This window comes from Streptomyces canarius (assembly GCF_014650735.1).
Classification (GTDB): Bacteria; Actinomycetota; Actinomycetes; order Streptomycetales; family Streptomycetaceae; genus Streptomyces; species Streptomyces olivaceoviridis.
In genome coordinates, this window is the sequence record NZ_BMVN01000004.1 from 282,927 (window position 1) to 398,269 (window position 115,343).

Below are 115,343 nucleotides of genomic sequence, written 5' to 3' on the forward strand. Positions count from 1 at the left end.
TGCACGCGATGCTGAGCGCGGCGGACACCCCGGCGGCGGTCCGTGACTGGAGCCGGGGGGACCACACGCGCGGGCGCGCGCTGTGGGCGCGGATCGCCGAGGTGGGGGTGTTCGGTCTGGCGGTGCCGGAGGAGTACGGCGGGGCGGGGCCGCACCCGGTGGAACTGGCGGTGGCCTTCGTGGAGTTGGGCCGCCACGCCGTACCCGGGCCGCTCGCGGAGACGGTCGCGGCGGCCGTGCTCCTCGGCGAGCCCCCGCTGGCCGAGCGCTTCCTGCCGGGGCTCGCGGCCGGGACGGACATGGCGACCGTGGCAGCGCCCGGCGGCTGCGCCGTCGACGGCGACGCCGCGTCCCTCCGCCTGGCCCCGGCCCCCGACGGCCTGCACCTGTCCACGGCGGCCCCCGGCCCCGTGCGCCGCTCCCTGGACCCGGCCCGCCGGCTGACCGTGCTCTCCCCCGCCGGTGAACTCCTCACCCCCGACGCGCCGTACGACCGGGCACTCACCTGGACCCGCGTGGCCACCGCCGCCCAGGCCCTCGGTGTCGGCCTCGCCCTGCTCGACCGGACCGTCGCGTATGTGAGGCAGCGCACCCAGTTCGGCGTCCCCGTCGGCTCCTTCCAGGCCGTCAAACACCGCCTGGCCGACGCGAAGACCGCCCTGGAGTTCGCCCGCCCCCTGCTGTTCGGCGCGGCGGTGTCCCTGCGCCCGGCGGAGGTGGCCGCCGCCAAGCTCACGGCGTGCGAGGCGGCGTACCGGACGGCCCGGACGGCGCTGCACCTGCACGGCGCGATCGGGTACACGGCGGAGTACGACCTGTCCCTGTGGCTGACCAAGGCCCGGGCGCTGCGCTCGGCGTGGGGGACGCCCGAGGAGTGCCGCGACCTGGTGCTCGCGGACGGGCTCTGAGAGGTGGTGGCGGATCGACGCGGGGTCGTCGTGTCAGTCCGGTCGTACGACGCCCGCCGCGCGCGCGGCCGTGAGCCACCTCGGGAACTCGCCGACGAGACGGTCGTACAGCTCGGCGTCGGAGACCCGGCGCGGGTCCTGGCCGGCGTGGAAGAAGCCGGCGTTGTCCACGATCCGCTTGCCGGGGACCGCCAGTTCGTCCAGCTTGCGCAGGAACTCGAACTGCCGGCTGCCGGGGTCACCGAAGCCGACGAACTGCCAGAACAGCGGGAGCCGCGCGGCCTTGCACAGATAGCGCTCGGCGGCGAGCTTGCTGATCGGGCCGCCGTCGGTCTGGAAGACGACGAGGGCGGGGGTGGTGGCGCCGCTGTCCAGGTAGTGGTCGATGACGGCGTCCATCGCCAGGTGGTAGCTGGTCCTGCCCATGTGGCCGAGCCCGGCCACGATCCGCTCGACGCGGCCCTCGTGTCCGGCGAGGGCGATGTCGGTGACCGCGTCGACGTCCGTGGAGAAGAACACGACGGGCACCCGGCCGTCGTCGTCCAGGTGCGCGGACAGGCCGAGCACCCGGTCGGCGAGCGCCTGCACACTGCCGTCCTGGTAGTACGGCCGCATCGAGCCCGAGTAGTCGACCACGAGGTAGACGGCGGCCCGCAGTCCGTCCAGGCCGTGCTTGCGCAGGGACACCCCCGCCGACCGGTAGGCGCCGACCAGCGCGGGCGCGGTCTCCTCCACCTTGCGCAGACTGATCGCGGCCATGATCTCCCCCCTTGGCTGTTCCGGCGCCCGAGCGTACCCGTACGACGTATATGCGACGACGCCTGCCCAGTCGTCCGGTCGGGGACAGGCGGGCAGGCGCCGTTCATGTTCCGTACGCCTTTGTACGGGACGTCTGTGCGGGACCTGGGGTCCGTTGTGCGCGCGTCAGACCGCCAGGGCGCGGTCCGTCGGGCGGATCGGGGCCGGCAGGTCGCTGGCTCCGGTCAGGAAGCGGTCGACTCCGCGGGCGGCCGAGCGGCCCTCCGCGATCGCCCACACGATGAGGGACTGGCCGCGGCCGGCGTCACCGGCGACGAACACACCCGGCACGTTGGTCTGGAAGTCGGCGTCGCGGGCGATGTTACCGCGTTCGTCGAGCTCCAGGCCGAACTGCTCCACCAGGCCGTTCTCCCGGTCGGTGCCGGTGAAGCCCATGGCGAGGGTGACCAGCTGAGCGGGGATCTTGCGCTCGGTGCCCGGCTTCGAGGTGAGCTTGCCGTCGATGAACTCCACCTCGGTGAGGTGCAGCCACTGGACGTTGCCGTCCTCGTCGCCCTCGAAGTGGGTGGTGGAGACGGAGTAGACCCGCTCACCGCCCTCCTCGTGCGCGCTGGTGACCTTGTAGAGCATCGGGAAGGTCGGCCAGGGCTGGTTCGTCGGGTGCCGGTCGTCGTTCGGGCGGGGCATGATCTCCAGCTGGGTGACGGAGGCTGCGCCCTGCCGGTGGGCGGTGCCCACGCAGTCCGCGCCGGTGTCGCCGCCGCCGATGACGACGACGTGCTTGCCCTCGGCCGAGATCGGCGCGGTGACGTAGTCGCCCTCCTGGACCTTGTTGGCCAGCGGCAGGTACTCCATGGCCTGATAGACGCCCTTGAGCTCGCGGCCGGGCACCGGCAGGTCACGGGCGGTCGTGGCACCGACGGCCAGGACGACCGCGTCGTACCGCTTCTTCAGGTCGGTCGCCTTGAGGTCGCGGCCGATCTCGACGCCGGTGCGGAAGCGGGTGCCCTCCGCGCGCATCTGCTCGATACGGCGGTTGATGTGCCGCTTCTCCATCTTGAACTCGGGGATGCCGTACCGGAGGAGACCTCCGACGCGGTCCGCGCGCTCGTAGACGGCGACCGTGTGACCGGCCCGGGTCAGCTGCTGGGCGGCGGCGAGACCCGCCGGGCCGGAGCCGATGACCGCGACCGTCTTGCCGGACAGGCGCTCGGGGATCTGCGGGGCGACGTCCCCGGTCTCCCACGCCTTGTCGATGATCGAGACCTCGACGTTCTTGATGGTGACCGGCGGCTGGTTGATGCCCAGTACGCACGCCGACTCGCAGGGGGCCGGGCAGAGGCGACCGGTGAACTCCGGGAAGTTGTTGGTCGCGTGCAGCCGCTCCTGGGCGGCGGCCCAGTCCTCGCGGTAGGCGTAGTCGTTCCACTCGGGGATCAGGTTCCCCAGCGGACAGCCGTTGTGACAGAACGGGATGCCGCAGTCCATGCAGCGGCTGGCCTGCTTGCTGATGATCGGCAGCAGGGAGCCGGGGACGTAGACCTCGTTCCAGTCCTTCTTGCGCTCTTCGACGGGACGGGTCTTGGCGACCTCACGGCCGTGATTCAGGAAGCCCTTCGGGTCAGCCATTGATCGCCGCCTCCATCATCTTCTCGGTGATCTCGGTCTCGGTGAGACCGGCTCGCTCGGCGGCGTCCTTGGCGGCGAGCACTGCCTTGTACGTGCTGGGGATGATCTTGCTGAACCGCTCCACGGCCGTGGCCCAGTCGGCGAGCAGCTTCTCGGCGACCGTCGAGCCGGTCTCCTCGGCGTGGCGGCGCACCACGTCGTGCAGCCACTGCTTGTCGGTCTCGTCCAGCGCCTCGACGGAGCCGGCGTTGCCGGCGTTGACGTTGTCGCGGTCGAGGTCGATGACGTAGGCGATACCGCCGGACATGCCGGCCGCGAAGTTGCGGCCGGTCGGGCCGAGGACGACCGCGTGACCGCCGGTCATGTACTCGCAGCCGTGGTCGCCCACGCCCTCGGAGACGACCAGGGCGCCGGAGTTGCGGACGCAGAACCGCTCACCGGTACGGCCGCGCAGGAACAGCTCACCGCCGGTGGCGCCGTAGGCGATGGTGTTGCCCGCGATGGTCGAGTACTCGGCGAGGTGGTCGGCGGCCCGGTCCGGGCGGACGACGATCCGGCCGCCGGAGAGGCCCTTGCCGACGTAGTCGTTGGCGTCGCCCTCCAGGCGGAGCGTGACACCGCGCGGCAGGAAGGCACCGAAGGACTGGCCGGCCGAGCCGGTGAAGGTGATGTCGATGGTGTCGTCGGGCAGGCCCGCGCCACCGAACTTCTTCGTCACCTCGTGGCCGAGCATGGTGCCGACCGTGCGGTTGATGTTGCGGATGGCGACCTGGGCGCGCACCGGCTGTGCCTCGGTGGCGTCCGAAGCGCCCAGCGCGTCGGCGGCGAGCTTGATCAGCTCGTTGTCCAGGGCCTTCTCCAGGCCGTGGTCCTGGGCGACCAGCTGGTGGCGGACCGCGCCCTCGGGCAGGTCCGGCACGTGGAACAGCGGCTCGAGGTCCAGGCCCTGCGCCTTCCAGTGGTCGACCGCGCGCTCGACGTCCAGCACCTCGGCGTGGCCGACGGCCTCCTCGATGGAGCGGAAGCCCAGCTCGGCGAGGAGCTCGCGGACCTCCTCGGCGATGAACTGGAAGAAGTTCACCACGTACTCGGCCTTGCCGGCGAAGCGGTCGCGCAGGGCCGGGTTCTGGGTGGCGATGCCGACCGGGCAGGTGTCCAGGTGGCAGACGCGCATCATCACGCAGCCGGAGACGACGAGCGGGGCGGTCGCGAAACCGAACTCCTCGGCGCCGAGCAGCGCGGCGATGACCACGTCACGGCCGGTCTTGAGCTGGCCGTCGGTCTGGACGACGATGCGGTCGCGCAGGCCGTTGAGCAGCAGGGTCTGCTGGGTCTCGGCGAGGCCCAGCTCCCAGGGGCCGCCCGCGTGCTTCAGCGAGGTCAGCGGGGAGGCGCCCGTACCGCCGTCGTGGCCGGAGATGAGCACGACGTCCGCGTGCGCCTTGGACACACCGGCCGCGACCGTGCCGACGCCGACCTCGGAGACCAGCTTCACGTGGACCCGCGCCTGCGGGTTCGCGTTCTTCAGGTCGTGGATCAGCTGGGCCAGGTCCTCGATGGAGTAGATGTCGTGGTGCGGCGGCGGCGAGATCAGGCCGACGCCCGGCGTCGAGTGACGCGTCTTGGCGACCCACGGGTAGACCTTGTGGCCGGGCAGCTGGCCGCCCTCGCCGGGCTTGGCGCCCTGGGCCATCTTGATCTGGATGTCGTCCGCGTTGACCAGGTACTCGGAGGTCACGCCGAAGCGGCCGGAGGCGACCTGCTTGATCGCCGAGCGGCGCGCCGGGTCGTACAGGCGCTCCGGGTCCTCGCCGCCCTCACCGGTGTTGGACTTGCCGCCCAGCTGGTTCATGGCGATGGCGAGGGTCTCGTGCGCCTCCTTGGAGATGGAGCCGTACGACATCGCGCCCGTCGAGAACCGCTTGACGATCTCGCTCGCCGGCTCGACCTCGTCGAGGGAGATCGGCTGCCGGTCGGACTTGAAGCCGAACAGGCCGCGCAGCGTCATCAGGCGCTCGGACTGCTCGTTCACCCGCCCGGTGTACTTCTTGAAGATGTCGTACCGGCCGGTGCGCGTGGAGTGCTGGAGGCGGAAGACCGTCTCCGGGTCGAACAGGTGCGGCTCGCCCTCGCGGCGCCACTGGTACTCGCCGCCGATCTCCAGCGCGCGGTGCGCCGGGGCGATGCCAGAGGCCGGGTAGGCCTTGGCGTGGCGGGCGGCGACCTCCTCGGCGATGACGTCGATGCCGACGCCGCCGATCTTGGTGGCGGTGCCGTTGAAGTACTTCTCCACGAAGGTCTCGTCCAGGCCGACGGCCTCGAAGACCTGGGCGCCGCGGTAGGAGGCGACGGTGGAGATGCCCATCTTGGACATGACCTTCAGGACGCCCTTGCCGAGGGCGTAGATCAGGTTGCGGATGGCCTCCTCGGGCTCGACGCCGTTGATGAAGGTGCCCGCGCGCAGCAGGTCCTCCACCGACTCCATCGCCAGGTACGGGTTGACGGCGGCGGCGCCGTAGCCGATGAGCAGGGCGACGTGGTGGACCTCGCGGACGTCACCGGCCTCGACCAGCAGGCCCACCTGGGTGCGCTGCTTGGTGCGGATGAGGTGGTGGTGGACGGCCGCGGTGAGCAGCAGCGACGGGATCGGCGCGTGCTCGGCGTCGGAGTGCCGGTCGGACAGGACGATCAGGCGGGCGCCGTTCCCGATCGCCGCGTCGGCCTCGGCGCAGATCTCCTCGATGCGGGCGGCGAGGGTCTCACCGCCGCCGGAGACCCGGTACAGACCGGACAGCGTGGCGGCCTTGAAGCCGGGCATGTCGCCGTCGGCGTTGATGTGGATGAGCTTGGCCAGCTCGTCGTTGTCGATGACCGGGAAGGGCAGCACGACGGACCGGCAGGACGCGGCGGTCGGCTCCAGCAGGTTGCCCTGCGGGCCCAGCGACGAGCGCAGGGAGGTGACCAGTTCCTCGCGGATCGCGTCCAGCGGCGGGTTGGTGACCTGCGCGAACAGCTGGGTGAAGTAGTCGAAGAGCAGCCGCGGGCGCTCGGACAGGGCCGCGATCGGCGAGTCCGTGCCCATGGAGCCGATCGGCTCGGCGGCGGTGCGGGCCATCGGGGCGAGGATGACGCGCAGCTCCTCCTCGGTGTAGCCGAAGGTCTGCTGGCGGCGGGTGACCGAGGCGTGGGTGTGGACGATGTGCTCGCGCTCGGGCAGATCGCCCAGCTCGATCTCGCCGGCCTCCAGCCACTCGGCGTACGGCTTCTCCGCGGCGAGGGACGCCTTGATCTCGTCGTCCTCGATGATGCGGTGCTCGGCGGTGTCGACGAGGAACATCTTGCCGGGCTGGAGGCGGCCCTTGCGGACGACCCTGGCCGGGTCGATGTCGAGGACGCCCACCTCGGAGCCGAGGACGACGAGGCCCTCGTCGGTGACCCAGTAGCGGCCGGGGCGCAGACCGTTGCGGTCGAGCACGGCACCGACCTGGGTGCCGTCGGTGAAGGTGACGCAGGCGGGGCCGTCCCAGGGCTCCATCATCGTGGAGTGGAACTGGTAGAAGGCGCGCCGGGCCGGGTCCATGGAGTCGTGGTTCTCCCACGCCTCCGGGATCATCATCAGCACGGAGTGCGGCAGCGAACGGCCGCCCAGGTGCAGCAGCTCCAGGACCTCGTCGAAGGAGGCGGAGTCGGAGGCGTCCGGCGTACAGACCGGGAAGATCCGCTCGATGGTCTTCTCGTCGGAACCGAACAGGCCGGAGGCGAGCTGGGACTCGCGGGCGCGCATCCAGTTGCGGTTGCCCTTGACGGTGTTGATCTCACCGTTGTGCGCGACGAAGCGGTACGGGTGCGCGAGCGGCCACGACGGGAAGGTGTTCGTGGAGAACCGGGAGTGCACGAGCGCGATCGCGGAGGCGAAGCGGCGGTCGGACAGGTCCGGGAAGAAGGGCTCCAGCTGGCCGGTGGTCAGCATGCCCTTGTAGACGATCGTCCGGGCGGACAGGGACGGGAAGTAGATCCCGGCCTCGCGCTCGGCGCGCTTGCGCAGCACGAACGCCTTGCGGTCCAGCGCGATGCCCTCGCTGGCGCCCGCGGTGACGAAGATCTGCCGGAAGACCGGCATGGTGGAGCGGGCGGTGGCACCCAGCAGCTCGGGGGCGACCGGGACCTCGCGCCAGCCGAGGACGGTCAGCCCCTCGTCGGCGGCGATCGTCTCGATCTGTGAGACGGCGTCCTCGGTCCCGTCCTCCGGCAGGAAGGCGATGCCTACGGCATAGGAGCCGGCCGCGGGAAGGTCGAAACCGGCCACTTCGCGGAGGAAGGCGTCCGGCACCTGCGAGAGGATGCCCGCGCCGTCGCCGGAGTCGGGCTCGGAGCCGGTGGCACCACGGTGCTCCAGGTTGCGCAGGACGGTGAGGGCCTGCTCGACCAGGGTGTGGGACGCCTCGCCGGTGAGGGTGGCGACGAAACCGACGCCGCACGCGTCGTGTTCGTTGCGGGGGTCGTACATACCCTGCGCAGCAGGGCGAGCATCCATGAACGACCACTTCTGGCCATTCGCGGAATGCTGGGACGGCTGGCGCGGCGTACGCATCGGCTCTCCCGTCGTCGTCATGTGGCATGTGGCAGGTGCCGAGGGACGACGTTGGCCCTCTGCGTGAGATCTGCGATGAGATCAAAATTTCGTGCAGGTTACATGATGGAGCGGTTCTCGGGAACCGGAAACACCGTTCCAACATGCGGACGCCGCGGTCGCGGCTCGGGTGCCGCGCGGACGCGGCGAGTGCCGTGCGGTGGCGGCGCGGAGCCGTGCCAGAACGGCGGTGCCGTGCGGTGACGGCGGAGGGTCGCGCGGTGGCGGCCGACGTGTACGGGGGGACCGTTGCGGACACGATCGGTCGGATCGGTGTCCGGCGGCCCGAAGGGGGCCGGAGCGAGCGTCATCGCCCACCCCGCGGGGGTGCGGCAGGCGTCATTGCCCACAGCGCTTACGGCTCATGCCCGGTGGTCATGCACTCGAAACCAGCGAGTAACGGGTACTTATGCGGCCCATCGCATAGGTACCGGTCGAGCTATCCTACGGCCGTTCCGAACAGAGTGCCCAGGGCGTACGTCACACCGGCCGCCGCACCACCGAGCGCGAGCTGCCGCAGACCGCTGAACCACCAGCTGCGCGCGGTCACCTTGGCCACGACGGCACCGCACGCGAAGAGACCGGCGAGGGCCAACAGGACGGCGGGCCACAGCGCGGTCGCGCCGAGCAGGTACGGCAGGACGGGCAGCAGGGCGCCGAGCGCGAACGAGCCGAAGGACGAGACGGCGGCGACCAGCGGCGAGGGCAGGTCCCCGGGGTCGATGCCCAGCTCCTCGCGGGCGTGTATCTCCAGCGCCTGCTCCGGGTCCTTGGAGAGCTGCCGGGCGACCTGCCGGGCCAGTTCCGGCTCGACCCCGCGGGCCACGTACAGCGCGGCCAGCTCGTCCTCCTCGTCCTGCGGATGCCTGCGCAGCTCACGGCGCTCGACGTCGAGTTCCGCCTCGACGAGTTCCCGCTGGGAGGCGACGGAGGTGTACTCGCCGGCGGCCATGGAGAAGGCACCGGCGGCGAGCCCCGCGAGACCGGTGATGACGATGGTGTGCTGGGTCACGGACCCGCCGGCCACGCCCGTCATCAGGGCGAGGTTGGAGACGAGACCGTCCATGGCACCGAAGACGGCGGGGCGCAGCCATCCGCCGTTCACATCACGGTGCGTGTGGTTGTCGCGGTGCGCCTCGTGCAGCGCGGCCTCGGTTTCGATGATGGCCATCCGGGCCCCCCAGGGAAGCTAAGCCAAAGCTAACTTTGGACGAGTTCTACTTTTCGACAACACGGAATTTACGCTCATCATTTCGCCCGCGCCAGCAAGGAAAGGCTGGGCTAACCTGCGACTTCTCTATTGGCCGCTCAGATGTGATGGATATAGCTCAGATGCCGACCGGGTGACAGAGCCCCTCCTCCGGCTCACGCGGGCGCCTGCCGTGGGACACATCCGCAAAGGGTCCCGTGGGGCCCGCCGAAGGAGGCCGCCCATGGCATCGATCGCCCGCACTCCCCCGGCCCCGGCGCCCGGTGACGCCGCCGGACTGCGCGAGCGGGCCCGGGGCGCGCTGCTGGGCCTGGCCGTCGGGGACGCGCTGGGCGCACCGGCGGAGAACCTCAGGCCCTCCGAGATCCGCGCCCGCTGGGGACGGATCACCGGGTACGTCAGCGAGCAGCCGTACGGCACCGACGACACCGAGTACGCGATCTTCTCCGGTCTGCTGCTGGCCCGGCACGGCTCGGTGCTCACCCCGGAGCATGTCGAGGCGGCCTGGCACGAGTGGATCGCCGACCGGGCGGAGGGGCCCTTCCGCGGTGCGGGCTTCAGCGAGCGCGGCACGCTGGAGAACCTCCGCCGTGGCCTCGCCGCCCCCATCTCGGCCCAGCACCGGCACGCCTGGAGCGACGGGCTGGCGATGCGGGCGGCGCCCTTCGGGGTCTTCGCCGCCGGGCGCCCCTCCGAGGCGGCCCGGCTGGTGGCCATCGACGGCTCCGTCAGCCACGAGGGCGAGGGCATCTACGGCGGCCAGGCGGTCGCGGCGGGCGTGGCGGCGGCGATGACCGGCGCGGCGGTCGCGGTGGTGATCGCCGCCGCGCTCGCGGTGATCCCGGACGACTCCTGGACGGCTCGCTCCCTGCGGCGCGCGGTGTCGGTGGCGCATCGCGGGGAACGCGCGGTCCGCTCCGCGGTCGTCATCGGCGGCTACCCCTGGACCGACCTGGCCCCGGAAGCGGTCGCCCTCGCCTTCGGCGCGTACGCGGCGGCCGACGGCGACTTCCGGGAGGCGGTCCTGACGGCCGTCAACATGGGGCGCGACGCGGACACGACGGCGGCGGTGGCGGGCGCCCTCTCCGGCGCCACCCAGGGCCTCTCGGCCATCCCGCCCCACTGGGCCTCCGCGATCGGCCCGGCCCGGGGCCGCTGCCTCCCGTCCATCACCGGCCACCACGTCCTGGAGATCGCGGAACTCCTGGTGACGGCGGCGGGGGCGGGCACGGGAGAGGCTGGTGCGGCCGGGGAACGGGGGACGATCGCGGCGAAGGCACCGGTGACATTGGCAGCGGTCGTACCGGCGGCCGTGGTCAAGGGGGCCACCGCAGAAGCGGGAACCGCGGAGACGCCAGCGGCGACCACAGCCGAGCCGACAGGAACACTGACCGCACTCCTGCCGACAGCCATGGCCAAGGAGCCCACCACAGAAGCGGGAACCGCGGCAATGCCAGCGGCGACCACAGCCGAGCCGACAGGAACACTGACCGCACTCCTGCCGACAGCCATGGCCAAGGAGCCCACCACAGAAGCGGGAACCGCGGCAATGCCAGAGGCGACCACAGCCGAGCCGGCGGGAACATTGGCCGCGGTCCTGCCGACGGCCGTGGCGCAGGGAGAGCGGGCAGCAGCCGAGAGCGGGACGGAGCCGACCGGACTCCTCCCCCTGTCTGACGCCGCCCAGCCAACCGAACACCCACCACCCCATGTCCCCACCACTCAGCCGACCGAGTCGGGTGGCGGGTGGGCGGGGGATCGGGGGTCCGGGGGGCGCAGCCCCCTGGTGGGGGACCGGAACGCCGGGCAAGCGGACAGCGGGCGGAGCCCCCTGGTGGGTGGCGGGCATGCCGGGCGACCGGGCAGCGAGGGTCGTCGGGGCACCGGGCGGAGCCCCCTCGCCGGACGACCGGACAGCGAGGGCCGGCCATGACAGCGCGCCGTATCGAGGGCCTCCTCCTCGGCCTCGCCGCGGGAGACGCCGCCGGCTGGCCCGCCGCCCGGCACCGCGCCGCCCGGATGCCCGAGTGGACCCGCCGTCTCACCCGGGAACTGGACACCTTCGCCGAGCAGAACGCCACCACCACCCTCCCGGTGCCGATCGCCCTCAACCAACCCCCCGAGCCCCTCCGCCTCGGCCCCTCCGACGACGCCGAGTGGGCGGCGTTCGCCGCGGAGGCGGTCCTGCGCGCCGGCGCCGACGACGTCCTCGGCGACCTCAGCCGGGCCCGCCGTGTGCGCGCCGCCATCGACCTCACCTGGACCGCCGTGGCCTCCGAGGTCGCCGCCGCGGCGGACCGCGCCCCGGAGATCGAGTCCGCCGTACTGCCGCTGCGCGCCCGCATCTCCGTCCGCGCCGGCCTCGGCAACCTCGCCACCGGCCTGCGCCCGCCCGCCACCGGCCACGACAACCCGCACTACTTCGACGACGCGGCCTGCGTCCGCGCCTGCGTCCTCGCCGTGGCCCACCCCGGCGACCCGCAACAGGCCGCCGCGCTCGCCGAGTTCGACGCCCGCTACACCCAGGACGGCGACGGCGTGCACGGCGCGCGGGCCATGGCGGCGGCCCTCTCCCTCGCCCTCGCCGACGCGGACACCGGCACCTGCGTGACCGCCGCGCTCGCCGAACTCCCGGCGGACACCGAGATCGGCCGCAACACCCGCCACGCCCTAGCCCTGGCCGGGGACAGCGAGTCCGCCTTCGCCCTCGTCCCCCTCCTGGAACACCAGATCGTCGACCACGTCTACAGCTACGGCATCGCCGCCGCGGAGACCGTGCCCGTCGCCCTCGCCCTGGCCACCGCCGCCCGGGGCCGGATCGCCGAGGCCGTACCGGCCGCCGCCTGCCTTTCCCGGGTCGCCGACTCCGCGCCCGCCCTCGCCGGCGCGCTCACCGGCGCCCTCGGCGGCGGCGCTTCCATCCCCGCGACCTGGCGGGACGCCTGCCGCGTCCTGCCCGGCTGCACCCTGCCCCGTCTCACCGGCACCGACCTGGTGGAACTCGCCGGACTCCTGGAAGCCGCACAACCGGCCCGTCCAGGAGGATGATTCGGGGCATGACGCCCAAAGAAGAAGGAATCAGCGGGCCCGGCCCGAACGGTCTCGCCGACCGCGTCACCGCCGCCGTGGTGGGAGCCGCCGTCGGTGACGCCCTCGGCGGCCCGGTCGAGGGCTACTCCCCCGACCGGATCGCCGAGCGGCACGGCGGTCGCGTGCGCGGCATCGTCGGCCCCTGGCACGGTGACGCCTGGCGCACCGCCCGCCCCATCGCGCCGTACCACAAGGGCGACGGCCACGTCACCGACGACACCTTGATGACGCACGCACTCATCCGCGTCTACGACCGCGTCCGCGACCACCTCGACGCCTACGCGATCGTCGACCACCTGGTCCCGGACCTGATGACCACCCCCCGCTGGATCCCCGAGCTGGAGGCCGAGGCACTGCCGCTGCACCGCCTCTTCCTCGCCGAGAAATGGCTGGTGGCCCGGCTGGCCTACGGTCACGCCGACCCCCGGGAAGGGGGCACCGGCAACATCGTCAACTGCGGCGCGGCGATGTACATGGCCCCGGTCGGCCTGGTCAACGCGGCCAACCCGGCCGCCGCGTACGCCGAGGCGCTGGACATCGCGGGCGCGCACCAGTCGTCGTACGGCCGTGAGGCGGCCGGTGTGTTCGCCGCGGCGGTGGCCGCCGCCACCGCCCCCGGCGCGACCCCGGACTCGGTGGTGGGCGCCTGTCTGTCCCTGGCCAAGGACGGCACCCGTACGGCGATCGAGAAGGTCTGCGAAGTCGCCGCCGGACACCGGGACTTCGAGTCGGCGCTCGGTCCGCTGCGCGCGGCGGTGGAGCCGTACGACACCGTCGGGCCGGACTACCGCGCCCCCTCCCTCGCCGCCCGCCGCCCCTCCCGGCTGCACTCCATCGAGGAACTCCCGGTCGCGCTCGGCATGCTGGTCGTCTCCGGCGGCGACTACCGGCAGACCGTGCTCGGCGCGGTCAACTACGGCCGTGACTGCGACTCGATCGCGACGATGGCCGGTGCCCTCGCGGGCGCGCTCGGCTCGCCCGCCCCCGAGGAGTGGGCGAAGACGGTCGCCGACGCCAGCCGCCTGGACCTGTGGGCGCCGGCCCGGACGCTCATCGAGGTCACGCGCGAGGTCTTCGACCGGGACGTCCGCCGCCGGCGCGCCCACGAGGAGGCGTTCACCGCGCTCGGAGGCCGGCCGTGCTCCGACTGACCTGGGTCCAGCCGGAGGACCTGCTGGGCCACGAGCTGCGCCAGGCCCGCCTGGACGGGCGCGAGCCGAAGGCGGTCGAGGCACGCTGGCGGGCGGCGGGCGGCCCGGACGCCCCGGAGCGCGCGGGCGCGTCTGCGCACCGGGTGTCCCGCTATCTGCGCCTGCTGGCGGAGGACCTGCTGGACGAACTCGCCGATCTGCCCAGCCGCTTCGCCGACGACGAGCCCACGGACCTGGCCCGCATCAGGGCCCAGTGCCCCGACTGGCCCGCCGGACGGTCCGCCACCGCTGCGGACCCCGGCGCCCTGGAGGCCGCCTGGCTCGGGCGGGCCATCGGCTGCCTCCTCGGCAAACCGGTCGAGAAACTCCCGCTCGACGGCATCCGCGCCCTCGCCCGTGCGGCCGGGAACTGGCCCCTCACCACCTGGTTCACCGCCAGGGGGGTTCCCGACGACCTGCTGGCCGCCCACCCCTGGAACCGCCGCTCGGCCTCCACCTCGCTCGCCGAGAACATCGACGGCATGCCCGAGGACGACGACCTCGACTACCCCCTGCTCAACCTCCTGCTGCTCCAGCGCCACGGGAGGACCTTCACCACCGACGACGTGGCCCGGCTCTGGCTCGAAGAACTCCCGCCCGGCCGCACCTTCACCGCCGAACGCGTCGCCCACCGCAACCTCCTCGCCGGTATCGAACCCCCGCACACGGCTCGCCACCGCAACCCGTTCCGCGAGTGGATCGGCGCGCTGATCCGCGCCGACATGCACGGCTGGAGCAACCCGGGCGACCCGGCCGCCGCCGCGGAGCAGGCCCACCGCGACGCGGTCCTCACCCACACCGCCAACGGCGTCTACGCGGCGATGTTCACGGCCGCCGCCATCGCCACGGCCGCCACCGGCACGCACGACGTCCATGCCTGTCTGCGCACCGGCCGCGCGGTGGTCCCGGCCCGCTCCCGCCTGGCGAAGGCGATCGACCACGCCGTCCGACTGGCCACCGCCACCGACGACTTCGACGAGGTCGTGGACGAACTCCACGCCGTCTACGGCCCCACGCACCACTGGGTCCACGCCCTTCCCAACACCGCCTTGACCGTCGCCGCCCTCACCCACGCCGACGGCGACTTCACGGGCTCCGTCTGCCGTGCGGTGTCGGGGGGTTGGGACACCGATTCCAACGGCGCCACCGCCGGAAGCGTCGCCGGCCTGCTCGCCGGCTCCCCCGGCGCGCTCCCCGACCGCTGGCGGAGCCCGCTGAAGAACCGGCTCGCCACGACCGTCGCGGACTTCGACGGCACCGGCTTCGACACCCTCGCCCACCTCACCCACCTGGAGGCGACCCGACCATGACCCACATCGCCGTCCTCGGCAGCGCGAACATGGACCTCGTCACGTACGTCGGCAAGGCCCCGCAGCGCGGGGAGACCGTGACCGGCCGGGAGTTCCGTACGATCCCCGGCGGCAAGGGCGCCAACCAGGCGATCGCCGCGGCCCGCGCCGGCGCCACCGTCTCGATGATCGGCGCGGTCGGCAACGACGCCTTCGGCGCGCGACTGCGCGACACCCTCGAACACTCCGGCGTGGACACCGACTTCCTGCGCACGGTCGAGGGCCCGTCCGGCACCGCGCACATCGTGGTGGACGACGAGGGCGGCAACGCGATCGTCGTCATCCCCGGCGCGAACGGCACGGTCGACCACCTCTCCCCCGGCGACGAGGGGGTGATCGCCACCGCCGACGCCCTGCTGCTGCAACTGGAGATCCCGACGGCGGCGGTCGTCGCCGGCGCGCAGGCGGCCCGCCGGCACGGCATCCGTACCGTCCTCACCCCGTCCCCCGTCCAGCCGCTGCCGCCCGAACTCCTGGCCGCCATCGACCTGTTGGTGCCGAACGAGTACGAGGCGGTCACCCTCACCGGCCGCACCGACCCGCGCGAGGCGGCGGCCACCCTGCTGGACCTGGTGCCGGAGGTCGTGGTCACCCTGGGCGCCACGGGCTGCCTGTACCTGACCCGGGGCGCCGAACCGCTCGTCGTCCCCGCGCCCCGCGTACGGGCCGTGGACTCCACGGGCGCGGGCGACACCTTCGTCGGCACGCTCGCGGTGGCCCTCGCCGAGGAGAAACCGGTACGGGAGGCCCTGTCCTGGGCGGCGGCTGCGGCGGCGATCTCCGTCCAGCGGGAAGGCGCGTCGGCGTCGATGCCGTACCGCCCGGAGATCGAGGCCCAGTACAGCGCATGAACACGACGAGCAAGACGAGCACGACACGTACGACGACTACGGCTACGGCTACGGCTACGGCTACGGCTACGGCGGCACGGACGACCCCGGCCCTGGACGGCCTGCGGGTGCTGGACCTCGCGACCCTCTTCGCCGGGCCGATGGCCGCGACGCTGCTCGGTGACTTCGGCGCCGAGGTGATCAAGGTGGAGCACCCGCGGCGGCCCGACCCGTCCCGGGGCCACGGCCCGGCCAAGGACGGCGTCGGCCTGTGGTGGAAGGTGCTCGGCCGCAACAAGCGGGCCATCACCCTCGACCTGTCCGCACCCGGCGGCCGGGCCACCCTACTGCGGCTCGCCGCCACCGCCGACGTGGTGATCGAGAACTTCCGCCCCGGCACCCTGGAGAAATGGGACCTCGGCTGGCCGGAGCTGTCCGCGGCCAACCCCCGGCTGGTCCTCGCCCGGGTCACCGCCTTCGGCCAGTTCGGCCCCTGCGCGCACCGCCCCGGCTTCGGCACCCTCGCCGAGGCGATGAGCGGCTTCGCCGCGGTCACCGGCGAACCGGACGCGCCCCCGACACTGCCGCCCTTCGGTCTCGCCGACTCGGTCGCCGGCCTGGCGACCGCCTACGCCGTGCTGACGGCACTGGCCGCGCGCGAGCGCACCGGCGTGGGGCAGACGGTCGACATGGCGATCATCGAACCGATCCTGTCGGTCCTCGGCCCCCACGCCACCTGGTACGACCAGCTCGGCTACGTCCAGGAACGCACCGGCAACCGGTCCGCGAACAACGCCCCGCGCAACACCTACCGCACCGCCGACGGCACCTGGGTCGCCGTCTCCACCTCCGCCCAGTCGGTCGCCGAACGGGTGCTACGGCTGGTGGGCCGCCCGGAGCTGATCGAGGAGCCGTGGTTCGCCACCGGCACGGACCGGGCCGCCCACGCCGATGTGCTGGACGAGGCGGTCGGCTCCTGGATCGCCGGCCGTACCCGCGCCGAGGTGCTCGCGGCCTTCGAGGAGGCGGAGGCCGCGGTGGCGCCCGTGCAGGACGTCCGGGACGTCCTGGCGGACCCCCAGTACCAGGCCCTGGACACGGTCACCACCGTCGACGACCCGGAACTGGGCCCGCTGCGCATGCAGAACGTCCTCTTCCGGCTCTCCGCCACGCCCGGCGGGATCCGCTGGGCCGGCCGCCCGCACGGCGCCGACACCGACGCCGTGCTCGGCGAACTCGGCCTCACCCCGGCCGACATCGCGGCGCTGCGCGCGGAGGGCGCCCTGTGACCCGGTTCCCTCTCACCTGGCTCTACGTCCCGGGCGACCGCCCGCACGTCGTGGCCAAGGCCCTGGTGGCGGGCGCCGACGTGGTGGTGATCGACCTGGAGGACGCGGTCGCCCCGGACCGCAAGGAGTACGCCCGCGCGGCCACCGCGGAACTCCTGACGGAGCCCCAGCCGGTCCCGGTGCACGTGCGTGTCAACGCCCTGGACAGCGCCTGGGCCGCCGCCGACCTCCACGCCCTGGCCGGTCTGCCGGGCCTGTCCGGCGTACGGCTGCCGAAGGTGACGGCCCCGGGCGAGGTACGGCAGGCCGCCGTGGCCACGCCGGTCCCCCTCTACGCGCTCCTGGAGTCGGCCCTCGGCATCGAGCACGCCTACGCCATCGCCACCGCCCACCCCGCCCTGCGGGGCATCGCCCTGGGCGAGGCCGACCTCCGCGCCGACCTCGGGGTACGGGCCGACGCGGGCCTGGACTGGCCGCGCTCACGGGTGATCGTCGCCGCCCGCGCGGCGGGCCTGGCCCCGCCGTCCCAGACGGTCTACCCGGACATCCGTGACCTGGACGGCCTGGCGGCCTCCTGCGCCCACGGCCGGGCTCTCGGGTTCCTGGGCCGCGCCGCGATCCACCCGCGCCAGCTGCCGGTGATCGAGCGGGCCTACCTGCCCACGGAGGCCGAGACCGAACACGCGGAGACGGTCATCAAAGCGGCCTCGGCGAACGAGGGCGCCCAGGCCCTCCCCGACGGCCGCTTCATCGACGCGGCGGTGGTGGCGATGGCGCGGCGGACCCTGTCGCTGGCTGCCCGGAGCTGACCCTCCGCACACACCGAGGGCGCCCGGAAGAACTCCGGGCGCCCTCGGTGTCGTACCACGAACGGTCAGCTCTTCTCGGCCGGAGCCGCCTTCTCCTCGCCCTCGGCGTCGGCGTCGCCCTCGGCGTCGGCCTCCGTGTCCTCGACGGCTTCCGTGTCCTTGTCAGCCCCGGTGTCCTTGCCCGGACCGTCGGCGACCCCCGGCTCGACCACGGCTTCCCGTCCCGGCCGCTTCTTCGACGACACCACGATGTACGTCACCGCCAGCAGGAAGACGACCAGCGCGGTCCAGTCGTTCAGACGGAGGCCCAGGATGTGGTGGGCGTCGTCCACCCGCATGTACTCGATCCAGCCCCGGCCCACGCAGTACGCGGCGACGTACAGGGCGAACGCCCGGCCATGCCCCAGCTTGAAGCGGCGGTCCGCCCAGATGACCAGCAGGCCCACCCCGACGCACCACAGGGACTCGTAGAGGAAGGTCGGGTGGTAGTACCCCGGCACCCGGCCGCCCTCGGAGGAGGTGATGTGCAGCGCCCAGGGCAGATGGGTCTCGCGGCCGTACAGCTCCTGGTTGAACCAGTTGCCCCAGCGGCCGATGGCCTGCGCGAAGGCGATGCCGGGCGCGACGGCGTCGGCGTACGCGGGCATCGGGACGCCCCGGCGCCGGGCGCCGATCCACGCGCCGAGCGCGCCGAGCGCGATGGCGCCCCAGATGCCCAGGCCGCCCTCCCACACCTTGAAGGCGTCCACCCAGTCACGGCCCTCACTGAAGTACAGCTCGTAGTCCGTGATCACGTGGTAGAGCCGGCCGCCGACCAGGCCGAAGGGCACGGCCCAGACGGCGATGTCCGCGACCGTGCCGGACCGCCCGCCGCGGGCGATCCAGCGCCTGTTGCCGAACCAGACGGCAACGAAGACGCCGATGATGATGCAGAAGGCGTAGCCGCGCAGCGGCACGGGGCCGAGGTACAGCACCCCGTGCGACGGGCTGGGGATGTAGGCAAGGTTCATGGGGTTCATGGCAAGTCCGACGCTACCGTGCCGGGCCGTGGGGACGGCAAGCGGACCGGCTACGGGTCCATAACGGGGGCGTGAGAAACGCTTACCGTCGGTCGGCCGCCTCCACGAGTTGCCTGAGCTTGGCCGGGGTCATCGTCTGGTCCTGGTAGATGTTCTTGCCGCCGAGCAGCACGGTGGGCGTACCGCTGAGGCCGCCGGAGTGGAACGCCTGGTTGGACCTGTCCACCCAGCTGTCGTGCGTGCCGTCCTGGACGCACGTGCGGAAGGCGGGCGTGTCCAGGCCCTTCACCTTGCCGGCCAGCTCGATCAGCTTGTCGTTGCTCGCGAAGGCGTCGTCGGTCTCCTTCGGCTGGTTCGCGTACAGCACGTCGTGGAATTCGCGGAACTTCCCGGCGTCCTGGGCGCAGGCGGCGGCGTTGGCGGCGCGCAGCGAGCCGCTGCCGCCGAGGTTGCCGTCGATCAGCCGGACGAGGTGGTACTCGATTCTGAGCTTGCCGGCGTCGGTCAGTTCATGGAGGGTCGGCCGGTACGCCACCTCGAAGGCCTGGCAGGCCGGGCAGCGGAAGTCCTCCCACACGGTGAGCGTCGACTTGGCGCCGTCCTTGCCGACCGGGATCGCGAGGCCGTCCTTGCCCTGCGCCCCCGACGGCGCCACGGCCGGGCCCGCGCTGCTGCCCTTGTGCTTGCCGGAGTTCGCGGCGACCACGCCGATCACCGCCGCCAGCCCCAGGACGCAGACGACACTCGCGCCCACGATCAGCGCGCGCCGTCGCTTCTCCGCGGCCTTCTGCTTGTCGCGCTCGACCGCCAGCCGTTCCCGGGCGGTGCGCTTTCCGTCACGGTTCTTCTCGCTCACACCCCCAGAACGAACCGGGGAGGCGCAGCGCGCCTCCCCGGTCCGAGGTCCACCCCTTCGAGTGACCGCATCATCCGACGCGGGGTGTCCGCCGACGGTCACTCGCGCCCGTCACGCCTGTCCGCGCACGCCTTTCGCCAGCTCACCGGCCAGCTCGCGGACCGCCGCGAGGCCGGAGGCGTGGTCAGGGGCGTCCAGCATCCGCTTCACGAACGCCGAGCCGACGATCACGCCGTCGGCGAAGCCGGCGACCTCGGCGGCCTGGGCCCGGTTGGAGACGCCGAGCCCGACGCAGACGGGCAGGTCGGTGCCGGTGGCGCGGGTGCGCCGGACCAGGTCCTGGGCCTGCGTACCGACGGATTCCCGGGTACCGGTGACGCCCATGAGGGAGGCGGCGTACACGAAGCCGCTGCCCGCCGCGGTGATCTGGGCGAGCCGCTCGTCCTTGCTGCTCGGCGCCACGACGAAGACCGTGGCGAGGCCGTGCTTCTCGGCGTGCTCCCGCCACAGCGCCGACTCCTGCACGGGCAGGTCGGGCAGGATGCAGCCCGCGCCGCCCGCCTCGGCCAGCTCGGCGGTGAAGCGCTCCACGCCGTAGCGGTCGATGGGGTTCCAGTACGTCATGACGAGCACCGGCTTCCCGGTGGCCTCGTGGGCCTCCCGGACCGTGCGCATGACGTCGGCGATCCTCACTCCGCCCCGCAGGGCGATGTCGTCGGCGGTCTGGATGACCGGGCCGTCGAGCACCGGGTCGCTGTGCGGCAGCCCGACCTCGACGACGTCGGCGCCCCCGTCGAAGACGGCCCTGATCGCCTCGATGCCGCCGTCCACGGTCGGGAAACCGGCCGGGAGGTAGGCGATGAGCGCGGAGCGGCCCTCGGCCTTGGCGGCGGCGAGGGTGTCGTTCAGCAGCCGTGCGTTCCCGCTCACTTGGCGTCCCCCTCGATCTCGGCGGTGCCGGCTTCGTCGGCGGCCACCTCGGCGTCGGTGTCGTAGAGGCCGAAGTAGCGGGCGGCGGTGTCCATGTCCTTGTCGCCGCGGCCGGACAGGTTGACGACGATCAGGCCGTCCTTGCCCAGCTCCTTGCCGACCTCCAGGGCGCCGGCCAGCGCGTGGGCGCTCTCGATGGCCGGGATGATGCCCTCGGTGCGCGACAGCAGGCGCAGGGCCTGCATGGCGGCGTCGTCGGTGACCGCGCGGTACTCGCCGCGGCCGGAGTCGCGGAGGTAGGAGTGCTCCGGGCCGACACCCGGGTAGTCCAGGCCGGCCGAGATCGAGTACGGCTCGGTGATCTGGCCCTCGTCGTCCTGGAGGACGTACGACCGGGAGCCGTGCAGGATGCCGGGCTCGCCGGCGGTGAGCGTGGCCGCGTGCTCGCCGGTCTCGACGCCGTGGCCGGCCGGCTCGCAGCCGATGAGGCGGACGCCCTCGTCGGGGATGAAGGCGTGGAAGAGGCCGATGGCGTTGGAGCCGCCGCCGACACAGGCGACGGCCGCGTCGGGGAGACGGCCGGCGCGCTCCAGGAGCTGACGCCGTGCCTCCACGCCGATCACCCGGTGGAAGTCGCGGACCATGGCCGGGAACGGGTGCGGGCCGGCGACCGTGCCGAAGAGGTAGTGGGTGTGGTCGACGTTGGCGACCCAGTCCCGGAACGCCTCGTTGATGGCGTCCTTGAGGGTGCGGCTGCCGGACTTCACGGCGACGACCTCGGCGCCGAGCATGCGCATCCGGGCCACGTTGAGGGCCTGGCGCTTGGTGTCGATCTCGCCCATGTAGATGGTGCAGTCGAGACCGAACAGCGCGCAGGCGGTGGCCGTCGCGACACCGTGCTGGCCGGCTCCGGTCTCGGCGATGACCCGGGTCTTGCCCATGCGCCTGGTGAGCAGGGCCTGGCCGAGCACGTTGTTGATCTTGTGGGAGCCGGTGTGGTTGAGGTCCTCGCGCTTGAGGAACACACGGGCACCACCGGCGTGTTCGGCGAAACGGGGCACCTCGGTGAGCGCCGACGGACGGCCGGTGTAGTGGACGAGCAGGTCGTCGAGCTCACGGGCGAACTCGGGGTCGTGCTTGGCCTTGTCGTACTCGACGGCTACCTCGTCCACGGCGGCGACGAGGGCCTCCGGGATGAACTTGCCGCCGAACGCGCCGAAGTAGCCCTCGGCGCTGGGCACCTGGCCGCTGGGGTCAGGGATGAAGAACTCGCTGGGCATGCGGAAACCTCACGGTGAGTGCGGTGGGACAACACTGATCGCCGTGGGGGCGGGGCCAGTCGTACGGCCTCGGGCCGGGTGTGGTTGCTCGCGCACACGCGGCGGTGGCCGCGCGTCAGACAGGAGTCCCGCGCCCCTTCGGGGCGCGCTGCCATCGGCGTCCGTTGACCTGCCCGGGTTCGTCGCCGATGACGTACCGGACGCGACGGCCGTGCACGCGCCGCGCGGGCGCCCGGCAGCCACGCGGACGGCAGCCGCGCGCCAGGCGCGCGTGCCGGTCCACGGTCGTCACGGTGGGAGTCATCGGTGCCAAGCCTAGCGGGATCAGCCGCGCCCGTGCCGCAGGGCCGGGTGTTCGCCCGCCGCCACCAGGTCGGCCACCGCGGCCTTGGGGTCGCGGCCGGTCACCAGGGACTCGCCGACCAGCACCGCGTCGGCGCCGGCGTTGGCGTACGCGATCAGGTCGTGCGGGCCGCGGACGCCCGACTCGGCGACCTTCACGATGGTGTCCGGGATCTCCGGGGCGACCCGCTCGAACGTGCCGCGGTCCACCTCCAGCGTCTTCAGGTTGCGCGCGTTGACGCCGATGACCTTGGCGCCCGCGTCCACCGCCCGCTCGACCTCGTCCTCGTCGTGCACCTCGACCAGGGGGGTCAGGCCGATGGACACCGCCCGCTCGATCAGCGACTCCAGGGCCGGCTGCTCCAGGGCGGCCACGATCAGCAGCGCGAGGTCGGCGCCGTACGCCCGGGCCTCCCAGAGCTGGTACGACGTGACGATGAAGTCCTTGCGCAGGACGGGGATGTCGACCCGCGCGCGCACCGCCTCCAGGTCGGCGAGCGAACCGCCGAACCGGCGCTGTTCGGTGAGGACGGAGATGACGGCCGCGCCGCCCGCTTCGTAGTCCGCGGCGAGTCCGGCGGGGTCGGCGATGGCGGCCAGCGCGCCCTTGGAGGGGCTGGAGCGCTTCACCTCGCAGATCACCTTGACGCCGTCGCCCTTGAGCGCGGCCACCCCGTCCTTGGCGGCGTGGGCCTTGGCCGCGCGCTCCTTGAGCTCGTCGAGGGTGACGCGTGCCTGCCGCTCCGCGAGGTCGGCACGGACTCCGTCGATGATCTCGTCGAGCACACTCACGCGAGCGGCCCCCTTCCAGACGGTGGTTCCTTCAGGTTCTGAAAACCCGTGGTCAAACCGATGGTATCCGCAGGAGCGCCGAGGCCTCGCATCCGGTGGCGGGCGGTCCCACTACCTGGACATTCGCTGTTGATCAAGGGTGGAGCCAGCCACCGAACGGCAGGTTCCGGACGACGGTGAACACCAGCAGCAGGACGCCGGCCGCCCACAGCGGCGCCGGTCCGAGGTCGATCCGCAGCGGCCTGCCGCGTGCCGCGCGGACCAGCCAGACGGTCCACAGCACGGCGAAGCCCAGATAGGCGGCCACGGCCGGCGCGTTGTCGCGCAGGGCGGCGAGGAGGTCGCCGTGCACGAAGGCGTGCGCACTGCGCAGCCCGCCGCAGCCGGGGCAGTACAGACCGGTGAGCCGGTACAGGGGGCAGACGGGGTAGTGCCCGGGTTCACCCGGATCGACGACACCGACGTAGGCGAAGGCCCCGCCGACGGCCGCGAACAGCCCCGCGGGGACGGCGACCCGCCGCCAGCGGGGGACGAGCCCCGGCACCGGGCGGCCGGAGGCATCCACAGGGGTGTTCACGGGGGCATCCGCGGGGGCGTTCACGCGGGCATTCTCCCCCGCCGCCCGTCAGCGTGCCCGCTCGCGGTCGCGGTCCGCGGCACCGTCGACTGCGACGCGAAGGGCGGCCGGCACCGGGTGCCGGCCGCCCTTCGCGGAAACCCTGGGCTCAGCTCTCCGCCGCGGCCGGCTCCCGCGTGGCCGCGGGCGCGGTGTGCGGCAGCGTACGGGACTCCTTCGGCTGCCCCAGACCCATGGCGCGCATGATGCCGCCGACCACACCGCCGAGGAGCGTGAGGGCCATGCCGGCCCAGAAGCCGACGGGCTGGGCCATCACCATGAAGGCGCCCGCGACGCAGAAACCGATGAAGGCGATGATGACACCGGTCCAGGCGGCCGGGGTGTGACCGTGGCTGCTGCCCGCCATGACTTGCTCCTCGTTGCTGTGTACGTGTCGTACTGTCCGAGCCGGACGCTCGCCCTCCATTGTCCCGTACGCGCGCGCGTGCCCGACGCGGGGGTGGCGTCTGTTTCACCACACCTGGGGTCCCCGCTCCGGATGCGGGCTCCGGGTGCGCCCCGCGGATTCAGGCGCCCGTCGGGTCCTCGCCCCGGTCCAGCGCCTTCCAGATCTCCTCGGGCCGCTCCGGATCGACCGGCCGGGCCGTGCGCCGCGGGCGGGCGGTGCCGCGCTCGTAGCGGCCGGACATGGCGGGCCACAGACGGCCGTAGCGCAGGGCGAGCAGTCCGGCGAGCAGGAGCAGCACGCCGCCGGCGGCGGCGACATACGGCCAGCCGGTGTGGGTGAGCGCGTCGACCGTGGCGGAGGTGTCGCCGCTCGCCTTGGCGGCCTGCTCGTCCAGCGCGGAGCTGTCGGAGGCGGACACGAGGGCCGCCGCCGCGATCCCGGCGCCGGACAGCGCGAGCAGCCCGGAGACGAGGAACCGGCCGGCCCTGCGGACGGCGAAGACGGCGACGAGCGCGGCGAGGCCCACTATGGCGAGGGCCGCGGGGACGCCCGTGACGTCGCTGCCCTTGGCGGTCAGCGGGAACGCTCCGCCGGCCACCGTCGCGGTGCCCTCCGCCCAGCGCTGCCGGGTCGCGAGCAGCGCCACGGCCGCGCCGAGCGCACCGCACAGGAGGGCCAGGGCGAGGCTCCGCCGGCCGGACCGGGCGGACGCGGCGGCTTGGGAACGGGGGTCAGGTACGGCAGTCACGTACTCCACTATCGCCTGAACCCCGGGTGAGCCGTCACCCGGGGTTCGTATGAGAAGCGCCCTACGCGCGAGCGGAACGCCCTACGCGCCCAACCGGTTGGCGGTGTGCACGGCCCGCAGCACCGCCGCCGCCTTGTTGCGGCACTCCTGGTCCTCCGCGACCGGGTCGGAGTCGGCGACGATGCCGGCGCCGGCCTGGACGTAGGCCGTGCCGTCGCGGAGCAGGGCCGTACGGATGGCGATCGCGGTGTCGGAGTCGCCGGCGAAGTCCAGGTAACCGACGCAGCCGCCGTACAGGCCGCGCCGGGACGGCTCCAGTTCGTCGATGATCTGCATCGCGCGGGGCTTGGGGGCGCCGGAGAGGGTGCCGGCCGGGAAGCAGGCGGTGAGCACGTCGAAGGCCGTGCGGCCGGGGGCGACCGTGCCGGTGACGGTCGAGACGATGTGCATCACGTGCGAGTAGCGCTCGACGGACATGAAGTCGACCACCTCGACCGAGCCGGGCTCGCAGACCCGGCCGAGGTCGTTGCGGCCGAGGTCGACCAGCATCAGGTGCTCGGCGCGTTCCTTGGGGTCGGCGAGGAGTTCCTCGGCGAGGGCCTGGTCCTCCTGCGGGGTGGCCCCGCGGTGCCGGGTGCCGGCGATGGGGTGGACCATCGCGCGTCCGTCCTCGACCTTCACCAGTGCTTCCGGGGAGGAGCCGACGACGTCGAACCCGTCGAAGCGGAAGAGGTACATGTACGGCGAGGGGTTGGTGGCCCGCAGGACCCGGTAGACGTCCAGGGGGCTGGCCGTGCACGGGGTCTCGAAGCGCTGGGAGGGCACGACCTGGAAGGCCTCGCCCGCGCGGATGCGCTCCTTGACGTCCTCGACGGCCCGCTGGAAGTCGGGGCCGCCCCAGCGGGCGGTGTACTCGGGCAGCTCGGAGGGCGGCAGGTGGGCCGGGGGCTGGGCGACCGGGCGGGTGAGGTCGGCCTCCATGGCGTCGAGGCGGGCGACGGCGTCCGCGTACGCCTCGTCGACGCCGGTGTCGAGGTCGTTGTGGTTGATCGCGTTGGCGATCAGCAGGACCGAGCCCTCCCAGTGGTCCATCACCGCGAGGTCGCTGGTCAGCAGCATGGTCAGCTCGGGCAGCCTCAGGTCGTCGCGCTCGCCGGGGCCGATCTTCTCCAGACGGCGGACGATGTCGTAGCCCAGGTAGCCGACCATGCCCCCGGTGAAGGGCGGCAGGCCCTCCTGGTGCGGGGTGTGCAGGGCCTGGAGGGTGGCGCGCAGGGCCGCGAGGGGGTCGCCGTCGGTGGGGACGCCGACGGGCGGGGTGCCCAGCCAGTGGGCGTGTCCGTCCCGCGCGGTGAGCGTGGCGGCGCTGCGGACGCCGACGAAGGAGTAACGGGACCAGGAGCGGCCGTTCTCCGCGGACTCCAGCAGGAAGGTGCCGGGGCGCTCGGCGGCGAGCTTGCGGTACAGCGCGACCGGGGTGTCGCCGTCGGCGAGCAGCTTGCGCGTGACCGGGATGACACGCCGGTCGGTGGCCAGCTTGCGGAAGGTCTCCAGTTCCATGGCCGCTGACCTTACTGACCGGATCCGGGTACGCCCGAACCGGCGTCCTTGAGGAGCACGTCCGCGTCGAAGCAGGTGCGGGCGCCGGTGTGGCAGGCGGCGCCGACCTGGTCGACCTTGACCAGCAGGGTGTCCGCGTCGCAGTCCAGCGCGACCGACTTCACCCACTGGACGTGGCCGGAGGTGTCGCCCTTGACCCAGTACTCCTGGCGGCTGCGCGACCAGTAGGTGCAGCGGCCGGTGGTCAGCGTCCGGTGCAACGCCTCGTCGTCCATCCAGCCGAGCATGAGCACCTCGCCGGTGTCGTACTGCTGGGCGATGGCGGGGACGAGCCCGTCGGCGCTGCGCTTGAGCCGCGCGACGACCTCCGGGTCGAGGCTGCTGGGCCGGGGGGCACCGGTCGTACTGGTCATGGGTCACATTGTGCCGCGCGGGACCGACAGCGGGACGCGGCCGTCCAGGAAATGGTCACGACGGCGCGGAGCGACTCCACGGGTGGGCGGACCGGTTACGTGGTCGTAGGCTGACACCATGTCGACCTTCGCCAAGCGTGAACGGCTCCTTCTCGCCGACCTCTTGGAAACCGCCGGGCCGGACGCCGAGACCCTCTGCGAGGGCTGGCGGACCCGGGACCTGGCCGCGCACGTGGTCGTGCGCGAGCGCCGCCCGGACGCGGCGGGGGGCGCGCTGATCAAGCAGCTCGCGCCGCGTCTGGAGAAGGTGACGGCCGAGTACACGGCGAAGCCGTACGAGGAGCTGATCCAGCTGATCCGTACCGGCCCGCCGCGCTTCTCGCCCTTCCAGCTCAAGCAGATCGACGAGGCGGCCAACATCGTGGAGTTCTACGTCCACACGGAGGACGTCCGCCGCGCCCAGCCGGACTGGAGCCCGCGCGAGCTGGACCCGGTCTTCCAGGACGCGCTGTGGTCCCGCCTCGAACGCGCCGCGCGGCTGATGGGCCGGGGCGCGCCGACGGGTCTGGTGCTGCGCCGCCCGAACGGCCAGACGGCGGTGGCGCACCGGGGCACCCCGGTGGTCACGGCGACCGGTGAGCCGTCGGAGCTGCTGATGTTCGCGTTCGGGCGGCAGCGCGCGGCCAAGGTGGAGCTGGACGGCGACACGGAGGCGATCGCCAAGCTGCACGAGACCAAGCGGCTGGGCATCTGAGAGGGCCGGGCCGTGATCAAGGTGGCGATGACCGGCGTCTACGTCGACGACGTGGCGACGGCGCACGCCTTCTACACCGACGTCCTCGGCTTCGAGACCCGTACCCGCATGGACCTCGGCGACGGCACGCTCTTCGTGACGGTCGGGGCGCGGGAGGGCGCCCAGCCGGATCTCCAGCTGCTGCTGGAGCCCGGCCAGGGCCCGATCGCGGAGCCGTACCGCAGGGCGCTGCACGAGGCGGGGCTGCCGTGCATCGTCTTCTCCGTGGACGACCTGCAAGCGGAGTACGACCGGCTGCGCGGCCTCGGTGTCCGGTTCACGCATCCCCCGCAGGAGCAGGGGCCGGTCATCGCGGCGGTGTTCGACGACACGGTGGGCAATCTGGTGCAGCTGGTTCAGCCCAAGGAGTGAACGGCGGTCAGCCCGGGAGTTCGGCGCGGCGCAGGGCCGGTACGGCAAGGGCGACGACCCCGCCGAGCCCGCAGACGACCGCGCTGGCCACGAACACCGGGCCGAGGCCCCAGGCCCCGATCGCGGCGGCGGCGAACGGCATGCTCAGCGGGGTGAGGCCGAGGCTGACCAGGCCGGAGACGGAGGTGACCCGGCCGAGGTAGGCGGGATCGGACTGGGTCTGGAGCAGGGCACCGCACATCGCGCCGCTGAGCCCGGTGAGCAGGCCGACCAGCACGGCCGTGCCGACGGCCGTGACGAGACCCGGCACGTAGGCGAGGGCGCCGATGGCCACGCAGCCCGCGATGATGGCGGCCCCGGCGACCAGCCCGGCGCGCGGCAGCCGCCCCCGGACGGCCAGCAGCAGCGAGGCGGCCCCCGCGCCGACCCCGAATCCGGCGAGCACCCAGCCCATGCCCGCGGCACCCCAGCCGCGGGCGTCGGCGAGCAGGGTCAGCCCGACGTTCAACGGCCCGACGAAGCCGAGGTCGCCGAGGGCGATGGCGACCATCAGCGGCGCGAGCACCCGGTGCCGCCGGATGTACCGCAGCCCGGCCCTCAGGTCGCCCCAGGGGGTCCCCGCCGTGCCGGGGGTGCCGTCCTCGGGCAGTTCCCGCACCCGCACCGACACCAGGAGCGGTACGGACAGCGCGATGAGCAGCCCGGCGACGGTGAACGCGGCCGGGGCTCCGCCGGCGGCCACGGCGAGCCCGCCGAGCGGGGCGCCCACGACGCTCGCGAAACGGATCGCGAGGCCGCGCATGCCCTGGACGCGGGCGAGCTGGTCCTTCTCGGCGAGACGGGCCGGCAGCGCGCCCACGGCGGGCATGAACACGGCGTCGACGGTGCCGAAGGCCAGCGCCAGCAGGGCGAGCGGCCACAGCCCGGGGCTGGTGAGGTACAGCAGGGCGGCCACGGCGAGGACGGCGGCACAGCGTACGGCGTCACTGCCGATGACGACCCGGCGCGGCCCGAACCGGTCGGCGACCACTCCCCCGCCGAGCATCAGCACGGCCCTGGGCAGCGCGCTCGCCGACATCACGAGCCCGGCCTGCGCGGGGCTCCCGGCCTGGACGGCGGCCCAGGACAGGGCGAGGTAGTAGACGCTGTCGCCGAGCATCGAGGAGGTGTAGGCCCCGAGCCAGCGCAGCACGTTGGGGTCGCGGTGGGCCCGCGCGGTGGCCGGCGGTATGAGCGTGGCGGTCACGGGAGGGCTGTCCTCTCAGACGTCAGACACGGAACGGGAAGCCGTACACGTGCAGCGCGACGTGCTCGCGCCCCTCGGTGTCACCGGCGGCCTCGCGGGCCCGCCCCCGCTCGTCGTACCGCTTGAGCAGATCGGTCAGGTCCTTCTTCAGCTCGGCGAGTTCACCGGCGGTGAGCCGGAGCAGGGACTCGGAGTCGTGGGCCGCGGTGTTCCACCCGGGGCCCCAGTGGGCGCGTTCGTCGAGGTACCTCCGGTACATCCCGGCGCGCTGCTCCAGGAACATCCGCGAGGCCGCCAGGTGCGCCGCCGCCTTCTCGGGGGCGTCCCGGAAGTCCTCGTCGCGGATGGTGACGCCCTCGGACGACGGCTGCCACCAGCGCTCCCGCGCGTCCGCGCTGCGCGGCTCAGCCTCCTCGACGAGACCGTGCTCGGCCAGCTTGCGCAGGTGGTAGCTGACGAGGGAGACGGCCTCGTCCACCTGCTCGGCGAGCTGTGAGGCGGTGGCGGCCTCCGCGACGAACAGCAGGCGGTACAGCCTCATGCGCAGCGGGTGGGCGAGCGCCTTGAGCGTCCCGATGTCCGTGATCCGGCGGTTCTCCTCGCGTGCCATGATCCGAACCCTAGATACGAAAGAGAAGTTGCGCAATATTCTTTGCGCAACTTCTCTCGCGTGACTTCTCTCGTGTCCTGCGCGTCCGGCGCACGAAAAGGCCCCGGCCGACCGGCCGGGGCCCTTCGGAGCGGCGGCTACCTCACCGGGTGCCCCGCGCCCCGCAGCGCGTCCTTCACCTGACCGATCCTCAGGTCGCCGAAGTGGAAGACCGATGCCGCGAGGACCGCGTCCGCGCCCGCGTCGATGGCCGGGGGGAAGTCGGCCAGCTTGCCGGCGCCGCCGGAGGCGATCACCGGGACGGTCACGTGCTTGCGCACCGCCGCGATCATCTCCAGGTCGTAGCCGTCCTTCGTGCCGTCCGCGTCCATGGAGTTCAGCAGGATCTCCCCCGCGCCCAGCTCGGCCGCCCGGTGCGCCCACTCCACCGCGTCGATGCCGGTGCCGCGCCGGCCGCCGTGGGTGGTGACCTCGAAGGTGCCCCCGGGAGTGCGGCGCGCGTCCACCGAGAGGACCAGCACCTGCCGGCCGAACCGCTCGGCGATCTCGCGGATCAGGTCGGGGCGCGCGATGGCCGCCGTGTTGACGCCCACCTTGTCGGCGCCCGCCCGCAGCAGCTTGTCCACGTCCTCCGCCGTGCGGACGCCGCCGCCGACGGTCAGCGGGATGAACACCTGCTCGGCGGTGCGGCGCACCACGTCGTACGTCGTCTCCCGGTTGCCGGAGGACGCGGTGATGTCCAGGAACGTCAGCTCGTCGGCGCCCTCGGCGTCGTACACCTTGGCCATCTCGACGGGGTCGCCGGCGTCGCGCAGGTTCTGGAAGTTGACGCCCTTGACGACCCGGCCGTTGTCCACGTCCAGGCAGGGGATGACTCGGACCGCCAGGGTCATGAATCCACGGCTCCTTAAAGGCCTTCAGCCTCTGAATGCTTCTAGTTCTACTTCGACCAGGATGCGCGGGTCGACGAAGCCCTCCACGACCAGCAGGGTCGAGACCGGGCGGACGGCGTCGAACAGCTCCTGGTGGGCCCGCCCGACGGCGTCCACGTCCCGCACATGGGTCAGGTACATCCGCGTACGGATCACGGACTCGATACCGAGCCCGAGCTCGCCGATCGCCTCCAGGGCGCTGGTGAAGGCCACCTTGGCCTGTTCGTACGGGTCGCCCTCCCCGTACAGCACGGTGCCCTTGAAGGACGTCGTGCCGCCCACCAGCACCCGGTCACCCGCCGCGACGGCGCGTGCGAACCCGAAACTCTCTTCCCAGGGACTTCCGCTCTGCACGCGCCGCACGGCTCCGTTCATGACGACACAGCCTCCAAGGCCTCTTCCAGGGTGAACGCCTTCGCGTACAGCGCCTTCCCTACGATGGCGCCCTCGACACCGAGGGGTACCAGTTCGGCGAGGGCGCGGAGGTCGTCCAGGGACGACACGCCGCCGGAGGCCACGACCGGGCGGTCGGTGGCGGCACACACGTTCTTCAGCAGCTCCAGGTTGGGGCCCTGGAGGGTGCCGTCCTTGGCGATGTCGGTGACGACGTAGCGGGCGCAGCCCTCCTTGTCCAGGCGCTCCAGCGTCTCGTAGAGGTCGCCGCCGTCGCGGGTCCAGCCCCGGCCGCGCAGCGTGGTGCCGCGCACGTCCAGGCCGACGGCGATCTTGTCGCCGTGCTCGGCGATGACCTTGGCGACCCACTCGGGGGTCTCCAGGGCGGCCGTGCCGAGGTTCACCCGGGTGCAGCCGGTGGCGAGGGCGGCGGCGAGGGTGTCGTCGTCGCGGATGCCGCCGGACAGCTCCACCTTGATGTCCATGGCCCTCGCGACCTCGGCGATCAGGGCGCGGTTGTCGCCGGTGCCGAACGCGGCGTCCAGGTCGACCAGGTGCAGCCACTCGGCGCCGGACCGCTGCCAGGCGAGGGCGGCCTCCAGCGGGGAGCCGTAGGAGGTCTCGGTCCCGGCCTCGCCGTGCACGAGGCGGACGGCCTGGCCGTCGCGGACGTCGACGGCGGGGAGGAGTTCGAGCTTGGCCATGGTCTACAGGGTTCCGATCCAGTTGGTGAGGAGCTGGGCGCCGGCGTCGCCGGACTTCTCGGGGTGGAACTGGGTGGCCCACAGGGCGCCGTTCTCCACGGCGGCCACGAACGGCTTGCCGTGCGTCGACCAGGTGACCTTGGGGGCCTCGATCACCGGGTTGTGGCTCTCCAGGGCCCAGTCGTGGACGGCGTAGGAGTGCACGAAGTAGAACCGCGCGTCGGCGGGCAGGCCGGCGAACAGCCGCGAGTCGGCCGGGGCGTCCACGGTGTTCCAGCCCATGTGGGGCACGACGTCGGCCTGGAGCGGCGCGACCGTGCCGGGCCACTCGTCCAGGCCCTCGGCCTCCACGCCGTGCTCGATGCCGCGCGCGAAGAGGATCTGCATGCCGACGCAGATGCCCATGACGGGGCGCCCGCCGGACAGCCGGCGGTCCACGACCCAGTCGCCCCGGGCGGCGCGCAGGCCCCGCATACAGGCGGCGAAGGCGCCGACGCCCGGCACGAGCAGGCCGTCGGCGTTCATGGCCTTGTCGAAGTCACGCGTGATCTCGACGTCGGCGCCCACGCGCGCGAGGGCCCGCTCGGCGGAGCGGACGTTGCCGAAGCCGTAGTCGAAGACGACGACCTTCTTGTTCGTGGACGTGGTGCTCAATTCCACACCTCCAGCCGCATGACGCCCGCCACCAGGCACAGCCCCGCGCCGATCGAGAGCAGCACGATCAGGCTGGTGGGCATCTTCTGCTTGACGAAGGAGATGATGCCGCCGACCAGGAAGAGGCCGACGACGATCAGGAGGGTCGACAGACCGGTCATGGGTTACAGCGCGCCCTTCGTCGACGGGAGGATGCCGGCCGCGCGCGGGTCGCGCTCGGAGGCGTAACGCAGCGCCCGGGCCAGCGCCTTGAACTGGCACTCCACGATGTGGTGCGCGTTGCGCCCGTACGGGACGTGCACGTGCAGCGCGATCTGCGCCTGGGCGACGAAGGACTCCAGGATGTGCCGGGTCATCGTCGTGTCGTACTCGCCGATCATCGGCGCCATGTTCTCGGGCTCGGTGTGCACGAGGTACGGGCGGCCGGACAGGTCGACGGTGACCTGGGCGAGGGACTCGTCCAGCGGGACCGTGCAGTTGCCGAAGCGGTAGATGCCCACCTTGTCGCCGAGCGCCTGCTTGAAGGCGGCGCCGAGCGCGAGGGCGGTGTCCTCGATGGTGTGGTGGGAGTCGATGTGCAGGTCGCCGTCGGTCTTGACGGTCAGGTCGAACAGACCGTGCCGGCCGAGCTGGTCGAGCATGTGGTCGTAGAAGCCGACGCCGGTGGCGATGTCGGTCCGGCCGGTTCCGTCGAGGTCCATCTCGACCAGCACCGACGTCTCCTTGGTGGTGCGCTCCACGCGTCCAACGCGGCTCATCGCTCAAGCTCCTTCTTCAACTCACGGACCGCGTCGAGGAACGCGTCGTTCTCTTCCGGGGTGCCGGCGGAGACCCGCAGCCATCCCGGTACGCCGTTGTCCCGGACCAGGACGCCCCGGTCGAGGATCTTCCGCCAGGCCTCGTGGGCGCTGGCGAACCGGCCGAACTGCACGAAGTTCGCGTCGGACTCGGTCACCTCGTAACCGATCGCGCGCAGCTCGGCGACCAGCCGGTCCCGCTCCGCCTTCAGCTGCTCGACGTACCCGAGCAGCGTGTCGGTGTGCTCCAGCGCGGCCAGGGCGGTCGCCTGGGTGATCGCCGACAGGTGGTACGGCAGCCGGACCAGCTGGACGGCGTCCACGACCGCCGGGTGCGCGGCCAGGTAGCCGAGGCGCAGGCCGGCCGCGCCGAACGCCTTGGACATCGTCCGGGAGATCACCAGGTGCGGGCGGCCGGCCAGCAGCGGCAGCAGCGAGTCGCCGTGGCTGAACTCGATGTACGCCTCGTCCACGACCACCATCGACGGCTTGGCCGCCTGCGCCGCCTCGTACAGCGCGAGGACCGTCTCCGGCGGGACCGCGTTGCCGGTGGGGTTGTTGGGGGTGGTGATGAAGACGACGTCCGGCTCGTGCTCGGCGATGGCCCGCCGGGCCGCGTCGAGGTCGATCGTGAAGTCCTCGGCGCGCGGGCCGGGGATCCAGCCGGTGCCGGTCCCGCGCGCGATGAGCGCGTGCATCGAGTACGACGGCTCGAAGCCGATCGCCGTGCGGCCCGGTCCGCCGAAGGTCTGGAGAAGCTGCTGGATGACCTCGTTGGAGCCGTTGGCGGCCCACACGTTCTCGACGCCGAGGGGGTACTTGCCGGTCCTGGTGAGGTACTTGGCCAGCTCGGTGCGCAGCTGGACGGCGTCCCGGTCGGGGTAGCGGTTCAGGCCGCGGGCGGCCTCGCGCACCCGCTCCGCGATCCGCTCGACCAGCGGCTCGGGCAGCGGGTAGGGGTTCTCGTTGGTGTTCAGCCGTACGGGGACGTCCAGCTGGGGCGCGCCGTAGGGGGACTTGCCACGCAGCTCGTCCCGTACGGGGAGGTCGTCGATCCGCACGTCGCTCACTTGCTCTCGGGTACCTTCCAGCCGAACCGCGCCTTGACCGCCGCGCCGTGCGCCGGCAGGTCCTCCGCCTCCGCCAGCGTCACCACGTGGTGGGCGACCTCGGCGAGCGCGTCCTTCGTGTAGTCCACGATGTGGATGCCGCGCAGGAAGGACTGGACGGACAGGCCCGAGGAGTGGCAGGCGCAGCCGCCGGTGGGCAGGACGTGGTTGGACCCGGCCGCGTAGTCGCCGAGGGAGACGGGGGCCCAGGGGCCGATGAAGATCGCGCCGGCGTTGCGGACCCGGTCGGCCACCGCCGCGGCGTCGGCGGTCTGGATCTCCAGGTGCTCGGCGCCGTACGCGTCGACGACCCGCAGGCCCTCGTCGATGCCGTCGACCAGCACGATGGCGGACTGCTTGCCCTTCAGCGCGGGCACGATCCGGTCCTCGATGTGCTTGGTGGCCGCGACCTGCGGCTCCAGCTCCTTCTCGACCGCGTCCGCCAGCTCGACGGAGTCGGTGACCAGGACGGCCGCCGCCAGCGGGTCGTGCTCGGCCTGGCTGATCAGGTCGGAGGCGACGTGCACCGGGTCGGCGCCGGCGTCCGCGAGGATCGCGATCTCGGTCGGGCCGGCCTCGGCGTCGATGCCGATCTTGCCGGTGAAGTAGCGCTTGGCGGCGGCGACCCAGATGTTGCCGGGCCCGGTGACCATGGTGGCGGGCGGGCAGGACTCCGTGCCGTACGCGAACATCGCGACGGCGGTGGCGCCGCCGGCCGCGTACACCTCGTCCACGCCCAGCAGGGCGCAGGCGGCGAGGATCGTCGGGTGCGGCAGCCCGCCGAACTCGGCCTGGGCCGGTGAGGCGAGCGCGATGGACTCGACGCCGGCCTCCTGGGCGGGCACCACGTTCATCACCACGGAGGACGGGTAGACCGAGCGGCCGCCGGGCGCGTACAGCCCGACGCGCTCGACCGGAACCCATTTCTCGGTCACCGAGCCGCCGGGCACGACCTGTGTGGTGTGGGTCGTGCGGCGCTGCTCGCGGTGGACCAGCCGGGCGCGCCGGATGGACTCCTCCAGGGCGGCGCGCACGGCCGGGTCGAGTCCGGCGAGCGCGTCGGTGAGCGCCTGGGCCGGGACACGGACGGTTTCCAGCCGTACTCCGTCGAACTTCTCGGCGAAGTCGATCAGCGCCGCGTCGCCACGATGATGCACGGCCTCGCAGATCGGGCGCACCTTCTCCAGGGCGGCCTGAACGTCGAAGTCGGCTCGGGGCAGCAGGTCGCGCAGGGCGGGGCCCTCGGGAAGGGCGTCGCCGCGCAGATCGATTCGGGAAATCACAGTCCCAATTCTCTCAGACCGCCGCCGGGAGCCGTCCGCACGTATCAATGGCTGATACAGGCCGTGGGCCAATGACTGGTACAGAGGGTGGCCGGAACCCGGAAGATCACCTTCACGGGTGGTGTCCCGGCGGTCACAGAGGGCATGAACGGCTGTACGAAAACCATCGAACCGAAAGAGGAGAGAAGAGGAGAACGGTGAGCGAGGGGGCCGGCATCCGCACGGGGGACCTGCCGGACGACCTGACCGCGACCGAGGCGGGCATGTGGCAGGCCTTCCGCAACGGCAGCGTGTACGACCTGACCAGCGGCGACTTCGCGGTGGACGATCCGCACGGCGGGCACCCCTGGGGTCCGGAGCGGACCGTACGGGCCCGCATCGTCTGCTGGCTGCTCCTCGACGGCCCGCCGGCGCTCGCCGGCCGGGTGTCCGCGCTGAAGCTCGCCGGCGTGCGCATCACCGACCCGCTGGACCTGGCGGGCGGCCAGGTCACGCCGTACGTGGAGCTGCGCGGCTGCCGCTTCGACGAGGAGATCCGGCTGCCGGAGGCCCGGTTCACGACCCTGCGCCTGGTGGACTGCGCGGCGCCGCGCCTGGAGGCCGCCCGCGTGCACACGGAGGGTGATCTGCATCTGCCGCGCTGCCGGTTCCAGAACGGGGTCCGGCTGACGGACGCGCACATCGGCACCGATCTGCTGCTCAACCAGGCGGTCGCCTACCGGGACCGCAGCGGGCGGTCGATCGCGGCCGACGGCCTGACCGTCGGCCAGGACCTCCAGGCGGAGATGCTGGAGTCGCACGGCGAGTTCAGCCTGCGCGGCGCCCAGATCGGCGTCTCGCTCAGCCTGCGCGGCGCCAAGCTCGCCAACCCCTACGCCCGGTTCGCCCTGAACGCCCCCCAGCTGACGGTCGAGCGCACCCTGTACCTGACCCCGGCCGGCGTGGGCAACCCGCTGCTGAGCGGCACGACGCCCGCGCGCGGGACGCGCATCCAGCGCTTCGAGTCCCGGGGCGGGGTGCGCCTGGACGACGGGCGGTTCGGGGACGCCGTCGACCTGGAGCGGGCCGGGTTCGCCTTCACCGACGACCAGGAGCTGTCGCTGCGCCGGGTGCAGACGCCGGAGCTGCGCTTCCTCGGGGACAAGCCGCAGCGCGGCAAGGTGGTGCTGTCCGGGGCGCGGATCGGGAACCTGGTGGACCGGGCGAGCAGCTGGCCGGACGCGGGCAGTCTGCACATGGGCGGGTTCACCTACGAGAGCCTGGTGCCGCAGGGCCCGTTCCCGCTGGCCCAGCGCCTGGACTGGGTGGCGGCGGCCACCGCCGAGTACGCCCCGGAGCCGTACGAGCGGCTGGCGGCGGTGCTGCGCGCGGCCGGGGAGGACGAGGACGCGCGCGAGGTGCTGCTCGCCAAGCAGCGCCGGCGGCGGGAGACGCTGCCGCTGGCCGGCAAGTTCTGGGGCTACCTCCAGGACTGGACGGTCGCCTACGGCTACCGCCCCGGCCGGGCCGCGGTGTGGATGGCGGTGCTGTGGGCGGCGGGCACGCTCGCGTTCACGCGCGCGGACCATCCGCCGGTCAGCTCCGGCGGCCATCCGGTCTGGAGCCCGGCGCTGTTCACGCTGGACCTGCTGCTGCCGGTGATCGACCTGGGCCAGGCCGGCCAGTGGCAGCTGCGCGGCGGCTGGCAGTGGCTGGCGGCGGCGCTGATCCTGATCGGCTGGGTGCTGGCGACGACGGTGGCCGCGGGCGCGACCCGGCTGCTGCGGCGGAGCTGACGGCACCCGGCGGCGCCGACGACACCCGGCGCGAGGCCGGCGCCGTCCAACAGGACCGGCCATCCATCAGGACTGCCGGAATCTGCCCTTCGCGCACACACTCCACACAAAACACACATTCACCCTTTACCGGTCCTTGACTCTCGACCGTACAACTTTCCCCGACTTGCCCAGACCCTCTGGCGCCGCCCCGACCTGCGGACTTTCAATGGTCGAACCATGGCTCTGCTGCCCTCGTTCATCCGCCCCACCCGGATGGCCAAACGCTCCGCGCGCCCGGCCGGCCGCCCGCCGGCCGGGGACGAGGCCGTGCTCGACGCGCCCGACGACCGCCTCTCGCCCGCACTGGTCGCGGCCGGCCGGGGCGAGTACACCGCCGCGGCCGGCCTGCTCGCCGCCACCCGCAGCGCGGCCGACTGGGAGAACCGGGACCGGTACGTACGGCGCCTGACCGCCTTCGCCCGCTCGCGCCCCGAGTGGTACGAGGAGTGGCGCGCCGCCGCCCCGGACGACCCCGGCGTGCTGTTGCTCGGGGCCCAGCTGGCGGTGGACCGCGTCTGGTCCTCGCCCGCCCGGGCCGAGCTGCTGCGCGAGGTGAGCCCGCTCATCACCGCCGCCGCCCGCGCCGACGCCAGCGACCCGGTGCCGTGGCGGATCGCGCTCGACCACGCGCGCGGCTCGCGCACCGGGCACCGCTACTTCGAGGAGCTGTGGGAGGCGGCCGTCCGGCGCGCCCCGCACCACTACGGCTGCCACGTGGCCGCCCTGCGCTACCTGGCCGCCTTCTGCTGCGCCCGGTGGGGAGACACGCCCCACACTCCCCACGGCTCGCACCGCGCGTGTTTCGACTTCGCCGAGCGGGCCGCGCAGGACGCCCCGGCCCACTCGCTCGTCCAGGCACTGCCCGCCCGCGCGGCCTTCGGCTGTCTGACCGACGACCGAGGCCCCGACGTGCCGCGCGCCCGGCTGGACGCGGCCGCCGACCGCGCCATCGAGTTGTCCGGGCGTTTCCCGGCGGCCGACCCGTGGCCCGCCGAGGTCCGCAACAAACTGCTGTACGTCCTGCTGCGGCTGGACCGCCGGGAGGACGCCCGCGCCCAGCTGCGCCTGATCGGCCCCTACGCCACCTCCTTCCCCTGGGACCGGATCTCCGACGACCCGCTCGCCCACTTCCTGCGCGTGCGCGACCACCTGGAGACCGCGGCCCCGCGACCCGCCCCGGCCGGGCTGCTGACGGCGTCCCGGGACCCTCTCGGCGAACACGGCGGACACGCCCGCGCCGCCGACCACTAGGCTGGGGCGCCGTGACCACCGTCCGTCTTCCGCTCTTTCCGCTGAACTCGGTGCTGTTCCCGGGGCTCGTGCTGCCGCTGAACGTCTTCGAGGAGCGTTATCGCGCCATGATGCGCGCGCTGTCGAAGACCCCCGAGGAGGAGCCGCGCCGCTTCGCCGTCGTCGCCATCCGCGACGGCCATGAGGTCGCCCCGAGCGCCCCGGGCATGCCGGACCCCACGGCCCAGCCCGACCGGGGCCCGGCCGCCGGCTTCGGCCCCGACCCGCTCAAGGCCCTCCACGGGGTGGGCTGTGTGGCGGACGCGGCGACCATCCGGGAGCGGTCCGACGGCACCTTCGAGGTCCTGGCGACGGGCACGACGCGGGTCCGCCTGCTGTCCGTGGACGCGTCCGGTCCGTTCCTGACCGCCGAGCTGGAGGAGCTGCCGGAGGAGCCCGGGGACGAGGCCGGCGCGCTGGCGGAGGGCGTCCTGCGCTCCTTCCGCCAGTACCAGAAGCGTCTTGCGGGCGCCCGCGAGCGCTCGCTGTCCACCGGTGCCGACCTGCCGGACGACCCGGGCGTGGTGTCGTACCTGGTGGCCGCCGCGATGGTGCACGACACGCCGACCAAGCAGCGTCTGCTCCAGGCCCCGGACACCGCCTCCCGGCTCCGGGACGAGCTGAAACTCCTTCGCGCGGAGACGTCCATCATCCGTAGTCTGCCGTCGTTGCCCGCGTTCGAGCTGACGCGGACGCCGACCAGTCTGAACTGAGGGAAGCACGACACCCTGATGGCGAAGAAGCCGAAGAAGCAGCAGTCCGGGGGGACACCCGCGACGGTGGCCCTGACGGCGGCGGGCGTGGACTTCACGGTCCACGCCTACGACCACGACCCGTCCCACCCCTCCTACGGCGAGGAGGCGGCGGAGGCGATGGGCGTCTCCCCCGAGCGCGTCTTCAAGACCCTGGTGGCCGACGTGGACGGCTCCCTGGTGGTCGGTGTGGTCCCGGTGGCCGGCTCGCTCGACCTGAAGGCCCTGGCGGCGGCGGTGGGCGGCAAGCGGGCGACCATGGCCGACCCGGCCCTCGCCGAACGCACCACGGGCTACGTCCGAGGCGGCATCTCCCCGCTCGGCCAGCGCAAGAAGCTCCCGACGGTCATCGACGACTCGGCGGACTCCCACGCGACGATCTGCGTGTCGGCGGGCCGCCGGGGCCTGGAGGTGGAGCTGGCGCCGGGGGACCTGGCGAAGCTGACGGAGGCGGTGCTGGCGCCGATCGGACGCGGCTGACGCGGAGCCCCCGGGTCACGGCAGCTCGGGGTCCCGGGGCCCGAACAGCGCGGTCAGTCCGAGGTGCACCAGCAACCCCGTCAACGGCCACGCCAGCAACGCCCCCTTCGCCGACAGCTTCAGCGGCGCCGAGAACGTCACCCCCTTGCCCACGGCCTGCGCGTGCGCGAGCACGTTCGACTCGGGTCCCAGCCACACCCCGAGCCGCCAGGCCAGCAGCGACCCGAGCAGCCCGCCGAGGCCGAGGGCCACCGCGAGCGGCACACCGCCGCGCCGCCGCAACAGGAACACCACCACGGCGCTGACCAGTCCGAAGGCGAGTCCCAGCAGGGTGAACGTCCCGTCCACCCCGACCGCCTGCTCGCCCTCGCTGTCCTTGAGGTAGACGACCCAGTTCTTGTCGACCTCGTCAGCGATCAGCGGCACGTGCGGCGCCAGCCACCACCACAACAGCCCCAGCAGCACCCCGCCGAGCGCCACCGCCACCGTGATCACGGCGGCCTCCCGCAGTTCCGTCTTCATCCCGGGGCCGTCCTGTTCGTACGTGCCCGCGCCCGGCGCCCCGGCGGGCGGCGGCGCCTGCCAGACCTGGTGCGGGGAGTTCTCGTGCGGCGGAGGAGGCGGAGTCAGCGGTGCGGTCACCCGACCATCGTGCCAGGTCGCGCTGTGGGCCGCGTCACCGGACGGCGGCCCTGCGGTACGCCCAGGTCGCCACGGCCAGCGAGACCACCCCGACACCCGCGCACACCCCCAGGTCAGCGAGGACGACGGCCCAGTCGGGGTCCGCCCCGAAGGTCCGCGCGTACGCCTCCACCCCGTAGGTCGACGGCAGCAGATCACGGGCCAGCCGTACGGCCTCCGGCATCCGGTCGGCCGGCAGCACGCCCAGCAGCAGCGCGGCCGACATGCCGAGTTGCCCGAGCAGCGTGGCCAGCTCCGGCCGGGGCGCGAGCAGCCCGCAGGCGGCGCCCAGCCCGGCCAGCGCGGCCCCGGCGAGCGGGATGACGGCCACCAGGATCCACAGGTTGGACAGCGGCAGCCCGAAGAGCGCGCAGCCGAAGACGGCCGTCACCAGCGTCCCCGGCACGGTGAAGGAGGCGTACGCCGCCGCCGCGCCCAGCACCACGGCCGCCGGCGGCACCGGCAGCGTGGCGTAGTGGTCGAGCCCGCCACTGGCCCGCAGCTGTCCGAAGTACTGCGACAGCAGGTTCAGCGCCACGTACGCGACGACCAGCACGGAGGACCCGGCCACCACGGACTGGGCCTCATGGCCGCTGTCGACGACACCGCGCATCATCACGGCGATGCCGATGGACTGGAAGGTCGCCACGAACAGCAGCGGGATCCGCGCCACCCGGGCCCGGGACAGCTGCGCCCGGTAGACGGCCACCAGCGACGGCCACAGCCGCGCGGACGGCCCGAGCTCGGCCGCCGTGTCCGGCACGGCCCGGGCACCGCCCGGCAGAACCTCGGCGGGTACGACACTCACGACGGGCTGCTCCTCTTCCCTACGGCAGTCGCCACGGCGGGCCTTCCCACCCCGGCGGTCGCGCGGACCCGTACGCCTTCCCGGGCCGGTGCGCTCATGTCTTCACCAGCCCCTGCCGGGCCGCGCCGCCCAGCTCCAGGTAGACGTCCTCCAGGCTGGGCGTGGCGAGCGTGAAGTCGTCCAGGGCGGCGAAGGCGGCACCGCCGGTCACCGTGGCGACGACGGCGCGGGCCTCCTCGGGCGCGAGCCGGAGCGTCCAGCGCCGGCCGGACTCCGCGGCCCGCTCGCGCAGCACGGCGACCTCGGGCACCTCCAGCGGCGCCCGCTCCCGCCACACCAGCTCCACCCGCACCTCGCCGGCGACCCGCTCCTTGAGTCCGGCGGGGGTGTCGCAGGCGATGACCCGGCCCTGGTCGAGCACGGCGACCCGGTCCAGGACCGTCTCGGCCTCGATGACGTTGTGGGTGACCAGCAGCACGGTCGTGCCGCGCTCGGCCCGCCGCCGGTCCACGGCCGCCCAGACCGCGCGCCGGGCCACCGGGTCCATGCCGGTGGTCGGTTCGTCCAGCACGAGCAGCGGCCGTTCCCCGACGAGGGCGGCGGCGAAGCAGGCGAGCCGCCGCTGCCCGCCGGACAGCTTCTTCAGCGCCCGTCCGGCGATCGGGGTCAGCCCCAGTTCCTCCAGGACGGCGTCCCGCTCGGCCCGCGCCCGCCGGACGTCCAGGCCGCGCAGGCGTCCGGTGGTCTCGGCGGCGAGCGAGACGGTCAGCTCGTCCAGTGCGGTGGACTCCTGGCCCAGGTAGGCGAGGAGCCGCGCGGCCCGCTCGGGATGGCGCACGATGTCGTGGCCGAGTATCTCGACGCTGCCCGTGTCCGGCCGCAGCAGCCCGGTGAGCTGCCGTACGAGGGTGGACTTGCCGGCGCCGTTCGGACCGAGCAGCCCGAAGACCTCGCCGCGCCGCACGTCCAGCTCCACCCCGTCGGTGGCCCGCACCTCGGGGGTGCCCGGGACGCCCCGCCGGCCCTTCACGGCCGGGTAGGTCTTGCCGAGCCCGCGCGCGCGTACGACCTCATCGTACCGAAGTGCCTGTCCCGCGCGCGTACTCACAAGGGACGAGCCTACGGGGTCGGGGGCCTTTACTCGCCTTTGGGGGCGGCCCCGGGCATTCAGTCGGCGGCGGGCGCGTGCTGTTCGGCCGCCGCCGGGACGTCGATCTCCCGCCAGAACCCCGCCCGAATGGCGTAACGGTCGTGCTCGTCGATCTGGTCGTCCTTGTGCGCGAGCAGTCCGAACCGCGCCGCGTACCGCAGCAGCTCCCCGTCGATCCGGTGCGGGATGCGCGGGTACATCTGCGACAGCCGCTGGAGGTGGCCCTGGTCGCCGAGCCGGGACATCCAGCGGCGGGCGAAGACCTGCCCGACCTCGTACGGGTCGCCGCCGACGGTGGTGATGTCCTCCTCCCGGTCGGCCCACCGCTGCTCGGCCGTGGTGAGCTGGGCCAGCGTCGGCATGGAGGCGACCTCGGGGGGCTCGGCGACCGCTCCCGGCCGGTCGACCCAGCCCTTGTCGGAGGACCAGCGCAGGGTCGCGGTCGCGGGGTGCTGCCCGGGCTGGGCGCCGGGTGCGCGCAGCGCGGCCAGGTCCTTGGGGGTGGGGACGCCCTTGGGGGCGGTCACCCGCTCCTGGGCGCCGTTCTCGGCCGCGGCGGCGGCCGGCGGGTGGGCGGGCTGTTCGGCGGGCCGCTCGCTCGCCGTGCCGAGCGCGGACTCGGGCAGCGGCGCGGAGAGGATCGCGGCGATCTCGGGGCGGGGCGCGGGCGGCGGGGCGCAGACGCCGGTCAGCTCCTTGGCGCGGACGGCCTGGGTGATCCAGGCGCGGTCCAGCACGCGCCGCTCGTCGGCCTCGGCGACCAGGTCCTCGGACTGGTTGTAGTCGCCATCGGCGGCCTGGACGGCCCACAGGTGGACGGCGACGCCGTGCTCCTTGGCGGCCATCATGCCCGGCAGCAGATCGCCGTCGCCGGTGACGAGGACGACGTCGGAGCAGGCGCGGTTGCGGGCCAGCTCGGTCAGTTCCGCGTGCATGGCGGCGTCGACGCCCTTCTGCGCCCACCGTCCGTCGCTGCGGGTGAGGGCGCCGAGGCGGACGGTGACCCGGGGCATCACGCGCAGCCGGCGATGCTCCGGCTGGGGGACCCGGTCGGGGGCGCCGTCGAACCAGTAGATGCGCAGCAGGGGGCGCTCGGTGTCGGACTCCGCGCGTTCCCGCAGCGCCTGGATCAGCGCGGCGTGGTCGACGGTGATCCGGGACCGCGAGGGCTCGCCGGCGAGGAGGCTGGCGGCGGCTCCCAGCAGATACCCGGCGTCCACCAGGACGATGCAGCGGTCCACGCGACTCACCCTCTTCCCGGGAGGTTTTGCTTCGGACTTCCTTCGAGTCTGCCCGACCTCGCGGGGGTTAACGGCCCGAACTCGATCTTCGGCGTGGCGTTTGCGGTTCCGGTGCGCCCACCACCCCTGTCACACACGGTAATTATCCGACATGCGCTTGATGTCAGCGTATGTGAATCTGGTCCCGGCCCTGGCCCCTAGATCCCCCACAGGAGGCAGATCACCATGGCCAAGAACAAGAACCGCAAGCAGTCCGGCCCGCAGAACCGCGCTCCGCAGTCCGAGCACGCGCAGCGTCCGCAGACGGAGGAGCACGAGCCGCCCATGGCGCACGCCCCGGGCAGCCCTTCGGAGGCCGCGCGCAAGAAGCAGAAGAACTTCGGCCACAACTAAAGGGCAGTTGAAGCCCGGGCACAGGTGAGGGGCGCACCCGTCAAGGGTGCGCCCCTTCGCGTCGGCGCCTTCCGCCGGGCCTCAGCCGGCCAGGCAGGACGGGCCGAGCAGCACCTTCAGATCGCCGAACAGCGCCGGGTCGGGCTTGACCCGGTGCCGGTCCAGGCGGAGCACGGTGGTCTTGCGCGGGCCCTGGAGCTTGATCCGGACCTCGCTGTCACCCTTGTGGTGGCTGAGGATCTCGCCGAGGCGGCTGACCATCGGCGGGGTCACCTTCACGGCCGGGATGGTGAGCACCACGGGCGCGTTGGTGCCCGCGTTGGACAGGTCCGGGACCATCAGCTCCATGGCGACGAGCCGGGGCACGTCCTCGCGCTTGTCGAGGCGACCCTTGACGAACACCACGGCGTCCTCGACGAGTTGGGTGGACACCAGCTGGTAGGTGGCCGGGAAGAACATGCACTCGATGGAGCCCGCCAGGTCCTCGACGGTGGCGATGGCCCAGGCGTTGCCCTGCTTGGTCATCTTGCGCTGGAGGCCGGAGATGATGCCGCCGATGGTCACCACCGAGCCGTCCGCGTAGTCACCGCCGGTGAGCTGGGCGATGCCCGCGTCCGCCTTGTCGGAGAGCACGTGCTCCAGGCCGAAGAGCGGGTGGTCGGAGACGTACAGACCGAGCATCTCCCGCTCCTGGGCGAGCAGATAGGTCTTGTCCCACTCGTCGTCGGTGAACTCCACGTCGAGGCCGAAGCCGGGCTGGTCGCTGGTCTCCTCGCCCATCCCGCCGAAGAGGTCGAACTGGCCCTCGGCCTCCTTGCGCTTGACCGCCACCACGTTGTCGATCATCGGCTCGTACTGGGCCGTGAGGCCCTTGCGGGTGTGGCCCATCGAGTCGAAGGCGCCGGCCTTGATCAGCGATTCGGTGGTGCGCTTGTTGCAGACCACCGCGTCGACCTTGTCGAGGTAGTCGGGGAAGGAGCCGTACTTCCCCTTCGCCTTGCGGCACTTGATGATCGACTCGACGACGTTGGTGCCGACGTTGCGGACGGCGGACAGGCCGAAGAGGATCACGTCGTCGCCCTGGGCGGCGAAGTTGGCCTCGGACTCGTTGACGTTCGGCGGGAGCACCCGGATGCCCATGCGGCGGCACTCGTTGAGGTAGACCGCGGACTTGTCCTTGTCGTCCTTGACCGAGGTGAGCAGGGCGGCCATGTACTCGGCGGGGTGGTTCGCCTTCAGGTACGCCGTCCAGTACGACACCAGGCCGTACGCGGCGGAGTGCGCCTTGTTGAACGCGTAGCCGGCGAAGGGGACCAGCACGTCCCACAGCGCCTGGATGGCCTCGTCGCTGTAGCCGTTCTTGCGGGCGCCGGCCTGGAAGATGACGAAGTTCTTCTCCAGCTCCTCCGGCTTCTTCTTGCCCATCACGCGGCGGAGGATGTCGGCCTCGCCGAGCGAGTAGCCCGCGATGATCTGGGCGGCCTTCTGCACCTGCTCCTGGTAGACGATCAGGCCGTAGGTGACGTCCAGGACCTCCTTGAGCGGCGCCTCCAGCTCGGGGTGGATCGGCGTGATCTCCTGCTGCCCGTTCTTGCGCAGCGCGTAGTTCGTGTGGGAGTTCATGCCCATCGGGCCCGGCCGGTACAGGGCCGACACGGCGGAGATGTCTTCGAAGTTGTCCGGCTTCATCAGCCGCAGCAGGGACCGCATGGGGCCGCCGTCGAACTGGAAGACGCCGAGGGTGTCGCCACGCTGGAGCAGCTCGAAGGTCGTGGGGTCGTCGAGCGGGAGGCTCAGGAGGTCGATGTCGATCCCCTTGTTGGCCTTCACCATCTTGACGGCGTCGTCCATGATCGTGAGGTTGCGCAGGCCCAGGAAGTCCATCTTCAGCAGGCCGAGCGACTCACAGCTCGGGTAGTCCCACTGGGTGATGGTCACGCCGTCGGTGTGCCTCACCCAGACCGGGACGTGCTCGGTGATGGTCTCGCTGGACATGATCACGCCGGCGGCGTGCACGCCCATCTGCCGGACCAGGCCCTCCACACCGCGCGCGGTGTCGATGACCTTCTTCACGTCCGGCTCGTTCTCGTACATCCCCCGGACCTCGCCGGCCTCCGAGTAGCGGGGGTGGCCGGGGTCGGTGATGCCGGACAGCGGGATGCCCTTGCCGAGGACGTCGGCGGGCATGGCCTTGGTGATGCGGTCGCCCATCGCGTACGGGTAGCCCAGCACGCGCGCGGAGTCCTTGATCGCGTTCTTGGCCTTGATGGTGCCGTAGGTGCCGATCATGGCGACCTTGTCGGCGCCGTACTTCTCCGTCACGTACCGGATCACCTCGACGCGCCGGCGCTCGTCGAAGTCGATGTCGACATCGGGCATCGAGATGCGCTCGGGGTTGAGGAACCGCTCGAAGATCAGGCCGTGCGGGATCGGGTCGAGGTCGGTGATGCCGAGCGCGTAGGCGACGATCGAGCCGGCCGCGGAGCCTCGGCCGGGGCCGACCGCGATGCCCTGGCGCTTGGCCCACATGATGAAGTCGGCGACCACGAGGAAGTAGCCCGGGAACCCCATCTGGATGATGACGTCCATCTCGTACTCGGCCTGCTTCTGGCGGTCCTCGGGGACACCGCCCGGGAAGCGGCGCTCCATGCCGCGGCGGACCTCCTCCTGGAACCAGGTGACCTCGGTGTAGCCCTCGGGGATGTCGAACTTGGGCATGAGGTCGCGCTTCTCGAACATGCCGGTGGTGTCCACCATCTCGGCGACGAGGAGCGTGTTGGCGCAGCCCTCCTGCCAGGCGTCCGAGGAGTCGATGGCGTACATCTCGTCCGTGGACTTCAGGTAGTAGCCGGTGCCGTCGAACTTGAAGCGGTCGGGGTCGGAGAGGTTCTTGCCGGTCTGGATGCACAGCAGGGCGTCGTGGGCGCCCGCCTCGTGCGCGTACGTGTAGTGCGAGTCGTTGGTGACCAGCGGCGGGATGCCGAGCTTCTTGCCGATCTCCAGCAGGCCCTCGCGGACCCGGCGCTCGATCTCGATGCCGTGGTCCATCAGCTCCAGGAAGTACCTCTCCTTGCCGAAGATGTCCTGGTAGTCGGCGGCGGCCTTGAGGGCCTCGTCGAAGTGGCCGAGGCGCAGCCGGGTCTGCACCTCGCCGGAGGGGCAGCCGGTGGAGGCGACGATGCCCTCGGACCACTGGGCGATGGTCTCCTTGTCCATCCGGGGCCACTTCTGGAGCCAGCCCTCGGCGTAGGCGTCGGAGGAGAGCCGGAAGAGGTTGTGCAGACCGGTCTTGTTCACGGCCCACATCGTCTTGTGGGTGTAACCACCCGAACCGGAGATGTCGTCCCGCTTCTGGTGCGGCTGGCCCCAGAGGATCTTGCGCTTGTTCCGCCGGGACTCGGGGGCGACATACGCCTCGATCCCGATGATCGGGGTGATTCCGGCCTTCTTCGCGGAGTGGAAGAAGTCGTACGCCCCGTGGAGGTTGCCGTGGTCGGACATGGCGATGTGCGTCATGCCCATCTCGTTGCACGCGTTGAACATGTCCTTCAGCCGCGCGGCACCGTCCAGCAGCGAGTACTGGGTGTGGACGTGCAGGTGCGTGAAGGGCGGCTTTGACACGGTGAGTCCTCCGGGGGAAACACTCGGCGACGGGCGGGCGGACAGTTCTGGGGTCAGCGTCGAAGTCTATGCCGCGGCACTGACAACGGGATGAAGACGTGGCGCGGAGCGCCTCGATGGGGGTGGTGGTCGGGCGGCGAAATGAAATCTTGGCGCGAAGCGCCCCGATGAGGGGTGGTGGTCGGGCGGCGAAATGAAATCTTGGCGCGAAGCGCCTCGATGAGGGGTGGTGGTCGGGCGACGGGCGGGCACTCCCGCGTACCTTCGTGCGTTGGGTACGGCAGAAACGCTGTCGTACAGGTAACGCACCAGGAGGCACCCCGCGATGTCGGTCCCCCAGCTCGACGAGGAGCAGCGCGGCGAGGAGATCCTCGCCGTCTTCGACACCGCCTTCGGCCGGCTCCTGGCCGCCGACCCGGCCGCGTTCCGGGTGAAGTTCCGGAAGATGGCGGCCTCGGCCTTCGCGTTCTACCGGGGCACGGCGGCCCTCTTCTACCACGACCTCGACGCCGAGAAGCGCGGCGGCCCGTACCTGGACGAGCGCACGTCGCGCGTGTGGATCCACGGCGATCTGCACGCCGAGAACTTCGGCACGTACATGGACTCCAACGGCCGCCTGGTCTTCAACGTCAACGACTTCGACGAGGCCTACGTCGGCCCGTTCACCTGGGACCTGAAGCGCTTCTCGGCGTCGGTCGCGCTCATCGGGTACGCGAAGGCCCTCAGCGACGCGCAGATCACCGAGCTGGTGACGGTCTACGCCGCCGCCTACCGCGAGCGCGTCCACGCCCTGGCCACCGGCGCCAAGCGGGACGAGGTGCCGCCGTTCACGCTGGACACCGCGCAGGGTCCGCTGCTGGACGCGCTGCGTGACGCCCGCTCGCTGACCCGCTTCGGCCTGCTGGACTCGATGACCGAGATCCGCGACTTCGAGCGCCGTTTCGCACCGGGCGGCGGCTCCATCGAGCTGGACGCGGCCACCCGCTACAAGGTCCTGGCGGCCTTCGACGGCTATCTGGAGACGCTGCCGGACTCCTCCCTGGCGCGCCCGGACTCGTACCGGGTGAAGGACGTCGTGGGCCGCCGGGGCATCGGCATCGGCTCCGCGGGCCTGCCGTCGTACAACATCCTCCTGGAGGGCCACAGCGACGCCCTGGAGAACGATGTCGTGATCTACATCAAGCAGGCCCAGACCCCGGCCGTGTCCCGGCACATCACGGATCCGGCCATCGCGGAGTACTTCCGGCACGAGGGCCACCGCACGGTGATCTCCCAGCGCGCCCTCCAGGCGCACGCCGACCCGTGGCTCGGCTGGACCGAGCTGGACGGCGCCGGCCAGTTGGTCGCCGAGGTCTCGCCGTACGCCGTGGACCTGGACTGGGACGACATCGACGACCCGGAGGAGATCGCGGCCGTCGTCGCCGACCTGGGCCGGGCCACCGCGACCATGCACGCGGCGGCGGACGACACCTCCGGCGAGTCCCTGGTGCCGTTCTCCACCGAGCGGGCCATCGACGCGGCGCTCGCGGCCGACGAGGAGGGCTTCGCACCCCTGCTGGTGGACTTCGCGCACAGCTACGGCGCACGCGCGCGTGCCGATCACCAGATCTTCGTCGACCTGTTCCGCAACGGCCGGATTCCGGGGCTGTAACCTTCACGGATTCACAGGCACCCTTTAGCGGTCCCTTACCCGTGTACGTGACAGACTCTCCTTTCGCTATGGACATATCCGGGACCCAGCTCAGAGCCGTGCGCGCGGCGCTGTTCACGGCCTTCGTCGTGACGCTCAGCACCGCGTCGCACGTGCTGCTGTCCCGTGCTCCGCTGCCGCTGGCGACCGTGGGCGCGGTCGCCGCCGGGGTGTTCGTCACGGCGTACGCGCTGGCGGGCCGTGAGCGCGGCTTCGGCCGGATCGCGGCCCTGCTCATCCCGCTGGAGCTGGCCGCCGACACGGTGTTCACCACCGGCCAGCACGCCTGCTACGGCCGCGCGGGCGGCCCGGTCGCCGGTCCGCTGCGCGCGGTCGGCCTGGACGTGCTGTGCGAGGGCCGGGTGGGCACTCCGCTGGCCCAGATGACCGGCGGTCCCGACCGCGCCGGGGCGCTGCTCGCCCACGCCAGCCCGGCCGCCGCCTGGCTGCTGCTCGCCGCGCACATCGGTGTGGGGCTGCTCGCCGCCGCCTGGCTGCGCCGGGGCGAGCGGGCGCTGGCCCAGTTGCTGCGGGCGGTCGTCGCCACCACGTTCCGGCCGCTGCTGCTGGCGGTGGCCGCGGTCGCCGCACGGCCGCTGCCGGCCCGTCGGCTGCCCCGCCCGGCCCCGCGCCGCGCCGCCGCCCGCGACCGGCTCCTCACGCACTCCCTGGGACGGCGTGGACCGCCGTGCTCACCGGCGTTCGCCTGAGCACGACCAGTCCCCCACCCGTATTCCGCGTACGACGTGTGCGCGTCCCACATGGAGATCACCAATATGAGCAAGCGGAACACCCAGGCGGCGAAGACGGCGGCCCGGGAGCGGCTGCGCCAGGAGCGCGAGCGGCAGGCCAAGCGCGACAAGGCCAGGCGGCAGCTCGTCGTGGCCGCCTCGGTCGTGGCCGTCCTGGCCGCGGCCGGCGGCATAGGCTACGCCGTCGTGCAGAACAACAAGCCCGCCTACTGGGAGGCCGCGAAGGACGACAAGCTCGTCAAGCCGGCCAACACCACGGGCACGGACGGCACGACGGTCGTCATCGGCAAGAGCAGCGCCAAGAAGACCCTCGTGATGTACGAGGACCCGCGCTGCCCGGTCTGCGCCGTTTTCGAGCAGACGGTCGGCCCGACCGTCAAGAAGGACCTCGACGCCGGCAAGTTCAAGATCCAGTACGTCGGTGCCACCTTCCTCGACAAGAACCTCACCGGCGAGGGCTCCAAGAACGCGCTCAGCGCCCTGGGCGCCGCGCTCAACGTCAGCCCCGAGGCCTTCCTGGAGTACAAGACCGCGATGTACTCCAAGAAGTGGCACCCCGAGGAGACCACCGACAAGTTCAAGGACGACAGCTACCTGATCGAGATCGCTGACACGGTCCCCGCGCTGAAGGGCAACGCGGCGTTCCAGAAGGCCGTGAAGGACGGCACCTACGACAGGTGGGCGCTGGAGGAGTCCAAGATCTTCGACAAGGACGGCATCTCGGGCACCCCGACCCTGAAGATGGACGGCAAGACGCTGACGGGCTCCGACGGCAAGAACGCGCCCATGTCGGTCGCCGAGTTCAACACCGCGCTGGAAGCGGCCCTCAAGGGCTGAGCCGACCATCGGTCAAAGAGCGGGCGAACTTTTCCGAGTTCGCCCGCTCTCGCGTGTACCGATCAGTAACCTGATCGTCCGTGACCAGTCGATACAGATCATCCGAGGCCTCCCAGGGCCTCGGTTCGCTTTCGCCCCGCCGCCGTACGGTCGTCAAGGCCGCGGCGGCGAACGCCGTCCTGGCCGGCCCGCTCGCCGCCGCGAGTTCGGCCCGCGCCGCCACGGACGCCCCCGCCTTCCTGCACGGTGTCGCCTCCGGCGACCCGCTGCCCGACGGCGTGCTGCTGTGGACCCGGGTGACCCCGGTCCCCGAGGCGATACCTGGTTCGGGGCTCGGCCCGGACACCGAGGTCAGCTGGGTCGTCGCCAGGGACAAGGCGTTCACCGGCATCGTCGCCAAGGGCTCCACCACCGCGACGGCCGCCTCCGACCACACCGTGAAGGCCGACATCCGCGGCCTGGAACCGGCCACCGACTACTGGTTCCGCTTCTCGGCCGGCGGCACCGACTCCCCGGTGGCGCGCACCCGCACCGCGCCGGCGGCGGACGCGGACGTCTCCTCCCTGCGCTTCGGCGTGGTCTCGTGCGCCAACTGGGAGGCCGGCTATTTCTCCGCCTACCGCCACCTCGCGGCCCGGAACGACCTCGACGCCTGGCTGCACCTCGGCGACTACATCTACGAGTACAAGTCCGGCGAGTACGGGACCCGGGGCACGGTCGTCCGCCCGCACGCGCCCGCGGGCGAGATCCTCACCCTCGCCGACTACCGGATCCGGCACGCCAGGTACAAGACCGACCCCGACCTCCAGGCCCTGCACCTGAAGGCACCGGTCGTCGCCATCTGGGACGACCACGAGTTCGCCGACAACGCCTGGTCGGGCGGCGCCGTCAACCACACCGAGGGCGCCGAGGGCACCTGGGCGGCCCGTCAGGCCGCCGCGAAGCAGGCGTACTTCGAGTGGATGCCGGTCCGCCCGGCCGTCGCGGGCACCACCTACCGCCGGCTGCGCTTCGGCAAACTCGCCGACCTCTCCCTGCTGGACCTGCGTTCCTTCCGCTCCCAGCAGGCGTCCACGGCCAGCGGCTCGGTGGACGATCCGGACCGCACGCTCACCGGGCGCGCCCAGCTCGACTGGCTGAAGGCCGGTCTGAAGGCCTCCGACACCAGGTGGCGGCTGGTCGGCAACTCGGTGATGATCTCGCCGTTCTCCTTCGGCTCCCTCTCCGCCGACCTGTTCAAGCCGCTCGCCAAGCTGCTCGGACTGCCGCAGGAGGGCATCGCCGCCAACACCGACCAGTGGGACGGCTACACCGACGACCGCCGCGAACTGCTGGCCCACCTGCGCTCCAACGCCATCGGCAACACCGTCTTCCTGACCGGTGACATCCACATGGCGTGGGCCAACGACGTCCCGGTGGACGCGGGCACCTACCCGCTGTCGGCGTCGGCGGCCACCGAGTTCGTGGTGACCTCGGTGACCTCCGACAACCTGGACGACATCGTGAAGGTGCCCGAGGGCACGGTCTCGGCGATCGCCGCGCCGGTCATCAAGGCCGCCAACCGGCACGTCCACTGGGTGGACACCGACCGGCACGGCTACGGCGTGCTCGACATCACCGCGGACCGCGCGCAGATGGACTACTACGCGCTGTCCGACCGCACCGACGCGAACGCCACCTCCAGCTGGGTGCGTTCCTACCGCACCCGCAGCGGCACGCAGAAGGTCGAGCGGACCTACGACCCGGTGTGACCGTCCGGGCGCGAGCGCTCAGCCGAGCGATTCGAGGAAGCCGAGCGCCACCCGCCAGGTGGCCTCGGCGGCCTCCGCGTCGTAGTCCGGCAGCCCGGGGTCGGTGTAGAGGTGCCCGGCCCCGGCGTACCGGTAGACCTCCACGTCGGCGCCCGCCCGGCCCATCTGCAAATACCAGGCGCTCAGCCAGTCGTCCGTCTCGAACGGGTCCGGCTCGGCCACGTGCAGTTGCACCGGCAGCTCGTCCACGTGCGCGTTCGGCGCGATGTCCGAGGTGCCGTGCAGGAGCAGCAGCCCGCGCGCCTTGTCGTCGCCGAGGGCCAGGGTCTGGGCCACGGAGGCGCCGAGCGAGAACCCCGCGTACACCAGCCCGCGGTCCGAGTACGGCGCCGCCGCCAGCACGGCCCGCTTGAGCAGCTCCTCCTTGCCGATCCGCTCCTTGAACTCCATGCCCTCCTCGACGGTGTCGAACGTCCGCCCCTCGAAGAGGTCCGGCGTCCACACCTCGTGGCCCGCCGCGCGCAGCCGGTCCGCGGCCTCGCGCACCGCGGGCCTGAGCCCGTAGGTCGAGTGAAAGAGCATGATGTTCATGAGGCCATGGTGCCAGCCGGCTCCGGCAGTGCCGGTGCCGCCGTACCCAGGATCGCGCCGAACTCACATGTTCATGCACTGCGCACTCCGGTTAGGAGCGGAGGCATGGAGAACGTACTCCGCCCACTGATCGTGCTCGGCGGCACGGTACTGCTGACCCTGGCCATCGGCTGGGGCACCGACCGGCTGCTGTGCAAGGCCGACGAACGCGACCACGACACCCCCCTGTGGGGGCTGCTGCGCCGTGCCCGCATCCCCTACCAGCTCGTCCTGTGCGCCGCTCTGCTGCGCGGGTCGTACGACCAGGCGAAGCTGCTGGAGCGCCACCAGGTCGGCATCGGCCGGACGCTGACACTGGTGCTGATCGGCTCGGCCGCCTGGCTGGTGATCCGGATCGCCGCGGCGATCGTCGAGACCACCTACAGCCGCTACGCCCGCGTCCACCGCGATGCGGCCCGGGTGCGCCGGGTGCGCACGCAGGTGGAGCTGATCATGCGGGTGGTGTCCGCGATCGTCATCGTCGTGGCCGTCTCGTCGATGCTGCTGACGTTCCCGGCGATGCGCGCGGCGGGCGCCTCCCTGCTGGCTTCGGCGGGCATCATCGCCGCCATCGCCGGTGTCGCCGCCCAGTCGACGCTGTCGAACATGTTCGCCGGGCTCCAGATCGCCTTCGGCGACATGGTGCGCATAGGCGACACCGTCGTGGTCGACGGCGAGTGGGGCACGGTCGAGGAGATCACCCTGACCTTTCTGACGGTACGGACCTGGGACGAGCGCCGGATCACCATGCCGGTGTCGTACTTCACCTCCAAGCCCTTCGAGAACTGGTCCCGTGGCACCCCGCAGATGACCGGGATCGTCTACTGGCATCTCGACCACAGCGCGCCGATCGAGGCGATGCGCGAGAAGCTGCGGGACATCCTGCGCGCGTGCCCGGCCTGGGACGGCCGTGCGTGCAACCTCCAGGTGACGGACACCACGCCGAACACCATCCAGGTGCGCGCCCTGGTGACGTCGAAGGACGCCGACGACATCTGGTCGGTACGGGTCACGGTCCGCGAGCAGATGATCAGCTGGCTGTCGGCGGAGCACCCCTACGCGCTGCCCCGGGTGAACACCGCGGAGTCGGTGCTGCCGCCGTCCCGTGTCCCGTCCCCCGACCGCGCGTCCCTGCGCAGGGCCTACGAGTTCCCGCGCACCGGCCGGGGCTGACCGGTCACCGGCCGGGCTGACGGGTCACCGGCCGGGGCCGGCCGCGCCGCTCAACGGCCGCGTTCCGCGCCCCCGTTCACCTGGACGATCTGCGAGGTGACGTGCCCGGCGGCGGGCGAGGCCAGCCAGCGCAGGGTCTCGGCGACGTCCCCCGGTATGCCGGCGCGGCCGGTCGAGGTGTCCGCGATGAGCTTCTCCCGCCGGGCCCCGTCCATGGTGTCGCCGAAGAACTCGGTGTCCTCGACATACCCCGGGGCCACCACGTTCACGGTGATGCCACGCGGACCCAGCTCCCGCGCCAGGTCGTGGGCGTACGGGTGCAGCCCGGCCTTGGCCGCCGCGTAGGCACCGGTGCCCGAGCCCCGGTAGGCGGCGATGGAACTCAGGAACAGCACCCGGCCACCGGGCTCGGCGAGCCGGTCCTTCAGTGCCTCGGTGAGGAGCGCGGCGGTCAGGGTGTTCTGCCGGAAGTTGACCGTCCAGTTGTGGGCGATCCGGTCGAGGGGGTCGTCGCTGCCGGCCGGGGGCTCCAGGTACCCGGCTCCTCCGGCACTGTTCACGAGCACGTCCACGGTGCCCAGCTCGTCGGCGACGAACCGCGCGACACCGCGGACGTCACCCGGTTCGGCGAGGTCCGCCGCGTAGGTGAGCGCCCCGGGCACACCGGCCTTCTCCAGCACCTCCGCGCGCCGCCCGAGCAACAGCACCCGGTCCCCGTCCGCCGCGAACGCCCGGGCCGCCGCCAGTCCGATGCCCGTGCCGCCACCACTGATCACGATGTTGCGAGTCATGATCCGAGAGTAGGAGCGTCGGGCGAACGACGCCGGGAGTTGTCCACAGGGTCGCCACATTCGTATGACTGGCCCAGGGCGGCTTCCACGGCAGGTGCCCGGCACTCACCGCAGGCTGCGCACGTCGAGATGCCGGAGCACCCGGTCCACGATCTCCGGGTCCGCCCCCGGTTCGCTCCGCGCCGCCAGGACCTCGTGGCGCGCGGCGCTCAGCATCTCGTTCTGGATGCGCCGCACCCGCTTCAGCCGCTTGGCCCGCTGGTGCTGCGCCTCCCGCCGCTCCTCCTCGCCCATGTCCGGGCTGATCCGGATCCCGATGTCGAAGGCCCGCCGCAGCATCTGCTCGGAGAGCTCCTCGGGCAGCTCCTCCACCTGCTCGATCTCCCGCAGCCGCCGCTTCGCCGCCTTCGCCGCCCGCACCGCCAGCTCCTTCTCGAACTCCTTCTCCCGCTCGGAGTCGGCCCGCACCCCGAGCCGCTTCACCAGCCAGGGCAGCGTCAGCCCCTGCACCACCAGCGTGGCGACGATCACCCCGAAGGCGATGAAGACGATCTCGTCCCGGTCGGGGAACGGCGCCCCGGCGTCCGTCTTGAGCGGCACGGCCAGCGCCAGTGCCACCGAGGCCACCCCGCGCATCCCGGACCACCACATCACGACGGTCTCCCGCCAGCTCACCGGGATCTCCTCGTCGTAGTCCCGGCGGGCGTGCAGCCGCTTGGTCAGCCAGGTCGCCGGCAGCAGCCACAGCAGCCGTACGACGACCACCACGCCCACGACGGCCGCCGCCCAGCCGAGCATCTCGCCCCACCGCCCCTGGGCCGTGCGGATGGCGTTGTGCAGCTCCAGTCCGATGAGTCCGAAGGCGACGCCCGTGACGAGCGTGTCGATGATGTCCCAGAAGGTGTGGCCGGCGAGCCGGGTCATCACGTCGTCGGCGTCGGTGGCGTACTCGGCGAGGAAGAGCGCCGTGGTCAGCACCGCGAGCACCCCCGAGCCGTGCAGCTTCTCGGCGAGCACGTAGGAGGCGTACGGCACCAGCAGGGTCATGCCGATCTGGAGGGTCGGATCGCCGAGCAGGTCCATCAGCTTGTTCGCGCCCCAGCCCAGCACCAGGCCCACGGCCACCGCGACGACGGCGGACAGCACCAGGTCCAGACCGGCCCGCCAGGGCGAGAACGCACCGCTCACGGCCGCGGCGATGGCCACGTGGTACAGCACGATGGCGGTGACGTCGTTGAAGAGGCCCTCGCCCTCCAGGATCGACACCAGGCGGCGCGGCAGCCCGAGCTGTCCGGCGACGCTGGTCGCGGCGACCGGGTCGGGCGGCGCGATCAGGGCACCCAGCGCGACGGCGGCGGCGATCGGCAGCCCCGGCACGATCGCGTTGGCGACGAACGCGACGCACACCGTCGTGACGAACACCAGGGCCACGGCCAGCAGGAAGATCGGCCGGAGGTTGGCCGCGAACTGCCGCCAGGAGGTCCGGCGGACGGCGGCGTAGAGCAGCGGTGGCAGCAGGCCGGGCAGGATCAGGTCCGGCGGGATGTCCACGTTGGGCACGAATTCGGCCACGGCCAGGACGCCGCCGAACAGGGTCATCAGTACCGGCGCCGGCACCCCGAACCGGTCCCCCACCGGGACGCTCACCAGGGCCCCGAGCAGAAGGACGAACAACAGAGCCAGCTGATCCACGGACGGCGCTCCGGGAGTCGACGATCACACGGCAGACCTCAAGCCTGCCACGACGCCCGCGACCCGGCGTACCGACGCCTTGGCGCCCGCGCACCCCGGCGCAAAGTCGCGCGACCGGCGGCGGCTCCCCCGGCTACAGGGCCCGGCGCATCGCCCGGTGCGGTATGCCCGCGTCCGGGAACTCGGGGCCGTACGCCTCGTAGCCGAGCCGCTCGTAGAAACCCAGGGCGTGGGTCTGCGCGTGCAGGTCCACCGCCGTGAGGCCACGCGCGCGGGCCGCGTCCTCGATGGCGCGCACCAGGGCCGCGCCGACGCCGAGCCCACGGGCCGCCCGGGAGACGGCGAGCCGGCCCAGCGAGCCCACCGCCGGGTCCCCGCCGGTCTTCGCGACCGCCGCCTCGCCGTGCAGCAGGCGCCCGGTGCCCAGCGGCACCCCGTCCTCGCGGACCGCCAGCACATGGACGGCCACGGCGTCGTAGGCGTCGTACTCGATGTCCTCGGCCACGCCCTGCTCGGCCACGAAGACCTCCTTGCGGACCGCGAAGCAGGCCTCGCGGTCGGCGGGGTCCTCGGCGACCCGGACGGTGTAGGCGGGGCTCACGCCCATGTCTCCTCCCGCACCTGGTCGAGGGCCTGCTGAAGGTCCTCGGGGTAGTCGCTCTCGAACTCCACCCAGGAGCCGTCGCCGGGGTGCTCGAAGCCGAGGCGTACGGCGTGCAGCCACTGGCGGGTCAGGCGCAGCCGCTTGGCGAGGGTGGGGTCGGCACCGTAGGTGAGGTCGCCGACGCACGGGTGGCGGTGGGCGGCCATGTGGACGCGGATCTGGTGGGTGCGGCCCGTCTCCAGCTTGACGTCCAGCAGGGAGGCGGCGCGGAAGGCCTCGATGAGGTCGTAGTGGGTCACCGAGGGCTTGCCGTCGGCCGTGACCGCCCACTTGTAGTCGTGGTTCGGGTGGCGGCCGATCGGGGCGTCGATGGTGCCGCTCGTCGGGTCCGGGTGGCCCTGGACCAGGGTGTGGTAGCGCTTGTCGACCGTGCGCTCCTTGAACTGGCGCTTGAGCGAGGTGTACGCGTACTCCGACTTGGCGACCACCATCAGGCCCGACGTGCCGACGTCCAGGCGGTGCACGATGCCCTGGCGCTCGGCGGCGCCGGAGGTGGAGATCCGGTACCCCGCGGCGGCGAGACCGCCGATGACGGTCGGGCCGGACCAGCCCGGCGACGGGTGCGCGGCCACGCCGACCGGCTTGACGATCACGACCACGTCATCGTCGTCGTGCACGATCTCCATGCCCTCGACCGGCTCGGCGACCACCTGCACCGGCGCGGGCGCCTGCGGCATCTCGACCTCGAGCCAGGCGCCGCCGCGCACCCGCTCGGACTTGCCGACCACCGCGCCGTCGACCTGCACCTTGCCGGCCGCGGCCAGCTCCGCCGCCTTCGTGCGGGAGAAGCCGAACATGCGGGAGATGGCGGCGTCGACGCGCTCGCCCTCCAGGCCGTCGGGCACGGGCAGGGTACGGATCTCGGGAATCGTGCTCACCCGTCGAGTATGCCGGACGGGCCGGACGGCTCCGCACGAGCCTGTGGAAAACCCGGACGGACCCCGGGGTCAGTCCTTGTGGACCGTGCCGTCCGGGTCCAGGCCGCGGAAGGACAGCAGCACGATCAGGATGCCGCCGCAGACGATGGCCGAGTCGGCGAGGTTGAACACCGCGAACCCCTTGGGCGCGATGAAGTCCACCACCTCGCCCTCGAAGACGCCCGGCGCCCGGAAGATCCGGTCGGTGAGGTTGCCGAGCGCGCCGCCGAGCAGCAGGCCGAGCGCGACCGCCCACGGGAAGCTGTACAGCTTGCGGGCCAGGCGGATGATCACGACGATCACGGCCGCGGCGATCAGCGTGAAGATCACCGTGAAGGCCGCGCCGAACCCGAAGGCGGCACCCGGGTTGCGGATCGCGTGCAGCTCCAGCAGGTCACCGACGACCTGGATGGGCGCGTGCCCCTCCAGACGGGACACGACGAGCATCTTGCTGATCAGGTCCAGGGCGTACGCGAACACGGCCACCGCGAACAGCACGGCGATCCGGCGCCCCCGGCCGGTCCGCCCCGCCGTGGTCCCCTGCCCGCCCGCGCCGGACGCGCCGGCTTCCCCGGACGCACCGACCGCGCCGGTGCCGGCGGGTGCCCCGGCCGCCGCCGTGTGCTCGCCGTCGTCGTCCGGGGTGTCCGGCGTACCGATGATCCGCTCCGCCTCTGCCACGTGAGTCCCTCAACCTAGGTGCCTGACTGAGCACGAGACTACGGCACGCCCTGAGGGCCCCCTCACGCTCAGGAGCGGCGTTCCTGCTTCTGCTTGCACTCCACGCACAGCGTGGCCCTCGGGAACGCCTGCATCCGGGCCTTCCCGATGGGCTTGCCGCAGTTCTCGCACAGGCCGTAGGTACCCGCGTCGAGCCGTTCCAGGGCACGCTCGGTCTGGACGAGCATCTCGCGCGCGTTGGCGGCCAGCGCCAGCTCGTGCTCGCGCGTGATGTTCTTGGTGCCGGTGTCGGCCTGGTCGTCGCCGGCGCCGTCCCCGGAGTCCCGCATCAGGCCGACCAGGGACGCCTCGGACGAGCTGATCTCCTCCCGCAGCCGCTCCATCTCGGACTGCAACTCCGCGCGGGCCTCGTCGACCTCTTCCGCGGTCCAGGGATCCTCGCCGGGGCGTACCGCCAGTTCGCCGGGCTCCACCGCGCCGAGCCGCGCCTTGGGAACGGCGGACTGCTCCGCCGTGGCCGTGCCAGGAGTCTTCTTCGCAACCACCGTCGTGGCTCCCGTCTGCTTCGCGGCCCGCGCCGCGCCCGCGTCCTTGGTCGTGCTCTTGTCGGCCGTCTCCCTCACCGCGGCCTTCTCGGCCGCGGCCTTCCTGGGGGCGGCCTTCTTGGCGACGGCCTTCTTGCCGGCCGTTTCCCTGACCACCGTCTCCCCGGCGGCCGTTTGGCTCATCGCGGACTTCTCCGCCACGGCCGTCCTCCCGGCCGCCGCGTCCTTCCCAGCCGCCTCCTTCACGGCGTCCTTCACGGCGTTGACGGCCTTCGCGGCCGACTTCTTGCCGACCGTCCTGCCGGCGGCCGTCCGGTCGGCCGCCGTCGCCCTGGTGGCCGGCCTCCTGGCGACCGCCTTGGTGCCCACGTCCTCCTTCGCGGCCGTCCTGCCGGCAGTTTCCTTCACCGCCGCCTTCTTCGCAGCAGCGTTCTTCCCGGCGGCCTTCTTCTCAGCCGTCTTCTTCGCGACCTTCCCCGTAGCGGCCGATTTCCTGCCGACGACCGCCTTGGCGCCCACCGCTTTCGTGGCCACCACCTTCTCGGCCACCGCCTTCGTGGCAGCCGTCTCCGTGGCGGCCGTCCTGCCCGGGGCCGTCTTCTCGGTGGCAGGCCTCGCGCCGGTCTTCCCGGTCGCCGGCTGCTGTACGGCGGTCTTCTTCGCCACCATGGCCGCGGCCCCTTCACATATTGTGATCTTGCTCGCGAATCGTGCTGGGACGATAAATCGACTTGAGTCCCGCGGCAACGGGGCACACCGCCCGATTCGCCCGCCCGCACCCCCCGAGCCACGGGCATGCATCCGTTGTGCCCAGCTCCCCGCCGGGTAATCCGCCGGGCCGGACCCGCGGCGACCCCGGCGCCCGCTCCCCTCGCCATTCGGGTCATACGGCCCGGTCGGAGGGCCCCGCCCCCGCCGCGCGGAAAACCGGTCCGCCGCTGTCCGCGCGGCGCCGTACACTGGGCGGAGCGAGAAGCGTGGATGGGGACGAGTAGCGGCGTACGCAGCCCAGAGCGACCCGGGGACGGTGTGAGCCCGGGGGCGAGCGCGACGTGAAGATCACCCCGGAGCCGCCGGAAGAAAGCCGCAGCCGCAGGGCCGCGGCGAGTAGAACCGGCTTCGCGACCCCAATGAGGGGGCTCACCGGCGCGTACGGCGTGGCGGGGAGCCAAGGAGGGTGGTACCGCGGGAGCGCGCCGCACACGGCGTAGACAGGAACGAAGGCTCTCGTCCCTCCGACGGAAGGCAGCAAGTCCGTTGGAGGATGCTCGCAGATGACAGCGCCGACGTACCGCCAGGTGCCCGCACAGGTCGACCTGCCCGCTCTTGAGCACGCCGTGCTCGACTTCTGGCGCGAGCAGAAGATCTTCGCCAAGAGCCTGGAGCAGTCCGAGGGCCGCCCGGAATGGGTGTTCTACGAGGGCCCGCCCACCGCGAACGGCATGCCCGGCGCCCACCACATCGAGGCCCGCGTCTTCAAGGACGTCTTCCCCCGCTTCCGCACCATGCGCGGCTACCACGTGGCCCGCAAGGCGGGCTGGGACTGCCACGGCCTGCCCGTCGAGCTGGCCGTCGAGAAGGAGCTGGGCTTCTCCGGCAAACCGGACATCGAGGCGTACGGCATCGCCGAGTTCAACGCCAAGTGCCGCGAGTCCGTGACCCGGCACACCGACGCGTTCGCCGAGCTGACGACCCGCATGGGCTACTGGGTCGACCTGGACGACGCCTACCGGACCATGGACCCCGACTACGTGCAGTCGGTGTGGTGGTCGCTGAAGCAGATCTTCGACAAGGGGCTCCTCACCCAGGACTACCGGGTCGCCCCCTGGTGCCCGCGCTGCGGCACCGGCCTGTCCGACCACGAGCTGGCGCAGGGCTACGAGACGGTCGTCGACCCGTCGGTGTACGTCCGATTCCCGCTCACCTCCGGTCCGCTCGCCGGCCAGGCCGCCCTCCTGGTGTGGACGACGACCCCCTGGACCCTGGTGTCCAACACGGCGGTCGCCGCGCACCCGGAGGTGACCTACGTGGTCGCCACCGACGGCGAGGAGAAGCTCGTCGTCGCCGAGCCGCTGGTCGGCAAGGCGCTCGGCGAGGGCTGGGAGACCACGGGCCAGACCTTCACCGGTGCCGAGATGGAGCGCTGGACGTACCAACGCCCGTTCGAGCTGGTGGAGTTCCCGGCCCCGGCGCACTTCGTCGTGAACGCCGAGTACGTCACCACCGACGACGGTACGGGCCTGGTGCACCAGTCCCCGGCCTTCGGTGAGGACGACCTCAAGGTCTGCCGCTCCTACGGCCTGCCGGTCGTGAACCCGGTCCGCCCGGACGGCACCTTCGAGGAGGACGTCCCGCTGGTCGGCGGCGTCTTCTTCAAGAAGGCGGACGAACAGCTCACCGAGGACCTGAACCAGCGCGGCCTGTTGTTCAAGCACCTGCCGTACGAACACAGCTACCCGCACTGCTGGCGCTGCCACACCGCGCTGCTCTACTACGCACAGCCCTCCTGGTACATCCGCACGACGGCCATCAAGGACCGGCTCATCCAGGAGAACGAGAAGACCAACTGGTTCCCGGAGACGGTCAAGCACGGCCGGTACGGCGACTGGCTGAACAACAACATCGACTGGGCGCTGTCCCGCAACCGCTACTGGGGCACCCCGCTGCCGATCTGGCGCTGCGAGGAGGACCACCTCACCTGCGTCGGCTCCCTCACCGAGCTGAGCGAGCTGACCGGCACCGACCAGTCGGGCCTCGACCCGCACCGCCCGTACATCGACGAGGTCACCTTCGCCTGCCCGCACGAGGGCTGCGGCGCGACGGCCACGCGCGTGCCGGAGGTCATCGACGCCTGGTACGACTCGGGCTCGATGCCGTTCGCGCAGTGGGGCTACCCGTACAAGAACAAGGAGCTGTTCGAGAGCCGGTACCCAGCGCAGTTCATCTCCGAGGCGATCGACCAGACCCGTGGCTGGTTCTACACGCTGATGGCCGTCGGCACGCTCGTCTTCGACCAGTCGTCGTACGAGAACGTCGTCTGCCTGGGCCACATCCTGGCCGAGGACGGCCGCAAGATGTCCAAGCACCTGGGCAACATCCTCCAGCCGATCCCGCTCATGGACCAGCACGGCGCGGACGCGGTGCGCTGGTTCATGGCGGCCGGCGGCTCCCCGTGGGCGGCGCGCCGGGTGGGCCACGGCACCATCCAGGAGGTCGTCCGCAAGACGCTGCTGACCTACTGGAACACGGTCGCCTTCCAGGCCCTGTACGCCCGTACGTCGAACTGGGCGCCGTCCGCGGCGGACCCGGCGCCGGCCGAGCGGCCGGTGCTGGACCGCTGGCTGCTGTCCGAACTGCACGCGCTCACCGACCAGGTGACGCAGGCACTGGAGGCGTACGACACCCAGCGCGCCGGCAAGCTGCTGTCCGCGTTCGTCGACGACCTGTCGAACTGGTACGTCCGCCGTTCCCGCCGCCGTTTCTGGCAGGGCGACAAGGCCGCGCTGCGCACGCTGCACGAGGTGCTGGAGACGGTCACCAAGCTGATGGCGCCGATCACCCCGTTCATCACCGAGCAGGTGTGGCAGGACATGGTCGTTCCGGTCACCCCGGGCGCGCCGGAGTCCGTGCACCTGGCCACCTGGCCGCAGGCGGACCTGTCGTCGATCGACCCGGAGCTGTCGAAGCAGATGGTCCTGGTCCGCCGGCTGGTGGAGCTGGGCCGTGCCACGCGCGCGGAGTCCGGTGTCAAGACGCGTCAGCCGCTGTCGCGGGCGCTGATCGCGGCGAGCGGGTTCGAGGCCCTGGACCGGGAGCTGCACGCGCAGATCACGGAGGAGCTGAACGTCGAGGGACTGGCGTCGCTCAGCGAGGTCGGCGGCAGCCTGGTCGACACGACCGCGAAGGCCAACTTCCGGGCGCTCGGCAAGCGGTTCGGCAAGCGGGTGCAGGACGTGGCGAAGGCGATCGCCGCCGCCGACGCCGCCGCGCTGTCCCTCGCCCTGCGCGAGGGCACGGCCTCCGTGGAGGTCGACGGTGAGACGGTCGCCCTCGCTCCGGACGAGGTGATCATCACGGAGACCCCGCGCGAGGGCTGGTCGGTGGCCTCCGACTCCGGTGCCACGGTGGCGCTGGACCTGGAGATCACCGAGGAGCTGCGGCAGGCGGGCCTGGCCCGTGACGCGATCCGGCTGATCCAGGAGGCCCGCAAGAACAGCGGACTGGATGTCGCCGACCGCATCGCGCTGCGCTGGACGTCCACGGACCCGGCTGTGGTCGCGGCCCTCATCGAGCACGCGGGGCTGATCGCCGACGAGGTCCTGTCGACCGACTTCGGCCAGGGCGAGGCCGACGACAGCTTCGGTGAGCCGTTCACCGACGAGGGGCTGTCCCTCACGTTCCGGCTGCGCAAGGCGTAAGCGCCGAGCGGTTCGAGGAAGGGCCCGGTCTCCCCCAGGGAGGCCGGGCCCTTCGTTCATGGTTCCGTCCGCATGCAACCCGCGTAAAAAGGGCGGGCCCCCAGGACCGAAGTCCGGGGGGCCCGCCCTATCAGACGCTGCCGACGTCGTTGTCGTACTGGTGCCCGGTGCTCAGTTGTCGTCCTCGTCGATCAGGAACCCACGCATCGGCGAGGGAGCCTGACCCATCGGGGACGGGCCCTGCGGGCGGACCGGGGCCATGGGCTGGGTCATGGCCGGGGTCATCTGCTGCTGACCGCCGTACGACGGGGCGGACGGCGAGGGGTTGCCGCCCATCGTCTGGTTACCGCCGTAGGACGGTGCGCTCGCGCCGGCCGGGGCCATGGAGGGCGCCGGGGACGGCGGCAGGGACGCGGCGGCCGGGGTGCGCGGCGGGGCCAGCGAGTCGTCGGCCTGGGTCTCCAGCTGACGCAGCTGCGACTCCAGGTACGACTTCAGGCGCGTGCGGTACTCGCGCTCGAAGCCGCGCAGGTCCTCGACCTTGCGCTCCAGCGTGGCGCGGGCGGACTCCAGGGAGCCCATGGCAACGCGGTGCTTCTCCTGCGCGTCCCGCTCCAGGGCGTCGGCCTTGGCACGGGCGTCACGCTCCAGACCCTCGGCGCGGCTGCGGGCCTCGCCGACGATCTTGTTGGCCTCGGAGCGGGCCTCGGCGATCGCCTGGTCGGCGGTCTGCTGGGCCAGCGAGAGGACACGGGCGGCGCTGTCGCCACCGGGGCCCTGACCGGGGCCGCCCATCGGACCGCCCATGGGGCCACCCATGGGACCGCCCATCGGGCCGCCCATCTGCTGCTGCATGGGCGGCTGTCCGCCCATCGGGCCCTGACCCATCGGACCCTGACCCATCGGACCCTGGCCCATCGGGCCGGGACCCTGCGGGCCGCCCTGACCGCCGGGGCCGGCGGGCAGCTGCGGGGCACCGCTCGGCAGCTGGGGCGGACCACCCATGGGGCCACCCATCTGCTGCTGCGGCGGGCCCGATATCCCGGCGGGCACCGGAGCGCCGGGACCTCGCATGCCCTGCTGCTGCTGGTGCTGCTGCTGTTGCTGGTCCTGCTCCGGGGGCTTGCGCGCGTTCTGCTGGTTCTGCGCGGCGGCACGGGTGGCCGCGGCCAGCTTGGCGCGCAGGTCCTCGTTCTCGCGGAGCAGACGCGTCAGTTCGGCTTCGACCTCGTCGAGGAAGGCATCGACCTCGTCCTCGTCATAGCCTTCTCGGAGGCGGACGGTCGTGAACTGCTTGTTCCGCACGTCCTCGGGGGTCAACGGCATCTCTTCACCTCAACGTAGTCATCGGCAGTCGGCAAGACCGGATCGTCCCCATCCTCATGTCACGAAGCTCCGCGCGACGGCGATGAGAATGTAGACGATGATCATCAGTACGAAGAAGGACAGGTCGAGCGCCACGCCCCCGAGACGCAGCGGCGGGATGAACCGCCGCAGAAGCTTCAGCGGTGGATCGGTGACAGTGTAGGTGGCCTCCAGTACGACCACCATCGCCTTGCCGGGTTGCCACGAGCGGGCGAACTGGAAAACGTAGTCCATGACCAGCCGGAAGATGAGCACGACGAGGAACACCATCAGCGCGATGTAGATCACCTGCGCGAACACGCTCATGGCCTGTGGTTCCCTCTCCCCTGTTCCGTGCTCTTCCGTGCTTCGATCCGGTCGTACGTCTCAGCTCTGGTTGAAGAACCCGCCCTCTGCGATGCGGGCCTTGTCCTCCGCCGTGACATCGACGTTAGCAGGAGACAACAGGAACACCTTCTGCGTCACCCGCTCGATGCTGCCGTGAAGACCAAACACCAAACCGGCCGCAAAGTCGACAAGTCGCTTGGCGTCTGTGTCATCCATCTCAGTCAGATTCATGATCACCGGGGTGCCCTCACGGAAGTGTTCCCCGATGGTACGGGCCTCGTTGTAGGTCCTAGGGTGAAGCGTGGTGATCCGGTAAGGCTCTCGTTCCGACACGACCTTGGGCATGATCACCGGCGCGTTCTTCTCCAGGGACTGACGTTCTTGTGTGATGGATGCCACGGGCGCGATCCGCGCCGGACGTCCGGATTCCGCGGCGAGCGAAGTCGAACGGGCCACCGGTTCGCGAGGCGCGGGCGGTTGTACGATTCGCACCTCTTCGTCCCTTTGGGACTGGTGTGCACCGTGCGACTGGTGCGACGGCTCGTGCCGTCGGTGGTCCCGCTCGGGCTCCGGGTCCAACTCGGGCTCGAAGTCGTCGTCGGGGTCGAATCCGCGGCCGTCGTACCCATCGTCCTCCACGAGGCCGAGGTAGACCGCCATCTTGCGCATCGCGCCGGCCATGCTCTGAGTCCTCCGCTCTGTGGTGGATCGACTGACGACTGCCAAGTGCCCGCGATCCACGTGGTCGTTGTGCCCGTCTTGGCGCGCACTGACCATATTTTCTGCTGTGGTCCGACTTCCTGGCGACGTTACCCGAGCCTGGGGCGGACTCCGAGTACCGCGGTGCCGACGCGCACATGTGTCGCCCCGGCGGCCACGGCCTGTTCGAGGTCCGCGCTCATCCCTGCCGACACCATGGTTGCAGCCGGATGAGCCTGGCGCAGGTCAGTCGACAAAACCACCAGGCGCTCGAACGCCGCCTGTTCGCGTCCCGCGTACTCCCCGGTGAGCGGAGCGACGGTCATCAGACCGTCGAGCCGCAGCCCGGGTGCCTCGGCGACGAGGTCGGCCAACTCTTCGATTCCCTCCGGGCCCACGCCACCGCGTTCGCCCCTGCCGCTCGCTCCGGCGTCGAGCGCGACCTGGATGAGACAGCCCACCTCGCGCTCCGCCCGCACCGCCTCCTTCGACAGCGCGGCGACGAGCCGCGAACGGTCGACCGACTGCACGACATCGGCGTAACCGACCACGGAACGCACCTTGTTGGTCTGCAACTGACCGACAAAGTGCCACTTCAGGGGCAGATCCGCACAGGCGGCGGCCTTCGGGGCCGCGTCCTGGTCGCGGTTCTCGGCGACGTGGCGCACACCGAGTTCCGACAGGATCCGCACGTCGCTCGCCGGATAGGTCTTGGTGACCACGATCAGGGTCACTTCCTCCCGCGCGCGCCCGGCCGCCGCGCACGCGGCGGTGATGCGCTCTTCCACTTTCGCCAGGTTCGCGGCGAGTTCGGTCTTACGGTCCGTCATGCCCCATCAGTCCAGCCAGACATAGCCCGCGAGCCGCCCGGTGGTGCGGTCGCGGCGGTACGAGAAGTGGTCGCCCGACTCCAGCGTGCACACCGGCGCCTGCGCCCGGTCGCACACCCCGAGCCGGTCGAGCTGCGCGTGCACCCCGGCGCTCACATCGAGCGCCGGCGTGCCCCAGCTCGTCTCGGCGTGCGCCGCCGGCTCGACGGCGGCCACCTCGGCGCGCATCGCCTCCGGCACCTCGTAGCACCGGCCGCACACGGACGGGCCGCTGCGGACGACGATCCGGCGCGCCTCGGCACCGAGTTCGACCATGGCGCGCACGGCGGCGGGGACGACCCCCTTGACCATGCCGGGCCGGCCGGCGTGGGCCGCCGCGACGATCCCGGCGACGGGGTCGGCCAGCAGCACCGGCACGCAGTCGGCGGTGAGGACGGCGAGGGCGAGCCCGCGCCGGGCGGTGACGATCGCGTCGACCTCCGGCACCGGGTTCCCCGCACCCCACGGCTCGTCCACCACGACGACGTCGGCGCCGTGCACCTGGTTCATCCAGACGACCCGGCCGGGGTCCAGGCCGAGCGACTTGGCCGCCAGCTCCCGGTTGCCCCGTACCGCCTCGGGCGCGTCGCCGACCGCGCCGCCGAGGTTCAGCTCCTCATACGGAGCGGCGCTCACCCCGCCCCACCGGTCGGTGAAGGCGAAGTGCGCGCCGCTCACGCTCTCGCGCTGTCCTATCACTTGAGGAAGTCCGGGACGTCCAGCTCCTCGGCCGCGCTGTCCGAGTAGGTCCGGGGCGCCGGCGGCACCGGCGGGGCGACCGGGATCTCGGTCACCGGCTCGGGAGCCGGCTCCGGCTCCTCCTTCGGCTTGACGCTGCCCAGCGAGCCGAAGGACGGACGGCTCGGCTCGCTCGGCCGGGCCGGAGCGGGCTCCTCGCGGCGGGCGGGGGCCGGTCCGGAGGCCGTGCCGAGGACGTTGTCCCGGCGGGCGGGCGGCTGGCCGCCGTCGAAGCCGGCCGCGATCACGGTGACCCGGACCTCGTCGCCGAGGGCGTCGTCGATGACCGCGCCGAAGATGATGTTGGCCTCGGGGTGGGCGGCCTCGCTGACCAGTTGAGCGGCCTCGTTGATCTCGAACAGGCCGAGGTCGGAGCCGCCGGAGATGGAGAGCAGCACGCCGCGGGCGCCGTCGATGGACGCCTCCAGCAGCGGCGAGGAGATCGCCATCTCGGCCGCGGCCACCGCGCGGTCGTCGCCGCGGGCCGAGCCGATGCCCATGAGGGCCGAACCGGCCTCGGACATGACCGACTTGACGTCGGCGAAGTCGAGGTTGATCAGGCCGGGGGTGGTGATGAGGTCGGTGATGCCCTGAACACCGGAGAGCAGGACCTGGTCGGCGGACTTGAAGGCGTCCAGGACCGAGACCTGGCGGTCCGAGATGGACAGCAGCCGGTCGTTCGGGATGACGATGAGGGTGTCGACCTCTTCGCGGAGTTCGGCGATGCCGTCCTCGGCCTGGTTCGCGCGGCGCCGCCCCTCGAAGGTGAACGGGCGGGTGACCACGCCGATGGTGAGGGCGCCCAGCGAGCGCGCGATGTTGGCCACGACGGGCGCGCCGCCGGTGCCGGTGCCGCCGCCTTCACCGGCCGTCACGAAGACCATGTCGGCCCCCTTGAGGACCTCCTCGATCTCCTCGCGGTGGTCCTCGGCGGCCTTGCGGCCGACGGCCGGGTTGGCTCCGGCGCCGAGTCCGCGGGTGAGTTCGCGGCCGACGTCGAGTTTGACGTCGGCGTCGCTCATCAACAGCGCCTGTGCGTCGGTGTTGATGGCGATGAACTCGACGCCCTTGAGACCGACCTCGATCATCCGGTTGATGGCATTGACACCACCGCCGCCGACACCGATGACCTTGATGACTGCGAGGTAGTTCTGCGGTGCTGCCACGTCGAAGGCCTCTCGCCTCGAATTACGTTGTCGCCGCCGTGCGGTGCCCCGCGCCGGGACGACGGATGCCGAATGGGACGGTCCGTAACGCCGACCCGAACCCTAACCCTGAAGTTTAGGGTTACCAGTGTGTCTGTTCCCTGGAGTCTTCTGAACAGGACACTAAGTCGACAAGTGGCGCCCGTTCAACGAACACGCCGAACCTCCCGTTTTTCTTTTCACCCTATGTGATCAGCCGTAGCGGTGCCCAACCAGGGTGCTGGCCTGCGCGGATGTGCGTCAACTACCCGATGACGCAGGGGCGGTGGGAACGCTGACATCGAAGTGCCGCGCGCTGGGAGATGCTTTCATGAGAGCCGTGAGGGCCCGTGCCTTGGCGCGGCCCTGTTCGCCGCTGCCCCACTCGACGGTGCGACCGCCGGCCAGCTCCAGCGTGATGTCGTCGTAGGTGCGCACGTGGACGTTCCGGGCGGCCTTCGCCACGGCGGCCGGCAGGTCCCCCGCGACCCGGACCGCCTCGCGCACCAGCCGGTCGGTGCCGAAGCGCCGGAAGCTGGCGGCGCCCGGACCCGTCCGGGACGCGGACAAGCGCAGCATCGGAACGCCGTTCGGCGCCTGCGCGACCGTGGCGAAGCGGACACCGTCGTCGTCGACTTCGACGAAGTCCGCGCCCTTTCGGATCAGCAGAACCGGAGTGCGCTCGATCACTTTCAGGCTGATTCCGTGCGGCCAGGAACGAACCACTTCTACGGTGTCAATTCGGGGCAATTTCTGGCGAAGCCGGGCTTCGATGGCATCCATGTCGGCGGAAATCATCGGTTTCCCGACAGGCACGGCCGCCGCCCGGCGCACCTCGGCCGGCGTCAGCACGCGCGTGCCCGACACCGAGACGTGCTCGACGCGCAGCCACGTCGAGCCGTACAAGACCCAAACGGAACCGGCGCCGAGGAGCACGAGGAGGGCGGCCAGGGCGGCGATCGCGCGAAGGCGCCGCCGGCCCGGCCCGCGGGCGGGCGGCGGGCCGGACGACTCCTGCTGGCGTTCACCGCGCTCGGCGGTGGAGGGTCCGGCCACGCTGCTCACTGCCCTTTCGTCATACGGTCCTATCGGCGTGAGGCGATCGCCTCGTACACCATGCCGACGAGCAGGTCGTCGGCGTCCCGGCGGCCGAACTCGCTCGCCGCGCGGGACATCTCGTACAACCGGTGCGGGTCGGCGAGCACGGGCAGCACGTTCTGCTGCACCCACTCGGGGGTCAGGTCCGCGTCGTCGACGAGGAGTCCGCCGCCGGCCTTGACCACCGGCTGGGCGTTGAGCCGCTGTTCGCCGTTGCCGATGGGCAGCGGGACGTACGCGGCCGGGAGTCCGACGGCGGAGAGTTCGGCGACGGTCATCGCGCCCGCGCGGCAGAGCATCATGTCGGCCGCGGCGTACGCGAGGTCCATCCGGTCCAGGTAACTTACCGGGATATAGGGGGGCATTCCCGGCATCTGCTGCACCTGCGGCAGTTCGTTCTTCGGGCCGACCGCGTGCAGGATCTGGATGCCGGCCTGCTGGAGCCACGGGGCGACCGTCTGGGTCACCTCGTTCAGCCGCCGGGCGCCCTGCGAACCGCCGGAGACGAGCAGCGTGGGCAGGTTGGGGTCGAGGCCGAAGCGGTGGCGGGCCTCGGGGCGGACGGCGGCGCGGTCCAGCGTGGCGATGGAGCGGCGCAGCGGGATGCCGATGTAGCGGGCGTCACGCAGCTTGCTGTCCGGGGTGGAGACGGCGACCCGGGCCGCGTACCGCGAGCCGATCTTGTTGGCCAGGCCCGGACGGGCGTTGGCCTCGTGGATCACGATGGGCACACCGAGGCGCTTGGCGGCCAGGTAGCCGGGCAGGGCGACATAGCCGCCGAAGCCGACCACGCAGTCCGCCTTGGTGCGCTCCAGGATCTGCTCGGCCGCCTTGATCGTGCCGCGCAGCCGGCCCGGGACGGTGATCAGCTCGGGGGTGGGCTTGCGCGGCAGCGGCACCGCCGGGATCAGCGCCAGCTCGTAGCCGCGCTCCGGGACGAGCCGGGTCTCCAGGCCGCGCTCCGTGCCCAGGGCCGTGATCCCCACGGTCGGGTCCTGCCTGCGCAGGGCGTCCGCGAGGGCGAGCGCGGGCTCGATGTGGCCGGCGGTCCCCCCACCGGCGAGTACGACATGCACCGAAATTCACCGCTCTCCGGACGAACGCGCCGCCGAGGCACGCCGTCGCATCGTGTTCCATCTCCGAGGAGCCCCGGTCGGCCTTTTGACGGGCCCTGGGTCTCCCGCCCGCTTTCTACCAAAGCGAGGTTGCCGCATCGCAAGCGCTGCCCGCGCAGCGGGCTCGTCGCGCGCGAAGGCGATCAGCAGCCCGATGGCGAACATGGTCGGCAGCAGGGCGGACCCTCCGTAGGAGAACAGCGGGAGGGGGACACCGGCGATCGGCAGCAGACCGAGCACCGCACCGATGTTGATCACCGCCTGGGCGGTGATCCAGGTGGTCACGCCTCCCGCGGCATACCTCACGAAGGGGTCCTCCGTGCGTCCGGCCACGCGGATACCCGCATAGCCTAGAGCCGCGAACAGGGCGAGCACCGACAGCGTCCCCGCCAGGCCCAGCTCCTCACCGGTGACGGCGAAGATGAAGTCGGTGTGCGCTTCCGGGAGTTGGCCCCATTTTTCCACACTCGCGCCGAGTCCGGAGCCGAAGAGTCCGCCGGAGGCCAGGGCGTAGATGCCGTGCACGGCCTGCCAGCAGTCGGCGACCCCGGCCTTGGGCTCGGTGGCACCGATGCAGGCGAGGCGGGCCATCCGGTTGGGGCTCGTCTTGATGAGCGTCACACCGATCAGGCCGGCGACGGACAGCACACCCGCGAACAGCCGGGTCGGGGCGCCCGCCAGCCAGAGCAGGCCGAAGAGGATCGCCGTGAGGATGATCGCGGTGCCCATGTCGCCGCCGAGCATGATCAGCCCGAGCAGCAGGAACGCGACCGGGACCAGCGGCACCAGCATGTGCTTCCACTGGGTCAGCAGCTTCCTCTCGTGCTTGCGGGCGATCAGGTCCGCGCCCCACAGCACCAGGGCGAGCTTGCCGAACTCGCTGGGCTGGATCTGGAAGGAGCCGCCGAGGGAGATCCAGTTCTGGTTGCCGTTGACCGCCATCCCTATCCCGGGCACCTGCACCAGGGCCATCAGGAAGACGGCGCCGGCGAGGATCGGGTAGGCCAGCGCCCGGTGCAGCTTCACCGGCATGCGGGAGGCGGCGAACAGCAGTGCGCCGCCGATCAGCGCGGCGAGGAACTGCTTGCGGAAGAAGTAGGACCCGGGGAGCGACAGCTGGAGCGCGGTGATCTGGGAGGCCGAGTAGACCATCACCAGGCCCAGCACCGTGATCAGCACACTGCCGCCGACGATCAGGTAGTAGGCGGTCAGCGGCCGGTCCCAGGCCCTGCGCGCGCGCGTGTAGAGCCGTTGAACGGGGTTCTCGCGCGGGGGCCGGGGAACGGCGGAGCGCGGGCGCCGGGACGCCCGCTGCACGGGTGGCCGGCCGGTACGGCTACTGGGCATCGGCGCCTCCGCTGAACGTCGACCGTCCCACGCGTCCCTCCCAAGATCCGCCCGGCAGGCGGCCGGGGTCAGGCGCCGAGTTCGCGGACCGCCGCCGCGAACGCGTCACCGCGCTGGTTGTAGTTGGTGAACATGTCCATGGAGGCACAGGCCGGAGCCAGCAGCACCGTGTCACCGGGCTGAGCCAGCCGCTTCGCTTCCGTCACCGCCTGGAGCATCGCCCCAGTGTCGGTCCGGTCGAGGTCGACCACGGGTACTTCCGGCGCGTGTCGCGCGAGGGCGTCGCGGATCAGGGCACGATCGGCACCGATCAGGACGGCACCGCGAAGCCGCTTCGCCGACCTGGCGACCAGCTCGTCGAAGGTCGCGCCCTTCGCCAGACCGCCCGCGATCCATACGATCGGTTCATATGACGCCAACGACGCTTCCGCGGCGTGGGTATTGGTCGCCTTGGAGTCGTCCACGTACGCGACCCCGTCGATGTCGGCGACGTGCGCGATGCGGTGGGCGTCCGGGCGGAAGGCCCGCAGACCGTCCCGTACGGCGCTCGCGGGCACCCCGAAGGCGCGGGCGAGGGCGGCGGCGGCGAGGGCGTTGGCGATGTTGTGCGGCGCGGGCGGGTCGACGTCGGAGACCTCGGCCAGCTCCTGCGCGTTCTTCTGCCGGTTCTCGACGAAGGCCCGGTCGACCAGGATGCCGTCCACGACGCCGAGTTGGGAGGGGCCGGGCGTGCCGAGCGTGAACCCGACGGCACGGCAGCCCTCTTCGACGTCGGCCTCGCGCACGAGGTCCTCGGTGGCCTTGTCGGCGACGTTGTAGACGCAGGCGATCTGGTTGCCCTCGTAGATGCGGCCCTTGTCGCGCGCGTACGCCTCCATGGAGCCGTGCCAGTCCAGGTGGTCCGGCGCGAGGTTGAGGACCACCGCGGAGTGCGCCCGCAGGGAGGGAGCCCAGTGGAGCTGGTAGCTGGACAGCTCCACGGCGAGGACGTCGTAGTGCTCCTCGCCGAGGACCGCGTCCAGCAGGGAGACGCCGATGTTGCCCACGGCGGCCGTGCGCAGGCCCGCCGCCTTCAGGATGGAGGCGAGCATCTGGACGGTCGTGGTCTTGCCGTTGGTGCCCGTCACCGCCAGCCAGGGGGCCGCGTCCGGGCCGCGCAGCCGCCAGGCCAGCTCCACGTCGCCCCAGACCGGCACACCGGCCTTCCCGGCGGCGAGGAACAGCGGCTTGTCCGGCTTCCAGCCGGGCGCGGTGACGATCAGCTCGGTGCCCTCCGGCAGGGTCTCGCCGTCGCCGAGGCGCACGGTGATGCCGAGCGCCTCCAGCTCCGCGGCCTGTTCCCGCGCGCGTGCGTCGTCGCCGTCGTTGACGACGGTGACGATCGCCCCGCGCGCGTGCAGCACTTTCGCCGCCGGGACGCCGGAGACGCCGAGCCCGGCGACGGTGACGTGCTTGCCCTGGAAGTCGGAAGGCCCAGAAGGCACCGAGGAGGTCACTTGTCCGCTGCCCATCCCGCGTAGAAGAGGCCCAGTCCGACGATCACACAGATGCCCTGGATGATCCAGAATCGGACCACCACCAGGACCTCGGACCAGCCCTTGAGTTCGAAGTGGTGCTGGAGCGGTGCCATCCGGAAGACGCGCTTGCCGGTGAGCCGGAAGGAGCCGACCTGGATGACGACCGACATGGTGATGAGGACGAACAGGCCGCCCATGATGGCCACCAGCAGCTCCGTGCGGGAGAGGATGGCCAGGCCGGTGAGGACACCGCCGAGGGCGAGCGAGCCGGTGTCGCCCATGAAGATCTTCGCCGGCGAGGTGTTCCACCACAGGAAGCCGAGGCAGGCACCCATCAGCGCGGAGGCGACGACCGCGAGGTCGAGCGGGTCGCGCACCTCGTAGCAGGCGCCGGGATTGGTCAGGGTGCCCGCGTTGGCGCAGGACTCCTGGAACTGCCAGACGCCGATGAAGGTGTAGGCGCCGAAGACGAGCACGGAGGCGCCGGTGGCCAGACCGTCCAGACCGTCGGTGAGGTTCACGCCGTTCGACATCGCGAGGATCATGAACAGCGCCCAGACGACGAACAGCACCGGGCCGATGGACCAGCCGAAGTCGGTGATGAACGACAGCTTGGTGGAGGCCGGGGTGTTGCCGCGGGCGTCGGAGAACTGGAGCGACAGCACGGCGAAGGCGATGCCGACGATCAGCTGGCCGGCCATCTTGGCCTTGGCGCGCAGGCCCAGCGAGCGCCGCTTGACGATCTTGATGTAGTCGTCGAGGAAGCCGACCAGGCCCATGCCGAACATCAGGCCGAGGACCAGCAGCCCGGAGTAGGTGGGCGGGTAACCGGTGATGAGCTTGCTCAGGAAGTACGCGGCGATCGTCGCCAGGATGAAGGCGATACCGCCCATGGTCGGCGTACCGCGCTTGCTGGCGTGCTCGCGCGGGCCGTCGTCACGGATGTACTGGCCGTAGCCCTTGCGGGCGAGGAGCTTGATCAGCAGCGGGGTGCCGACCAGCGTCAGGAAGAGGCCAATGACTCCTGAGAACAGGATCTGCTTCATCATCGGGCGGCAACCTCACCCTCGGCACCGGTCTCGACGAGCGCCTGGGCGACGCTCTCCAGACCCACCGAACGGGACGCCTTCACGAGCACGACGTCCCCCGGGCGCAACTCGCTGCGCAACAGGTCGATCGCCGCCTGTGCGTCGGACACGTGCACCGACTCCTCACCCCACGAACCCTCGTTATATGCGCCCAATTGCAGCCAGGAGGCCTCAATCCCCCCGACGGCGACGAGCTTGCTGACGTTGAGCCGGACGGCGAGCCGTCCGACGGCGTCGTGCTCGGCGAGCGCCTCGTCCCCCAGCTCGGCCATCTTGCCGAGCACCGCCCACGTGCGGCGCCCCTTGCCCATGGCCGCGAGCGCCCTGAGGGCGGCCCGCATGGACTCGGGGTTGGCGTTGTAGGCGTCGTTGACGATGGTCACGCCGTCCGGGCGCTCGGTGACCTCCATGCGCCAGCGGGAGAGGGAGCCCGCCTCGGAGAGCGCGGTGGCGATCTCTTCCGCGGACATGCCCAGCTCATGGGCGACGGCGGCCGCGGCGAGCGCGTTCGACACGTGGTGCTCACCGTACAGGCGCATCGTCAGATCACTTGCACCGGAGGGTGTGTGAAGCCTGAAGGAGGGCTGTCCGCTGTCCGTGAGTCGTACGTTCTCGGCCCGTACGTCCGCTTCGGCCGACTCTCCGAAAAGGACCACCTTCGCCTTGGTACGGGAGGCCATGGCCCGCACCAGCGGGTCGTCGGCGTTGAGGATCGCCACGCCGCCCTCCTCCGCCGGGGGAAGGGCCTCCACGAGTTCGCCCTTGGCCTGGGCGATCTGCTCACGTCCGCCGAACTCGCCGATGTGGGCGGTGCCGACGTTGAGCACCAGGCCGATCCTCGGCGGGGTGAGACCGGTGAGGTAGCGGATGTGCCCGATGCCCCGGGCGCCCATCTCCAGCACGAGGAACCGTGTCTCCTCGGTGGCGGACAGGGCGGTCAGCGGCAGCCCGATCTCGTTGTTGAGCGAGCCGGGCGTGAACACCGTCGGTGCCTTGCGCCGCAGCACCTGGGCGATGAGGTCCTTGGTGCTGGTCTTGCCCGCCGAGCCGGTCAGGGCGACGAGGGTCGCGCCGAGCCGGCGTACGACGTGCCGGGCGAGGGCGCCGAGGGCCGTCTGGACGTCCTCGACGACGATCGCGGGAACGCCGACCGGGCGGGAGGCCAGCACGGCGACCGCGCCGGCCTCGGTCACCGCCCGGGCGTAGTCGTGGCCGTCCACGCGCTCGCCGACGAAGGCGGCGAACAGGCTGCCGGGCACCACCTCGCGGGAGTCCCGGACGACCGGTCCCGTGACCTGCACGGACGGATCCGGTATGTCGTGCGTCTGCCCGCCGACGACTGCTGCGATCTCGGCGAGGGAGAGGGCGATCACAAGTTCATCCCCTGGGTCTTCTGGATTTTCATCCCTGGGTCTTCTGGATAGCTTCGCGAAGCACCTGGCGGTCGTCGAAGGGACGGACCACGCCGGCGATGTCCTGGCCCTGCTCATGGCCCTTGCCCGCGACCAGCACGGTGTCGCCGGCCTGGGCGCGGCCCACGGCGGCGGCCACGGCGGAGGCCCGGTCCTCGAAGAGGAGGACCTCGCCGCGCTCGTGCGCGGGCACGGAGGCCGCGCCCTGGAGCATGGTCGCGAGGATCGCGAGGGGATCCTCGGAGCGGGGGTTGTCGGAGGTCAGTACGGCCGTGTCGGCGAGCCGGGCCACGGCGGCGCCCATCGGGGCGCGCTTGGTCCGGTCGCGGTCGCCGCCGCAGCCGAGGACGACGTGCAGCCGCCCCTTGGTGACCTTGCGCAGCGCCTTGAGCACCGACTCCACGGCGTCGGTCTTGTGGGCGTAGTCGACCACCGCCAGGTAGGGCTGCCCGGCGTCGACGCGCTCCAGGCGGCCCGGGACGCCCGGGACGGCGGCGATGCCGTCGGCGGCGGTCTGCGGGTCGAGGCCGGCCGCGGCGAGGGCGACGACGGCGGCGAGGGTGTTCGCCACGTTGAAGGGGCCCGGCAGCGGTGACTTGGCGTGCACGCGCTCGCCGTTCGGACCGAGGACGGTGAACGTCGAGTCCATGGGACCGACCTGGACGTCCTGGGCGCGCCAGTCGGCGTCGGGGTGGCCCTCGGCGGAGAAGGTGACGACCGGCACGGTCGCCTCCTTCGCGAGCCGGCGGCCGTACTCGTCGTCGGCGTTGACCACGGCGAGTTTGCTGCGTTCCGGCGTGAACAGCTGTGCCTTGGCCCGGAAGTAGTCCTCCATGTCGGAGTGGAACTCCATGTGTTCCGGGCTGAGGTTGGTGAAGACGGCGATGTCGAAGACGCAGCCGTCGACCCGGCCGAGGACCAGGGCGTGGCTGGAGACCTCCATGGCGACCGCCTCGACGCCCCCTTCGCGCATGACGGCGAACAGGGCCTGGAGGTCGGTGGCTTCGGGCGTGGTGCGCTCGGACTTGATGCGCTCGTCGCCGATGCGGATCTCGACGGTGCCGATGAGGCCGGTCGAACGGACGGTCTTCAGGCCGCCTTCCACCAGGTAGGCGGTGGTGGTCTTGCCGGAGGTGCCGGTGATGCCGATCTGGAGCAGGTCGCGGCCCGGGTGGCGGTAGATCGTGGCCGCCAGCTCTCCCATCCGCCCGCGCGGGTCCTCGACCACCAGGACGGGCAGCCCGGACGCGGCGGCGCGCTCGGCGCCCGTGGGATCGGTGAGCACGGCGACGGCGCCCAGGCTCGCGGCCTGGGTGACGAAGTCGGCGCCGTGCAGCCGGGCGCCCGGGAGGGCGGCGTACAGGTCACCGGGGCGGACCGCGCGCGAGTCGTGGGTGATCCCCGTGACCTCGGCGGCGGCTTCCGGCGCGGTGACACCCAGCTGGCCGGCGAGCTCCGCGAGGGGTGTGGCGGGGAGCGTCGTCGGCCGGGGCAGTCCCGGATAGGTCACGGGTTGGCCCTTCTGGGTGATGGGGGACTGATCAGCGTGTGGCACGGCGGTGAGCGTACCGGGCGCACCCGCTCCGGAGCGAAGTGAGGGCCTGTGGGCGCCTTGGTTCCCGGGGTCCGGGGTGATCGTTGTCACGAGCTGGTTCCTGGTGTTTCCGAGGTGCTGATCAGGGCTTGTAGTCGACGGGCAGGTTGGCGGCCTTCGCGCCGGTCGGCGGGACCTGGAGGGTCTTCAGGGCGAACTCCATCACCTGCTTGTAGATGGGGGCGCAGATCTGGCCGCCGAAGTAGCTGCCCGAGGTGGCGTTCTGGATGGCGCAGTAGACGGTGATCCGCGGGTTGTCGGCGGGGGCGAAGCCGGCGAAGGACGACGTGTAGCCGCGGTAGCGGCCGGTGACCGGATCCACGCGGTTGGCCGTGCCGGTCTTTCCCGCGACCCGGTACCCGGGGATGCGGGCCTTGATGCCGGTGCCCTGCCCGTCGTCGACGACGGACTCCAGCATCTGCGCGAGGCTCTTGGCGGTCTTCTCGCTGACGACCCGTGTCTGCTCGGGCTTCGGCGCGGGGGCGAAGCTGCCGTCGGCGCCCTTGGTGCCGCGCACCAGGGTCGGCTGGACGCGGACACCGCCGTTGGCGATGGTCGAGTACACGGAGGCGGCCTGCATCGCGTTGATGGAGAAGCCCTGGCCGAAAGGGATCGTGTACTGCTGAGAGGTGGACCACTTCTGCGGCGGCGCGAGGATGCCGGCGGTCTCGCCGGGGAAGCCGAGGCCGGTGGGGCTGCCGATGCCGAACTTGCGCAGGTAGGAGTAGAGGACCTTGTTGGCCTCGGGCTGGGTCTTGCCGAGTTCGCCGGTGGCCAGGATGGTGCCGATGTTGCTGGACTTGGCGAGCACGCCGTTGAGGGTCAGGTTCCAGGTGGCGTGGTCGACGTCGTCCTGGAAGAGCCGGTCGCCGCGGTGCAGCCGGTTGGGTACGACGACATGGGTGAGCGGGGTCGCGACGTTCCGCTCCAGCACGGCCGCCATCGACATCACCTTCGCCGTGGAGCCGGGCTCGTAGGCGTCCTGGACGGCCGCATTGCCCATGGCGTCGCCGTCGGCCTTCGACAGGTCGTTGGGGTCGAAGCCCGGCGAGTTGGCCATGGCGAGGATCTGGCCGGTGCGGGTGTCCTGGACGATGACGTAACCCCGGTCCGCCTTGGACTTCCTCACCTGCTCGCTGATCGCGTCCTGCGCGGCCCACTGGATGTCGCGGTCGATGGTCAGCTCGACGTCGGAACCGGGCACGGCGGGGGTCTCCGTGGACCCGGCCGTCGGCACCTGGCGCCCGCCGGCCTGGGCGTAGCGGACCTTGCCGTCCTTCCCGGACAGCTGCTTGTCCAGTTCCTGCTCGATGCCGCCGCCGCCCTGGCCGTCGGCGTTGACCCAGCCCAGTATCCCGGCGGCCAGGTCGCCGTTGGGGTACACGCGCTGGCTGCTGGGGTCCGCGAAGACACCGGCCAGCACGTTGACGGTGGTGTGGTCCGTCTCCGACTTGGTGGTGAGCGCGGTCTTCAGGTCCTTGATCTGCTTCCAGACCTGCGGGGTCTGCCGGGCGGCGAGCCGGGTGTAGCGGGAGTTCTTGTTCGCGGGGCGCAGTTTCCTCACGAGCGCGGCCTGGTCCTGGCCGAGGATCGGGGCGAGCAGCGCGGCGGCCTTCTCCGGGCCGTCGGAGATCTTCAGCTGCGCGCGGCCGAACATCGTCGGGTCGGCCGTGATGTCGTACGCGTCCTCGCTGACGGCGAGGGCGACGCCGTTGCGGTCGGTGATCTCGCCGCGCTCGGCGGCCAGCGTGTGCACCACGTACCGGTTCTGCTCGGCCCGCGCCGTGTAGGAGCTCGCGTCGACGGCCTGGACCTGGAGCAGCCGCACCACGAAGGCGAGCAGCACCAGGGTCAGGGCGAGGCTGACCAGGCGCAGCCGGGGCCGGGGGCTGCCCAGCCGGAGGGGGCGCGACACCGGGGGCCGGGCCCCGCCGGAGCGGCGGACCGGCCGGGCACCGGGCCCGGGCTGGCGCCGGACGGCACCCCGCGGCCGGGGAGGCTTGGCGGGCCCGGGTCCGGGCACGCGGCGGCGCGGCGGTTCCCTGTCGGACACTTCCGTCACCTGCCGGGGGTCGGGGTGGGGATGGGCTGGGGGATCGCGAACGGCGTCATCGCACCTGCCGGGGCCGGCGTCCGGGCCGCTCGCCGCCGGACGACCTGACATGGCCGCCATGCGCGCGGGACCGGCCGCGCCTGACACCCGGACGAGCCGCCGCCGGCGGAGCGCGACGCGTTCCGGGCCGGCCGGCGCCGGGTGGCAGACGGCGGCCGGCGCGGGGAGCGGTGTCCGCCCGGCGCCGGCGGGCCGGAGTACGCGGGCCCGGGCCCGTGGCGGCGCGGCGGTTCCCTGTCGGACACTTCCGTCACCTGCCGGGGGTCGGGGTGGGGATGGGCTGGAGGGTGGCGGGCGGCGCGGGGGGCGCGGCTGCCGGGTCGTCCGGGGGCTGGGGCGGCGCGGTGGGGGCCGGGGCGACGGGCGGGGCCGTGGAGAGGGCGCCGGCCGGGGTGAGGGGGCCGGGGCCGGCCGGGGCCATGAGGGCGGCGGGCTCGGGGGCGGCCACGCCGGGGACGCCCTTGACGGTGCCGTCGGGGCCGAGGAAGGCCGGGTCGCCGCCGGGGACCATGCCGAGTTCGCGGGCGCGGCGCTGCAAGGCGTCCGGGGACGAGTAGGCGTCGATGTCCCGCTGGAGGGCCTGCTCCTCGTCGGTGAGGTTCTTCGTCCGCTTCTCCAGGTCGGCGAGTTCGAACGACCCTTCGCTGAGCGCGGAGTTCAGCACCAGCAGCCCGATGAGGCCGCCGCCGAGGAGCAGGACGACGAGCAGGACGAACGGGGTGCGGGCCGCCTGGGCGCGGCCGGCCGGGAAGAGCCGGGCCAGCCGGGCGGCCCTCCCCTTCAGCTCGGGTTTCCTGCTCACTGCTCCCCCGGTGCGTGCGGGACACCGCTCCCCCGGTGCGCGGGGGAACCCTTCCGACCCGTCTCGCTCACTCGACGTCCTCCCGGATGCGTTCGGCACCCCGCAGTCTGGCCGGTGCGGCCCGGCGGTTCTCGGCGATCTCTTCCTCGGTGGGAAGTTCGGCACCACGGGTGAGCAGCTTGAGCCGCGGCTGGTACCGCTCGGGCACGACGGGCAGCCCGGGCGGCGCGGTGGTGGCGGCCCCGGCCGCGAACACCTGCTTGACGAGCCGGTCTTCGAGCGAGTGGTACGACAGCACGGCGACGCGCCCGCCGACGTCCAGGGCCTTCACGGCGGCCGGGATCGCCCGCTCCAGGACCGACAGTTCGCCGTTGACCTCGATGCGCAGCGCCTGGAAGGTCCGCTTTGCCGGATTGCCGCCGGTGCGCTTGGCGGCCTGCGGCAGCGCGTCCCGGATGAGTTCCACGAGCCGCGCGCTGTTGCCGAACGGCTCCTTCTCGCGCTCCCGGACGATCGCGGCGACGATCCGCTTGGCCTGCTTCTCCTCGCCGTACGCCCGCAGGATCCGCACGAGTTCGCCGGCCGGGTAGGTGTTGAGGACCTCGGCGGCGCTGATCCCGGTCGTCTGGTCCATGCGCATGTCCAGGGGCGCGTCCTGCGCGTAGGCGAAGCCGCGGCCGGCCTCGTCCAGCTGCATGGAGGAGACGCCGAGGTCGAACAGCACGCCCTGCACGCGCGCGATGCCGAGCCGGTCCAGCACCTCGGGCAGCTCGTCGTACACGGCGTGCACGAGGGTGGCGCGGTCCGCGTAGGGAGCCAGCCGCTCACCGGACAGCCGCAGCGCCTCCTTGTCCCGGTCGAGGCCGATCAGCCGCGCCTCGGGGAACCGGCCGAGCAGTGCCTCGCTGTGCCCGCCGAGGCCGAGGGTGCAGTCGACGACCACCGCGCCCGGCCGCTCCAGGGCGGGCGCCAGCAGATCCAGGCACCGCTGGAGCATCACCGGGACGTGTCGACTCTGGCTCAAGGGGGCCTCTCAGGATCCGGCGCAGGATACGCACCGCCGCGGGTCCCCGCCAGCTCGTGATGGGGCGGCCTGCCGGCGCCGGAAGCGTCAGCCGACCGGGAGCGGGAGGAGGCCGAGCCGTACGTACGCGCCGCGCGCGTGGGGAGACGGTCCGGGCGCATGCCGGGGTCTCCGGGGGTTTCACCAGCAGGAAGAGCCACGCCTCCCGCTTCGCGCCACTTTAGTCCACCCTGTCTCGCGGTCAATCAACCGGCCTGCGCGTCGCGCACCGCGCGCGGACCGGGACGGTCATTCGAACGGATTCATCCGCCCGGTCGGGTATGCCCTCCGTGTGGGTTAGCTCACAACACGCCACGATGACGATTCTCGCCCCCTCTCACAGCACGCCGGAACCTCGTGTGACCAGTAACGTCGTCGGTATGACGACTTCCGCAGCAGTGCCCACTGGATCCGAAGGCGCCATAACAGCCGGCGACACCGTGACCGACCGCCTCGTGGAGGCCAACCGGCGGTACGCCGAAGCGTTCACGGACCCCGGTATGGACGCCAGCCCCGTTCTCCACGTCGCCGTCGTCGCGTGCATGGACGCCCGCCTCGACCTGCACAAGGCCCTCGGCCTCCAGCTCGGCGACTGCCACACGATCCGCAACGCGGGCGGTGTGGTCACCGACGACGTCATCCGGTCGCTGACCATCAGCCAGCACAAGCTCGGCACCCGCAGCATCGTGCTCATCCACCACACCGGCTGCGGCCTGGAGGCCATCACCGAGGACTTCCGCACCGAACTGGAGATGGAGGTCGGGCAGCGGCCGTCCTGGGCGGTGGAGTCCTTCCGCGACGTGGACCAGGACGTGCGCCAGTCCATGCAGCGGGTGCGCACCTCGCCGTTCCTGCTGCACACCGACGACGTCCGCGGCTTCGTCTTCGACGTGCGCACCGGTCTGCTGCGCGAGGTCGACCCGGCCTGATCCGGGGTGCCGGCCCACCGCCCCGGTACGCAGCCCGCCGTCCCGTATCGAAAATGTGGTCGAAAAGTCGTAAGACCGGCATCGTGCGGGCAGTTGTCCACAGGCGAGTGACACGAATCGGTAACGGCAGCAAGAATGCGGGGGTGTGACGTCACGCGGAACTTTTCCCGCGTGGTGTCCGTGTTTCGGGGTGGGCCGGTTTCGCACGAGAGCGTCGGCCCGGAAAGAACGGGCCGAGGAGGGCCGGGTGACGACCTATGACGATCGAGCGAACCTCAATGATCTGACCGCCACGGTGGAGCGGGTGCGCGGTTCGGTGGAGGGCGTGATCGAGGGCAAGCCCGAGGTCGTACGACTCGCGCTGACCGTGCTGCTCGCCGAGGGCCACCTGCTGATCGAGGACGTCCCCGGGGTGGGCAAGACCATGCTCGCCAAGGCGCTGGCGCGGTCCATCGACTGCTCGGTGCGGCGCATCCAGTTCACACCGGACCTGCTGCCCTCGGACATCACGGGCGTGTCCATCTGGGACCAGCAGCGCCGCGACTTCGAGTTCAAACCGGGCGCCATCTTCGCGCAGATCGTGATCGGCGACGAGATCAACCGCGCCTCGCCCAAGACCCAGTCCGCGCTGCTGGAGTCGATGGAGGAGCGGCAGGTCACCATCGACGGGCAGACCTACGAACTGCCCAGCCCCTTCATGGTGGTGGCCACCCAGAACCCGGTCGAGATGGAGGGCACCTACCCGCTGCCCGAGGCCCAGCGCGACCGCTTCATGGCCCGCGTCTCCGTCGGCTACCCGAGCGTGGAGGCCGAGCTCCAGATGCTCGACGTCCACGGCGGGGTCAGCCCGCTGGAGGACCTCCAGCCGGTGGCGCACGCGCACGAGATCGTGAAGCTGATCGAGGCGGTGCGCGGGGTGCACGTCGCCGAGCCGGTCCGGCGCTACGCGGTCGAACTGGTCGCCGCCACCCGTACCCACCCCGACCTCAGACTCGGTGCCTCCCCGCGCGCGACGCTGCACCTGCTGCGCGCGGCCAAGGCGTCCGCGGCCCTCGCCGGCCGGGAGTACGCGCTGCCGGACGACGTCCAGGCGCTCGCCGTCGCCGTCCTCGCCCACCGTTTGCTGCCCACCGCGCAGGCCCAGCTGAACCGCCGCACGGCCGAGCAGGTGGTGCTGGAGATCCTCCAGCACACCCCGGTGCCCACCGCCCAGGCCCCGGCCCCGCAGAACGGCTTCGGCGGTCTGGGCCGTACCGTCCCGGCCTATCCCCAGCAGCCCCCGCGGAGTCTGTGATGAGCTCCTGGGGGGCCGGGCCGGCGGAGGCCGACCGCGGGGAGGCGGGCGGCGTCCGTACGGCCCTGGCGGGGCTCACCACCCGGGGCCGCTCCTTCCTCGCGGCCGGGATCGCCGCCGCGATCTGCTCGTTCGTGCTGGGCCTGAGCGAGCTGCTGCGGGTCGGCCTGCTGCTCGCCGTGCTGCCCCTGATCTGCGCGGCCGTGCTGTACCGCACGCGCTACCGGGTGGCCGCGAGCCGCCGCCTCGCCCCCGCGCGCGTCCCCGCCGGCAGCGAGGCGCGGGTGCACCTGCGCATGGACAACGTCTCCCGGCTGCCCACCGGCCTGCTGATGCTCCAGGACCGGGTGCCGTACGTCCTCGGGCCCCGGCCCCGCTTCGTGCTGGACCGGGTCGAGCCGGGCGGTCGCCGCGAGGTGTCCTACCGGGTCCGCTCCGACCTGCGGGGCCGCTATCCGCTCGGTCCCCTCCAGCTGAGACTCACCGACCCCTTCGGCATGTGCGAGCTGACCCGCTCCTTCTCGACGCACGACACCCTGACGGTCATCCCGCGCGTGGAGCCGCTCTCCCCGGTCCGCTTCGGCGGCGAGGCCAAGGGCTACGGCGACGGACGGCAGCGCTCGCCGGCCCTCGCCGGCGAGGACGACGTCATCCCGCGCGGCTACCGCTACGGCGACGACCTGCGCCGGGTGCACTGGCGGTCCACCGCCCGCTACGGCGAGCTGATGGTGCGCCGCGAGGAGCAGCCCCGGCGCTCCCGGTGCACCGTGCTCCTGGACACCCGCGGCGGCGCCTACGAGGGCGCGGGCCCGGACTCGGCCTTCGAGTGGGCCGTCTCCGGTGCCGCCTCCGTGCTGGTGCACATGCTGGAGCGCGGCTTCTCGGTACGGCTGCTGACCGACAGCGGCAGCGCGGTGCCCGGCGAGGGCGCCGACGGGTTCGCGGGCACCGGCCAGGAGACCGCGGACGCCGCCGGGCTGATGATGGACACCCTGGCGGTGATCGACCACTCCGACGGCACCGGGCTGTCCCGTGCGTACGACGTGCTGCGCGGCGGCAACGAGGGGCTGCTGATCGCCTTCCTCGGCGACCTGGACGAGGAGCAGGCCACGACGGTCGCCAAGATGAGCCGGCGCAGCGGCGGCGCCGTCGCCTTCGTGCTGGACCCCGACACCTGGACCCGGGAGGCGACCGACGTGCCCCGCCCGGGCGACCGGCACGAGGAGCGGCTGCGGGTGCTGCGCGAGGCGGGCTGGACGGCGCTGAGCGTGCCGCGCGGGGCCTCGCCGGACGAACTGTGGCGGCAGGCGGACCGGGAGCGCTCCGGGCTGACCGCCGTGACCGGGGAGGCGCGGGGATGAGCGGGCGGGCACGACTGGCACTGTGCGCGGCGGCGGCCACCCTGATGGCGTCCTGCGCGTTGCTGCCGCTGGTCACCGAGCCGACCTGGCTGCTGCAACTGGTGCCGCTGGTGGCCATCCAGACCGGGGTGGGTGCGGCGGCCCGGCGGGTGCCGCTGGGCCGGACGCTGACGGTGGCGGCGCAGGCGCTGGTCACCCTGATGCTGCTGACCCTGGTTTTCGCCCGGGGGCACGCGCTCATCGGGCTGATCCCCGGCCCGGACACCTTCCGGTACTTCGCCGACCTGCTCCAGCAGGGCGCGGACGACGTCAGCCGGTACGCGACACCGGCACCGGTCACCGACGGCATCAAGCTGATGCTGATCGGCGGCGCGCTGCTGATCGGCCTGCTGGTGGACACGCTCGCGGTGACCCTCCGCAGCGCGGCCCCGGCCGGTCTGCCGCTGCTCGCGCTGTACTCGGTGGCCGCGGGCCTGTCCGGCGGCGGCGCGGACTGGCTGTGGTTCCTGGTGGCGGCGGCCGGCTATCTGATGCTGCTGCTCGCGGAGGGCCGGGACCGGCTCGCCCAGTGGGGCCGGGTCTTCGGCGGCGCGCCGCGCACCCCGGGCGGCCCGGAGGGCGCCGTGGCGCCGGTGCGCACCGGACGCCGGATCGGCGCGGTCGCGCTCGGCGTGGCCCTGGTGGTGCCGCTCGCCCTGCCCACGATCAACGGCGGCCTGCTGGACGCCGCGGGCACCGGCGTGGGGGTGGGAGGCGGCAACGGGGGCACGATCTCGGCGGTCAACCCGCTGGTGTCCCTGCGCGACAACCTGAACACGAACGACGACCGCCAGGTGCTGACGCTGCGGACGGACTCGAACGACATCTCCGACCTGTACCTGCGGATCGTCTCCCTGGACGACTTCGACGGCACCACCTGGAAGCCGGCGCGGCGGCACATCGTCGGCGTGCCGGACAAGCTGCCCACACCCATCGGCCTGGGCTCGGACATCGAGCGCGGCAAGGTGACGACGACCGTCACGGCGGCGGACTGGTACGCGCAGGACTGGCTGCCGATGCCCTACCCGCCGAGCAAGGTGAAGGTCAGCGGCCGGTGGCGGTACGAGCCCGTCGGGATGACCCTCGTCGGCGACCGCGGCCAGACCACGCGCGGCGAGACCTACCAGGTGACCAGCCTGGACGTGCGGCCGACGGCGCAGCAGCTCGCCGCCGCGCCGCAGCCGCCGGCCGCCCTGAGGCGCGAGTACACCAAGGTGCCGTCCTCGGTGCCCGAGGTGGTGGCCCGCACCGCGCAGGAGATCACGGCGGGCGCGAGCAGTCACTACGAGGAAGCCGTCAAGCTCCAGGACTGGTTCGCGGTCAACGGGGGCTTCCAGTACGACACCTCGGTGGAGGTGGGCCGCGGTCCCGGCGCCATAGCGAACTTCCTGAAGAAGAAGCAGGGCTTCTGCGTCCACTTCTCCTTCGCGATGGCCGCGATGGCCCGCACCCTCGGCATCCCGGCCCGGGTCGCGGTGGGCTTCGCGCCCGGCACCCCGCAGGCCGACGGCACGGTCGCGGTGAACCAGAAGGACGCGCACGCGTGGCCCGAGCTGTACTTCGAGGGCGTGGGCTGGACCCGCTTCGAGCCGACCCCGACCCGGGGCACCACGCCGTCGTACACCCAGTCGGACACGCCCGGCAGCTCGCTGCCGGAGGAGGCGCTGCCGTCCAAGGGCGCGTCCTCGGCGCCCTCGGCGGCGGCCTCGCCGAGCGAGAGCTGCGCCGGTGAGCTGCGCAGGCTCCAGGCCTGCGGCAGCCCGTCCGCGGCCGCGGTCACGCACCACGAGGACGGCGGTGCCGGCTGGTGGTGGTGGCCGCTGATCGGGCTGGGCGCGCTGCTGGTCCTGGCGGTTCCGCTGTCGCCGCTGCTATGGCGGGAGCAGCTGCGCGGGCGCCGGCTGGGCGGGCACGCCCGGACGGCGGGGGGCTCGGCGGCGCACACCCTGGCGGCGTGGCAGGAGCTGACCGACAGCGCCTGGGACCACGGCATCGCGCCGGACGAGTCGCTGACCGCGCGCAAGGCCGCCGACCGGATCGTCCGGCTCGGCCATCTCGATCCGGCGACCGGGGCCGCCGTGCACCGGGTGGCGGACGCGGTGGAGCAGGTGCTGTACGCGCCCGCCCCGCGCCCGGCGGCGGGGACGGCGCAGGACGTGCGTCGGGTGATCGAGGGGCTGCGGGCCACGGTGAGCACCGGGACGCGGCTGCGGGCGCGGTTCCTGCCCCGCTCCTCGGTCCGGGTGCTGTGGGCGGTGTCGGCCCGCTGGTCGGCCCTGCGCACCCGGGTCGCGGCTGCCCGCCCGACGCTGCGCCGGCCGTCCGGGCAGCGGAGCTGAACACGAGCGACGCGCACCGTCCGGGCGGCGGGGCTGAACACGGGCAGCGCGCACCGTCCGGGCAGCGGAGCTGAACGCGGGCAGCGCCGGCTGTCCGGGCGGCGCGGGAGGCGCGGGGCTGTACGCACGCGGCGCGGGCGCTCCCAGCGCGGCTGACCGCACACGGCGCGGGAGGCGTGGCTCGGCGGCGGCGCGCCTCTACCCGAGATACGCGTCTCAGCGCGACTGAGCGCACCGCGAGGCAGGGCCGAGCATGTGTGAGGGGCGGCCACCGGCTGGTGGCCGCCCCTCACACATGTCTGTGTGTCCGGCGCCTGGGAGGCGCGGCGCGGTCAGTGACCCTGTTCGTCCCGGCGGCGCTGCCAGCGCTGCTCGATCCGGTCCATCATGGAGCGCTTCGGCCGCGCCTGGCGGCGCGGGGTGCCCTGGGGGTGCTCACCCGGCTTCGGTGCCTTGCGCCAGCCGGTGACGGCGAGCACGGCACAGCCCAGCATGACGAGGAAACCCACCACGCTGACCCAGATCAGCTGCGCGACCATTCCGGCCATGAGGAGCGCGATACCCGCGAGGAAGCCTGCGACCGCCTGGTAGACCCGCCGCCGGGTGTACGTCCGCAGCCCGTTTCCCTCAAGCGCCGACGCGAACTTGGGGTCTTCGGCGTACAGCGCTCGCTCCATCTGCTCAAGCATTCGCTGCTCGTGCTCAGAGAGCGGCACGGAGTCCTCCTCATCGTGCAGTCGCCGGGGGCGACCCGGGGGGTCCCTTCAGGATAGGCAGGGAATCGCCCCCGTGAAACCCGCCCCTCTACGCCAATTGGCCAACCGGAGCCCGTCATGGCCGTCCGACTCGCTGAGGCTTCCATTCCCCGGCGGCCGACCCGTCATGCCGGACGGTGTACCTCGATCATACGGCGCAAACCCCTCGATCGGGGGGCTTGTGGCGTACTCCATCCGCGCCCGAGGCGCTGATCAGCGGCTCGTCCCGCCTGTGCGCCCTGGTCCCGGTGATGCGCTTCCGTGCCGGTTGTGATCTCAGACCTCTCGGGCGCCGGTGGTCTCACCGAGCACATGGAGCTGGGTGGCGACGGAGTGGAACGCGGGCAGCTCGGCCGCCGCGGCCTCCAGCTTCAACAGCGCGTCCAGGGCACCGGGCTCGGTGTCCACCAGGACCCCGGGCACCAGGTCGGCGAAGACGCGCACACCGTGCACCGCGCCGACCCGCAGACCGGCGCCCTCCACCAGCGCGGTGAGCTGCTCGGCGGTGAAGCGACGGGGCACGGGGTCGCCGGCGCCCCAGCGGCCGTCGGGGTCCTGGAGCGCCTGCCGGGCCTCGGTGAAGTGCCCGGCCAGGGCGCGGGCGAGCACGGCACCGCCGAGGCCGGCCGCGAGCAGGCTGAGGACGCCCTCGGGGCGCAGCGCGGCGACCGCGTTGCGGATGCCCTCGGCCGGGTCGTCCACGTACTCCAGGACGCCGTGGCACAGGACGGCGTCGTAGCCGCCGCGCTCGACCACGTCGAACAGACCGTGCACGTCGCCCTGGACGCCCTTGACCCGGTCGGCGACACCGGCCTCGGCGGCGCGGCGCTCCAGCGCGAACAGCGCGTTGGGGCTGGGGTCGACCACGGTGACGCGGTGGCCGAGGCGGGCGAGGGGCACGGCGAACCTGCCGCTGCCGCCCCCGGTGTCCAGGACGTCCAGCGCGTCCCGGCCCGTGCCCTTGACCCGGCGGTCCAGGGCGTCCTGGAGGACCTCCCAGACCACGGCCGTACGGAGAGAGGCGCGAGGACGGGAGGGGTCGGAGCGCGGCGACGTCGCCTGGGGGTGGTGGTGGGAGACGGGCGGGCGCATCGGGTCCGACACGGCAGTTGACTCCTCGGCGGGGCGGGACTTCAGGCGATGTCCACCCTATTGCCTCCACGCCGTGCCTGGTCACCGCGACGGCGCCGCCCCGTGCGCCTCCCCAGTGGGGCGCCCCGCGGTCAGCCCGCGTCCGGCAGATCACCTCCCGGACCGGCCCCCCTGCTCGGACCGCCTCCCCTCCTCGGACCGTCCCCGCCGATGCCAGTGCCGGTGCCGCCGTCGGCGGCGGTGTCGCCGGCGGGGTCCTGACGGGGCTGGGGCAGGACCGGCTGGAGGACCAGCATCCGCTCCACGATGCGGAGGAACATCTCCACGTCGCGTATCAGGTCGTCGGCGTCCCGCTGCCCGGCCGCTCCCTGGATGCCCGCCTCGGCACGGGCGCGGCGGGCGGCGCCGGAGGCGAACAGCGCGCTCCACTCGGTCAGCTCCGGGGCGATCTCGGGCAGTACCTCCCAGGCGCTGCGGATCCGGGCCCGGCGGCGCGGGGAGGTCTCGGGCCGGCCCCGGGCGGCCAGCACGGCGGCGGCGGTGCGCAGGGCGGCGAGGTGGGCGGTCGCATAGCGTTCGTTCGGCGTGTCCAGGACGGTGGCCTCCTCCAGTCCGGCACGGGCCTGGGCGAGCAGGTCGAGGGCGGCGGGCGGGGCCGTGGCCCGGCGGAGCACGGGGTGCACGTCGCTCGCCGGGCCGGTCAGTGAGGGGGCAGGGCCAGTGGCGCGGCGCCGGCGTGCGGCGGCTGCGGACGAGTGGGCCATGACGAACCTCCTGTCGTCTGGGTGACGGCACGAATGCCGTATGTGCCCATCGTGCGGTATGCCACTGACAATCCATTCTGACCTGCGCTTTTGCGTCGATCGCAGGTTCGGGCGTATTTTTACACTGACCAGTCAGTTCAATTACGGCCTACGCCGTCAGGGGGGCTCGTGGACGACGCACACGGAACGGCCGGCGCGGCCGGAGCCGTCGGCACGGCCGGAACCGTCGACGCGGACGGCCCGGCCGGCGCCGGCGTCAGGGCCGAGGCGCTCGGGATCAAAGGGCCGCGGGGGTGGGCCTTCCGCGGCGTCGCCCTGGACGCGGAGTCCGGCTCGCTGATCGCGATCGAGGGACCGTCCGGCTCCGGCCGCACGTGTCTGCTGCTCGCACTCACGGGACGGATGAAGCCCACCGAAGGAGTGGCCACCGTCGCCGGGTTCGAACTCCCCCGCCAGATGGCGGCCCTGCGCCGTGTCAGCGCGGTGGCGAACGTGACCGGCGTGACCGACCTGGAGCCGGCCCTCACCGTCGGCGAGCACCTGCGCGAACGGGCCCTGTTGCAGCGCAGGTTCGGCGACTCCCTGCGCCAACTGCTGCACCCCCGCGCCCAGCGCGCGTACGAGGCGCGGCTGCGGGTCGACGCGGCCCTGGCCGCCGCCGGACTCGACCTGGAGACGCTCCCGAAGGGCTCGCGCACGGCCGTACGCGACCTCGAACGGCCGCAGGAGCTGCGCCTGTCGCTCGCGCTGGCCCTGCTCGGCCGGCCCCGGCTGCTCGGGGTGGACGACATCGACATGAAGCTCTCGGACGCCGAACGCGCCGAGGCCTGGGACCTGTTGCGGTCGCTCACGCGCGCGGGCACGACGGTCGTGGCCGTGTGCCGCACCGCTCCCGAGGACTGCGTCAACGTCCCGACCGGGCCGAAGAAGACCGAGCCGGCGGACTCCGGGCCGAGGAACTCCGCGCCGAGGAACTCCGAGCCGAAGGACTCCGGGCCGAGGAACGCCGAGCCGAAGAAGGAGGACGCCGGTGATGCGCTCACCGAGGCTGGCCGCGCTTGAGCTGAGGCGCTTCGGGCGCGGGAAGCTCCCTCGGGCCGCCCTCGTCGCGCTGCTCGTGCTGCCGCTGCTCTACGGCGCCCTGTACCTGTGGTCGTTCTGGGACCCGTACGGCCGTCTGGACCGCATCCCGGTGGCCCTGGTGAACGACGACAAGGGCACCACGGCGGGCGGCAGGAAGATCACCGCCGGTGACGACATCGTGGACGGGCTGCGCGACAGCCGGACCTTCGAGTGGCACGAGGTGAGCGACGAGGAGGCACGTGCGGGCGTCGAGGACGGCACCTACTACCTGTCGCTGACCATGCCGGCCGACTTCAGCAGCCGGATCGCGTCCAGTTCCGGCGACTCCCCGGAGACCGGTGCCCTCCAGGTGCGCACCAACGACGCGAACAACTACATCGTCGGCCAGATCTCCCGCACGGTCTTCAACGAGGTGCGCTCGGCCGCGTCCACCAAGGCCTCCCGGAGCTTCCTGGACAAGATCTTCGTCTCCTTCTCCGACATCCACGACAAGACCGTCACGGCCGCGCAGGGCGCCGACAAGCTGAACAGCGGGATCGGAAAGGCGGAGAAGGGCTCCAAGGACCTCGCGGACGGGCTGAAGGAGGCCAAGGGCGGCAGCGGCAAGCTGGCCAAGGGCCTGAAGAAGCTCGACACCGGCTCGGGCGACCTCCAGGAGGGCTCGCGGCAGGTCGCCGACGGCACCCAGGCGCTCGCCGACAAGGTCGACGGCGTCTACGCCCAGGCGGGCCCGTTCCTGAAGGACAACGAGAAGACCATCGGGGACACCGCCCGGCTGGTCTCCGACTCGGCCAAGGCCGTCAAGGACAACCTGGACGTGCTGGTGAAGCTCGCGCCGGGCGCCGCGAAGACCGCGCACGCCTCCTCCGCCGTCCTGGACGAGATCTACCAGGCGCGCTGCGGGAGCGCGACGCTCCCCGACCCGGCCTGCCCCGAGCTGAAGCGGGCCAGGACGGCCGCCGCCGAGGTGGCCACCGTCGCCGACGACCTCAACACGCTGATCGCCGACCAGGACGGCGACCTGAAGACGATGCGGGACAACCTGGGCACGCTCCAGAAGCAGGCCGACGCCCTCGCCGAACGCGCACCGCACCTGTCCGAGGACGTCGAGGACGCCGTCAAGAAGATCGACAAGCTGAACACCGGCGCGCACGAGGTCGCCGCCGGTGCCGAGAAGCTGCACACCGGACTGGGCACCGCCCACACCGGCGCGGTCGCCCTGGACAAGGGCATCGGCACGGCGAAGTCGGGCGCCGAGACCCTCAACGGCGGCCTGTACAAGCTGTCCGACGGGTCCGGCAAGCTCGCCGGCGGACTGCACTCGGGGGCGAAGAAGATCCCGGACTACGACAAGCAGGACCGCGACCGGCGCACCGGCGTGATGGCCGACCCGGTCCAGCTCGCCTCGCACGACCTGCACAAGGCGCCGAACTACGGCACCGGTTTCGCCCCCTACTTCATCCCGCTGTCGCTGTGGGTCGGCGCGATGGTGGCCTACATGCTGATCCCGCCGCTCAACCGGCGGGCCCTGGCGGCCGGTGCCTCCGCCTGGCGGATCGCGTTCGCCGGCTGGCTCCCCGTGGTCGCGGTGGGCGTGCTCCAGGTGGCCGCCCTGATGGCCGTGCTGCACTGGGCGGTCGGCCTGAAGATGCTACGGGCGGCCGGCACGATCGGCTTCCTGTTCCTGGTCACGGCCTGCTTCGCGGCGATCGTGCAGTGGCTCAACGCCCACTTCGGCGCGGCCGGCCGGATCCTGGTGCTCGCGCTGCTGATGCTCCAGCTGACCTCGGCGGGCGGCACCTACCCCGTCCAGACCAGCCCGGGCTTCTTCAACGCGATCCACCCGTTCCTGCCGATGAGCTACATCGTGGAGGCGCTGCGCCGGCTGATCACGGGCGGCGGGCTCGGTCCGGTGTGGCTGGCGTGCGGTGTGCTCACCGCGTTCACCGCCGGCGCCCTCGCGCTGACCGCCCTCGCGGCCCGCCGCCGCCAGGTGTGGACGCCGGCCCGGCTGCACCCGGAGCTGAGCCTGTGATCCGGGGCGAGCGCCCGCACGCGCGCGTACCTGTGAGAATCGGGGCCATGGAAAGCAGCAGCGCCAAGGCCGGCGGCAGCACGCGTCGCGAGGCCACCCGGCAGAAGCTCTACGAGGCGGCCGTCACGCTCATCGCCGAGCAGGGCTTCTCCGCTACCACGGTGGACGAGATCGCCGAGCGGGCCGGGGTCGCGAAGGGCACGGTCTACTACAACTTCGCGAGCAAGTCCGTTCTCTTCGAGGAGCTGCTCAGGCACGGCGTCGGCCTGCTCACCGCCTCCCTGAAGGAAGCGGCCGAGCAGGCCGCACGCGAGGGCCGCGGCAAGGTGGACGCGCTGGACGCGATGATCCGCGCGGGCCTGGTCTTCATCGACCGCTACCCGGCCTTCACCCAGCTGTACGTCGCCGAGCTGTGGCGCACCAACCGGGCCTGGCAGTCCACCCTGATGGTGGTGCGGCAGGAGGCGGTCGCGGTGGTGGAGGGGGTGCTGTGCGAAGGCGTGGCGGTCGGCGAGTTCAGCGACGAGATCGACGTCCAGTTGACGGCGGCGGCACTGGTCGGCATGGTCCTGGTGGCCGCGCTGGACTGGAAGTCGTTCCAGCCGGAGCGCTCCCTGGACGACGTGCACGCGGCCCTGTCCCGGCTGCTCCAAGGACGGGTCAGCGGCAGGGTCTGAGCGGTGCACCCGGCGCGAGAGCCGCACCCGGCCCAAGCGCCTGAGAGGTGTACGCGGAAGGCGCCGGTCCGCTGTGGACCGGCGCCTTCCCCTTCCCCGTGCCGCCACCGGGATTCCCCCGTTCTCCCCCGTTCCTCCCGGTGGCGCCCCCGTTGCTCCCCCGTACTTCCCTCCCGTACTCCTCCGTACGGGCTCCCCCGTGGCGGACCCCCGTGGTGGTCTTCCCCCGAGGCCCCCGTGTCTCGCTTCCGCCGACGGATCGGCGGAAGGAGCGGCCAGGGGGCGGGCGCCGTTCCGCCGCCCCGTGCCGGCGGTGCCGGGCCGCGCCCCTCTGCCGTGCCTCCACTCTCCCGTTCGCACGTCTCCCGGCCCATCCGCGCGCGTACTCATCTGGCCGTCTGAGTACGCGTACTCAGCCGTCCGCGCGCGTGCCCACGCCCGGGGTCCGGCGCCTGGCTACGATCGCGTCCGTGTCCGTACTCCCTCTGGTCTTCACGAGCGGCTGGGCCAGCGGCATCAACGCCTACGCGGTGGTGCTGCTGCTCGGCCTCTTCGGCGCGGCGGGGATCGCCGACGACGTCCCGCAGACGTTGCAGCGCCCCGAGGTGCTGATCGTCGCGGGTGTGCTGTTCCTGTGCGAGGCCGTCGCCGACAAGATCCCGTACGTCGACTCGCTGTGGGACTCCGTGCACACGGTGGTCCGGCCGCTCGCCGGTGCCTGGGTCGGGACGCTGCTCGCCGGGCAGAGCGGCTCGCTCTCCGACGTGGCGGCCGGCCTGATCGGCGGTTCGACGGCGCTGGCCAGCCACGCCGTGAAGGCCGGGACGCGGATGGCGGTCAACACCTCGCCCGAGCCGTTCAGCAACATCGCGCTGAGCCTCGCCGAGGATCTCGGGGTCGGGGGCGTCGTCACGTTCGCGGTGTTCCACCCGGAGGCGGCGGCGGTCATCGCGGCCGTCCTGCTGGCCGGCGGGCTGCTGACCCTGCTGTTCCTCGTCTCGCGCATCCGCCGTTTCCTGCGTCGCCGGGCCCAGCGCCGGGAGGAGCGGCGCCTCGCCTCACGGGCTCCTTGACCTGCGCTGGAGCCGCCCGGCGGCGGGGTTGTCGGTGGCGGTCGATACAGTCACGGGCATGGCACGGATTGCGGTGATCGGCGCCGGGATGGGCGCGATGGCGGCTGCCGCCCGGCTGGCCGTCGCGGGCCACCGGGTGACGGTGTACGAACGGACGGAGACGTACGGCGGCTCGGTGCGCCGGTTCGAGCGGGACGGGTTCCGCTTCGACACGGGCCCGGGACTGCTGACGCTGCCCGCCGTGTACCGCGACCTGTTCATCAAGACCGGCAAGGAGCCGCTGGAGGACCGCGTCGAGCTGGTCCAGGTCGACCCGTCCTCGCGGCACGTCTTCGCGGACGGCACGCGGGTGTCCCTGCCCAACGCCTCCCGCGCGGGCGTCGTCGCGGCTCTGGACGAGGCGCTGGGCGCGGGGGCCGGCGAGCGCTGGGGCGACTTCCTGGTGCGGGCCCGCGAGGCCTGGGACCGCACCCGCCGGCCGCTGCTGGAGGAGCCGCTGTGGCCCGACTGGCAGGTGCTGGCCGACAAGGAGCCGTACCCGGGCACCACGTACAAGCGGCTGCTGGGCAGGCGCCGCGTGGTCAAGCTGTTCGAGATCGGCAAGCGGGAACTGCGCGACCCCCGGCTGACGCAGCTGCTGGACGGCTACGCGCTCGCGTACGGCGTCGACCCGGGCGTCGCCCCGGCGAGCGCGGCCGTGCTGCCCTACATGGAGCACGCCTTCGGCACCTGGTACGTGCGCGGCGGCATCCGGGAGCTGGCGGACGCGGTGTACGAGCGGTGCCGGGAACGGCGGGTCGAGTTCGTGTTCGGCGCCGAGGTCACCCGGATCCTGGAGAAGGACGGCCGCGCGGTCGGGGTGGAGCTCGCTGGGGGCACCTCCCAGGCTTCCGGCCCTGGGGGAGGCACGGTGGCCGAGGCGGACTTCGTGGTCGGCCAGGGCCCGTGGAGACTGCGCGACCTGACGGGCCGGCAGGTGTACGGGGCCGGGGCCGTCGAACCGGAGCCGGAGGACCGGTACCCGGGCCGGATGGTCGTGTGCCTGGCGCTGCGCGGGGCACGGGAGCCCGGCGCGGTGCACCGCACGGTGGTGCACGCGGCCGACGACGAGGGCGACCTGGATCTGTTCCGGCACGGCGTGCTGCCCGACCTGCCGACGACCGTCGTCGACCGGCCGGACGACCCGGCCCTGCGCCCCGACGGGGAGCACGAGAGCGTGGTGCTGACGGCGACGGTGCCGTCGGCGACGGAGTACGACTGGGCGGCGCCCGGTGCCGCCGACGCCTTCGCGGACCGGATGGTCGCCGCCGCCGAGCGGGCCGTGCCGGGGCTGCGCGAGCGGGTGCTGTGGCGCGAGGTCCGCACACCGCTGGACACCGAGCGGGAGACGGGAGCCGTGGGCGGTGCGGTGCCGCCGCCCGCACTGGCCGCGCCGGAGGGGGTGCTGCATCCGGCCAACTCCACGGCGGTACCTGGCCTGTTCGCCGTCGGCGGCTGGTCCCATCCGGGCGGCGGCCTCCCGCACGCCGGCATGTCGGGCGCGCTGGTGGCCGGCCTGATCGTGGAGGGCCCGGAGTTCCGCGGCTCGCAGTGAACGGGCGCCCGGTGAACGGCCGGCTCACGCCGGACGGGCCCGCAGACCACGGGCTCGCGCCGGGCGGTTCCCAGGGCTGCCGCTGAGCGGGTGAGCCCGGGGAGCCGGACCGTCAGAAGCGGTACTGCTCGTCGTACTCGGCACCGGACTGCGGCTGCGGTCCGCCCTGCTGGTGGGGATACGGCTGTTCCTGCGGGAGTTCACCGCCGTAGCTCTCGTCGGTGCGCTGCTGCGGCACCCACACCCCGCCGGCCGGGGTCTCGCCGTAGCCGCCGGTGGCGTACGGGTCCTGCGCGTAGCCCTGCTGCTGCCCGTACTGCTGGGCGTGCCCCTGGTCGTAGGAGCCGTAGGGCTGGCTGCCGATGTACGGGTCGGAGTAGTTGGCGTAGCCCTGCTGGGCGGCGCTGTCGTAGTCGTAACCCTGCTGGCCGTAGCCCGAGTAGTCGTAGGCGTAGCTCTGCTGGTCGCTCTGCTGGGCGGTGTGCGCGTGCGCGGGATCGCCGTAGACGCCGTAGTTGCCGGTGTCGTCGGGGAGGGGCTGCGGCTCGTAGACGGCGGTGGTCTCGGCGGCGGTGGCCTCGGCCGTCCGGGCGGCGGCCGGGGTGAAGACGTCGTCGCGGTCGTAGTCGTCGTAGTCGCCGTGCGCCTGGCCGTGGCCGCCGTGGTCGGTGGCGTGCTCGGGGTCGCGGTCGCCGGCGGCCGGGGCGAACTCGGGGTCGGCGCCCTGCGGGTCCGGCGCGTGCCGGTCCGCCCGGCCGCGGCGCCGCTTGCTGCCGGCCGCCGCCTCGGGGCCGGGCCGCTTGACCGCCCAGCCGGAGGAGAAGCCGCGACGGAACGACAGCGTGACGTAGGTCTGGCCGACCGCGAAGGCGATCGCGCCCAGCCCGATCACGATGACGGACGGCATCAGCACGCCCACCACGACGCCGAGGAAGCCGCCGAAGGCGAGGAGGCGCCAGCGCAGCCGCGCCTTGTACTGCAACAGCACCTCGCCCAGCAACCACAGCGCGACGCCGCCGAACGCGATGTAGAGGACCGTCCAGCCCATGTACGCCCCTCTCCCAGTGACCGCTACGCAGTGTGTCGTATCGCGGTGCGGCCGGTCTAGGCCTGCGGGGGGTGGTGCAGGCCCAGGTTCTCGTAGATTTCCAGGGTCGCCGTGGAGTTGTTGAGCGTGATGAAGTGCAGTCCGGGCACTCCCTCGGCCAGCAGCCGCGCGCAGAACTCCGTGGCGAACTCGATACCGATGGAGCGTACCGCCGCCGGATCGTCCTTCGCTGTGAGGATCCGCTCTTTCAAGGCGTCCGGGACAAGGGCGTTACTGAGCTTCGGCAACCGTTCCAGCATCTTCACACTGGTGACCGGCAGGACTTCCGGGATGACCGGGGTCTCGCAGCCCGCTGCCGCCACGCGGTCGCGCAGGCGCAGGTACGACTCCGGCTGGAAGAACATCTGCGTGATGGCGTAGTCGGCGCCCGCACGGCACTTGTCCACGAAGTGGGCGACGTCGGTGTCCCAGTCCGCGGAGCGCGGGTGCATCTCCGGGAACGCGGCGACGCCCACGCAGAAGTCGCCCGACTCCTTGATGAGCCGGACGAGTTCGGCCGCGTAGGTCAGACCGCGGGGGTGCGGCACCCACTCGCCCATCGGGTCGCCGGGCGGGTCGCCGCGCACGGCGAGCATGTTGCGGATGCCGGCGTCCGCGTACTGGCCGATGATGTTGCGCAGTTCGGCGATGGAGTGGTCGACCGCGGTGAGGTGGGCGACCGGGGTCAGTGTGGTGTCCGCGACGATCTGCTCGGTCTCCTTGACCGTGCCCGCGCGGGTGGAACCGCCGGCGCCGTAGGTCACGGAGACGAAGTCGGGGGCGACGGCCTCGACCCGCCGGAGCGCGCTCCACAGGTTCCGCTCGCCCTTCGGGGTCTTCGGCGCCGAGAACTCGAACGAGTACGTCGTCTTGCCTGTGGCGAGGATGTCACTCACGGTACGTGCGCGATCAGTCCTGGTGGATGCGGTTCCTAGGGCCATACCCGCAGGTTAGCCAGGGGTGGGCGGTCCCCCAACCGGATACCGGGAAATTGCCTGAATTGCCGCTCTCTTGTCCAGCAGATGGACAGAACCGCTCTAGCGGGCGTCCCGCAGCCGCTTCGCGAACTCCGTCGCCGCCGCGCCCGGGTCGTCCGCCTCGGTGATCGCGCGGACCACGACCACCCGGCGGGCACCGGCGTCCAGCACCTGGTCCAGGTTGCCGAGGTCGATGCCGCCGATGGCGAACCAGGGGCGGTCGGTGCCGAGGCCCGCCGCGTAGCGGACCAGGTCCAGGCCGGGGGCGTGGCGGCCGGGCTTGGTGGGGGTGGGCCAGCAGGGGCCGGTGCAAAAGTAGTCCACGCCCTCCTGGACGGCGGCAGCGGCGGCCTCCGCCTCGGCGTGCGTGGAGCGGCCGATCAGCACCCGGTCGCCGAGGATCGCCCGGGCCGCGGGGACCGGGAGATCGCCCTGGCCGAGGTGGAGCACGTCGGCGCGGGCGGCATGGGCGACGTCGGCCCGGTCGTTGACCGCGAGCAGCTTGCCGTGCCGGGCGCACGCGTCGGCGAAGACCTCCAGGTGCTCCAGCTCCTCGGCGGCCTCCATGCCCTTGTCCCGCAGCTGCACGATGTCGACGCCGCCGGCCAGGACCGCGTCCAGGAACTCGGGCAGGTCGCCCTGGCGCTCGCGGGCGTCCGTGCAGAGGTACAGGCGGGCGTCGGCGAGCGCGGCGCGGGCGGTGTCGGACATGCGTGGGTCCCCCCGTGGTCGGTGTCCCTTGCGGTGGCGTACGGGCGTCCGGCCCGCACGCCACCTGCCTGCTGCGGGTCGGCTCAGACAGCGAGCGCCTGGGCGCGGCGCTTCACCTCCGTGCCGCGATTCTCGCTCAGGGCCTGCGCGGGGGTGCCGGGCAGGGTCGGGTCGGGGGTGAAGAGCCACTCGATCATCTCTTCGACCGTGAAGCCGTCGTCCCGCAGGAGCGTCAGGGTCCCGGACAGGCCCTTGACGACCTTGTCCCCGTCGATGAAGGCGGCGGGGACGTGCAGCGCCCTGTTCTCACCGCGGCGTACGGCGATGAGCTGGCCCTCCTTGACCAGCTGCCGGACACGCGTCACCTCGACACCGAGCATGTCGGCGATGTCGGGCAGGGTGAGCCAGCCGGGGACGAGAGCATCGATCTTTGCGTCAATCTCGGTCACGTTTCCTAGCCTGCCATCCCCCACTGACAGTCGGAAGTCAGGCAGGTCCAGGCGGGAGGGTGTGCTAGTCGTCCGTGGCGTTCTTCAGTGGCCGCGCCGGGTCGGTCAGCGCCTCGGGGTCCATCCGCCGGCCCGCCTCGATCAGGCGGCGGCCCTGGGCCAGGTCGCGGGGGCGGCCGACGGCCAGCAGGGCCACCAGGCGGCCTTCGCGGAGCCAGCAGACCGTCCAGGACGGGCCCGCCGGGTCGCCGCGCCAGACCAGGCGGTCGGCGTCGGCGTGGTGGCCGGCGTACTGGACGAACCGGCCGAACTGCTCGGACCAGAAGTACGGCACCGGGTCGTAGACCGCCGGGGTCTCGCCGAGGATGTTCGCGGCGACCGTGCGCGGACCTTGCAGGGCGTTGTCCCAGTGGTGGACGAGGAGCCGTTCGCCGTAGCGCGCCGACGGGAAGGAGGCGCAGTCGCCGACGGCGTACACATCGGGCACGGAGGTGCACAGGCGGTCGTCGGTGAGGACCTCGCCGTGCGCGCCCAGCTCGATGCCGGAGCCGGCCAGCCAGCCGGTGGCGGGACGGGCGCCGATGCCGACGACGACGGCGCCCGCGGGCAGCCGGGTGCCGTCGGCGAGCACCACCTCGCCGGGCTCGACGCGCTCCACGCGCGCGTGGGTGCGCAGTTCCACGCCCGCCTCGGCGTACCAGGCGGCCATGGGCGCGGCGACCTCGGCGGGCAGGGCGCCGGCGAGCGGATGGCCGGCGGCCTCCACGACGGTCACCGCGCAGCCGGCCTCGCGGGCGGCGGTGGCGAACTCGGCGCCGATCCAGCCGGCGCCCACGACCACGATGTCGTGCCGGCGGGCGAGCACGGGGCGCAGCCGTTCGGCGTCGTCCAGGGTGCGCAGCAGGTGCACGCCGGGCACGCCCTCGGTGCCGGGCAGCCGGACCGGTTCGGCTCCGGTGGCGAGGACCAGGACGTCGTACGGCACCGGCCCCGTCCCGGTGTCCAGTTCGTGCTCGGCGGGGCGCACGCCGTACACCTCGCAGCCGAGCCGCAGCCCGACCCCGAGGGACTCGAAGTCCACCTCGAAGGCGGAGTCCTCGGCCTTGCCGAGCAGCACCGCCTTCGACAGCGGCGGCCGGTCGTACGGCTGGTGCGGCTCGGCGCCGATGACGGTCACGTCGCCCCGGAAACCCTGCTCCCGCAGGGCGACCGCGGTCTGCACCCCGGCCATGCCCGCGCCGACGACGACCACGCGCCGCGCCGCCGTGCCCTCTTGCGCTGTCTGCTCGCTCACCCGATCACCATAGACAATTGACGTTCCGTCAGTCAGGCGGCGGGCTCGGTGACCTGCTCCACCACGCTCGTGCCGGAGCCGGCCTGGGACTCCCACTCCCAGGTCTCGTCCAGGCGTACCCGCCCGTCCGGCAGCTCGGCGACCGTGGACACGCAGTGGCCCGAGGAGGTCGTCCCGTCGGTCTTGAGCTGCACGTACCGGAAGTCCAGCCGGTCGCCCTCGCGGGTGCCGACCAGATGGCCGCGCACGACGTCACCGCCCGCGTACTCGGCCCAGATCGCGCCGTCCTCCTCGTGGTACGCGAACCGCGTGCGGGTACCCACCTGACCTGGGGCTTGGTCCGCCACGGGGGCGAGGATCAGTCCGTCGAGCGACCGGGCCATGAAACGGGGCTCCCTTACGGGTGAGGAGGGCGGCGGGCTAGGGTTGCCACCGTACAAGCACTCGCGGGAGCCCGGACGCACCGGGCTGAGAGGGAGGCTGGCGGCCTCCGACCGTACGAACCTGATCCGGGTCATGCCGGCGAAGGGAGGGGCTGGACGCCCATGTCGTCACGTACGTCCGACGTCCTCGTCATCGGGGGCGGGATCATCGGCCTGGTCACGGCCTGGCGCGCGGCGCAGCGCGGGCTCGCCACGGCCGTCGTGGACCCCGAGCCCGGCGGCGGGGCCGCGCAGGTGGCGGCCGGGATGCTGGCCGCGGTCACCGAACTGCACTACGGCGAGGAGACCCTGCTCGCCCTGAACCTGGAATCGGCCCGCCGCTACCCCGCCTTCGCGGCCGAGCTGACCGAACTGACCGGCCATGACCTCGGCTACCGCCGCTGCGGCACCCTCGCCGTCGCCCTGGACGCCGACGACCGTGCCCACCTGCGCGAACTGCACGCGCTCCAGCAGCGCTCGGGCCTCGCCTCGGAGTGGCTGTCGGGGCGGGAGTGCCGGCGCCTGGAGCCGATGCTGGCACCGGGGGTGCGCGGCGGGCTGCGGGTGGACGGCGACCACCAGATCGACCCGCGCCGGCTGGCGGCGGCGCTGGTGGCCGCGTGCGAGCGGGCCGGTGTGGTGTTCCACCGGGCATGGGCGGAGCGGCTGGACGTGGTGCGGGACCGGGCCACCGGGATCACCACGGCGGACGGCACGGCTCTGCGCGCGGACCGGGTGGTGCTCGCGGCCGGCAGCCTGAGCGGGCGGCTCGCGGGCGTGCCGGACGAGCTGCTGCCCTTGGTGCGGCCGGTGAAGGGGCAGGTGCTGCGGCTGACCGTGCCGCGCCGGTACGCGCCGTTCCTGAGCCGGACCGTACGGGCCGTGGTGCGGGGCAGCCAGGTGTACCTGGTGCCGCGGGAGAACGGCGAACTGGTCGTCGGCGCCACCAGCGAGGAGCTGGGCTGGGACACGACGGTCACCGCCGGGGGCGTGTACGAGCTGCTGCGCGACGCGCACGAGCTGGTGCCCGGCATCACCGAGCTGCCGCTGACCGAGACCCGGGCCGGGCTGCGCCCCGGCTCCCCGGACAACGCGCCGCTGCTCGGCCCGTCCGGGCTGGCCGGGCTGCTGCTGGCCACCGGGCACTACCGCAACGGCGTGCTGCTCACGCCGGTCACCGGGGACGTGCTGGCGCACGCCCTGGTCACCGGTGAGCTTCCGCAGGAGGCCCGTCCCTTCACGCCGCGGCGCTTCGGCACCGCGCGCGGGGAAGGCGCCGCGGTCAGGGAGACGACACAGGAGCTGGAGCAGCCCGCATGAACAGCCCGGTCATGATTTCCGTCAACGGGGAGCGCCGGGAGATCGCCCCGGGCACCGCCCTCGACACCCTCGTCCGGACCCTCACCGCCGCCCCGCGCGGGGTGGCAGCCGCCGTCAACGAGACCGTCGTCCCGCGCGCGCGGTGGGCGACGACCGCCCTCGCCGACGGCGACCGGGTCGAAGTCCTCACCGCCGTGCAAGGAGGCTGAGCCATGGCCGACGATCCCCTGGTCCTGGGTGACCTGACCTTCTCCTCCCGGCTGATCATGGGCACGGGCGGGGCGCCCAGCCTGGACGTGCTGGAGCGGGCGCTGGTCGCCTCCGGTACGGAACTGACCACGGTCGCGATGCGCCGGGTGGACCCCTGCGTGCACGGCTCGGTGCTGTCGGTGCTGGAGAAGCTCGGCATCCGGGTGCTGCCGAACACGGCCGGCTGTTTCACCGCGGGCGAGGCCGTGCTGACCGCCCGGCTGGCCCGGGAGGCGCTGGGCACGGACCTGGTGAAGCTGGAGGTCATCGCCGACGAGCGGACGCTGCTGCCGGATCCGGTGGAGCTGCTGGAGGCGGCGGAGACGCTGGTGGACGACGGGTTCACGGTGCTGCCGTACACGAACGACGATCCGGTGCTCGCGCGGAAGCTGGAGGACGTGGGGTGCGCCGCGGTCATGCCGCTGGGGTCGCCGATCGGGTCCGGGCTGGGGATCCGCAACCCCCACAACTTCCAGCTCATCGTGGAGCACGCGCGTGTGCCGGTGATCCTGGACGCGGGGGCCGGTACGGCGTCGGACGTGGCGTTGGCGATGGAGCTGGGGTGCGCCGGGGTGATGCTCGCCTCCGCGGTGACCCGGGCCCAGGAGCCGGAGCTGATGGCTTGCGCCATGAAGCTCGCGGTGGAGGGGGGCCGGCTGGCCCGGCTGGCCGGACGGATTCCCCGCAGGTACCTCGCCGAGGCGTCGTCTCCTGCGGAGGGCCTGGCCGTGCTGGATCCCGAGCGTCCCGCGTTCTAGTCCCGTTTCGTCTCCGCCGCCGGCGGCCCCGGGTTCGCGCGTGTGTCGCGTCACAGGTCGGCTTCAGTCCCGCTCCGATGCCGGTGGGCGGGGCGGTCGTGTCGGTACCCCCTCGTAGACTCGCCTCTCGTGGATACGACCCTTCAGGACCCCCTCGTCGGGCAGGTGCTCGACGGCCGGTACCGCGTCGACGCGCGGATCGCGGCCGGTGGCATGGCCACGGTCTACCGGGCCCTGGACACCCGCCTGGACCGCGTGCTCGCGCTGAAGGTGATGCACCCGACGCTCGCGGCCGACGGCACGTTCGTCGAGCGGTTCATCCGGGAGGCCAAGTCGGTCGCCCGGCTCGACCACCCCAACGTGGTGCAGGTCTTCGACCAGGGGACCGACGGGTCGTTCGTCTACCTGGCGATGGAGTACATCGCCGGCTGCACCCTGCGGGACGTGCTGCGCGAGCGGGGCGCGGTGCAGCCGCGGGCCGCGCTGGACGTCCTGGAGCCGGTGCTCGCCGCGCTCGGTGCCGCGCACCGGGCCGGGTTCGTGCACCGGGACATGAAGCCCGAGAACGTGCTGATAGGCGACGACGGCCGGGTCAAGGTCGCCGACTTCGGACTGGTGCGCTCCGTGGACACGGTGACCAGCACGACGGGTGCCGTGCTCGGGACCGTCTCCTATCTCGCGCCGGAGCAGATCGAGCAGGGCACCACCGACCCGCGCGTCGACGTGTACGCGTGCGGTGTGGTGCTGTACGAGATGCTGACCGGCGCCAAGCCGCATTCCGGGGACTCCCCGGCCCAGGTGCTCTACAAGCACCTCCACGAGGACGTGCCGCCGCCCTCGGCGCTCGTGCCCGGCCTGCCGTACCAGCTGGACGAGCTGGTCGCGTCGGCCACCGCGCGCACCCCGGACATCCGGCCGCACGACGCCGTGGCCCTGCTCGCCCAGGTGCGCGAGGCCCGCCTGTCGCTGACCGGCGAGCAGCTGGACGCGCTGCCGCCGCAGGCGCTGACCGCGGAGCACGACAACGCCGAGGACCGCACGAGCGTGATCCCGCGCGCGCTGACCTCCCCCACGCTCGGCTTCGCCCGCGCGGGGGGACCCCCGTCCCGGCCGCTGCCGGTGACCGAGGACGCGGACGCCTCTGTGGACGGCGTCGAGCGCACCGCCCGGTTCCAGAGCCCGCCCGTGCCGCCCCGCCGGCGCCCGGCGCGGCCCCGGCGCGCGGTGCTGGCGGTGATCGCGGCCGTGCTGGTGGTGTTCGGCGTGGGCGCCGGGGTCTGGTACATCAACTCCGGCCAGTTCACCAAGGTGCCGCCGCTGCTGGCCAAGACGGAGGCGCAGGCCAAGGAGCGGCTGAAGGCGGCCGGTCTGGACGTCGGGCAGGTCAAGCGCGCGTACAGCGACACGGTCGAGCGCGGCACGGTGATCGGCAGCGACCCGGCGCCCGGCGCGCGGATCCGGGACCACGACTCGGTGACGCTGACCGTGTCGCTGGGACCGGAGACGGTGAACGTGCCGAACGTGGCGGGCCAGTCGCTCGCGAAGGCGCGGGCGCGGCTGAAGGCGGACGACCTGGAGCCGGGCATGGTCACCCGCGCGTTCAGCGACGACGTCCCGAGGGGCTCGGTGATCGGTACGACACCCGAGGCGGGCACCGAGCGGCACGCGGGCTCGGCGATCGCGCTGATCGTCAGCAAGGGCAGCCCGATCGACGTGCCGGACGTCACCGGCGACGACCTGGAGAGCGCGAAGCAGGAACTCACGGACGCCGGGCTGAAGGTGAAGGTGGCCGGGAAGCGGGTCAACTCCGAGTACGACCAGGGCGAGGTCGCCGCGCAGAGCCCGGGCGACGGCCGTCAGGCGGCCGAGGGCGACACGGTGACGCTGACGCTGTCCAAGGGCCCGGAGATGATCGAGGTCCCGGACGTGGTCGGCGACAGCGTGGACGACGCCCACCAGGCCCTGGAGGACGCCGGGTTCGAGGTGAAGGAGGACCGCGGGCTGCTCGGGCTGTTCGGGGACACCGTGAAGAAGCAGTCGGTGGACGGCGGCGACGAGGCGCCCAAGGGGTCGACGATCACGATCACCATCCGGTGACCGGTCTCACGGGGAGCGCGGTCCGGGCATGGGGGCGGACATGACACCCTGAACGGGTGAGTCCCGTTCAGTCCCCCCTCCCCCGCAACCCCGTCGGCGGCCACGTGCCCGTGGCCGGTGGCCTGCACTCCGTCGGGCTGTCGTACGCCCGTGACCTGAAGGCCGAGACGGTGCAGGTCTTCGTCGCCAATCCGCGCGGCTGGGCCACGCCCGCCGGGAACCCGCGGCAGGACGAGGCGTTCCGCGCGGCCTGCGCCGAGGAGTCGGTCCCGGCGTACGTGCACGCGCCGTACCTGATCAACTTCGGCTCGCACACCGAGGCGACCGTGGAGCGGTCGGTGGAGTCGCTGCGGCACTCGCTGCGGCGCGGCCGGGAGATCGGCGCGCTGGGTGTCGTGGTGCACACCGGGAGCGCCACCGGCGGGCGGACGCGGGAGGTCGCGCTGAAGCAGGTGCGCGCGCGTCTGCTGCCGCTGCTGGACGAGCTGACCCACGACGACGACCCGTTCCTGCTGCTGGAGTCGACCGCCGGGCAGGGCTCCTCGCTGTGCTCGCGGACCTGGGACTTCGGGCCGTACTTCGAGGCGCTGGACGCGCATCCGAAGCTGGGCGTGTGCCTGGACACGTGCCACATCTTCGCCGCCGGGCACGACCTGACCGGACCGGACGGCATGCACCGGACCCTGGACCTGCTGGTGGACACCGTCGGCCCGGGCCGGCTGAAGCTGATCCACGCCAACGACTCCAAGGATGTGGTGGGCGCCCACAAGGACCGGCACGAGAACATCGGCGCCGGCCACATCGGGGAGGACCCGTTCCGGGCGCTCATGAGCCACCCCGCGACCGAGGGCGTACCGCTGGTCATCGAGACGCCCGGCGGCAAGGAGGGGCACGCGGCGGACGTGGAGCGGCTGAAGAAGCTCCGCGAGGACTGACCGTTGGGGAATACCCCCGTGGGGTATATGGTTCCTGCCAGGCGCAGGAGCCGTCACCTGACATGGGGGTAGTCATGCAGCACGAGGCGCACGCGGCACACGCACACCACCAGGGGCACGCCGACGCGGACCAGGGACACCACCACGCACCCGCCGCCACCTGGGCCATGGCCGTCCAGGCCACCCTGCACTGCCTCACCGGCTGCGCCATCGGCGAGGTGCTCGGCATGGTCGTCGGCACGGCCTTCGGCTGGGGCAACCTGCCGACCATGGTGCTGGCGATCGTCCTGGCCTTCGTCTTCGGCTACTCGCTCACCCTGCGCGGGGTCCTGCGGGCCGGCGTCGACTTCCGTACGGCCTTCCGGGTGGCGCTGGCGGCGGACACCCTGTCCATCGTCGTGATGGAGCTGATGGACAACGGGGTGATCCTGGTCTGGCCGTCGGCGATGGACGCAACGCTGGGCGACGCGCTGTTCTGGATCTCGCTCGCGGTCTCGTTCGTGATCGCCTTCATGGTGACCACCCCGGTCAACAAGTGGATGATCGGCCGGGGCAAGGGGCACGCGGTGGTGCACCGGTACCACCACTGAGCGGGCCGGGGATCAGAGCTCGGGGCCGTCCCCGGGCTCCTCCTGGTAGGAGTAGCGCTGCTCCTTCCAGGGATCGCCGATGTTGTGGTAGCCGCGCTCCTCCCAGAAGCCGCGGCGGTCGGCGGTCATGTACTCCACGCCCCGGACCCACTTGGGCCCCTTCCAGGCGTACAGATGGGGCACGATCAGCCGGACCGGGAAGCCGTGCTCGGCGGTGAGCAGCTCGCCGTCCTTGTGGGTGGCGAAGATCGCGCGGTCGGAGACGAAGTCCGTGAGGCGCAGGTTCGAGCTGAAGCCGTACTCCGCCCAGACCATCACATGGGTGACGTCCGGCGCCGGCGGTGCCAGGTCCACGATCGCGCGGGCCGGGATGCCGCCCCACTCCGCGCCGACCATGCTGAACTTCGTCACGCAGTGCAGGTCGGCCACCACCGTGGTGTACGGCAGGGCCGTGAACTCCTCGTGGTCCCAGGTGCGCTTCTCGCCGTCGGCGGTGGCGCCGAAGACCCGGAACTCCCAGCGCTCGGGCCGGAACTTCGGGACCGGCCCGTAGTGCGTGACCGGCCAGCCGCGCTGGAGCCGCTGACCCGGCGGAAGCTCGGACCCTGCCGCTGCCCCAGACTCTCGCTCCACCGGATGACCCATGTATCCATCCTGACAGACCTCGGGCAGTGCCCCTGACCACCCACTCCCGAACCGGGCAAATACCATCATCACTGGACGTACTTACTAAGTGCGTACTTACTGGACGATCTTCCCCACCGGTGCAATCATGCGGCGCTATCGGCCGGGTCCACCTGGAAGGAGTCCACAGCGATGCAAGGCGACCCCGAGGTCATCGAACTGCTCAACGAACAGCTGACCGCCGAGCTGACCGCGATCAACCAGTACTTCCTGCATGCCAAGCTCCAGGACCACAAGGGGTGGACGAAGCTCGCCCGGTACACGCGGGCGGAGTCGTTCGACGAGATGCGGCACGCCGAGGTCCTCACCGACCGCATCCTGCTCCTCGACGGCCTGCCCAACTACCAGCGGCTCTTCCATGTGCGGGTCGGGCAGACGGTGACCGAGATGTTCCAGGCCGACCGGCAGATCGAGGTCGAGGCCATCGACCGGCTGCGCCGGGGCGTCCAGGTGATGCGCGAGAAGGACGACATCACGTCGGCGAACGTCTTCGAGGCGATCCTGGCCGACGAGGAGCACCACATCGACTACCTGGACACCCAGCTGGAGCTGGTGGACAAGCTGGGCGAGGCGCTCTACCTGTCGACCGTCATCGAGCAGAGCCAGCCCGACTCCTCGGGCGCGGGCACGGGCGGCTTCTCCACCCACTGAGCCCGCGGGGGCACGGACGCTACGCGGCGTCGTCCAGCGGTACGAGGGCCGGGGCGCGCTGGTCGATCAGTTCCCGGCGGGGGCAGGCGCCACGGCCGAGCAGTGCCTGGATGCGTCGGACGCAGCCGCCGCAGTCGGTGCCCGCCTTGCAGGCGGAGGCTATCTGGCGCGGAGTGCAGGCGCCGTTCTCCGCGTGCTGCTTGACCTGGGCCTCGGTGACACCGAAGCAGCTGCACACGTACACGCGGATCCACCTCCCGACGGGGTCACTGTTCCTGCCACCCCATTTCCGGTGAGGCAAACCTAACCTTACCTATCTCCCGGCAACCGCAAAAGTGGCGGGGCGCGGATCGGATGTGATCCGCGCCCCAGGACTCCCCGTCGCGGGACTCCGCGTCACAGGACGGTCACTACCGGTCCAGGCTCACTGGTCCGGGGGTCACTGGTCCCGGTACATCTCGGCCACCAGGAACGCCAGGTCCAGCGACTGGCTGCGGTTCAGCCGCGGGTCGCAGGCCGTCTCGTAGCGCTGGTGCAGGTCGTCCACGAAGATCTCGTCGCCGCCGCCCACGCACTCGGTGACGTCGTCGCCGGTCAGCTCCACGTGGATGCCGCCCGGGTGGGTGCCGAGCGCCTTGTGGACCTCGAAGAAGCCCTTGACCTCGTCGAGCACGTCGTCGAAGCGGCGGGTCTTGTGCCCGGAGGCCGCCTCGAAGGTGTTGCCGTGCATCGGGTCGGTCACCCAGGCCACCGTCGCACCGGACGCCGTGACCTTCTCGACCAGCTCGGGGAGCTTGTCGCGGATCTGGCCGGCGCCCATGCGGACGATGAAGGTCAGCCGGCCCGGCTCCCGCTCGGGGTCGAGGCGGTCGATGTAGCGCAGCGCCTCCTCGGCCGTGGTGGTCGGGCCGAGCTTGATGCCGATCGGGTTGCGGATCTGCGAGGCGAACTCGATGTGCGCGTGGTCCAGCTGGCGGGTGCGCTCGCCGATCCACACCATGTGGCCCGAGACGTCGTACAGCTTGCCCGTGCGGGAGTCGACCCGGGTCAGGGCGGACTCGTAGTCCAGCAGCAGCGCCTCGTGCGAGGAGTAGAACTCGACGGTCTTGAACTCCTCCGGGTCGGTGCCGCAGGCCCGCATGAAGTTCAGCGCGTTGTCGATCTCCCGCGCGAGCTGCTCGTAGCGCTGGCCCGACGGCGAGGTCCGCACGAAGTCCTGGTTCCAGGCGTGCACCTGGCGCAGGTCGGCGTAGCCGCCGGTGGTGAAGGCGCGCACCAGGTTCAGCGTCGAGGCCGACGCGTGGTACATGCGCTTCAGCCGCTCCGGGTCCGGGATGCGGCTGTCCTCGGTGAAGTCGAAGCCGTTGACGGAGTCGCCCCGGTACACCGGGAGCGTCACGCCGTCGCGGGTCTCGGTCGGCTTGGAGCGGGGCTTGGAGTACTGGCCCGCGATCCGGCCGACCTTGACCACGGGCACGGAGGCCGCGTAGGTGAGGACGGCACCCATCTGGAGCAGCGTCTTGAGCTTGTTGCGGATGTGATCGGCGGACACGGCGTCGAAGGCCTCGGCGCAGTCGCCGCCCTGGAGGAGGAACGCCTCTCCCTTGGCGACAGCCGCCATCCGGGCGCGCAGCTGATCGCACTCGCCCGCGAAGACGAGCGGCGGATACGACTCAAGGTCCGCGATCACTGCGCGCAGAGCCTCGGGGTCGGGGTACTCGGGCTGCTGCGCCGCGGGCAGGTTTCGCCAGGTGTTGCCAGCGCTCGGGCTGGTCTTAGCGTTCACGGTCACGAGCTCAACAGTACGGGGTGATGTCGAGGGGCCCCGCCGATGCTCAGCTGATGAGACACCGCGTACACAGTACGGACATGCGATAGGGTGCGTCGCATGTTCGCGCTTTCGACCCAGAACTGGTGGTGGACCGCTCATCCGGCGGCCCACTGACTGCGCGTACGCAAGACTTCGCGAAGGCCGCCCGAGGGGCGGCCTTCGGTGTGTCCGGGGCCGTTCCTCTCCGTCAGACGACTCAGAAGGAGCCCGCCCCGTGGACCTCATGGACCTGCTGTCCGATCCCCGCCCCTTCGCCCTGCTCCGCCGCCGCACCCCCGGCCGCGACGAGCACCTGGTGGAGGTGCTGCTCGGCCCGGTGACCAGACGGGACCGGCTCGCCGACCTGCCCGACGAGGGTCTCGCCCTGGTCCCGTTCCGGCAGATCCGCGAGCGCGGCTTCGACGTCCGCGACGACGGCACCCCGCTGCTGGTGCTGACCCCGCAGGAGACGCACACGCTGTCCCTGGCCGAGGCCCTCGACCGGCTCCCCGCGCACGACGTGCGGGTCGAGGGCGGCGGCTTCGACGTGAGCGACGAGGAGTACGCGCGGACCGTCGGGCGGGTGCTGCGCGAGGAGATCGGGCGGGGCGAGGGCGCGAACTTCGTGATCCGGCGCACCTACGAGGGCGAGATCCCCGGCTTCGGCCGCGCCGACGCGCTCGCGCTGTTCCGGCGGCTGCTGGAGGGCGAGCGGGGCGCGTACTGGACGTTCGTGGTGCACACCGGGGACCGGACGCTGGTGGGGGCGAGTCCGGAGGTGCACGTCCGGATGAGCGGCGGGACCGTCGTGATGAACCCGATCAGCGGGACGTACCGCTATCCCCCCGAGGGTCCGACCCCCGAGCACCTGCTCGGCTTCCTCGCCGACGGCAAGGAGATCGAGGAGCTGTCGATGGTCGTCGACGAGGAGCTCAAGATGATGTGCACCGTCGGCGACAGGGGCGGGGTCGTCGTCGGCCCGCGGCTGAAGGAGATGGCGCACCTCGCGCACACCGAGTACGAACTGCGCGGGAAGTCCTCGCTGGACGTGCGGGAGGTGCTGCGGGAGACCATGTTCGCGGCGACGGTGACCGGGTCGCCGGTGCAGAACGCGTGCCGGGTGATCGAGCGGTACGAGCCCCTCGGCCGGGACGGCGTGGGGCGCGGGTACTACGCCGGGGCGCTCGCCCTGCTCGGCCGGGACTCCGGGGGCGCGCAGACCCTCGACTCCCCCATCCTGATCCGCACCGCCGACATCTCCGCCGACGGCCGGCTGCGCGTTCCGGTGGGGGCGACGCTCGTGCGCGGCTCCGACCCGGCGGGCGAGGTCGCGGAGACCCACGCGAAGGCGGCGGGCGTGCTGGCCGCCCTCGGGGTACGGCCGTCCCGGCCGCGGGCGGAGCGGGAGCGGCCCCGGCTGGCCGACGACCCGCGGGTGCGGGCCGCGCTGGACGGGCGCCGGGCCGCACTCGCGCCGTTCTGGCTGCGGATGCAGGACCGCGCGCCGGAGCCGGCCGGCCACGCGCTGGTGGTCGACGGCGAGGACACCTTCACGGCGATGCTGGCGCACGTGCTGCGCTCGGGCGGCCTGGAGGTGACGGTACGGCGGTACGACGAGCCGGGGCTGCGGGCGGCGGTGCTCGCGCACGAGGGGCCGGTGGTGCTGGGTCCCGGTCCGGGCGACCCGCGCGACGGGACCGACGCGAAGATGCGGTTCCTGCGGGAGCTCGCGGCCACCGTGATCCGCGAGCACCGGCACGGGGTGCTGGGCGTCTGCCTGGGGCACGAGCTGGTCGCGGCCGAGCTGGGCCTGGACCTGGTCCGCAAGGAGGTGCCGTACCAGGGGGCGCAGACGGAGATCGACCTGTTCGGGCGGCGGGAGACGGTCGGCTTCTACAACAGCTTCGTCGCGCGCTGCGACGAGGAGGCGGCCCGCGAACTGGCGGCGCACGGCGTCGAGGTGAGCCGCGCGGCGAACGGCGAGGTGCACGCCCTGCGGGGCCCCGGCTTCGCGGGCGTGCAGTTCCACCCCGAGTCGGTGCTGACCCTGAACGGCGCGGCGGTCGTACGGGAGCTGATCGGTCAGCTGCGCCGCACGACCGTGTAGCGGCCGGGGCTGCCGTCAGCCGAAGAACACCCCGATCTCCCGGTACAGCGCCGGGTCCACCGTCTTCAGCCGGGCCGTCGCCTCGGCGAGCGGGACGCGGACGATGTCGGTGGCGCGCAGGGCGACCATCGTGCCGAAGTCGCCGTCGTGGACGCAGTCGATGGCGTGCAGACCGAAGCGGGTGGCGAGCCAGCGGTCGAAGGCGCTGGGGGTGCCGCCGCGCTGGACGTGCCCGAGGACCGTCGTACGGGCCTCCTTCCCGGTGCGCTTCTCGATCTCCTTGGCCAGCCACTCGCCCACCCCGGACAGCCGGACGTGCCCGAAGGAGTCCAGCGAATGGTCCTTGAGCACCATGTCGCCGTCCTTCGGCACGGCACCCTCGGCGACGACCACGATCGGCGCGTACGACGCCCGGAACCGTGAGGTCACCCAGTCGCAGACCTGCTCGATGTCGAAGCGCTGCTCGGGGATGAGGATGACGTTGGCGCCGCCGGCCAGGCCGGAGTGCAGGGCGATCCAGCCGGCGTGCCGGCCCATCACCTCCACCACGAGGACCCGCATGTGGGACTCGGCGGTGGTGTGCAGCCGGTCGATGGCCTCGGTGGCGATGTTGACGGCGGTGTCGAAGCCGAAGGTGTAGTCGGTGGCCGCCAGGTCGTTGTCTATCGTCTTCGGCACTCCGACGCAGGGCACCGCGTACTCGCCGGACAGCCGCGCGGCGACGCCCAGGGTGTCCTCGCCGCCGATCACGACGAGGGCCTGGACGTCCAGCTTGGCCAGGTTGTCCTTGATCCGGCGGATGCCGTCGCCGGCCTTGAGGGGGTTGGTCCGCGAGGAGCCGAGGATGGTGCCGCCGCGGGGCAGGATGCCGCGCACCGCGGGGATGTCGAGACGGACGGTGTCGCCTTCGAGGGGGCCCCGCCAGCCGTCCCGGAAGCCGACGAAGTCATAGCCGTACTCCTGCACGCCCTTGCGGACGACGCCCCGGATGACGGCGTTGAGCCCGGGGCAGTCGCCGCCCCCGGTCAGTACTCCGACCCGCATGGAAATGTCCCTTCGCAGCGGTTCCCTGACACCCGGTCACGCTAATGGTGATTCAGGTCACACCGGGAGGGGCGGGAAGGGTGATTCCGGTGCACGGCCGGAAGCGGGCCCGCGCCGGTCTACTCCTCGTCCAGGCCGCGCTCGATCGCGTACCGCACCAGCTCCACCCGGTTGTGCAGCTGGAGCTTGCCGAGGGTGTTCTGCACGTGGTTCTGCACCGTGCGGTGGGAGATGACGAGGCGTTCGGCGATCTGTTTGTAGCTCAGGCCCTTCGCCACCAGCCGCAGCACCTCCGTCTCCCGGTCCGTCAGCCGGGGCGCGCCCGGTTCACCGGCGTCCGGCGCGGGCGCGGGCTCGGCTGCCAGCCGCCGGTACTCGCCGAGGACCAGCCCGGCGAGGCCCGGCGTGAACACCGGGTCGCCGACCGCGGTACGGCGCACCGCGTCCAGCAGTTCCTCGGTGGAGGC

General features: G+C 72.3%; 106 protein-coding genes and 1 riboswitch (2 of these 107 cut by a window edge). Of the genes, 39 read left to right on the forward strand and 67 right to left on the reverse strand.

Annotated features, from left to right (window positions below):
• Positions 1-908: the 3' portion of an acyl-CoA dehydrogenase family protein gene (locus IE294_RS08245; RefSeq protein WP_189883856.1), read on the forward strand. 46 nt of this gene lie to the left of the window's left edge; only the last 908 of its 954 coding nucleotides appear in the window; its start codon lies off the left edge, out of view; the stop codon is at positions 906-908.
• 33 nt (positions 909-941) lie between these two features.
• Here the strand turns inward: IE294_RS08245 and IE294_RS08250 are convergent, their stop codons facing one another.
• The 4 genes from IE294_RS08250 to IE294_RS08265 all read right to left on the reverse strand — a co-directional run bounded on the left by IE294_RS08250 (position 942) and on the right by IE294_RS08265 (position 9,097).
• Complete coding sequence (locus tag IE294_RS08250) at positions 942-1,667, reverse strand: vWA domain-containing protein (RefSeq protein ID WP_189815593.1); 726 nt, start codon at positions 1,665-1,667, stop codon at positions 942-944.
• 165 nt (positions 1,668-1,832) lie between these two features.
• Positions 1,833-3,296 carry a glutamate synthase subunit beta gene (locus IE294_RS08255; RefSeq protein WP_189883858.1) on the reverse strand — a complete coding sequence of 488 codons (1,464 nt, stop codon included), beginning with the start codon at positions 3,294-3,296 and terminating at the stop codon, positions 1,833-1,835.
• On the reverse strand, positions 3,289-7,887 hold the full coding sequence (gene gltB, locus IE294_RS08260) for a glutamate synthase large subunit (protein WP_189883859.1): 4,599 nt from the start codon (positions 7,885-7,887) through the stop codon (positions 3,289-3,291). Before gltB ends, IE294_RS08255 begins: the two co-directional genes overlap by 8 nt.
• 478 nt (positions 7,888-8,365) lie before the next feature.
• Positions 8,366-9,097, reverse strand: a complete 732-nt coding sequence (locus IE294_RS08265; RefSeq protein ID WP_189883861.1) for a VIT1/CCC1 transporter family protein — start codon at positions 9,095-9,097, stop codon at positions 8,366-8,368.
• Positions 9,098-9,359: 262 nt separating this feature from the next.
• On the opposite strand from IE294_RS08265, the gene IE294_RS08270 reads away from it, so the two are divergent.
• Genes IE294_RS08270 through IE294_RS08300 form a run of 7 tightly spaced genes read left to right on the forward strand, consistent with a single transcriptional unit; the run spans position 9,360 to position 17,693 of the window.
• Positions 9,360-11,069 (forward strand): ADP-ribosylglycohydrolase family protein, encoded by a 1,710-nt coding sequence (locus IE294_RS08270; RefSeq protein WP_189883863.1) that lies wholly within the window; start codon positions 9,360-9,362, stop codon positions 11,067-11,069.
• Positions 11,066-12,184 carry an ADP-ribosylglycohydrolase family protein gene (locus IE294_RS08275; RefSeq protein WP_189883865.1) on the forward strand — a complete coding sequence of 373 codons (1,119 nt, stop codon included), beginning with the start codon at positions 11,066-11,068 and terminating at the stop codon, positions 12,182-12,184. The genes IE294_RS08270 and IE294_RS08275 overlap by 4 nt, the downstream gene beginning before the upstream one ends.
• A gap of 8 nt (positions 12,185-12,192) precedes the next feature.
• Positions 12,193-13,377, forward strand: a complete 1,185-nt coding sequence (locus IE294_RS08280; RefSeq protein ID WP_189883867.1) for an ADP-ribosylglycohydrolase family protein — start codon at positions 12,193-12,195, stop codon at positions 13,375-13,377.
• Entirely contained in the window at positions 13,365-14,726 is a 1,362-nt protein-coding gene (locus IE294_RS08285; RefSeq protein WP_189883870.1) for an ADP-ribosylglycohydrolase family protein, read from the forward strand. The genes IE294_RS08280 and IE294_RS08285 overlap by 13 nt, the downstream gene beginning before the upstream one ends.
• Positions 14,723-15,616: a ribokinase gene (gene rbsK / locus IE294_RS08290; RefSeq protein ID WP_189883871.1), complete on the forward strand. Its 894-nt coding sequence runs from the start codon at positions 14,723-14,725 to the stop codon at positions 15,614-15,616. Before IE294_RS08285 ends, rbsK begins: the two co-directional genes overlap by 4 nt.
• Complete coding sequence (locus tag IE294_RS08295) at positions 15,613-16,884, forward strand: CaiB/BaiF CoA transferase family protein (RefSeq protein WP_268252775.1); 1,272 nt, start codon at positions 15,613-15,615, stop codon at positions 16,882-16,884. Before rbsK ends, IE294_RS08295 begins: the two co-directional genes overlap by 4 nt.
• A complete protein-coding gene (locus IE294_RS08300; RefSeq protein WP_189883873.1) occupies positions 16,881-17,693 on the forward strand; it encodes an HpcH/HpaI aldolase/citrate lyase family protein in 813 nt (270 codons plus the stop codon). The genes IE294_RS08295 and IE294_RS08300 overlap by 4 nt, the downstream gene beginning before the upstream one ends.
• A 65-nt stretch (positions 17,694-17,758) precedes the next feature.
• On the opposite strand, the gene lgt is transcribed toward IE294_RS08300, so the two are convergent.
• The 11 genes from lgt to hisI form a co-directional block, all read right to left on the reverse strand.
• Positions 17,759-18,703 carry a prolipoprotein diacylglyceryl transferase gene (gene lgt / locus IE294_RS08305; protein ID WP_189883875.1) on the reverse strand — a complete coding sequence of 315 codons (945 nt, stop codon included), beginning with the start codon at positions 18,701-18,703 and terminating at the stop codon, positions 17,759-17,761.
• 91 nt (positions 18,704-18,794) lie between these two features.
• Entirely contained in the window at positions 18,795-19,568 is a 774-nt protein-coding gene (locus IE294_RS08310; protein ID WP_189883877.1) for a DsbA family protein, read from the reverse strand.
• A 111-nt stretch (positions 19,569-19,679) separates the two neighbouring features.
• Positions 19,680-20,498, reverse strand: coding sequence for a tryptophan synthase subunit alpha (gene trpA / locus IE294_RS08315; protein WP_189883879.1), 819 nt, complete (start codon positions 20,496-20,498; stop codon positions 19,680-19,682).
• Entirely contained in the window at positions 20,495-21,778 is a 1,284-nt protein-coding gene (gene trpB, locus IE294_RS08320) for a tryptophan synthase subunit beta (RefSeq protein WP_189883881.1), read from the reverse strand. Before trpB ends, trpA begins: the two co-directional genes overlap by 4 nt.
• Positions 21,779-21,893: 115 nt before the next feature.
• Positions 21,894-22,082, reverse strand: coding sequence for a tryptophan biosynthesis modulator TrpM (gene trpM / locus IE294_RS49590; protein ID WP_189883883.1), 189 nt, complete (start codon positions 22,080-22,082; stop codon positions 21,894-21,896).
• 20 nt (positions 22,083-22,102) lie between these two features.
• Positions 22,103-22,912 carry an indole-3-glycerol phosphate synthase TrpC gene (trpC, locus tag IE294_RS08330; RefSeq protein ID WP_189883885.1) on the reverse strand — a complete coding sequence of 270 codons (810 nt, stop codon included), beginning with the start codon at positions 22,910-22,912 and terminating at the stop codon, positions 22,103-22,105.
• 133 nt (positions 22,913-23,045) lie between these two features.
• On the reverse strand, positions 23,046-23,489 hold the full coding sequence (locus tag IE294_RS08335) for a DUF2752 domain-containing protein (protein WP_189883887.1): 444 nt from the start codon (positions 23,487-23,489) through the stop codon (positions 23,046-23,048).
• A gap of 148 nt (positions 23,490-23,637) precedes the next feature.
• Positions 23,638-23,895, reverse strand: coding sequence for an HGxxPAAW family protein (locus IE294_RS08340; protein WP_058080189.1), 258 nt, complete (start codon positions 23,893-23,895; stop codon positions 23,638-23,640).
• Between the two features lie 160 nt (positions 23,896-24,055).
• Positions 24,056-24,694, reverse strand: coding sequence for a TIGR02234 family membrane protein (locus IE294_RS08345; protein ID WP_189883889.1), 639 nt, complete (start codon positions 24,692-24,694; stop codon positions 24,056-24,058).
• A 72-nt stretch (positions 24,695-24,766) separates the two neighbouring features.
• Positions 24,767-26,245, reverse strand: a complete 1,479-nt coding sequence (locus IE294_RS08350) for an anthranilate synthase component I (protein ID WP_189883891.1) — start codon at positions 26,243-26,245, stop codon at positions 24,767-24,769.
• 11 nt (positions 26,246-26,256) lie between these two features.
• Positions 26,257-26,658, reverse strand: coding sequence for a phosphoribosyl-AMP cyclohydrolase (gene hisI / locus IE294_RS08355; protein WP_189883893.1), 402 nt, complete (start codon positions 26,656-26,658; stop codon positions 26,257-26,259).
• Between the two features lie 118 nt (positions 26,659-26,776).
• Between hisI and IE294_RS08360 the strand changes: the two genes are divergently transcribed.
• Entirely contained in the window at positions 26,777-27,412 is a 636-nt protein-coding gene (locus tag IE294_RS08360) for a TIGR03085 family metal-binding protein (RefSeq protein WP_189883895.1), read from the forward strand.
• A gap of 12 nt (positions 27,413-27,424) precedes the next feature.
• A complete protein-coding gene (locus tag IE294_RS08365) occupies positions 27,425-27,823 on the forward strand; it encodes a VOC family protein (RefSeq protein WP_189883897.1) in 399 nt (132 codons plus the stop codon).
• A gap of 7 nt (positions 27,824-27,830) precedes the next feature.
• Here the strand turns inward: IE294_RS08365 and IE294_RS08370 are convergent, their stop codons facing one another.
• The 10 genes from IE294_RS08370 to hisD all read right to left on the reverse strand — a co-directional run bounded on the left by IE294_RS08370 (position 27,831) and on the right by hisD (position 35,551).
• Entirely contained in the window at positions 27,831-29,069 is a 1,239-nt protein-coding gene (locus IE294_RS08370) for an MFS transporter (RefSeq protein ID WP_189883899.1), read from the reverse strand.
• Positions 29,070-29,091: 22 nt separating this feature from the next.
• On the reverse strand, positions 29,092-29,679 hold the full coding sequence (locus IE294_RS08375) for an ArsR/SmtB family transcription factor (RefSeq protein ID WP_189883901.1): 588 nt from the start codon (positions 29,677-29,679) through the stop codon (positions 29,092-29,094).
• A 137-nt stretch (positions 29,680-29,816) separates the two neighbouring features.
• Positions 29,817-30,572 carry an imidazole glycerol phosphate synthase subunit HisF gene (gene hisF / locus IE294_RS08380; protein WP_189883903.1) on the reverse strand — a complete coding sequence of 252 codons (756 nt, stop codon included), beginning with the start codon at positions 30,570-30,572 and terminating at the stop codon, positions 29,817-29,819.
• A gap of 24 nt (positions 30,573-30,596) precedes the next feature.
• On the reverse strand, positions 30,597-30,986 hold the full coding sequence (locus tag IE294_RS08385; RefSeq protein WP_189883905.1) for a RidA family protein: 390 nt from the start codon (positions 30,984-30,986) through the stop codon (positions 30,597-30,599).
• Positions 30,983-31,708 (reverse strand): bifunctional 1-(5-phosphoribosyl)-5-((5-phosphoribosylamino)methylideneamino)imidazole-4-carboxamide isomerase/phosphoribosylanthranilate isomerase PriA, encoded by a 726-nt coding sequence (gene priA / locus IE294_RS08390; protein ID WP_189883907.1) that lies wholly within the window; start codon positions 31,706-31,708, stop codon positions 30,983-30,985. The genes IE294_RS08385 and priA overlap by 4 nt, the downstream gene beginning before the upstream one ends.
• A 3-nt stretch (positions 31,709-31,711) precedes the next feature.
• Positions 31,712-32,368, reverse strand: a complete 657-nt coding sequence (hisH, locus tag IE294_RS08395) for an imidazole glycerol phosphate synthase subunit HisH (RefSeq protein WP_189883909.1) — start codon at positions 32,366-32,368, stop codon at positions 31,712-31,714.
• Entirely contained in the window at positions 32,359-32,523 is a 165-nt protein-coding gene (locus IE294_RS08400) for a CG2302 family histidine operon protein (RefSeq protein ID WP_014672133.1), read from the reverse strand. The genes hisH and IE294_RS08400 overlap by 10 nt, the downstream gene beginning before the upstream one ends.
• A 3-nt stretch (positions 32,524-32,526) precedes the next feature.
• Entirely contained in the window at positions 32,527-33,120 is a 594-nt protein-coding gene (gene hisB, locus IE294_RS08405; protein ID WP_189883912.1) for an imidazoleglycerol-phosphate dehydratase HisB, read from the reverse strand.
• A complete protein-coding gene (locus IE294_RS08410) occupies positions 33,117-34,229 on the reverse strand; it encodes a histidinol-phosphate transaminase (protein WP_189883914.1) in 1,113 nt (370 codons plus the stop codon). The genes hisB and IE294_RS08410 overlap by 4 nt, the downstream gene beginning before the upstream one ends.
• Complete coding sequence (gene hisD, locus IE294_RS08415) at positions 34,226-35,551, reverse strand: histidinol dehydrogenase (protein WP_189883916.1); 1,326 nt, start codon at positions 35,549-35,551, stop codon at positions 34,226-34,228. Before hisD ends, IE294_RS08410 begins: the two co-directional genes overlap by 4 nt.
• 197 nt (positions 35,552-35,748) lie before the next feature.
• Here hisD and IE294_RS08420 point away from each other — a divergent pair, with 197 nt between their 5' ends.
• The 4 genes from IE294_RS08420 to ybaK all read left to right on the forward strand — a co-directional run bounded on the left by IE294_RS08420 (position 35,749) and on the right by ybaK (position 39,890).
• The gene (locus IE294_RS08420) at positions 35,749-37,326 is read left to right on the forward strand and encodes an oxidoreductase (RefSeq protein WP_189883918.1); all 1,578 of its coding nucleotides are present in this window, start codon (positions 35,749-35,751) and stop codon (positions 37,324-37,326) included.
• 219 nt (positions 37,327-37,545) lie between these two features.
• Positions 37,546-38,619, forward strand: a complete 1,074-nt coding sequence (locus tag IE294_RS08425; RefSeq protein WP_189883920.1) for a hypothetical protein — start codon at positions 37,546-37,548, stop codon at positions 38,617-38,619.
• A gap of 11 nt (positions 38,620-38,630) precedes the next feature.
• Positions 38,631-39,371, forward strand: coding sequence for an LON peptidase substrate-binding domain-containing protein (locus IE294_RS08430; protein WP_189883922.1), 741 nt, complete (start codon positions 38,631-38,633; stop codon positions 39,369-39,371).
• Positions 39,372-39,389: 18 nt separating this feature from the next.
• The gene (gene ybaK / locus IE294_RS08435) at positions 39,390-39,890 is read left to right on the forward strand and encodes a Cys-tRNA(Pro) deacylase (RefSeq protein WP_189883925.1); all 501 of its coding nucleotides are present in this window, start codon (positions 39,390-39,392) and stop codon (positions 39,888-39,890) included.
• A gap of 15 nt (positions 39,891-39,905) precedes the next feature.
• Here the strand turns inward: ybaK and IE294_RS08440 are convergent, their stop codons facing one another.
• The 4 genes from IE294_RS08440 to IE294_RS08455 form a co-directional block, all read right to left on the reverse strand.
• Positions 39,906-40,532, reverse strand: a complete 627-nt coding sequence (locus IE294_RS08440; RefSeq protein WP_189883927.1) for an AAA family ATPase — start codon at positions 40,530-40,532, stop codon at positions 39,906-39,908.
• Positions 40,533-40,566: 34 nt separating this feature from the next.
• Entirely contained in the window at positions 40,567-41,379 is an 813-nt protein-coding gene (locus tag IE294_RS08445; RefSeq protein ID WP_189883929.1) for an ABC transporter permease, read from the reverse strand.
• A 94-nt stretch (positions 41,380-41,473) separates the two neighbouring features.
• Positions 41,474-42,487 (reverse strand): ABC transporter ATP-binding protein, encoded by a 1,014-nt coding sequence (locus IE294_RS08450; RefSeq protein WP_189883931.1) that lies wholly within the window; start codon positions 42,485-42,487, stop codon positions 41,474-41,476.
• Between the two features lie 59 nt (positions 42,488-42,546).
• Positions 42,547-43,770 carry an NYN domain-containing protein gene (locus tag IE294_RS08455; protein WP_189883933.1) on the reverse strand — a complete coding sequence of 408 codons (1,224 nt, stop codon included), beginning with the start codon at positions 43,768-43,770 and terminating at the stop codon, positions 42,547-42,549.
• 225 nt (positions 43,771-43,995) lie between these two features.
• Between IE294_RS08455 and IE294_RS08460 the strand changes: the two genes are divergently transcribed.
• On the forward strand, positions 43,996-44,163 hold the full coding sequence (locus tag IE294_RS08460) for a hypothetical protein (protein WP_189883935.1): 168 nt from the start codon (positions 43,996-43,998) through the stop codon (positions 44,161-44,163).
• Positions 44,164-44,244: 81 nt separating this feature from the next.
• On the opposite strand, the gene dnaE is transcribed toward IE294_RS08460, so the two are convergent.
• Complete coding sequence (gene dnaE / locus IE294_RS08465; protein WP_189883937.1) at positions 44,245-47,784, reverse strand: DNA polymerase III subunit alpha; 3,540 nt, start codon at positions 47,782-47,784, stop codon at positions 44,245-44,247.
• A gap of 325 nt (positions 47,785-48,109) precedes the next feature.
• Between dnaE and IE294_RS08470 the strand changes: the two genes are divergently transcribed.
• The 4 genes from IE294_RS08470 to IE294_RS08485 all read left to right on the forward strand — a co-directional run bounded on the left by IE294_RS08470 (position 48,110) and on the right by IE294_RS08485 (position 52,814).
• Positions 48,110-49,435, forward strand: coding sequence for a DUF2252 domain-containing protein (locus IE294_RS08470; protein ID WP_189815627.1), 1,326 nt, complete (start codon positions 48,110-48,112; stop codon positions 49,433-49,435).
• A gap of 68 nt (positions 49,436-49,503) precedes the next feature.
• Positions 49,504-50,184, forward strand: coding sequence for a hypothetical protein (locus IE294_RS08475; protein ID WP_189883939.1), 681 nt, complete (start codon positions 49,504-49,506; stop codon positions 50,182-50,184).
• Positions 50,185-50,250: 66 nt separating this feature from the next.
• Complete coding sequence (locus tag IE294_RS08480) at positions 50,251-51,063, forward strand: thioredoxin domain-containing protein (RefSeq protein ID WP_189883941.1); 813 nt, start codon at positions 50,251-50,253, stop codon at positions 51,061-51,063.
• A gap of 80 nt (positions 51,064-51,143) precedes the next feature.
• A complete protein-coding gene (locus IE294_RS08485; RefSeq protein ID WP_189883943.1) occupies positions 51,144-52,814 on the forward strand; it encodes an alkaline phosphatase D family protein in 1,671 nt (556 codons plus the stop codon).
• A gap of 18 nt (positions 52,815-52,832) precedes the next feature.
• Here the strand turns inward: IE294_RS08485 and IE294_RS08490 are convergent, their stop codons facing one another.
• Positions 52,833-53,405, reverse strand: a complete 573-nt coding sequence (locus tag IE294_RS08490) for a dienelactone hydrolase family protein (protein ID WP_189815631.1) — start codon at positions 53,403-53,405, stop codon at positions 52,833-52,835.
• 105 nt (positions 53,406-53,510) lie between these two features.
• Here IE294_RS08490 and IE294_RS08495 point away from each other — a divergent pair, with 105 nt between their 5' ends.
• Positions 53,511-54,617, forward strand: a complete 1,107-nt coding sequence (locus IE294_RS08495; RefSeq protein WP_189883945.1) for a mechanosensitive ion channel family protein — start codon at positions 53,511-53,513, stop codon at positions 54,615-54,617.
• Between the two features lie 50 nt (positions 54,618-54,667).
• On the opposite strand, the gene IE294_RS08500 is transcribed toward IE294_RS08495, so the two are convergent.
• The 6 genes from IE294_RS08500 to IE294_RS08525 form a co-directional block, all read right to left on the reverse strand.
• The gene (locus tag IE294_RS08500; protein WP_189883947.1) at positions 54,668-55,408 is read right to left on the reverse strand and encodes an SDR family NAD(P)-dependent oxidoreductase; all 741 of its coding nucleotides are present in this window, start codon (positions 55,406-55,408) and stop codon (positions 54,668-54,670) included.
• 105 nt (positions 55,409-55,513) lie between these two features.
• On the reverse strand, positions 55,514-57,100 hold the full coding sequence (locus tag IE294_RS08505) for a Na+/H+ antiporter (protein WP_189883949.1): 1,587 nt from the start codon (positions 57,098-57,100) through the stop codon (positions 55,514-55,516).
• 133 nt (positions 57,101-57,233) lie between these two features.
• Positions 57,234-57,707: a GNAT family N-acetyltransferase gene (locus tag IE294_RS08510; protein ID WP_189883951.1), complete on the reverse strand. Its 474-nt coding sequence runs from the start codon at positions 57,705-57,707 to the stop codon at positions 57,234-57,236.
• Complete coding sequence (locus IE294_RS08515) at positions 57,698-58,642, reverse strand: RluA family pseudouridine synthase (RefSeq protein WP_189815636.1); 945 nt, start codon at positions 58,640-58,642, stop codon at positions 57,698-57,700. Before IE294_RS08515 ends, IE294_RS08510 begins: the two co-directional genes overlap by 10 nt.
• 69 nt (positions 58,643-58,711) lie before the next feature.
• Positions 58,712-59,362 (reverse strand): signal peptidase II, encoded by a 651-nt coding sequence (lspA, locus tag IE294_RS08520; protein ID WP_189883953.1) that lies wholly within the window; start codon positions 59,360-59,362, stop codon positions 58,712-58,714.
• A gap of 68 nt (positions 59,363-59,430) precedes the next feature.
• A complete protein-coding gene (locus IE294_RS08525; protein ID WP_189883955.1) occupies positions 59,431-60,576 on the reverse strand; it encodes a TraR/DksA family transcriptional regulator in 1,146 nt (381 codons plus the stop codon).
• A gap of 605 nt (positions 60,577-61,181) precedes the next feature.
• Between IE294_RS08525 and ileS the strand changes: the two genes are divergently transcribed.
• Complete coding sequence (ileS, locus tag IE294_RS08530) at positions 61,182-64,325, forward strand: isoleucine--tRNA ligase (RefSeq protein WP_189883957.1); 3,144 nt, start codon at positions 61,182-61,184, stop codon at positions 64,323-64,325.
• Between the two features lie 171 nt (positions 64,326-64,496).
• Here the strand turns inward: ileS and IE294_RS08535 are convergent, their stop codons facing one another.
• The 16 genes from IE294_RS08535 to rsmH form a co-directional block, all read right to left on the reverse strand.
• Complete coding sequence (locus IE294_RS08535) at positions 64,497-65,651, reverse strand: DivIVA domain-containing protein (RefSeq protein WP_189883958.1); 1,155 nt, start codon at positions 65,649-65,651, stop codon at positions 64,497-64,499.
• A gap of 54 nt (positions 65,652-65,705) precedes the next feature.
• Positions 65,706-65,996, reverse strand: coding sequence for a YggT family protein (locus IE294_RS08540; protein ID WP_189883960.1), 291 nt, complete (start codon positions 65,994-65,996; stop codon positions 65,706-65,708).
• A gap of 60 nt (positions 65,997-66,056) precedes the next feature.
• Positions 66,057-66,698, reverse strand: coding sequence for a cell division protein SepF (locus IE294_RS08545; RefSeq protein ID WP_030642042.1), 642 nt, complete (start codon positions 66,696-66,698; stop codon positions 66,057-66,059).
• A gap of 128 nt (positions 66,699-66,826) precedes the next feature.
• Positions 66,827-67,546, reverse strand: a complete 720-nt coding sequence (locus tag IE294_RS08550; RefSeq protein ID WP_189883962.1) for a YggS family pyridoxal phosphate-dependent enzyme — start codon at positions 67,544-67,546, stop codon at positions 66,827-66,829.
• Between the two features lie 6 nt (positions 67,547-67,552).
• Positions 67,553-68,284 (reverse strand): peptidoglycan editing factor PgeF, encoded by a 732-nt coding sequence (pgeF, locus tag IE294_RS08555; RefSeq protein WP_189883964.1) that lies wholly within the window; start codon positions 68,282-68,284, stop codon positions 67,553-67,555.
• A complete protein-coding gene (gene ftsZ, locus IE294_RS08560) occupies positions 68,281-69,489 on the reverse strand; it encodes a cell division protein FtsZ (RefSeq protein WP_189815644.1) in 1,209 nt (402 codons plus the stop codon). Before ftsZ ends, pgeF begins: the two co-directional genes overlap by 4 nt.
• Positions 69,490-69,768: 279 nt before the next feature.
• Entirely contained in the window at positions 69,769-70,563 is a 795-nt protein-coding gene (locus IE294_RS08565) for a cell division protein FtsQ/DivIB (RefSeq protein WP_189884108.1), read from the reverse strand.
• 29 nt (positions 70,564-70,592) lie between these two features.
• A complete protein-coding gene (gene murG / locus IE294_RS08570; protein ID WP_030347867.1) occupies positions 70,593-71,681 on the reverse strand; it encodes an undecaprenyldiphospho-muramoylpentapeptide beta-N-acetylglucosaminyltransferase in 1,089 nt (362 codons plus the stop codon).
• Positions 71,682-71,687: 6 nt separating this feature from the next.
• The gene (gene ftsW / locus IE294_RS08575) at positions 71,688-73,067 is read right to left on the reverse strand and encodes a putative lipid II flippase FtsW (protein WP_189883966.1); all 1,380 of its coding nucleotides are present in this window, start codon (positions 73,065-73,067) and stop codon (positions 71,688-71,690) included.
• 68 nt (positions 73,068-73,135) lie between these two features.
• Positions 73,136-74,578, reverse strand: coding sequence for a UDP-N-acetylmuramoyl-L-alanine--D-glutamate ligase (gene murD, locus IE294_RS08580; RefSeq protein WP_189883968.1), 1,443 nt, complete (start codon positions 74,576-74,578; stop codon positions 73,136-73,138).
• Entirely contained in the window at positions 74,560-75,630 is a 1,071-nt protein-coding gene (gene mraY, locus IE294_RS08585) for a phospho-N-acetylmuramoyl-pentapeptide-transferase (RefSeq protein ID WP_030347870.1), read from the reverse strand. The genes murD and mraY overlap by 19 nt, the downstream gene beginning before the upstream one ends.
• Complete coding sequence (locus IE294_RS08590; protein WP_189883970.1) at positions 75,630-77,045, reverse strand: UDP-N-acetylmuramoyl-tripeptide--D-alanyl-D-alanine ligase; 1,416 nt, start codon at positions 77,043-77,045, stop codon at positions 75,630-75,632. The genes mraY and IE294_RS08590 overlap by 1 nt, the downstream gene beginning before the upstream one ends.
• Positions 77,046-77,073: 28 nt before the next feature.
• Entirely contained in the window at positions 77,074-78,729 is a 1,656-nt protein-coding gene (locus tag IE294_RS08595) for a UDP-N-acetylmuramoyl-L-alanyl-D-glutamate--2,6-diaminopimelate ligase (RefSeq protein WP_189883972.1), read from the reverse strand.
• Between the two features lie 31 nt (positions 78,730-78,760).
• Positions 78,761-80,731: a peptidoglycan D,D-transpeptidase FtsI family protein gene (locus IE294_RS08600; protein ID WP_306433384.1), complete on the reverse strand. Its 1,971-nt coding sequence runs from the start codon at positions 80,729-80,731 to the stop codon at positions 78,761-78,763.
• A gap of 310 nt (positions 80,732-81,041) precedes the next feature.
• Complete coding sequence (ftsL, locus tag IE294_RS08605) at positions 81,042-81,593, reverse strand: cell division protein FtsL (RefSeq protein WP_189883976.1); 552 nt, start codon at positions 81,591-81,593, stop codon at positions 81,042-81,044.
• A 67-nt stretch (positions 81,594-81,660) separates the two neighbouring features.
• The gene (gene rsmH / locus IE294_RS08610; RefSeq protein WP_189883978.1) at positions 81,661-82,617 is read right to left on the reverse strand and encodes a 16S rRNA (cytosine(1402)-N(4))-methyltransferase RsmH; all 957 of its coding nucleotides are present in this window, start codon (positions 82,615-82,617) and stop codon (positions 81,661-81,663) included.
• Positions 82,618-83,036: 419 nt separating this feature from the next.
• Here rsmH and IE294_RS08615 point away from each other — a divergent pair, with 419 nt between their 5' ends.
• The 4 genes from IE294_RS08615 to IE294_RS08630 all read left to right on the forward strand — a co-directional run bounded on the left by IE294_RS08615 (position 83,037) and on the right by IE294_RS08630 (position 88,618).
• Positions 83,037-83,585 (forward strand): beta-class carbonic anhydrase, encoded by a 549-nt coding sequence (locus tag IE294_RS08615; protein WP_189883980.1) that lies wholly within the window; start codon positions 83,037-83,039, stop codon positions 83,583-83,585.
• Positions 83,586-83,832: 247 nt separating this feature from the next.
• Entirely contained in the window at positions 83,833-84,879 is a 1,047-nt protein-coding gene (locus IE294_RS08620) for an AAA family ATPase (protein ID WP_189883982.1), read from the forward strand.
• On the forward strand, positions 84,879-86,240 hold the full coding sequence (locus IE294_RS08625) for a DUF58 domain-containing protein (RefSeq protein WP_189883984.1): 1,362 nt from the start codon (positions 84,879-84,881) through the stop codon (positions 86,238-86,240). The genes IE294_RS08620 and IE294_RS08625 overlap by 1 nt, the downstream gene beginning before the upstream one ends.
• Positions 86,237-88,618, forward strand: coding sequence for a transglutaminase TgpA family protein (locus tag IE294_RS08630; RefSeq protein ID WP_189883986.1), 2,382 nt, complete (start codon positions 86,237-86,239; stop codon positions 88,616-88,618). Before IE294_RS08625 ends, IE294_RS08630 begins: the two co-directional genes overlap by 4 nt.
• Before the next feature lie 332 nt (positions 88,619-88,950).
• Here IE294_RS08630 and IE294_RS08635 read toward each other — a convergent pair whose 3' ends face one another.
• From IE294_RS08635 to IE294_RS08645, 3 genes are all read right to left on the reverse strand, one after another.
• A complete protein-coding gene (locus IE294_RS08635) occupies positions 88,951-89,334 on the reverse strand; it encodes an SCO2097 family morphological protein (protein ID WP_189815657.1) in 384 nt (127 codons plus the stop codon).
• A gap of 315 nt (positions 89,335-89,649) precedes the next feature.
• Complete coding sequence (locus IE294_RS08640) at positions 89,650-90,477, reverse strand: class I SAM-dependent methyltransferase (RefSeq protein WP_189883988.1); 828 nt, start codon at positions 90,475-90,477, stop codon at positions 89,650-89,652.
• Between the two features lie 119 nt (positions 90,478-90,596).
• Positions 90,597-91,229, reverse strand: a complete 633-nt coding sequence (locus IE294_RS08645; RefSeq protein WP_189883990.1) for an SAV_6107 family HEPN domain-containing protein — start codon at positions 91,227-91,229, stop codon at positions 90,597-90,599.
• A gap of 168 nt (positions 91,230-91,397) precedes the next feature.
• Between IE294_RS08645 and IE294_RS08650 the strand changes: the two genes are divergently transcribed.
• The 5 genes from IE294_RS08650 to IE294_RS08670 all read left to right on the forward strand — a co-directional run bounded on the left by IE294_RS08650 (position 91,398) and on the right by IE294_RS08670 (position 97,691).
• On the forward strand, positions 91,398-92,291 hold the full coding sequence (locus tag IE294_RS08650) for an ATP-binding cassette domain-containing protein (RefSeq protein ID WP_373315793.1): 894 nt from the start codon (positions 91,398-91,400) through the stop codon (positions 92,289-92,291).
• Positions 92,263-94,347, forward strand: coding sequence for a YhgE/Pip family protein (locus IE294_RS08655; RefSeq protein WP_189883992.1), 2,085 nt, complete (start codon positions 92,263-92,265; stop codon positions 94,345-94,347). Before IE294_RS08650 ends, IE294_RS08655 begins: the two co-directional genes overlap by 29 nt.
• Positions 94,348-94,394: 47 nt before the next feature.
• Positions 94,395-95,024, forward strand: coding sequence for a TetR/AcrR family transcriptional regulator (locus IE294_RS08660; protein WP_189883995.1), 630 nt, complete (start codon positions 94,395-94,397; stop codon positions 95,022-95,024).
• Positions 95,025-95,494: 470 nt separating this feature from the next.
• Positions 95,495-96,097, forward strand: a complete 603-nt coding sequence (locus tag IE294_RS08665; protein WP_189883998.1) for a DUF4126 domain-containing protein — start codon at positions 95,495-95,497, stop codon at positions 96,095-96,097.
• Between the two features lie 58 nt (positions 96,098-96,155).
• On the forward strand, positions 96,156-97,691 hold the full coding sequence (locus IE294_RS08670) for a phytoene desaturase family protein (protein WP_189884000.1): 1,536 nt from the start codon (positions 96,156-96,158) through the stop codon (positions 97,689-97,691).
• A gap of 112 nt (positions 97,692-97,803) precedes the next feature.
• On the opposite strand, the gene IE294_RS08675 is transcribed toward IE294_RS08670, so the two are convergent.
• The 6 genes from IE294_RS08675 to IE294_RS08700 all read right to left on the reverse strand — a co-directional run bounded on the left by IE294_RS08675 (position 97,804) and on the right by IE294_RS08700 (position 102,592).
• The gene (locus IE294_RS08675) at positions 97,804-98,739 is read right to left on the reverse strand and encodes an SCO2102 family sporulation regulator (RefSeq protein ID WP_189884003.1); all 936 of its coding nucleotides are present in this window, start codon (positions 98,737-98,739) and stop codon (positions 97,804-97,806) included.
• Positions 98,740-98,795: 56 nt separating this feature from the next.
• Positions 98,796-99,719 (reverse strand): methylenetetrahydrofolate reductase [NAD(P)H], encoded by a 924-nt coding sequence (metF, locus tag IE294_RS08680; protein WP_189884005.1) that lies wholly within the window; start codon positions 99,717-99,719, stop codon positions 98,796-98,798.
• A 96-nt stretch (positions 99,720-99,815) separates the two neighbouring features.
• Positions 99,816-100,466: a thiamine phosphate synthase gene (thiE, locus tag IE294_RS08685; protein WP_014672191.1), complete on the reverse strand. Its 651-nt coding sequence runs from the start codon at positions 100,464-100,466 to the stop codon at positions 99,816-99,818.
• A gap of 83 nt (positions 100,467-100,549) precedes the next feature.
• Entirely contained in the window at positions 100,550-100,915 is a 366-nt protein-coding gene (locus IE294_RS08690) for an Rv2175c family DNA-binding protein (RefSeq protein ID WP_189815666.1), read from the reverse strand.
• 64 nt (positions 100,916-100,979) lie between these two features.
• On the reverse strand, positions 100,980-102,209 hold the full coding sequence (locus tag IE294_RS08695) for an NAD(P)/FAD-dependent oxidoreductase (protein ID WP_189884007.1): 1,230 nt from the start codon (positions 102,207-102,209) through the stop codon (positions 100,980-100,982).
• Between the two features lie 32 nt (positions 102,210-102,241).
• Positions 102,242-102,592: an avidin-fold protein gene (locus tag IE294_RS08700; protein ID WP_041665116.1), complete on the reverse strand. Its 351-nt coding sequence runs from the start codon at positions 102,590-102,592 to the stop codon at positions 102,242-102,244.
• A 53-nt stretch (positions 102,593-102,645) separates the two neighbouring features.
• Positions 102,646-102,757, forward strand: a riboswitch (TPP riboswitch).
• On the opposite strand from IE294_RS08700, the gene thiO reads away from it, so the two are divergent.
• From thiO to IE294_RS08730, 6 genes are all read left to right on the forward strand, one after another.
• A complete protein-coding gene (gene thiO / locus IE294_RS08705; protein WP_189884009.1) occupies positions 102,755-103,951 on the forward strand; it encodes a glycine oxidase ThiO in 1,197 nt (398 codons plus the stop codon). Its footprint overlaps the riboswitch before it by 3 nt.
• Positions 103,948-104,160, forward strand: a complete 213-nt coding sequence (gene thiS / locus IE294_RS08710; protein WP_030641983.1) for a sulfur carrier protein ThiS — start codon at positions 103,948-103,950, stop codon at positions 104,158-104,160. The genes thiO and thiS overlap by 4 nt, the downstream gene beginning before the upstream one ends.
• A gap of 3 nt (positions 104,161-104,163) precedes the next feature.
• Positions 104,164-104,958: a thiazole synthase gene (locus IE294_RS08715; RefSeq protein ID WP_189884011.1), complete on the forward strand. Its 795-nt coding sequence runs from the start codon at positions 104,164-104,166 to the stop codon at positions 104,956-104,958.
• Between the two features lie 129 nt (positions 104,959-105,087).
• The gene (gene pknB, locus IE294_RS08720) at positions 105,088-107,055 is read left to right on the forward strand and encodes a Stk1 family PASTA domain-containing Ser/Thr kinase (RefSeq protein WP_189884013.1); all 1,968 of its coding nucleotides are present in this window, start codon (positions 105,088-105,090) and stop codon (positions 107,053-107,055) included.
• 56 nt (positions 107,056-107,111) lie between these two features.
• Positions 107,112-107,990 (forward strand): deoxyribonuclease IV, encoded by an 879-nt coding sequence (locus tag IE294_RS08725; RefSeq protein WP_189884015.1) that lies wholly within the window; start codon positions 107,112-107,114, stop codon positions 107,988-107,990.
• 74 nt (positions 107,991-108,064) lie between these two features.
• Positions 108,065-108,580, forward strand: coding sequence for a DUF4396 domain-containing protein (locus IE294_RS08730; RefSeq protein WP_189884111.1), 516 nt, complete (start codon positions 108,065-108,067; stop codon positions 108,578-108,580).
• A gap of 12 nt (positions 108,581-108,592) precedes the next feature.
• Here IE294_RS08730 and IE294_RS08735 read toward each other — a convergent pair whose 3' ends face one another.
• The gene (locus IE294_RS08735) at positions 108,593-109,225 is read right to left on the reverse strand and encodes a sulfite oxidase-like oxidoreductase (protein WP_189884017.1); all 633 of its coding nucleotides are present in this window, start codon (positions 109,223-109,225) and stop codon (positions 108,593-108,595) included.
• Between the two features lie 171 nt (positions 109,226-109,396).
• On the opposite strand from IE294_RS08735, the gene bfr reads away from it, so the two are divergent.
• Positions 109,397-109,915, forward strand: a complete 519-nt coding sequence (bfr, locus tag IE294_RS08740; RefSeq protein WP_189884019.1) for a bacterioferritin — start codon at positions 109,397-109,399, stop codon at positions 109,913-109,915.
• Positions 109,916-109,934: 19 nt separating this feature from the next.
• Here bfr and IE294_RS08745 read toward each other — a convergent pair whose 3' ends face one another.
• On the reverse strand, positions 109,935-110,159 hold the full coding sequence (locus tag IE294_RS08745; RefSeq protein WP_014672203.1) for a (2Fe-2S)-binding protein: 225 nt from the start codon (positions 110,157-110,159) through the stop codon (positions 109,935-109,937).
• Positions 110,160-110,354: 195 nt separating this feature from the next.
• Entirely contained in the window at positions 110,355-111,707 is a 1,353-nt protein-coding gene (locus tag IE294_RS08750; RefSeq protein ID WP_189884021.1) for a class II 3-deoxy-7-phosphoheptulonate synthase, read from the reverse strand.
• A gap of 96 nt (positions 111,708-111,803) precedes the next feature.
• Here IE294_RS08750 and IE294_RS49595 point away from each other — a divergent pair, with 96 nt between their 5' ends.
• Together IE294_RS49595 and IE294_RS08760 are read left to right on the forward strand one after the other, a co-directional pair.
• Positions 111,804-111,860 carry a trp operon leader peptide gene (locus IE294_RS49595; protein WP_078912442.1) on the forward strand — a complete coding sequence of 19 codons (57 nt, stop codon included), beginning with the start codon at positions 111,804-111,806 and terminating at the stop codon, positions 111,858-111,860.
• 100 nt (positions 111,861-111,960) lie between these two features.
• Positions 111,961-113,832: an anthranilate synthase family protein gene (locus tag IE294_RS08760; protein ID WP_306433385.1), complete on the forward strand. Its 1,872-nt coding sequence runs from the start codon at positions 111,961-111,963 to the stop codon at positions 113,830-113,832.
• A gap of 15 nt (positions 113,833-113,847) precedes the next feature.
• Here the strand turns inward: IE294_RS08760 and IE294_RS08765 are convergent, their stop codons facing one another.
• Complete coding sequence (locus IE294_RS08765) at positions 113,848-114,876, reverse strand: 6-phosphofructokinase (RefSeq protein ID WP_189884023.1); 1,029 nt, start codon at positions 114,874-114,876, stop codon at positions 113,848-113,850.
• Between the two features lie 119 nt (positions 114,877-114,995).
• Positions 114,996-115,343, reverse strand: partial view of a response regulator gene (locus tag IE294_RS08770; RefSeq protein ID WP_189884025.1) — the 3' portion only. Its footprint extends 327 nt past the window's final position; only the last 348 of its 675 coding nucleotides appear in the window; the start codon falls outside the window, past its right edge; the stop codon is at positions 114,996-114,998.

Coding starts and splice junctions, on each gene's coding strand:
- IE294_RS08250 (WP_189815593.1), bottom strand. CDS start 1,667: ATGGCCGCGATCAGTCTGCGCAAGGTGGAGGAGACCGCGCCCGCGCTG.
- IE294_RS08255 (WP_189883858.1), bottom strand. CDS start 3,296: ATGGCTGACCCGAAGGGCTTCCTGAATCACGGCCGTGAGGTCGCCAAG.
- gltB (WP_189883859.1), bottom strand. CDS start 7,887: ATGCGTACGCCGCGCCAGCCGTCCCAGCATTCCGCGAATGGCCAGAAG.
- IE294_RS08265 (WP_189883861.1), bottom strand. CDS start 9,097: ATGGCCATCATCGAAACCGAGGCCGCGCTGCACGAGGCGCACCGCGAC.
- IE294_RS08270 (WP_189883863.1), top strand. CDS start 9,360: ATGGCATCGATCGCCCGCACTCCCCCGGCCCCGGCGCCCGGTGACGCC.
- IE294_RS08275 (WP_189883865.1), top strand. CDS start 11,066: ATGACAGCGCGCCGTATCGAGGGCCTCCTCCTCGGCCTCGCCGCGGGA.
- IE294_RS08280 (WP_189883867.1), top strand. CDS start 12,193: ATGACGCCCAAAGAAGAAGGAATCAGCGGGCCCGGCCCGAACGGTCTC.
- rbsK (WP_189883871.1), top strand. CDS start 14,723: ATGACCCACATCGCCGTCCTCGGCAGCGCGAACATGGACCTCGTCACG.
- IE294_RS08295 (WP_268252775.1), top strand. CDS start 15,613: ATGAACACGACGAGCAAGACGAGCACGACACGTACGACGACTACGGCT.
- lgt (WP_189883875.1), bottom strand. CDS start 18,703: ATGAACCTTGCCTACATCCCCAGCCCGTCGCACGGGGTGCTGTACCTC.
- trpB (WP_189883881.1), bottom strand. CDS start 21,778: ATGCCCAGCGAGTTCTTCATCCCTGACCCCAGCGGCCAGGTGCCCAGC.
- trpM (WP_189883883.1), bottom strand. CDS start 22,082: ATGACTCCCACCGTGACGACCGTGGACCGGCACGCGCGCCTGGCGCGC.
- IE294_RS08340 (WP_058080189.1), bottom strand. CDS start 23,895: ATGGCGGGCAGCAGCCACGGTCACACCCCGGCCGCCTGGACCGGTGTC.
- IE294_RS08350 (WP_189883891.1), bottom strand. CDS start 26,245: ATGGAACTGGAGACCTTCCGCAAGCTGGCCACCGACCGGCGTGTCATC.
- hisI (WP_189883893.1), bottom strand. CDS start 26,658: ATGACCAGTACGACCGGTGCCCCCCGGCCCAGCAGCCTCGACCCGGAG.
- IE294_RS08360 (WP_189883895.1), top strand. CDS start 26,777: ATGTCGACCTTCGCCAAGCGTGAACGGCTCCTTCTCGCCGACCTCTTG.
- IE294_RS08375 (WP_189883901.1), bottom strand. CDS start 29,679: ATGGCACGCGAGGAGAACCGCCGGATCACGGACATCGGGACGCTCAAG.
- hisF (WP_189883903.1), bottom strand. CDS start 30,572: ATGACCCTGGCGGTCCGAGTCATCCCCTGCCTGGACGTGGACAACGGC.
- IE294_RS08385 (WP_189883905.1), bottom strand. CDS start 30,986: ATGAACGGAGCCGTGCGGCGCGTGCAGAGCGGAAGTCCCTGGGAAGAG.
- priA (WP_189883907.1), bottom strand. CDS start 31,708: ATGGCCAAGCTCGAACTCCTCCCCGCCGTCGACGTCCGCGACGGCCAG.
- IE294_RS08400 (WP_014672133.1), bottom strand. CDS start 32,523: ATGACCGGTCTGTCGACCCTCCTGATCGTCGTCGGCCTCTTCCTGGTC.
- hisB (WP_189883912.1), bottom strand. CDS start 33,120: ATGAGCCGCGTTGGACGCGTGGAGCGCACCACCAAGGAGACGTCGGTG.
- IE294_RS08425 (WP_189883920.1), top strand. CDS start 37,546: ATGGCTCTGCTGCCCTCGTTCATCCGCCCCACCCGGATGGCCAAACGC.
- ybaK (WP_189883925.1), top strand. CDS start 39,390: ATGGCGAAGAAGCCGAAGAAGCAGCAGTCCGGGGGGACACCCGCGACG.
- IE294_RS08460 (WP_189883935.1), top strand. CDS start 43,996: ATGGCCAAGAACAAGAACCGCAAGCAGTCCGGCCCGCAGAACCGCGCT.
- IE294_RS08470 (WP_189815627.1), top strand. CDS start 48,110: ATGTCGGTCCCCCAGCTCGACGAGGAGCAGCGCGGCGAGGAGATCCTC.
- IE294_RS08475 (WP_189883939.1), top strand. CDS start 49,504: ATGGACATATCCGGGACCCAGCTCAGAGCCGTGCGCGCGGCGCTGTTC.
- IE294_RS08480 (WP_189883941.1), top strand. CDS start 50,251: ATGAGCAAGCGGAACACCCAGGCGGCGAAGACGGCGGCCCGGGAGCGG.
- IE294_RS08490 (WP_189815631.1), bottom strand. CDS start 53,405: ATGAACATCATGCTCTTTCACTCGACCTACGGGCTCAGGCCCGCGGTG.
- IE294_RS08495 (WP_189883945.1), top strand. CDS start 53,511: ATGGAGAACGTACTCCGCCCACTGATCGTGCTCGGCGGCACGGTACTG.
- IE294_RS08500 (WP_189883947.1), bottom strand. CDS start 55,408: ATGACTCGCAACATCGTGATCAGTGGTGGCGGCACGGGCATCGGACTG.
- IE294_RS08510 (WP_189883951.1), bottom strand. CDS start 57,707: ATGGGCGTGAGCCCCGCCTACACCGTCCGGGTCGCCGAGGACCCCGCC.
- IE294_RS08525 (WP_189883955.1), bottom strand. CDS start 60,576: ATGGTGGCGAAGAAGACCGCCGTACAGCAGCCGGCGACCGGGAAGACC.
- ileS (WP_189883957.1), top strand. CDS start 61,182: ATGACAGCGCCGACGTACCGCCAGGTGCCCGCACAGGTCGACCTGCCC.
- IE294_RS08535 (WP_189883958.1), bottom strand. CDS start 65,651: ATGCCGTTGACCCCCGAGGACGTGCGGAACAAGCAGTTCACGACCGTC.
- IE294_RS08540 (WP_189883960.1), bottom strand. CDS start 65,996: ATGAGCGTGTTCGCGCAGGTGATCTACATCGCGCTGATGGTGTTCCTC.
- IE294_RS08545 (WP_030642042.1), bottom strand. CDS start 66,698: ATGGCCGGCGCGATGCGCAAGATGGCGGTCTACCTCGGCCTCGTGGAG.
- IE294_RS08550 (WP_189883962.1), bottom strand. CDS start 67,546: ATGACGGACCGTAAGACCGAACTCGCCGCGAACCTGGCGAAAGTGGAA.
- ftsW (WP_189883966.1), bottom strand. CDS start 73,067: ATGCCCAGTAGCCGTACCGGCCGGCCACCCGTGCAGCGGGCGTCCCGG.
- murD (WP_189883968.1), bottom strand. CDS start 74,578: ATGGGCAGCGGACAAGTGACCTCCTCGGTGCCTTCTGGGCCTTCCGAC.
- mraY (WP_030347870.1), bottom strand. CDS start 75,630: ATGAAGCAGATCCTGTTCTCAGGAGTCATTGGCCTCTTCCTGACGCTG.
- IE294_RS08615 (WP_189883980.1), top strand. CDS start 83,037: ATGACGACTTCCGCAGCAGTGCCCACTGGATCCGAAGGCGCCATAACA.
- IE294_RS08625 (WP_189883984.1), top strand. CDS start 84,879: ATGAGCTCCTGGGGGGCCGGGCCGGCGGAGGCCGACCGCGGGGAGGCG.
- IE294_RS08630 (WP_189883986.1), top strand. CDS start 86,237: ATGAGCGGGCGGGCACGACTGGCACTGTGCGCGGCGGCGGCCACCCTG.
- IE294_RS08645 (WP_189883990.1), bottom strand. CDS start 91,229: ATGGCCCACTCGTCCGCAGCCGCCGCACGCCGGCGCCGCGCCACTGGC.
- IE294_RS08655 (WP_189883992.1), top strand. CDS start 92,263: ATGCGCTCACCGAGGCTGGCCGCGCTTGAGCTGAGGCGCTTCGGGCGC.
- IE294_RS08660 (WP_189883995.1), top strand. CDS start 94,395: ATGGAAAGCAGCAGCGCCAAGGCCGGCGGCAGCACGCGTCGCGAGGCC.
- IE294_RS08670 (WP_189884000.1), top strand. CDS start 96,156: ATGGCACGGATTGCGGTGATCGGCGCCGGGATGGGCGCGATGGCGGCT.
- IE294_RS08675 (WP_189884003.1), bottom strand. CDS start 98,739: ATGGGCTGGACGGTCCTCTACATCGCGTTCGGCGGCGTCGCGCTGTGG.
- metF (WP_189884005.1), bottom strand. CDS start 99,719: ATGGCCCTAGGAACCGCATCCACCAGGACTGATCGCGCACGTACCGTG.
- thiE (WP_014672191.1), bottom strand. CDS start 100,466: ATGTCCGACACCGCCCGCGCCGCGCTCGCCGACGCCCGCCTGTACCTC.
- IE294_RS08700 (WP_041665116.1), bottom strand. CDS start 102,592: ATGGCCCGGTCGCTCGACGGACTGATCCTCGCCCCCGTGGCGGACCAA.
- thiO (WP_189884009.1), top strand. CDS start 102,755: ATGTCGTCACGTACGTCCGACGTCCTCGTCATCGGGGGCGGGATCATC.
- thiS (WP_030641983.1), top strand. CDS start 103,948: ATGAACAGCCCGGTCATGATTTCCGTCAACGGGGAGCGCCGGGAGATC.
- IE294_RS08715 (WP_189884011.1), top strand. CDS start 104,164: ATGGCCGACGATCCCCTGGTCCTGGGTGACCTGACCTTCTCCTCCCGG.
- IE294_RS08730 (WP_189884111.1), top strand. CDS start 108,065: ATGCAGCACGAGGCGCACGCGGCACACGCACACCACCAGGGGCACGCC.
- IE294_RS08735 (WP_189884017.1), bottom strand. CDS start 109,225: ATGGGTCATCCGGTGGAGCGAGAGTCTGGGGCAGCGGCAGGGTCCGAG.
- bfr (WP_189884019.1), top strand. CDS start 109,397: ATGCAAGGCGACCCCGAGGTCATCGAACTGCTCAACGAACAGCTGACC.
- IE294_RS08765 (WP_189884023.1), bottom strand. CDS start 114,876: ATGCGGGTCGGAGTACTGACCGGGGGCGGCGACTGCCCCGGGCTCAAC.